Origin of the sequence: Agromyces excoecariae (assembly GCF_051715505.1) — a bacterium.
Taxonomy (GTDB): Bacteria; Actinomycetota; Actinomycetes; order Actinomycetales; family Microbacteriaceae; genus Agromyces.
Window position 1 is genome coordinate 395633 of sequence record NZ_JBPSLA010000001.1, and the last position, 112902, is coordinate 508534.

The window sequence follows — 112902 nt, forward strand, 5'->3', positions numbered from 1 at the left end:
ATGCCCGACATCCATCCCGTGGTGTCGAACGTGAGCGTGCTGTTCCACGGGCAGGTGAGCATGCCCGTGCTCGCGTTCGTCTGGCACGCGGCCTGCTTGACCCCCGGCGCGGTCCCCTTCGTGATCAACCGCCCGCTGAGGCCCTGGTACCAGCCCATCCGGTAGACGCCGTACTCGAAGTCCCCGGCGGTCGCCACGCTCACCTTGAGGTCGATCGGTTCGCCCGTGTCGACGCTGGTCTCCGACATGAAGCCCTTGATCGGGCTCACGGTGTCGGGCCCGATCTCCTTCCCGGCCGCCGGGATCTGCCATGCCGACGTTCCGGGCTTCCGGTTCTCGAGGACCATCGGGCTGGTGGTCTCCGCGGCCGCCGACGCCAGCGATGCCGTCGTCGCCGCGCTGATCGCCGGGGTGGAGGCCGGCGTCCGGGCCTGGGCGTCGGGCCCGACGAGACCCGTCTGGACGACCAGGGCAAGGAGTGCAGCGGCGATGAGCGCACGCGAGAGACCGAAAGCCATAATCCCCTCCTCATGGCGCGCGTACGTTGCCGCGCCCCGGCGCCGATCGGACGACACCGGTGTCTGCACGATAGGCGGTCCCCCGGCATCCCGGTATGCCGCGTTCAGGTGTCAAACTGCACGGTTCAGCCCACGGGGAGGCCCTGCGTCGAGGGCGCGAAGGCGATGAGCGGGCGTCCGGTCGCCGGGTGCGCGAGCACGTGCGCGTCGACGTTCCACACCGCGCGGATGAGTTCTGCGGTGAGGACGTCGACCGGAGCGCCGGCGGCGATCACCGCGCCGCCCGCGAGCACGATGACGTGGTCGGCGTACGAGGCGGCGAGCGAGAGGTCGTGCACGGCGGCGAGGACGCTGAGCCCGTCGTCGGCGAGGCGCCGCAGCAGCTCGAGCGTCGCGAGCTGGGCCCGGATGTCGAGGTGATTGGTCGGCTCGTCGAGCAGCAGCAGCTCGGGCTCCTGCGCGAGCGCCCGCGCGAGGTTCACGCGCTGACGCTCGCCCCCCGACAGCTGGTCGTACGGTCGGTGCGCGAACGCGGACGCTCCCGCCGCCGTGAGCGCGCGATCCACGATGTCGCGGTCGCGGGCCGAGTCGCCGCCCCACGCCGACTGGTGGGGGATGCGCCCGAGGCCGACGACGTGCTCGACCTGGAGCCCGGCGGGCGCCTGCGCGTCCTGTTCGACGAGCGCGATTCGGCGTGCGCGGTCACGGCGGCGCAGCGAGACGAGGTCGTCGCCGTCGAGCGTGAGCGATGCGACATCCGCGGTCTCCACGCCGGCGATGAGGTGCAGGAGCGTGCTCTTGCCGGCGCCGTTCGGTCCGAGCAGCGCGCCCACGGCGCCGCGGGGGACCGTGATGTCGACGCCGTCGACGATCAGCCGCGACCCTCGGGCGAAGCGCACGCGCGAGGCCTCGAGGCCGGGGCCCCGGCGCTCGTCGTTTCCTGGCCGGCCGTTCACGAGGTCCTCCGCGCGCGTAGCAGCAGCGCCGCGAAGACCGGCCCGCCGACGAGCGCGGTGAGGATCCCGACCGGCAGCTCGCGCGGATCGAACAGCGTGCGGGCGCCGGTGTCGACCCAGACCAGGAAGACCGCCCCGGCGAGCGCCGACAGCGGCAGCAGGGCGCGATGCCGAGCGCCGACGACGAGCCGCACCGCGTGCGGCAGGATCAGTCCGACGAACCCGATCGCCCCGCTCACCGCGACCAGCGCGCCGGTGAGCAGCGCGGTCGCGACGAGCAGCAGCATGCGCGTGCGCGGGACATGCACCCCGAGGGCGGATGCCGCGGTGTCGCCGAACGCGAACGCGTCGAGCGTGCGCCCGGTCGCGAGCAGCGGCAGGCCGACGATCGCGATCGCGGCCCCCGCGAGGGCCGCGGCGGGCCAGCCGGCGCCGGCGAGCGAGCCGAGCAGCCAGTTGAGGATCTCGCGGTAGCTGTCGGTCGTGGCGCTCCAGAAGATGACGAGGCTCGTGACGGCGCCGAACACGGCCGACACGGCGAGTCCGGCGAGCACGGTCGTGGTCGGGCTGAGTCCGCCGGCAGCACGGGCGAGTCCGAGCGTCGCCGCGAGCGCCGCGAGCGCGCCCGCGAACGCGGCGACGGGCAGGGCGACGGCCACGCCGAGCACGAGGACGATCACCGCGCCGACCGAGGCGCCCGACGAGAGGCCGAGCAGGTAGGGGTCGGCGAGCGGGTTCCGCGTGAGGGCCTGCATGACCACGCCGCAGATCGCGAGGCCGGCACCGACGGCGGCGGCCGTGAGCACGCGCGGCATCCGCAGCTCCCAGACGATCGCGTCGCGGAGCGGCGACAGCGTGGGCTCGCCGAGCCCGAGGTGCGCGGCGATCGACGCGAGAACGTCGCCGGGCGCGAGCCCGGCGGGCCCGATCGTCACGGCGAGCACGACGGATGCCGCGAGCAGCGCGATGAGCGCTACGCCGACGCCGACCGCGGTCGCCGTGCCCGAGCGTCGCGGGGTCCGGGCCCCGGCCGAGGGTCCGCCGTGCGGCCCGCCCTGCGGGCGGTCCTCAGGCCGGCTCGTCCCGTTCGACCCCTGACGCCGATCCGATGCGGCCTCCGCACGGCGGGCAGGCTCGACGGAGGGCCGCCCCGCGGCATCCGTCGCCCTGCCCGCCTGCGTCGACATCATCGGGCTCCGAGCTGCTCCACGATCGATGCGACCGCGTCGACGTTGCGGACGCCGGCCTCGGTCGAGGGGAAGTCGACGATCACGTAGCGGCCCTGCTGCACCGCGGGCATGGCGGCGGTCGCGGGGTTCGACTCGAGCTTCTCGATCTTCGACTCGGCGGTGTTCCACGCGGCGTCCACCAGCACGATCACGTCGGGGTTCGCGTCGACGACCGCCTCCCACGAGAGCGAGGTCCAGGTGTCGTGGACGTCGGCGGCGACGTTCGCCAGGCCTGCGGCCTCCATGATCATCTGGGGTGCGCCGATGCCGGCGCCGACGAACGGCTGGTCGTCGCCCGAGGAGTACCAGAGCGCGGTGAGGCCCTCGTCGTTCGGCTCGATCGCCTCGAGCGCGGCGCGCTGCTCGGCGACGAGGTCGGCCGCGGCATCCGTCGCGCCGAAGATCTGGCCGGCCTCCTCGAAGCCGGCGAACACGCCGTCGAAGGTCAGCGGGTCGGGCATGTAGCCCTCCTCCTTGCAGGCGGCGGGCGCGACGTAGGTGTGCACGCCGAGCTGCTCGAGGGTGGCCCGGTCGCCCGCGCCCTCGGCGCTGAGGTTCGACTCCCAGCCGGCGAACACGAGGTCGGGCTCGGCGTCGAGCGTCGCCTCCTGCGACGGGACCTTGTCGGAGAGCACCTCGATGCCGTCGGCGGCGTCGGCGAACTCGTCGGGCACGGGCCCGTCGGTGAACGCGGCGCCGACGATGCGGTCCTCGAGGCCGAGCGCGAGTAGGAGCTCGAGGGTCGACGACTTGATCGTGACGACCCGTTCCGGGGCGGCGTCGAAGGTCACCTCGGTGCCGCAGTTGTCGACCGTGACGGGGAAGCCGGACGCGGCGGCGTCCTGGCCGCCGCTCGCGTCGGCGTCGCCGGCGTTCGCCGTCGAGGCGCACGCGGCGAGCAGGGCGACGGATGCCGCGGCGGCGAGCGGTGCGATGACGCGTGCGGCTCGGGACGTGGGGTTCGTGAACGTGGGCATGGGGCCTCCGGGATGGTGTGCGTGCGTGATCCGACGAACGTCGGCGACTCGCGGCCCAATCCCGGGCCGGCCCGACCGGTCAATCCGAACCGGCGGTCACTCGTCATCATTCCACGCGGTGGAAGTGGATTCAATACTGGATTCTGGATCCAAAATGGTGCATGATCCAAGTCACGGGTGCAGGAATCCACCCGAACCACGCGTCGCAGCGTTCAACGGAAGGACGTCGCATCCATGCAGACGACACCGGTCGAGTTCTACAGCGAGGGAGACCGCCTCGCGGGACTCTGGCGCACCCCCGACAGTCCCGGCCCGTACCGGGCCATCGTCCAGGGCCCCGGATGGCTCGGGCTGAAGGACGCCAAGCTCTACGTCCGCTACCACGAGGCCCTCGTGGCCGCCGGGTTCGCCGTGCTCGTCTTCGACTACCGCGGATTCGGCGACTCGGGCGGAGACCGCGGCATCCTCTCGCCCGCCCGGCAGCTGCAGGACCTCGTGAACGCCGTCACCTACCTGACCACGCGCGAGGACGTCGTGGCCGATGCGATCGGCGTCTTCGGCACCGGCGGCACGGGCGGCGGCAACGCGGTGCTCCTCGCCGACGCCGACCCGCGAATCCGCGCAGCGGTGAGCCAGGTCCCCGTCGCCGACGGCACCGACTGGCTGCACCGCATGCGCCAGGAGCACGAGTGGCTCGCGTTCCTCGCCGGGCTCGAGGAGGACCGCCGCCGTCGCGTCGCGACCGGCGAGGGGCGCCTCGTGCACCCCCGCGAGGAGATCATGGTCCCCACGCCCGAGCGCCGCGCCACGACCATCAAGGCCGATGTCGACGACCGCATCCCGAGCGCCATCCCGCTCTCGTGCGCGGAGGAGATCCTCGCCTACCGGCCGATCGACGCCGCCGCCCGGCTCATCACGCCCCTCCTCGTCATCGGCGTCGAGGGCGACGCGACGACACCCACCGACCACGCCGAGCGGCTGTACGCCGCCGCGCGCGGCCCCAGGCAGCTCGTCATGCAGCGGCACACCACCCACTACGCCGCCTACGACCGCTACTGGGAGCAGACCACCCCGCTGATCGTCGACTGGCTCGACCGCTACGTGCGCCCGAGCCACGTCGACGTCCGCACCACCCGCTCGCCCGGCCAGGGCGAGTCCATCGATCGCCTGGAGGCACCGCAGTGACCATCGACCTAAGGATCGCCGGCGGCGTCGTCGTGACGCCGTCCGGCCCCACCACCGCCGACCTGCTCGTCGACGACGGCCGGATCGCCGGCCTCGTCGCGCCCGGCGTCGCCCTCGACGCCGACCGCACCATCGACGCCACCGGGCGGCTCGTGCTGCCCGGCATGGTCGACGTCCACGTCCACACGCGCGAGCCCGGCTACGAGCACAAGGACGACATCCTGACGACCACGCGGCAGGCCGCCGCCGGCGGCGTGACCACCATCTTCGGCATGCCGAACCTCAACCCGCCGACCGTCGACGTCGAGACCCTCACCGACGTGTTCGAGCGGTACGCGGCGACCTCGATCGTCGACTGGAACCACAACCCGGCGCCGACGAAGTTCGACGACATCGTGCCCATGGCCGAGATGGGCATCAACGCCTACAAGATCTACATGGTCGTCGACACGGGCCGCACCTACCCGCACCCCGCGGGCACCGGCATCCACGACCACGGCCACCTGCTGCAGATCATGGACCGCATCGCCGGCACCGGCAAGCGGTTCATCGTGCACCCGCACGACCAGGCGCTCATGGACTACATCGAAGGCGAGGTGCTCGCCCGCGGCGAGAACACGCCGCAGGGCTACGCCTCGGCGTACGCCGCTCGAGAGGGCGTCATCTGGGACACGGCGATCGACGTCGTGCTGCGCCTCGCCGAGGCATCCGGATGCCCCGTGCACATCGCCCACATCCAGACGCGCCGCTCGATCGAGGCGGTCCGTCGCGCCAAGGCCGCGGGCGTCGACGTCACGTGCGAGGTGAACCACTGGGCGCCCTTCCTCTCGACGTGGAAGGACGTCGAGACGCTCGGGCCGTACGCCCTGTCGTACTGGGTGCCCGACGACAACCGCACCGCCATCTGGGAGGGCATGCGCGACGGCACGATCGACATCGCCAGCTCCGACCACGCGCCCCACACGCGCGAGGAGAAGGAGATCGGCTGGACCGAGATGTGGAGCGCCCACACCGGCACGCCGGGCATCCAGTACTACTACGAGCTCATGCTCGACGCCGTGAACCGCGGCGAGCTCACGCTCGAGCGCGCCGTCGACATGGTCGCCCGGATCCCGGCCGAGAAGTTCGGCCTGGCCGGCACGAAGGGCACGCTCGAGGTCGGGGCCGACGCCGACATCGTGATCGCCGACATGCAGCACGAGTGGACGATCACCAACGACGACGTGCTCTCGAAGATCGGCTGGACGCCGTACGACGGCCGCACCATCAGCACCCGGATCGAGCGCACCCTCGTGCGCGGCCGGGACGTCTACGCCGACGGCGCCGTCGTCGGCGAACCCGGATACGGGAAGCTCGCGGCCGCGCCGGCCGACATCTCGGCCGAGACGGCCGGAACGGAAGGGAACTGACATGGCGATGAAATTCGGACTGCTGCTGCCGCACTTCGGCGAGGAGGCGAGTCGCGAGAAGCTGCTCGAGGGCTCGCAGCTCGCGGAGAAGATGGGCTTCGACTCGGTGTGGGTGCGCGACCACCTCGTCTTCGAGCCGCACGGCGAGATGGAGAAGCCGAACCGCACGTTCTACGACGCGCTCACGACGCTCACCGCGATCGGCGCGGTCACCGAGCGGCTCGAGCTCGGCACCGGCTCGCTCATCCCGTTCCGCCACCCGCTCGTCACGGCGCTCATGGCCGGCACGATCACCCAGCTCGTCGGGCCGCGGCTCATCCTGGGGTTCGGCGCCGGCACGTTCGACCACGAGTTCGAGGCGATCGGCTGGGGCGACCTCGACCGCGTCGAGGCGGTCCGCTCGAACGCCGAGATCCTGAAGCGCGTCTTCACCGAGAACGACGTCACCTACGACGACGGGATCTTCTCGTTCGAGAACGTCACGATCGAGCCGAAGCCCGTCGGCGGCCGCGTGCCGTTCTGGTACTGCGGCGCGACCCCGCGCTCGGCGCGCCTCGCCGCCGAGTACGCCGACGGCTGGATGCCGGGGCGCATCTCGCTCGCGACCATGGAGAAGCGCATCGCCAACATGCGCGAGCTGACGGATGCCTCGGGCCGCCCGATGCCGACCGTGTCGGTGATCCCGCCCACCTCCATCGAGCAGACGCGCGAGGAGGCGCTGAAGCACGTGAACATCCCGGGACTGCTCGCCTGGGCCAACAAGGCGAAGTTCGCGGTCAAGCCGCCCTCGGGTACCTTCGAGACCGTCGAGGACCTGGAGGGCCAGCTCATCGTCGGCGATCCCGACGAGGCGGTCGAGGAGCTCAGGAAGTTCGAGGCCATCGGCACCGAGCACCTGGTGTTCGACTTCCGGTTCAAGTTCGACCGCTTCTTCGAGCAGATCGAGCTGCTCGGCACCGAGGTGCTTCCGAAGATGCGCGAGCGCGCCGCCGAGCCGGCGCTGGCCTGATCGAGGGTGCCCCGTGGACATGGGAGAGGGGACTGCGATGACGACCACCATCGAGCCGGCTGAGGGCGAGGCATCCGTCTCGTCGCTGATCTCGGTGCGCGACCTGAGCGTGAGCTACGACGTGGCCCGGACCGGGAAGAAGCTCGTGGCGATCGAGGGCGTCGACCTCGACGTCCGCGAGGGCGAGTTCGTGACCGTGCTCGGCCCGTCGGGCTGCGGCAAGACGACCTTCATGAACGTGATCGCGGGGCTCGTGAAGCCCAGTGCGGGGCGGGTGCTCGTGGCCGGCGAACCGGTCACGGGCCCCGGCCCCGACCGGGCGGTCGTGTTCCAGGACTACGCGCTGCTGCCGTGGCGCACGGTCTTCGACAACGTGAAGTTCGGGCTCGAGATGCAGAAGGGCCTGAAGGGCGGCGGATGGCGCGACCGCGTGCAGGAGGCGATCGAGCTCGTCGGGCTCAGCGGCTTCGAGCACTCGTACCCGCGCGAGCTCTCGGGCGGCATGCAGCAGCGCGTGGGCCTCGCCCGCGCGATCGTCGCCGAGCCGCGGATCCTGCTCATGGACGAGCCGCTCGGTGCGGTCGACGCGCTCACGCGCGAGGTCATGCGCGCCGAGATCGAGAAGCTCATCGCGGCCACCGGCAAGACGGTGCTCTTCATCACGCACTCGATCGAGGAGGCGATCCTGCTCGGCGACCGGATCGTCGTGTTCAAGAGCCATCCGGGTGCGATCAAGGAGGTCATCGAGACCGGCCTCGCGCGACCGCGGTCGGAGCGCAGCATCCAGAGCGACCCGCGCTTCCTCGAGCTGCGCGACCACCTGTGGGACGCGCTCCAGGGTGAGGCGACCGCCGCGGCGGTGTCGAAGTGAGCACCTTCCTCGCGTCGGGGCCGAACCTCGGTCGCGGCGGCATCGGCGCCTGGCTCGCCGGGCTGAGCGCGCGCGGCAAGGCGCTCGTGCTCGCCGCCGAGGTCGTCGTGATGCTCCTGCTCTGGCAGCTCGTCGTCGGCGTGCTCGGTTGGGTCAACCCGGTCTTCTTCCCGCCGCCGTCGGCGATCTGGCAGGGCTTCCTCGAGCTGTGGTCGAGCGGCGTGCTCGCGACGAACGCGCTCGTGTCGCTGCAGGCGTGGGTCTCGGGCTTCGCGATCGCGGTCGCGATCGGCATCCCGCTCGGCCTGCTCATGGGCACGTCGCTCCCGGTCGACCGGGTGGTCGGGCCGATGGCGTGGACGATCTACGCGACGCCGACGATCGCCTACCAGCCGCTCGCGAAGGCGTGGTTCGGGTTCGGCATCGGTCCCGTGATCTTCCTCGTCGCGATCAGCGCGGTCTTCCCGATCCTGCTGAACGTCGCAGCCGGCATGCGGACGACGAACCCGTCGATCATCCGGGCCGGAACGGTGTTCGGTGCGAGCCGGTTCCAGCTGTACCGGTCGGTGTACCTGCCGTCGACCGTGCCGTTCCTCTTCGCCGGGCTCCGGCAGGCGGTCGTGCTCGCCACGATCGGCATGGTCGTCGCCGAGCTCACGGGTTCGGCGCAGGGCATGGGCGCGGTCATCATCCGCGCCGCCAACACCTACCAGACCGACCAGGCGTTCGCCGCGATCGCGCTCGTCGTGGTCTGGAGCGTCGGCATGACGCAGGTCGTGACCCTCGTGGAACGCCGGGTCGCGCCGTGGACGAGGAAGGCACGCCGATGACCGTCACCTCAGCGACCGGGACGAACCGGATCGTCCGTCCACGCCGCGTCGTCCGTTCCGGCGAGGGCAAGTGGGCGTGGCTGCTCGTCGGCGTCGTCGCCGCCGTCCTGCTGGTCTGGGAGGCCGCGGTGAGCTGGCTGCAGCTCGTGCCGGCGGCGTTCCTGCCGCCGCCGACCGAGATCATCGCCGCGTTCGTGCGGCTCCTCGGAGAGCCCGAGTTCTGGCAGGCGTTCGCGTACAGCATGGGCAACCTGCTCGTGGGCCTCGCGCTCGCGATCGTCGTCGGCGTGGTCGTGGGCCTCGCGGTCGGCTGGTCGCCCGTGCTGCGGTTCACCGTGGCGCCGTTCCTCTGGCTGCTGTACTCGACGCCGAAGGTCGCGCTCGCGCCGCTCTTCATCCTGGTCCTCGGGCTCGGCAACGAGTCGAAGATCGCGCTCGTGTTCCTGCTCGCGGTGTTCCCGATCATCCTGAACACGATGGAGGGTGCGGTCACGGTGAGCCCGTCGCTCGTGAGCGCGGGTCGCGTGTTCGGCGTGAACGGGGTGTACCTCGGCTGGAAGGTGATCTTCCCGGCGACGCTGCCGTACAGCCTGTCGGGCATCCAGCGCGGTGCCGCCCTCGGGTTCACGGGCGAGGTGCTCGGCGAGTTCCTCGGCGGCACGGGCGGCCTCGGCCACCTGCTCGAGTTCGCGGCCTACCAGTTCATGATGGCGGAGGCGATCGCCATGGTCATCGTGATGGTCATCATCGCGAACCTCACGCTCTGGCTCATCTCGACGCTGCGCCGCCGGCTGGCGCCCTGGTACGACGACCGCAAGATCGTCGGGGCGTCGTAGGGGGTTCGCGCATGCTCAAGCAGATCGTCGAGCCCGTCGGGGTCTACCCGCCGACGGCGGACTTCAGCCAGGCCATCCGCGTCTCGGGCGGCGACCTGGTGTTCGTCAGCGGCATCATCGGCATGCGAGCGGATGGCACGATGCCGGCCGACACGCGCGAACAGGTCGAGCTGGCCTTCGCCAACCTCGCCGCGGTGCTGGATGCCGCGGGCGCGACCCCCGCCGACGTCGTCAAGGTGAACGTGTTCGTCCGCGACGACTTCCGGCTCGTGCGCGACGACGTGCGCGAGATCCGCGCGCGCTACTTCACGCACGACTTCCCCGTCTCGACGCTCGTGCAGGTCGCCGGCTTCGCCGGCCCCGAGTACCGCTTCGAGATCGAGGCGATCGCGGCGGTGCCGCCAGGGGCGGATGCCGCGGCGCCGGTCGCCGCTTCCGCCCGCGCGTCGGGCGGCTGACGCGGCATCCGCCGGGCCAGAGACCGCCGGCCCCCGTCTCATGCGCGATGACGGGGGCCGGCTGCCGGGTGAAGTCGTTCGGCCGGATCGGCGATCGGTGCCCGGAGCTACTGAATCGCGGTGATGTAGACGGCGGCGCCTTGCGCGAGCGCCTGGAACGTCTGGTAGGCCATCCAGACGTATCCGTTGCTTCCCCAGTCGGAACCGAAGCTGTTCTGGATCAGCACCGCCTGCGTCGTGTCGTCGTAGCCGATGATCAACATGCAGTGCCCGACGGGTTGGTCGTTCGGCTTCATCGCGATGATGCCGTTCCCGACATAGGGGTTGGGCGTGCCGTCGTACTTGGCGAAGTCGGTGTAGAGCCGTGTGCCGTAGGCGAGCGCGTACCCCTGCGAAACGATGGTGCGGATGTTGTTCAGCCCGGTCTCGCCGAGCACGCTGACCTTCGACCACGCGGTCGGCTGGAAGTTGGCATCGGGGGAGAGTTGCGCAGTGCCGTAGGCCGTCCAGACGGCAGCGCAGGCGCTGGAACCGGGCGCGGGCTCGGGAGCCGCCTGCATCGACGGTGTGCCGCCGTTGCCCTCCAGGAACTCCAGGCAGCCGATGATCTGGCCGCCGGTGCACGTGTCGACGGGGGTACTGGACTGTCCCAGCACCTTGACGTACGTGTAGTACGGACTCGCCTGCTGCGCGCTGGATCGGGGATCGGTGATCAGCCCGGCCCGCGCCGCGGCGAACGTGGTGAGGCCGTAGGTCGACGACCAGACGAAGCAACTCGGCGTGTCCTGTCTGCCTACGGGCGGCAGGAAGTCGGCGTTCACCAGTGCGCTGGGCGGCGGCGGGCCCACGGACGGTGGCACACTCACCGGGCCGGGTTCAGGCACCGTGGGGTCGTACCCGTAGTCCATCGTGTCGTGGATCGTGGCCATGGGAGACCCCCTCGTCGGTTGCAGGCCGGAGGCCCACGAGGGTCATGTTACGCAGCGCGAGACTCGACGTGCGGCCGGGGCAAGCGCGTCCTCAGCTTGCGAGTGGCGTGCGTCCCTTCGCATGGCTGGGTGCCGGGCACGCGACGGGCCCCCGCCGTCATGCGCTGCGGCGAGGGCCCGTCGATCGTGCGGGGAGATCGGGTCAGGGGTAGGGGAGGGTCTCCGGACCGGAGTTGTCGAGGCCGAGGAGCTCCTGGGCCTTCTCGAGGTAGGCGAGCTGCGAGGTGTCGAACTCGATCGGCTCGAGGCTCTGGGTCTCGACGGTCGTGTCCCAGGCCTCGGTGTCGAAGTAGAGGTTCTGGCACGCCAGGTGGCCGTCGAGCACCCACGGACTGTCGGAGCCGCGGAGCGCCTCGACGTCGAAGTCGTTCGCCTCGTAGATGTCGAGCACCTCGTCGACGTTGTCGGGGAACTCGCCGGGCGCCGGTGCGGTCATGAAGTCGAGCGCCTTCAGCGTCGCCCGGAGGAACCGCACGAGGGTGTTCGGATTCTCCTGCACGTAGCTGCTGCCCGCGACCATGACGTCGTTCGCCCAGTTCCGCAGGGCCTCGACCGGGAACGTCGCGCCGGCCTCCTCGAGCGCGGGGCGGTCGTCGCCGTAGAACGGCTGCAGCGTGATGCGGTCGTTCACGAAGAACTCCGTCCACGACTCCGAGCCCGGGCCGGGGTAGACCACCTCGACGTCCACGCCCTCGAGGTCCCAGCCCTCCTCCGCGAGCACGCGCGCCCGCTGGAACTCGGCCGGGTCGCCAGGCGTGCCGGCGAGCACGATCGAGGTGCCCTCGAGGTCCTCGACCGAGTCGATGTCGGGCTGCACGGCGAAGTCGAAGTTCTGCCGGCAGTAGTGGCCCGAGACGAGGTCGACGTCGACGCCGCCGCGGATCGCCTCGATGACGGTTCCGGTCGATTCCACGCCGATGTCGGCGCTGCCGGATGCGACGGCCGCGGTGACGTTGTCGGCGGTGATCACCTCGACCGTGAGGCCCTCCTCCTCGTAGTAACCGAGGTCGGTGGCGAGCACGTACATCGAGTACATGGTGACGTCGGGGAACGGGATGGCCACCGTGATGTCGGTGTCCTCGGGCTCGCCGGGTTCGCCGTCGGCGAGCTCGACGGGTTCGGCGTCTGCTGCGGGGTCGCTCGCGGCGCAGCCGGTGAGCAGTGCGAACACTGCCAGGCCGGCGGCCACGGCGAGGCCGGAGCGAGGGATGGATCTGCGCATGACTCTCCATTCTTGGCGGGTTGACTCGCGGTCGGCGTCCCGCGGAGAGCGGAGCCTCTCGCGAATTGGTGGATACCGTATCCAAAATGTGCACAGCTGTCCACGGTTTCCCGACGAACGTCTTCGCGGGACGATGGGTTGATCCCGGTCTGGACGAACCGGCGCATTTTTGGATACGGTATCCAAAGCGGCGGGGATGCCGCGACCGACCGGAAACGAGGCGAACCGTGCGTGCAGCCCTCCTCCAGGCCCATGGCCTCGACGGACTCGACGTCGCGCGCGTCGACGTTCCGGAGCCGGGTGCGGGCGAGGTGCTCATCCGCGTCGAGTCGGTCGGCGTCAACCAGCTCGACCTCAACGTGATCGCGGGCCACGGGCCCGGCGCCGCCGCCAAGCTCCCCCGGGTGCTCGGCATCGACCCTGCGGGCGCGATCGTCGCGGTCGGCGACGGCGTCTCCGAGCAGCGCGTCGGGCAGCACGTCGTGGTCAAGCCGAACATCCCCTGCGGTCGCTGCGCCGCGTGCGCCGCGGGCCGCGAGTCGACCTGCCCCGCGCAGCGGGTGGTGGGCGTGCATCGCGACGGCGGCGCGGCCGAGTTCGTGGTCGTGCCGGCCGAGGTCGCCTTCGACCGTGCCGGGCTCTCGGCCGAGGTCGCCACCGCGACCGTGCACAGCCTCCCCATCGTCGTCAACGCGTTCGACGCCGCCGACGTCCGCGCCGGTGATCGCCTCCTGGTCACCGGCGCGGGCGGCGTGCTGGGCCGTGCGGCCCTCGAGTACGGCGTGCACCTCGGCGCCGACGTGACGGCGGCCACGCGGCATCCGCTGGATGACGCGCCGGATGGGCTGCGCGTGCTCGTCACCGGGCCCGACGCCGACCTGGCCGGCGCGCTGGCGCCCGGCGAGCGCTTCGACGCCGTCGTCGACGTGAGCGGCAGCGCCGCGCTCCTCGGGCAGGCGATCGCCGCGCTCGGGTGGGGCGGGCGCGCGGCGTTCTGCGCGGCATCCGTCGACACCCGGCTCTCGATCGACGCGCGCGAGTTCTACCTCTCGCGCAAGCGGCTCGTCGGCGTCGCGAGCGCCGACCTCGACCAGGTGCGCCGATCGCTCGACCTCGTGCGCGACGGCGTCGTCCGGCCGCGCATCGGCGCGCGCTACCCGCTCGAGGACGTGCGGCGCGCGTACCGCGAATTCCCGACCACGACGCCAGGCAAGGTGATCATCGATGTCCGCTGACCTCATCGACCGGCCCCGGCTACGCGCCTCGCTGCAGCGCATCGCGGAGCGCACCCGCGCCGACGCGGCATCCGCCCGCATGCGCCCCTGGGTCGCCGCACGACTCGAGGGCGACGTCGCGTCGATCTCCGAGTTCGAGCAGTACGGCACGCACTACGCGTTCCGGTCCGACGAGTCCGCCGAGCGCGGCGGCCACGACTCGGCCCCCAGCCCGATGCGGTACCTGCTCAGCTCGATCGCGTTCTGCATGCTGGGCTGGGCGGCGAAGACCTGGGCGGCGGCGGATGTCGCGGTCCGCTCGCTCGAGGCCGAGGTGCGAACGTGCCTCGACCTGCGAGGCGAGCACCTCGTCGAGGGCCCGCCGGCGCATCCGCTGTGGTTCGTGGTCGAACTCCGCATCGACGACGACGCGACGCCCGAGCGGGCCGTGGCGCTGCTGCGCGAGGCGGCGCGGCGATGCCCGACCACCTCGCTCGTGTCGAAGGCCGTGCCGCTGCACCTCGTGCTCGTCCAGCGCGGCTGGACCGTCCTCGACACCCGCCCGGACGACCTCAGGAACGAGCACCGAGAGGAGCAGACCCGATGACCGACGACCAGGGCAGACACGGCACGGATCGCCCGGCGGGCCCGCTCGCGGGCATCCGCGTGATCGAGCTCGGCCAGTACATCTCCGGGCCGTACGCGGCGAAGCTGCTCGCCGACCTCGGCGCCGAGGTGGTGAAGGTCGAGTCGCCCGACGGCGACCCCATGCGGCGCTGGGAGGGCCACGGCACGATGAGCCCGCAGTTCGCCGCCTACAACCGCGGCAAGCGCGCGGTCGCGCTCGACCTGAAGAGCGATGAGGGGCTGGCGGCGCTGCGTGCACTCGCCGGCGACGCCGACGTGCTCATCGAGAACTTCCGCCCCGGCGTCGCCGAACGGCTCGGCTTCGGCCCCGACGCGCTGCACGAGCTGAACCCGCGGCTCGTCACCTGCTCGATCACCGGGTTCGGCCCGAGCGGCCCCTACGCCGCCCGGCCCGCGTACGACACCGTGATCTCGGCGGTCGGCGCGATGTACAGCCAGGTCGTGCCCGCCGACACGCTCCGCCCGCTCGGTCCGGCGTTCTCCGACCTGCTCTCGGGCCTCTCCGCCTCGCAGGCGATCCTCGCGGCGCTGCATGCCCGCGGGCAGCGCCCGGGGGGTGAGGGCGAGCACGTCGAGGTGTCGATGGTCGGCTCGCTCATCGACTTCCTCACCGAGGCCGCGTCGACCTACCTCGAGACGGGGCAGGTCGCCGGGCCCGACTCGCGCCCGCGGCGCGCGCAGGCGTACGCGTGCGTCGGCTCCGACGGCAAGGCGTTCGTCATCCACATGTCGGTGCCCGAGAAGTTCTGGACCGGGCTCCTCGACGTGCTCGAGCGCCCCGACCTCGCGAGCGACCCGCGCTTCGCGACCCGTGAGGCGCGCGTCCGCAACTACGACGAGCTCGACGCCGAGCTGAAGGCGATCACCGAGCGGATGCCGCGGCAGCACTGGCTCGACCGGCTCGTCGCGCACGACATCCCGCACGGTCCGTTGAACACCGTCGCCGACCTGTTCGACGACCCGCAGGTCGCGTCGATGGGGCTCGTCGAGGAGATCGATGGGCCCGACGGCGCGCCGCTGCGCGTGCCCGCCCCGAGCACCGTGTTCCACGCCAGCGGTCGGCCGGCGCTGCGGGCGGCGCCGCGGCTCGGCGAGGGCGACGCCGGCGAGCTCGCCCGTGCCGCGGCATCCGTCGCCGCCGGTGCCGCCATCGAACCCGCACCCGAAGGGACCCGCGCATGACCAGCCCCGACGACCTCGTCGCGATCGACGTGCACACCCACCCGCAGACCGAGGAGTTCCTCGCCGCGATGGGCGCACGGCACCAGCAGATGGCGAAGCACTTCGGGCGGGAGCGGCCCGTGGTCTCGTTCGCCGAGCAGGCCGACCAGTACCGCGATCGGCGCATGATGGCCGTCATCGTGAACTCCGACTCCGAGACGACGTCGGGCATCAAGGGGGCGCCCAACGACCTGCTCGGTCGCGCGCAGGCCGACCACCCCGACGTGTTCATCGCCTTCGCGGGCATCGACCCGTGGAAGGGCGAGGCGGCGATCGCCGAGATCCGCCGCATGCACGACGAGTACGGCATCAAGGGGGTCGGCGAGCTCAACCCGTCGCGGCAGAAGTTCCTCGCGAACGATCCGCGGTTCTTCCCGATCTGGGAGACGTGCGCCGAACTCGGGCTCGTCGTGATGTTCCACTCGGGATTCCCGGGTGCGGGCGCCGGCACGCCCGGCGGCGGCGGCTACCGGCTCGAGAACGCCAGGCCGGTGCCGTACATCGACGACGTCGCCGCCGAGTTCCCCGAACTGAAGATCATCAGCGCCCACCCGGCCTGGCCGTGGCACCTCGAGAACCTCGCGATGGTGTGGCACAAGTCGAACGTGTACCTCGACCTGTCGGGGTGGGCGCCGAAGTACCTGCCGCCCGAGGTCGTGCGGTACGCCGACTCGCTCATCACCGACCGCGTGCTCTTCGGATCGGACTGGCCCGTCATGACCGCCGACCGGTGGATGGACGAGTTCGCGGAGCTGCCGTTCAAGGACGAGTCGCGACGGAGGATCATGCTCGAGAACGCTCGCGGACTGTTCGGGATCTGAGCCGCCCGAGACATCCGCTGCGCCGACCCGCGCTGCAACGAAAGGAACCCGATGGCCGAGCTCGTGCTCGCTGCGGTCACGCCGCACAACCCGCTGCTCTGGCGGGCCATGACCGACCCCGTGCCCGACGACCTGCGGCCGATCGCGGCGAACTTCGCCCGCATCCGCGACGCGGTCGCGTCGCACGGGGTCGACGTGCTCGTCGTCATCGGCACCGACCACCTCCGGCAGTTCTTCTACGACAACTCGCCCGCCTTCGCGATCGGCAAGGCCGACGCCTACCACGGCACCTGGGAGAACGAGGTGCGCACGTTCGGCATGGAGTTCGCCGAGGTGATCGGCCACCGCGAGCTCGCCGACCGGATCGCGGGGCGGAGCGTGCAACCCGATGCGATCGACTTCTCGGTGAGCCTCGAGTGGCGGCTCGACCACGCGTTCGTCATCCCGCTGCAGTACGTGCGGCCCGAGCTCGACCTCCCCGTCGTGCCGATCCACGCGAACGCGTCGATGCCGCCCGTGCCGTCGGTGCGGCGCTTCGTCGCGCTGGGGGAGCACCTGCGCCGCTCGATCGAGGCCTGGGACTCGGATGCGCGGGTCGGGATCCTCACCTCCGGGCACATGGCGAACGACGTCGGCGGTCCCCGCACGTTCGCCGGATCGCCGGACCCCGAGTTCGACGCGCTGGCCGCCGGATGGATGCGCGACGGCGACCTCGACGGCGCGATCCGGGTCTGCAGCGACGTCGACCGCCTGACGGCGGCCGGCAGCATGACCTCCCAGTTCCTGAACGCGATCGCGGCGCTCGCGGCGATGGGCGGCCGCCCGGCCGACTTCGTCGACGTGCCCGAGTCGCGCTTCTCGACGAGTCCGTTCTTCCTCTGGAGCACACGCTGATGAGCGCCTACATGGTCGACAAGTTCATCCGGGCGGTCGAACTCGGCGACGCGACCGTCGCGGAGTACGTCGCCGACCCGTCCGCGTTCGTCGAGCGCTGGCTCTCGGGCGGCGGGACGCCCGCCGGCCCGAGCGACGACCGCGTGCTCACGGACGCCGAGCGGGCCGCGTTCGACGCGCGCGACTTCGGCGCCCTGTACGCCCTCGGCGCGCACCCCTACCTGCTCTGGCACTTCACCGAGGCCGTCTACGAGCACGAGTACACCGAGGGCTTCGGATGGCGCGAGCTCGTCGAGCGCTACCGCGCGGCCGTCGCACCGCGGGGGCTCGTCGACTACATCCCGTGACGGCCCGGCTCGGTTCCCCACAGCGTCGTAAGGCCCGCGTAAGGGAACGGTAAGCGCACCGTCACCGCTCCCCCGTCGCCGCATCGGCCGCTCCGGCATTGACTGCTGGAAGGCCGCCGGACCGGCGGTCGAACGGAAGGGGAACCTCATGCACACCACCCGCATCCGCCCGCTGCTCGGCGCGGCCGCCACGCTCGCCCTCGCCGCCGGCGGGGTGCTGCTCGGCGCTCCGGCGGCGAACGCCGCGGGCGTCACCGGACCTGCGTTCTGGGCCGATGGCGAGCTGTACCGCACCGTCGGCACGCCGACCGACTTCTCGGGCACGGGCGCGCCGGCCCACTCGTTCCAGCCGCTCTACGCCTTCCCCGAGGGGACCCAGGCCAACGTCACGCCGGCCGCGCCCGGCGATCCCGGGTTCCGCGGCGGTCGCTGGGCGATCACCGAGGTGCACCTGCCCGACGGCTACGCCGCGGCACTGGCCTCGGGCGACCTCGACGGCGACGGCGTGCTCGACTCCGCCGAGGAGCTCTGGGCCGCCGCCGACGCGGGCGACCTCGTCGTCGGCGACATCACGCGCTACTTCGAGTGCCCGGTGATCCCGGTGCCGCGCGGAGGCCGCTGAGTCAGTCGCGCCGACCGGGCGCGGCGCCGGCTGCGGCGTCTGCCGCGAGGTCGAGCGCCGCGCCCGCGAGCGCGGCCGACGTGTCGAGGTCGCGCATCCAGAGCGGGGCGGATGCCGCGGCGAACCCACCTCCGACGAGGCCCGGCACGGCCGCGGCGTCCGTCTCGTCGACGAGCCAGCCGTCGAGCACGCCGCCCGCCGACCGGGCGCCGTAGTGGCGCGCGACGGCCGCGGCGTCCGTCTCGACGCCGATCGCCGACAGGCACGCGTCGGCCATTCCGCGCACGACGCGTCCGCCGATGATCGGCGAGACCCCGACGACCGGCGCCGCGGTCGCGGCGAGTGCCTCGCGGATGCCGGGGATCGCGAGGATCGTGCCGATCGACACGACGGGGTTCGAGGGGGCGATGAGCACGACGTCGGCGTCGGCGATCGCGGTCTCGACCCCGGGCGCGGGTCGGGCATCGGCGAGGTTCCGCTGCTCGAAGCCGAGGGCGGGGATCGACGCGCGGTAGCGCGTCCACCACTCCTGGAAGTGCAGCTCGTCGCGGCCCGCGGCGTCGGGGTGCGCCGGGTCGATGCGCACGTGCGTGTCGACCTCGGTATCGGTCGCGGGGACCAGGCGCACGCCGAGCCGCCAGCGGCGCTGGAGCCGCTCCGCGACGTCGGACGGCGCGAGGCCCTCGCGCAGCCACGACGTGCGCGCGAGGTGCGTGCCGAGGTCGAGGTCGCCGAGCGTGAACCACGGCCAGCCGACGCCCCATTCGCGGAGCTCGGCAGCGACGCGCTCGGACTCGCCGGCGCGACCCCAGCCGCGCTCCGTGTCGTTCACGCCGGCCAGGGCGTAGAGCAGGGAGTCGAAGTCGGGCATGAGCCGCACGCCCGAGAGCCAGAGGTCGTCGCCGGTGTTGACGACGACGGTCACGTCGGCGGCGCTCGCCGGGGTGCCGTCGGCGGCGGGCTCGGCGTCCGGACCGGCCGGCCACCGGCGCGCGCACTCCTCGCGCACGCCGCGCGCGAACCGCGCGCCTCCGACTCCGCCCGCGAGCACCGTGATCTTCACCGTTCCACGGTAGCGGCACGGGCGGGCGGGGCCGCCGGGCGTCAGCGCACGAGCACGAGCGAGCCCGACGCGCGCCCCGCGCGCAGGTCGTCGACCGCGGCATCCGCTCGTTCGAAGGCGTACGGCGTCGCGGTGGGCCCGATGCCGAGGCGCAACGCGAGGCGCAGGAACTCGTCGCCGTCGGCGCGCGTGTTCGCCGTGACCGTGCGCAGGTCGCGCTCGAGGAAGAGGTGGTCCGAATACGTCATCGCCGGGACGTCGGTCATGTGGATGCCCGCGAGCACGACCGTGCCGCCGCGGCTCGTCGCCTCGAGGGCGACGGGCACGAGGTCACCGGCGGGCGCGAACACGATCGCCGCGTCGAGCGGTTCGGGCGGAGCATCCCGTTCGTCGCCCACGAACTCGAGGCCGAGCTCGCGAGCGAGGCGCCGGTTCGGCTCGCCGCGCGTCATCGCCACGACGCTCGCGCCGGCGGCCATCGCGAGCCTCGCGGTCAGGTGCGCGCTCGATCCGAAGCCGTAGAGGCCGAGCCGTCCGCCGGGCGGCAGGTTCGAGCGGTGGAGCGCACGATAGCCGATGATGCCGGCGCAGAGGAGCGGGGCGACCGCGACGGGGTCGGCGTCGGACGGCAGCGCGTACGCGTACGCCTCGGGCACCGTGGCGAACCCCGCGTAGCCGCCGTCGGCGTCCCATCCCGTGAAGCGCGCGTCGGGGCAGAGGTTCTCTCGCCCCGACCGGCACCAGCGGCACGCGCCGCACGTCGAGCGGAGCCAGGCGATGCCGACGAGGTCGCCGACCGCCGTGCGGCGAACGTCGGGCCCGGTCGCGACGACCCGACCGACCACCTGGTGACCGGGCACGACCGGGCTGCGGTGCGGCTCGAGCTCGCCGTCGATCACGTGCAGGTCGGTCCGGCACACGCCGCACGCGGCCACCTCGACGACGAGCTCGTCGGCGGCCGGTGCGGGCTCGGGGAGCGTCCCGGCGGTGAGGCGTCCGTCGCCGCTCGTCATCCAGGCATCCATCTCGCGGTCCCCCACCCCTGGCGCGGTGGTCCGTCGCCGCCGATCGCCCCGACTGCCAGCGTGCGACGGATGCCTCGGCGCGCCGGGGACGAAGGTCACCCGGTTCCGTGCGGTCGGACACGGGGCGATCGTCCGCGGCCGCCCGGCCCCGAGGACCAACGGCCTCGCCGCCGCGCCCCCGGGGACGCATGCTGGAGACATGTTCCGTGACCGCGCCGACGCGGGCGCCGCCCTGCTGGACCGGCTCGGGGCGTTCCGCGGCGAGGACGTGGTCGTCCTCGGACTTCCGCGCGGCGGCGTGCCCGTCGCGGCTGCGGTCGCGGAGGGGCTCGGGGCGCCGCTCGACGTGATCGTCGTCCGCAAGCTGGGCATTCCCGGGCAGTCGGAGGTCGCGATGGGCGCCATCGGCGAAGGGGGGGTGCGCGTCATCGACGACGGGCTCGTGCGGCGCGCCCGTGTCTCGGAGGCCCGTTTCGCCGAGGTCGAGCGGCACGAGCAGCAGACGCTCGACCGTCGGGTCGCGCAACTGCGTGGAGGCCGCGAGCCCGAGCCCCTCATCGGTCGCACCGCGCTCGTGGTCGACGACGGGCTCGCCACCGGCGCGACCGCCGAGGCCGCCTGCGAGGTGGCCCGGGCCCGCGGTGCGCGACGCGTCGTCCTCGCGGTCCCGGTCGCGCCGAAGGATGCCGCGTCCCGCGTACCGTCGGCCGACGCCGTCGTCGCCGTCGAGGTGCCGGATTGGTTCATGGCGGTCGGGCAGGCGTACGCCGACTTCCGCCAGACGACGGATGACGAAGTCCTCGCGTTCCTCGAGGCGGCGAGGGCGAGGAGGTCGGGGAGCGCGTAGCGTGGCCGCATGCCCGACTACGGCCGTCCGATCGAGTTCGGAACCTTCATCACGCCATCGGCGCTCGACCCGTCGCACACGGTCGGGCTCGCGCTGGCGAGCGAACACGCGGGGCTCGAGTTCGTCACCTTCCAGGACCACCCGTACCAGCCGAGGTTCCTCGACACCTGGACGCTCATGAGCTGGGTCGGCGCGCGTACGAGCCGGATCCGGATCTCGGCCAACGTGCACAACCTGCTGCTCCGGCCGCCCGCCGTGCTGGCGCGCGCCGCGGCGTCCCTCGACCTGCTCACGGGCGGGCGCGTCGTGCTCGGCATCGGCGCGGGCGGGTTCGCGCCGGCGGCCGTCGCCATGGGCGCGCCGAGCCGGACCCCGGCCGAGCAGGTCGGCGCGCTCGGCGAGGCGATCACCGTCATCCGCGAGCTGCAGGACACGGAGGCCGAGGGCGGCGTGTTCCTGCACCACACCCACTACCCGATCCGCGGGGCCAAGCGAGGTCCTGCACCGGTCCAACGCCCGATGCCGATCTGGCTCGGCGTCCTGAAGCCCAAGGGACTGCGGTTGATCGGGACCGCCGCGGACGGCTGGCTGCCGTCGCTCGGACGCCTCGAGCACGGCGCGGACTCGCTCGACGCCGGGCACGCGATCATCGACGAGGCGGCTCGGGTCGCCGGGCGCGAGCCCCGGAGCATCCGTCGACTGCTGAACATCGGGCCGCGCGACGCGCACCCGGAGACGCTCGCCGACCTCGCCACCCGGCACGGCGTCGACACGTTCGTGGTCGTCGGCGATGACGAGGGCCTCATCGCCGAGCTCGGTGCGCGGATCGCGCCGGAGACGCGCGCGCTCGTCGCGGAGCGGCGGGCGGCTGCGGGCTGACGAGCCCGACGACGACCGATCGGATCGCATCCCGGCGCAGCACGGCGACGACCTCAGCGCGTGACGACCGGGCGCGTGCCAGCGGCATCCGCTGCAGGATCGGGACCTCCGCCCTCTGGACGCGCGGGCGCTCGCGCGCGACGATGGACGCACGGAACCGCACCGGCGCGGGAGGCCCCCATGAACTCGGCAACGCCCCAGACCCACCGGACCGTCGCCCTCGTGGGCGCTTCGGGCTCTGGCAAGACCACACTCGCGGAGGCGCTCCTGCATCGCGCCGGCGCGATCCCGCGGACGGGATCCGTCGAGCAGGGGAACACCGTCTGCGACCACGAGCCCGAGGAGATCGCCCGGCACACGAGCCTCGGGCTCTCGCTCGCCCACCTCGATTGGACCGGGCCCGACGGCACGGCCTACACGGTGACGCTCGCCGACACCCCGGGGCATCCGGACTTCGTGGGCGCGGTCGATGCGGCGCTGTCGGTGGCGGATGTCGCGCTCGTCACGGTCAGTGCGGTGGACGGCGTCGTCGCCGGGACCCGGTCGGCGTGGGATGCCGCGGCTGCCGCCGGCATTCCGAGAGTGGTCGTGGTCACGCAGGAGGACAAGGCCCGGGCCGACTTCCGACGCGTGCTCGCGGAGCTGCGCGCCGAGTTCGGCGAGCACCTGTGGGCGCTCGAGCTGCCCATCGGCGAGGAGGCGGCGTTCCGGGCGATCGCCGACGTGCTGAGCGAGGAGGCGCACGTCTACGACGGCGACGGGACGCACCATGACGAGCCGCTGCCGCCGGAGGCGGAGGCCGAGGAGCACGCGATGCACGTCGAGGTGACCGAGGACATCGTGTCGCACGACGATGCGCAGCTCGAGGCGTACCTCGAGGGCGACGAGCCGTCGGCGGCGGAACTCGAGCGGACGTTCGCGCGGGAGGTCGCCGTCGGGGAGGCCGTGCCCGTGCTCGTGTGCTCGGGGGTGAACGGCACCGGCGTCGACCGGGTCGCGGACCTCGTCTGCGAACTGACGCCCGCCGCGACCGAACGCGACGGGCGCATCATCGTCGGCGAGGGAACGGGCGGGTCGGAGCTGAAGGTCGCGCCGAACGAGGCGGGCGACACGCTCGTGCACGTCTTCCGGACGGTCGCCGACCCGTTCGTCGGCCAGGTGTCGATGCTCAAGGTGCTCTCGGGCACGCTCCGGACGGGTGACAAGCTGCGGAACGCGACGACCGGCGTCGACGAGCGGATCCACGGGCTGTTCCGGCTGCGCGGGGCCGAGCACGTGACGGCGGGAACGCTGGCCGCGGGCGAGGTCGGGGCGGTGGCGAAGCTCACCGGGTCTCCGTCGGGTTCGCTGCTGTGGTCGCGACCCTCCGGGACAGCTCGGCCGGCGGCGACGCCTCCGCGTCCGCCCGTGTACGCGGTCTCGCTCGAGCCCGCGTCGCAGTCGGACGACGAGAAGATGCCCGTGGCGCTCGCGCGACTGACCGCCGAGGACCCGACGCTCGTGGTCGACCGGGCGGGCGAGCACACCGTGCTGCGCGGTCTCGGCGACACGCACGTCGCGGTCGCGGTCGAGCGGCTCGCACGCATCTTCGGTGTCAAGGTCGAGACCCGGCCGGCACCGGTGGCGTACCGCGAGACGATCGCCGGCTCGGCCTCGGTCGAGGGCAAGCTGAAGAAGCAGTCGGGCGGACACGGGCAGTTCGCCGTCGTGCAGCTCACCGTTTCTCCGCTGCCGCCCGGCGACGGGTTCGAGTTCGTGGATTCGGTGACCGGCGGTGCGGTGCCGCGCCAGTACATCACGGCGGTCGAGAAGGGCGCTCGTGACGCGCTCGCGTCGGGCGGACCGCAGGGCCACCCGGTCGTCGACGTGCGCGTCGAGCTCACCGACGGCAAGACGCACTCGGTCGACTCGTCCGACATGGCGTTCCGCACGGCCGCGTCGATCGGCGTGAAGGCGGCGCTCGCCGAAGCCGGGACGGTGCTGCTCGAACCCGTGTCGAGCGTGACGGTGACGGTGCCGAACGACCTGCAGGGCGCCGTGCTGACCGACCTCTCGGGGCGTCGTGGGCGCGTGAGCGCGACCGAGGCCGCGAGCGACGGACGGGCTCGGGTCGTGGCGCACGTGCCCGAGGCGGAACTCACGCGGTACGTGCTCGACCTGCGCTCGATCACGGCCGGCCAGGCCGAGCTCACGATCACGCCCGACCACTACGCGAAGGCGCCGAGCACGGCGCGTGCGTGAGCGCGGCGCGGTCGGGCCCCTGCGTGACCGCGGCGCGTGCGTGAGCGCGGCGCGTGCCTGAGCACGCTCCGGTTGGACGCGGTGGCGTCCCTGCTCGCGTCGTCGGCCGCGCGCCCGCAACTCAGGCCGCGGCATCCGTCATCTGCAGCTCGAACCGTGCCCGCCCGCCGAGCCGCGGCACGCGTTCGGGATCGACGTGCGGCGGAGGGATGAACCAGATGGCACTCGCCTCGGGGCGGATGGTCCATCCCTCGCGATGGATGAGGTGGTGGCAGAAGCTGCAGAGGAGCACGCCGTTCGAGAGGTCGGTCGGCCCGGCGTCGCGTTCCCACCAGCGGATGTGGTGCGCCTCGACGTAGCCGACGTTCTGACCGCACGACGCGCAACCGCCGTCGCGCTCGCCGAGGGCGAGTCGCTGCGCGCGGGTGAAGAGGCGGGCGCTGCGGCCGAGGTCGAGCGGGAGACTCGGACCACCGAGCACCGCGGGGATGAGTTCCGCGTCGGCGGCCAGCCGCCGGGCGGTGGCCGCGGAGATCGGTTGGCCGAGTCCGTCGATGCGGGCGTCGCCGTGTCCGGTGACGAGCGCCTCGAAGTCGACGCGCACGACGACGGTGGTCTTCGCGAGCGGGGTCGACGTCGCTTCGCAGCCGAGGGCGTGGCGCGCGATCGCCGCCAGCGCATCGGCCTGCAGCTGCGGTATCGACCGTCGGTCGTCGACCACCGGGCGCGGTTCGCCAGGGCGCGGGTCGCGTCGCTGGAGCGACTCGCCGACGAGTGCCTCGACGGCCGCCTTGACCGGCGCCGCCGTCTCGGGGTCGAGCCTGGCGTGCAGGTGCACGACGCCGTGGCGGTCCTCGCGCATCGTGAGCGAGCGCTCTGCGCGCACCTGCGCTTCGCGTGGTTCGACCCCGTCGGCGTCGAGGCGTGCTTCGGCTTCGCGGATGCCGCGCAGCAGCAGTTCGACCGGCGCCCGTTGGGCGAGCTCGGTGAGGGCGGCCTCCGCCACCTCGACCAGTTCGGCATCGCAGCGCGGCGCCACGCGGTCGAGCATGGTCGTGATCGCGGACGCGGCGTCGACGCTGACTGCCGCGCGGGCGAGTGCGCGGGCGAGGTGCGGCCGCCGGGGCGGCATCCGCTCGCCGACGAAGGATGCGCGGGTGGCGGTCGCGGAACCGACGGCGATGAGTCGGGCGGCATCGCTCCGAGACGCACGGGTGGACGCGGCGACGAGTCGACCCGCGTTGTGGAACCCCTGCGCCTTCGCGAGCCCGAGTTCGCCGAACTCGGGACCGGATCGTCGGGCGACCTCTGCGGCGGCGCGTGCGAGCAGCGAATCGACGCCACGGCGCAGCGCGGCGAGCGCATCGGTCACCCTGACGAGCCCGGGGTCGCTCATCTGCTCGAGGTCGCCCTGCGCGTCGCCGAGGATCGAACCGAACGCCGGCATCGCCTCACCCCATGCCTCGCGCAGCGCGCCGAGCTCGTGCTCGAGCGTCGCCAGGGGTTCGTCCATGCTTCGATCCTGCCCCGACCCACCGACATCTCCGGGCCCGTCGATTCAGACGCTGACCGGGATATTTCGCCTGTGAAGAGGTCGGCTCCCGAGCGGGCTGGGGAGGACGGGAGAGTCTCGCCGCAATGCGGCAGGAGGGGAGGTTCGGGTCGGGAGTGCGAGCGGCCGGCACGGCGCCGGCGCCACCCCCTCAGTACCCGCCCGCAGCGAGGTGCTGCGCCGCCACCGCGAGCGCATCCGCCAACGGCGCCGCGCCCTCCCGCACCGCGCCCACGGTGACCCGCACGAACTCGCGCTCCCGGACCGCGCCCCTCGCCGCCACTGCGGCACCGCGCACCGCGGCAGCCCCCGCCACCGGCGACCCGTTCGCCGCCGCGAGGAACGGCGTCCCGCCGGCCACGCGGATCCCGGCCGCCGCGAGCTGCACGAGCGTCGAACGCTCCGACTCGACCGGCATCCAGAGGTTGATCCCGTCGGCGCGCATCACGGGCACGCCCCGCGCGCGCAATGCGTCGCCGAGCGCGCGTTGGCGCGTGTAGTACGCGCGGCGCGCCTCGGCGACGGCGTCGATGGCCGCGCCGTCCGTCAGCAGGTCGAGCAGGATCGACTGGAGCATGCGCGAGGTCCAGCCGGGGCCGAGCATGCGCCGGGCCATGATCCGGCCGATGAGGTCGCGCGGGCCGCCCACGGCGGCGATCCGCAGGTCCGGTCCGTGCGACTTCGAGAAGCTCCGCACGTGCACGACGCGGTCGGGCAGGTGGGTGCCGAGCGTGACGTCGCCCTCGGTCGAGATGAGTCCCGAGTGGTCGTCCTCGACGACGACGAGGTCGACGCCGTGCTCGTCGACGGCCGAGCGGATGACTCCCGCCAGCGCCGCGGCGCGCGAGGGCGTCATCGACGCTCCCGTCGGGTTCTGGGCGCGGGGCTGCAGCAGGATGGCGGCCGGGCGGCGCCGCAGGGCGGTGGCGAGCCCGTCGGGCGACATCCCGTGCTCGTCGATGGCGACGGGCACGGCCTCGGCGCCGAGCAGGTCGAGGAGGTCGAGGAACGGCGGGAAACCCGGATGCTCCACGATGACCCGGTCGCCGAAGCGGACGACCTGCTCGAGCGCGCGTGAGATCGCGTCGAGTGCGCCGTCGACGACGACGATCGATTCGGCTTCGCTGGGCCACGATTCCCTGAGCACCGTCGCGAGCGCCGGGATGACGGGCTCCGCCTGGTAGCTGCCGACGTCCGCGCGGGCGGACACGCGCGAGAGCGCGGGGCCGAGCGGCGGCAGCAGCAGCGGATCGGGCGTCCCGCGCGAGAGGTCGAGTCGGACCGGGTCGTCGGGCGCCGCCATCCCGCGCATCCGCACGGCGGGGCCGGCCGCGGCATCCCGGCGCACGAAGCTCCCGGCACGGCCGCGCGACTCGATGAGCCCGGCACGTGCGAGCGCCTGCCACGCCTGGCTGATGGTGGCGGGGCTCACGCCGAGCGTCGCGGCCAGTTCCCGCACGGTGGGCAGGCGCACGCCGGCCTCGAGGTCGCCGCTGTTCACGAGCCGGGCGAGGTCGGCCGCGATGCCGCGGGGGGTCGTGTCGGCGAAGGGGGCGAGCGACGTCAGCTCGGAGACATCCACTCGAATACCTGATCGCACCATTGCCTCCTCACGAAGCAAGGGACAGGATGTTTAACCACCACGTCACAGAGTGAAACACAAGGGAAATGTTCACGCCGAAGAATAACAGAACGGGTCGCAACCCCGATCTGGCATCCGCCGCCGGTCCCCAGCCGGCGTCGATTCTCGGCACCACTGCTCGGCGTCACCGCACGCACGGCAGGCACTAGCGCACCACGCACCGCGCGCCCAGTACCCGCCAGCGGACGGCAACGACGCCGACCGACTCAGGAGGCACCATGACGATCGTTCGAGCGGCCATCACCCAGACCACGTGGACGGGTGACAAGGAGTCGATGCTCGACAAGCACGAGCAGTTCGCACGCCAGGCCAAGGAGCAGGGCGCCCAGGTGATCTGCTTCCAGGAGCTCTTCTACGGGCCCTACTTCGGCATCACGGAGGACGTGAAGTACTACGACTACGCCGAGCCGGCCGACGGGCCCATCGTGCAGCGCTTCGCGGCGCTCGCGAAGGAGCTCGAGATGGTCATGGTGCTCCCCATCTACGAGGAGGAGCAGCCCGGCGTCTACTACAACACCGCGGTCGTCGTCGACGCCGACGGCACGATCCTCGGCTCGTACCGCAAGCACCACATCCCGAACCTCGACAAGTTCTGGGAGAAGTTCTACTTCCGCCCCGGCAACCTCGGCTACCCCGTCTTCCAGACCGCCGTCGGCCCGATCGGCGTGTACATCTGCTACGACCGGCACTTCCCCGAGGGGTGGCGCGAGCTCGGCCTGAACGGCGCGCAGATCGTCTTCAACCCCAACGCGACCAAGCCCGGCCTCTCCAACCGCCTGTGGGAGATCGAGCAGCCCGCGGCAGCGGCCGCGAACGGCTACTTCATCGGCGCCGCGAACCGCGTCGGCCTCGAGGACAACGAGTACGGCGACCTCGCCGTGAACTTCTACGGCAAGAGTCAGTTCGTCGACCCGCAGGGCAACATCGTCGGCGACTACGGCTCGGAGAGCGACGAGGAGGTCGTGGTCCGCGACCTCGACATGGACATGATCCGCCAGGTGCGCAACGCCTGGCAGTTCTACCGCGACCGCCGGCCGGAGTCGTACACGTCCATCCCGAAGCCGTAACCCGACGAGACGCGAAGGAGCCAAGCGCATGGCCACCACCCTCATCTCCGGCGGAACCGTCGTCAGCGCCACCGGCCGCGCCGCGGCCGACGTGCTCGTCGACGGCGAGAAGATCGTCGCCGTCCTGCAGCCCGGCAGCCAACTGCTCGGCACGGATGTCGCGGCATCCGTCGACCGCGTCGTCGACGCCACCGGCAAGTACGTCATCCCCGGCGGCATCGACGCCCACACCCACATGCAGCTGCCGTTCGGCGGCACCGAGGCGTCCGACACGTTCGAGTCGGGCACCATCGCCGCCGCCCACGGCGGTACGACCTCGATCATCGACTTCGCCGTGCAGACCTACGGCCAGCGCATCGAAGACGGGCTGGCCGCCTGGCACGAGAAGGCCGGCGGCAACTGCGCGATCGACTACGGCTTCCACCAGATCGTCGGCGACGTCAACGAGGCCTCGATCGAGGCGATGAAGCGGCTGCCCGACGAGGGCGTCTCGAGCTTCAAGCTCTTCATGGCCTACCCGGGCGTCTTCTACTCCGACGACGCGCAGATCCTGAAGGCCATGCAGGTCTCGCGCGACACCGGGATGCTCACGATGATGCACGCCGAGAACGGCCCGGCGATCGACGTGCTCGCCCAGCAGCTGGTGGACCAGGGCAAGACCGACCCGTACTACCACGGCATCGCCCGCGCCTGGGAGATGGAGGAGGAGGCGACGCACCGCGCGATCATGCTCGCGAAGCTCACCGGCGCGCCGCTCTACGTCGTGCACGTGTCGGCCAAGCAGGCCGTCGAGCAGCTCGCCTGGGCGCGCGACAAGGGCCAGAACGTCTACGGCGAGACCTGCCCCCAGTACCTCTACCTCTCGCTCGAGGACCAGCTGGGCGCGCGGAGCGACGAGTGGGGCGCGTTCGAGGGCGCGAAGTGGGTGTGCTCCACGCCGCTCCGCAGCCGCGCCGAGGGCCACCAGGACTCGATGTGGCAGGCCCTCCGCACGAACGACCTGCAGATGGTCTCGACCGACCACTGCCCGTTCTGCATGAAGGACCAGAAGGAGCTCGGGCTCGGCGACTTCCGGAAGATCCCGAACGGCATCGGCTCGATCGAGCACCGCATGGACCTCATGTACCAGGGGGTCGTGACGGGGGAGATCACCCTCGAGCGCTGGGTCGAGCTCACGTCGACCACGCCCGCCCGCATGTTCGGCCTCTACGGCACGAAGGGCGTCATCCAGCCGGGCGCCGACGCCGACATCGTCGTCTACGACCCGAACGGCCACACGTCGATCGGCCTCGACAAGACCCACCACATGAACATGGACTACTCCGCGTGGGAGGGCTACGAGATCGACGGCAAGGTCGACACGGTCATGAGCCGGGGCAAGGTCGTCGTCGAGGACGACGCCTACGTCGGCGCCAAGGGCGACGGGCGCTACCTCAAGCGCGGCCTGAGCCAGTACCTCATCTGATCGGGAGAGGAACCCCGCCATGGACTTCGGAGTCGTCCTCCAGACCAACCCGCCCGCCTCGCGGGCGGTCCACCTCGCCAAGCTCGCGGAGCAGTTCGGGTTCAGCCACGTCTGGACCTTCGACTCGCACCTGCTCTGGGAGGAGCCGTACGTCATCCACTCGCAGATCCTCGCCGAGACGCGACGCGTGACCGTCGGCCCGTTCGTGACCAATCCGGCCACGCGCGACTGGACCGTCACCGCCTCGACGTTCGCGACGCTCAACGAGATGTACGGCAACCGCACCGTCTGCGGCATCGGCCGCGGCGACTCGGCCGTCCGTGTCACCAACGGCAAGCCGGTCACCATGCGCGAGCTGCGCGAGTCGATCCACGTCATCCGCGAGCTCGCGAACTCGCGGGCCGTCGAGTACAAGGGCTCGACGCTGCGCTTCCCCTGGTCCACGGGCTCCGAGCTCGAGGTCTGGGTCGCGGCGTACGGCCCGATGGCCCTGAAGCTGACGGGCGAGGTCGGCGACGGCTTCATCCTGCAGCTCGCCGACGTCGACATCGCGGCGTGGATGATCAAGACCGTGCGGGATGCCGCCGAGGCCGTCGGCCGCGACCCGATGTCGATCAAGTTCTGCGTGGCCGCGCCCTTCTACATCGGCGAGGACCGCGCGCACATGATCGAGCAGTCCCGCTGGTTCGGCGGCATGGTCGGCAACCACGTCGCCGACATCGTGGCCAAGTACGGCGAGCACGGCAGCGTGCCCGACGCGCTCACCGAGTACATCCGCGGTCGCGAGGGCTACGACTACAACACGCACGGCAAGGCCGACAACGACCACGTCGACTTCGTGCCCGACGAGATCGTCGAGCGCTTCTGCGTGCTCGGCACCGCCGAGGAGCACATCGAGAAGCTGAAGCAGCTCGCCGAGCTCGGCGTCGACCAGTTCGCCGGCTACCTCCAGCACGACAACAAGGAGGAGACCATGCGGGTGTACGGCGAGACCGTGATCCCCGCCATGACCGAGCACCTCACGGCGAAGGCATGACGACGACCGCGGCAACGCCCCGGGCCAGGCGCGCGCACCGCTGGCGCGCCGTGGTCTGGGGCGTCGTCGGCGTCCTCGCGCTCGCCGCGCTGTGGGAGCTGTACAAGCTCGTCGGACCCGCGGACGGATGGCTGGTCGGCGCGCAGGAGGGCGTCACGGGCAGCGGCATCCGCCTGCTCCCGCGCACGAGCGACCAGGCGATGCCGCACACCTGGGAGATGGTCGCGAGGGTCATCGAACCGGTGACGCGCGCGCAGGGCGCGCTGCCGCTCGGTGTCGTGGTCCTCCTCGCCGCGCTCACGAGCCTCGGGGTCGCGGCGCTCGGATGGCTCGTGGGCGTCGTCGTGGGCTTCGCGCTCGCGCTCCTCATGCTCGGCTTCCGGATCGCGGAACGCGCCGTGCTCCCGTTCGTGATCCTCAGCCAGACGGTGCCGCTCATCGCGCTCGCACCGCTCATCCGGAACTGGGGCTCGCGCCTGGAGTTCGGCACGTTCTCGTGGGAGAGCTGGATGTCGGTCGTCATCATCGCGAGCTACCTCGCGTTCTTCCCGGTCGCGGTCGGCGCCCTGCGGGGTCTGCAGTCGCCGGATGCCGCGCACCTCGACCTCATGCGCAGCTATGCGGCGGGGTGGTGGACCACGCTGTTCCGCCTGCGGCTGCCCGCGAGCGTGCCGTTCCTGATCCCGGCGCTGCGCCTCGCCGCGGCGAACGCCGTCGTCGGCACCGTGGTCGCCGAGATCTCCGTCGGCTTCACCGGCGGAATCGGCCGACTGATCCTCGAGACCGCGGTCGCCGCATCGAGCGACCCGGCGAAGCCCTGGGCGCCGATCCTCGGCGCGGTGCTGCTCGGCCTCGTCGCCGCCGGCTTCGTCGCCCTCCTCGCCGCCTTCCTCAGCCCGTTCCGCCGACAGGAGACCGTCGCATGAGCAGCCCGACCCCGAGCACGCCCGCCCCCGGACCGACGCCGCCCGCCGTCGCCGGCACCGCCACGGCGGACGCGACCGAGGCGGCGGTCGTCGCACGCGGCGTCGAGCGCGTCTTCGCGGGCGCCAAGGGTGCCGAGGTCACCGCGCTCACGGGCATCGAGCTCACCGTGCACGCCGGCGAGTTCGTCTCGCTCATCGGGCCCTCGGGGTGCGGCAAGTCGACGCTGCTCCGCCTCATCGCCGACCTCGACGAGCCGACGGCCGGCGAGATCCGGGTCTTCGGCAAGACCGCCAGGCAGGCCCGTATCGACCAGTCGTACGGCATCGCGTTCCAGCAGGCCGGGCTCCTGCCCTGGCGCACGGTGGCCGCGAACATCGAGTTGCCGCTGCAACTGCACGGGGCGGATGCCGCGACCCGCCGCGCACGCGTGGCCGAGCTGCTCGAGCTCGTGGGCCTCGCCGACTTCGCGAAGCACTACCCCGACCAGCTCTCGGGCGGCATGCAGCAGCGCGTCGCGATCGCGCGGTCGCTCGCCGAGCAGCCCAGGCTGCTGCTCATGGACGAGCCGTTCGGCGCGCTCGACGAGATGACGCGCGAGCGCATGCAGACCGAGCTCCTCCGCATCCGTGCCGAGACCGGTGCCGCCGTCGTGTTCGTGACCCACTCGATCCCCGAGGCCGTGTACCTCTCCGATCGCGTCGTGGTCATGTCGCCGCGGCCGGGCCGGATCACCGACGCGATCGACGTGCGCCTCGGCGACGCGGCGGACCGCGGCGAGGACCTCCGCGAGGACGCCGCGTTCTTCGCCGGCGTCACCGCCGTGCGCGAGGCGCTCCACGGCCCGACGGCCGCGCCGGCCGCCGGCGCCGCGAGGGGGGTGGACGTGCGATGACGAGCGCAGCGCCCGAGCGCGTCGAGAGCCCGCCGCCGCCCGCGGCGGACCCGGCGATCGCGATGCCCGGGCTCGCGGCATCCGCCCCGCCCCGTCGTCGCCGGTCGGGTGTCGACGGTCCGCTCGCGCGCTTCGCGAAGCTCGTGCTGCCGCCGATCGCGCTGTTCGTCGTGCTCGTGCTGCTCGTCGAGCTCGTCGTCGTCTCCGCCGGCATCCCGCCGTTCGTGCTCGCCAGCCCCTCCGCGATCCTCGACCAGCTCGTGCAGTACGCCCCCCAGGTGCTCGCGGCGACGCTCGCGACCGGCATGAACGCGCTCATCGGCCTCGTGATCGGGGCGGTCCTCGGCGTGCTGCTCGCCATCGCGGCATCCGTCGGCAGGCCCGTCGACGGCATGCTCGCACCCGTGGTCGCCGCCGTCGCGGTCGTGCCCATCGTCGCCCTCGCGCCGGTGTTCTACACGATGTTCGGCTCGACCTCCGAGGTCGCGCGGATCCTCATCGCCTCGATCGCCGCGTTCGTGCCCGTCTTCCTCAACACGCTGCGCGGCCTCCGCCAGGTGCGGCCCGTGCACCGCGACCTCATGCGCTCCTACGCCGCGACCCCGTCGCAGCTCACGCGGCTCGTCACCATCCCGTCGGCGCTGCCCCACTTCTTCACGGGCCTGCGCATCGCCTCGTCGCTCGCCGTGATCTCGGCGCTCGTCGCCGAGTACTTCGGCGGCCCACGGCAGGGCCTCGGCTCCGCGATCACGACCGCCGCGGCGTCGAGCGCGTACGCCCGCGCGTGGGCGTTCGTCATCGGCGCGATCCTGCTCGGCCTGTTCTTCTTCGTCCTCACCAGCCTGATCGAGAGGATCGCCTCCCGCCACCGATGACCCGGGCCCCGGCCCCGAACCCGGGAACCCGCCAGCGCCTCGCCGGCCGACGCCGTCCGGCACCAGCCACCGGCCCAGCCGGTCGGATCCCGCACCACGAGCACCACCACCAAGAGAGGAATGCACATGAAGCGCAACCGGATCCTCGCGGGCGCGGCGGCAGCAGCCGCGACCGCGCTCGTGCTCGCCGGCTGCTCCGGCGGGAGCAGCGACTCGGGCGACGGCGGCGACACCGCCGACGGCGAGCTCACGCCCGTGACCCTGCAGCTGCAGTGGCTCACGCAGGCCCAGTTCGGCGGCTACTACCTGGCCGAGGCGAACGGCTACTGGGAGGACCTCGGCCTCGACGTCGAGATCATCCCGGGCGCCGTCGACATCGTCCCCCAGGACGTGCTCGCCGCCGGCGACGTCGACTTCGCGATCGCGTGGGTGCCGAAGGCGCTCGCCTCGATCGAGGCCGGCGCGAACATCACGAACATCGCGCAGGTCTTCGAGCGCAGCGGCACGCTGCAGGTCGCTTGGGCCGACAGCGGCATCGAGGGGCCGGAGGACCTCTCGGGCAAGCAGATCGGCAGCTGGGGCTTCGGCAACGAATGGGAGCTCTTCGCGGGGCTCACCGAGGTCGACGCTTCGGGCTACACGATCGTGCAGCAGAACTTCGACATGAACGCGCTGCTCAACAAGGAGATCGACGCCGCGCAGGCGATGACCTACAACGAGTACGCGCAGCTGCTCGAGGCCGTGAACCCCGAGACGGGCGAGCTCTACCAGCCCGAGGACTTCTCGGTCATCGACTGGAACGAGGTCGGCACGGCCATGCTCCAGGACGCCATCTGGGCGAACTCGGAGCGCCTCGAGTCCGACCCGGAGTACGCCGAGACCGCGGTCAAGCTCATCCAGGGCGCGATCCTCGGCTGGATCGACCAGCGCGACGACCCGCAGGCCGCCGCCGACGCGGTCACGGCCGCCGGTTCGACGCTCGGCACGAGCCACCAGCTCTGGATGGCCAACGAGATCAACAAGCTCATCTGGCCCTCGAAGAGCGGCATCGGCCACATCAACGAGGACCAGTGGGACGCCACGGTCGAGATGGCCCTCATGACGAAGAACCAGGACGGCGCGCAGGTCATCACGACCGACCCGCCGGACGGCTCGTACACCAACGAGTACGTTGACCAGGCCCTCGAGAACCTGAAGGCCGACGGCGTCGACGTGATGGGCGAGTCGTACGAGCCCGTCGAGGTCACCCTCACCGAGGGCGGCAACTAGCAGACGGATGCCGCGGGGCCGGCCCGCACGGCGGGCCCCGCGGCATCCACCCCACGAAAGGCGACGACGCTGATGACCGAGAACCTCACCGCCGACCTCGACGCGCTCGCGCGCGAGCTCGACGCCGGACACGTCTTCCACTCCTGGTCGGCGCAGGGGAGTCCCCCGCAGCTGGTGATCGCGAGCGGGCGCGGCACGAAGGTCTGGGACCACTCGGGCCGCGAGTACCTCGACTTCTCCAGCCAGCTCGTCAACGTCAACATCGGCCACCAGCACCCGGCCGTCGTCTCGGCGATCCGCGAGCAGGCCGAGCTCCTCGCGACGATCGGCCCGCCCACCGTCAACCTCGCCCGCGGCGAGGCCGCGAAGCGCATCACCGACCGCGCGCCCGAGGGCATGTCGAAGGTGTTCTTCACCAACGGCGGGGCCGACGCGAACGAGAACGCGATCCGGATGGCGCGGCTGCACACCGGCCGCGACAAGGTGCTCTCGACGTACCGGTCGTATCACGGCAACACCGGCGCCGCGATCGTGTCGACCGGCGACTGGCGCCGCATCCCGAACGAGTTCGCGCGCGGGCACGTCCACTTCTTCGGGCCGTTCCTGTACCGCTCCGAGTTCTGGGCGACGACGCCCGAGGAGGAGTCGGAGCGCGCCCTCCGGCACCTGCGGCGCGTGATCGAGGCCGAGGGCCCGACGACGATCGCGGCCGTCCTCCTCGAGACCGTGCCCGGCACGGCCGGCGTGCTCGTGCCGCCGCCCGGATACCTCGCGGGCGTGCGCGAGCTCTGCGACCGGCACGGCATCATGCTGATCCTCGACGAGGTCATGTGCGGATTCGGCCGGAGCGGGCGCTGGTTCGCGTTCGACGGCTACGACGTGCGCCCCGACCTGATCAGCTTCGCCAAGGGCGTCAACTCGGGCTACGTGCCCGTGGGCGGTGTCGTCATCTCCGACGAGATCGCCGCCGACTTCGACGAGAAGGTCTTCCCCGGCGGCCTCACCTACTCGGGGCATCCGCTCGCGATGGCCTCGATCGTCGGGGCGCTCGATGCGATGGAGTCCGAGGGCATCGTCGACCACGCGCGGCGAGTCGGCGCCGAGGCCATCGCGCCCGCGCTCACCGAGCTGGCCGACAAGCACGCCGTCATCGGCGAGGTGCGCGGCGAGGGCGTCTTCTGGGCGCTCGACCTCGTCGCGGACCCCGAGACGCGCGAGCCGCTGCCCGCCGCCGAGGTGGGCCGCATCAAGGGCGCGCTCGTCGAACGCGGGCTGCTGCCGTTCGTCGCCGAGAACCGCATCCACGTCGTGCCGCCGTGCGTCGTCACGGCCGAGGAGGTCGAGCAGGCCACCGCGATCTACGACGAGGTGCTCGGCACCGTCGACGTCTGAGACGGATGCCGCGGCATCCGTCCGGGGTGCCGCGGCACCCACCACCCTGCGAACACGACCCGGACACTCGATTCGGAAGGAACGAGACCATGACCGACACCCAGACCGCCCCCAGCGCCGAGGGCACCGCGACCGCCGAGCTGGTGGAGCACTGGATCGACGGCGCTCCCGCGTCCGGCGCCTCGGAGCGCACCGGACCCGTCTACAACCCCGCGCACGGCATCGAGCAGCGCCGCGTGCGGTTCGCCTCCGCCGATGACGTGGATGTCGCGGTCGAGGCCGCCGCCCGCGCGTTCCCCGCGTGGCGGGACGCCTCGATCGCCAAGCGGCAGCAGGTCATGTTCCGCTTCCGCGAGCTGCTCGCGTCGCGGACCGACGAGCTCGCCGCGATCCTCACCAGCGAGCACGGCAAGGTGACCGCCGACGCGCTCGGCGAGATCGCCCGCGGACTCGAGGTCGTCGAGCTCGCGTGCGCGATGCCCGCCTACACGAAGGGCGAGTACTCGGAGAACGTCTCGACCGGCATCGACGTCTACTCGCTGCGGCAGCCGCTCGGCGTCGTGGGCATCATCAGCCCGTTCAACTTCCCCGCCATGGTGCCGCTGTGGTTCTTCCCGCTCGCGATCGCCACGGGCAACACGGTCGTGCTGAAGCCGTCGGAGAAGGACCCGTCGGCCTCGGTGTGGCTCGCGCGGCTCTTCCAGGAGGCCGGGCTGCCCGACGGCGTGTTCAACGTGGTGCACGGCGACAAGGTCGCGGTCGATGCGCTGCTCGAGCACCCGACCGTGCGGTCGATCTCGTTCGTCGGCTCGACCCCGATCGCGCGGTACATCTACGCGACCGCGACGGCGAACGGCAAGCGCGTCCAGGCGCTCGGCGGCGCGAAGAACCACATGCTCGTGCTGCCCGACGCCGACCTCGACCTCGCGGCCGACGCGGCGGTGAATGCCGGATTCGGCTCGGCCGGCGAGCGGTGCATGGCGATCTCGGCGGTCGTCGCGGTCGACTCGATCGCCGACGAGCTCGTTGCGAAGATCAGCGAGCGGATGTCGCGGCTCGTCACCGGCGACGGCACCCGGGGCTGCGACATGGGCCCGCTCATCACGCGCGAGCACCGCGACAAGGTGGCCGGATACCTCGACGTGGCCGGTGAGGACGGGGCATCCGTCGTCGTCGACGGCCGCGACCCCGAGGTGGACGGCGAGCCCGACGGGTTCTGGATGGGCCCGACGCTCATCGACCGCGTGCCGACGTCGTCGGCGGTGTACCGCGACGAGATCTTCGGCCCGGTGCTCTCGGTCGTGCGCGTCGACGGCTACGAGGACGGCGTCGAGCTGATCAACGCGTCGCGCTACGGCAACGGCACCGCGATCTTCACCAACGACGGCGGCGCCGCGCGGCGCTTCCAGCGCGAGGTGACGGTCGGCATGATCGGCATCAACGTTCCGATTCCCGTGCCCGTCGCGTACCACTCGTTCGGCGGATGGAAGGACTCGCTCTTCGGCGACGCGAAGGCCTACGGCCCCCGCGGCTTCGACTTCTTCACGCAGGAGAAGGCGATCACCTCGCGCTGGCTCGACCCGAGCCACGGCGGGCTGAACCTGGGGTTCCCGCAGCACGACTGAACCCCGCGGGGACCGCCGGCCCCCCGACCAGCCGGCCCCCCGCCGGCTCGTCAGGGGGCGGAGCGTCGTCCTAGGCGCCCGTCGTCGGCGCCGGGGCCGCCTCGGCCGCCTCGGTCGCCGGTGCCGGCTGCCGTCGACCGCGGTCGAGGCCGAGCCCGAGGCCGGCCGCGAGTGCGACCCCGAAGATCAGGAGTGCGTTCGCGCCGTGCGCCGCCCCGGCCGCCGGCGACGACCAGCCGCTGAAGCCGAGGAGCACCTGGACGAGGACGAGGACGAGGAGCGCGGCGGCCATCCAGATCGCGCGCCCGTTCCGCGTGAAGAAGGAGAGGACCAGCAGGACCAATGCGATGACCGGGAGGATCATCGCGCCCACCATGGCGTGGATGCCGATGCCGGCGCCCTCCGGGATCGCGTCCTGGGACAGGCTCGCGTCGATCACGCCGCCGGCGTCGATGTACGAGAACATGCCGGAGACCGCGAACACGATCGCCGCGGCCTGCACCGCGACGAGCGCAGCGATGATCCACGCGAACACGCGGTAGGTGGTCTTCATGGGGTCCCCCAGACGCCCTGGACGCCTCCGAGGGCGACCGGGCGGCCGTGGCGGATGACGTCGTCGTTGTGTGTGTTGCAGGTCAGGCTAGGGCGCCCCCGCTCCGGCCCGACAGCGCGTTCACCTCAGATCCGGTTCCGGATTCGCACAGTCGCATCGGAGGCCGTCCGGACGTCGCGCGCGCCCGGGTTGCGCCATCATGGGAGTGCCATGGGTACGCGCTCGCCGGGGGGCGGCGCGCCGAGCCCCGACGTGCGGGAGCAGGCGCGTCGCACCGAGTCGCGCCGAGTCGCCGCCCCGCACTGGCCGTGGGCGCTCCTGGTCGTCGCGTCCGCATGCTGGCTCGTCGAGCTGGTGCTCGTGCTCGTCGTCGGCGAATTCGGCGAGCTGCCATGGCTCGCCGCGTCGGCGGCGACCCTGGTCGCGGCCATGGTCGTGATGGCGCGGCGGCCGAGGCATCCGCTCGCCCCCTGGTTCACGCTCCTCTCGCTGAGCGGCGTCAGCGCGCTCGCCGGCGTGGGCATCGCCGCGATGCTGCAGGCGGAGGCGGCACCGGCCGGGCTCGCACTGGTGAACCTCGTCTCGCAGCTGGCCGTGGTGGTCGCGGCGATCGGCGCGGCTCATGTCGTCGGGCTGTTCCCCGACGGTTCGGCGACGCCCGGCGAACGCGGGACGGTGACCTCGACCTGGGCGCTGGCCGCGGTCCCGCCGATCCTCTTCCTGCTCTCGCCCACGATCACCATCCCCTTCTACTACGATGCGCCGGGCATCCCCAGCCCGTTCGCGCTGCCGTTCGCGGGGATCGACCCGGCGGTCGGCTCGGCCGTCGGGGACCTCCTGGGCCTGATCCCGGTGGCGATCGGCGCCGTCGTCCTGATCGTCCGATACGCGCGGGCGACGCCATCGCAGCGGCAGCCGATGCGGTGGATGTTCGTGCCGATCGCCTGCCTGCTGATCGCCGCGGCGACCCAGCTGCTCATCGGGTCCGGCGAACCCCGGTGGCTGATCTCGGTGCTGTGGATCTCGACCGGGATCGTCTTCGCCGTGTCGATCGCCCTGGGCCTGCTGCAGCCGGCCCGCCTGAACCCCGACCGCGTGATCAGGGGCACGCTGATGTACGGGCTCCTCTGGGTCGTGATCGCGGCGGCGTACGTGCTCGCGGGCTCGGTGGTCGGCGCGGCGGCGGGCACGCTGCTCCCGCTCGGTTGGGCCGTCGCGCTCGCGATGGTCGCCGCGGTGGCGTTCCAGCCCCTGCGCACGCGAATCGAGCGACTGGCCGATCGTCGCGTCTTCGGCGCCAGGGCGGACCCGTCCCAGCTCGTCGTCGGGCTCGGCCAGACGCTCGCGGGGACCTACGACCTCGATGCCCTGCTGCCGCGGATCGCGGCCACCCTCGAGGAGGGGATGGGGCTGACCTGGGCGCGCGTGCGCCTCGAACCCGCCGATGCCGACGATGCGGCGCGCGAGGGCACCGATCCGGACGGGGCGGAGGCCGACCCCGGCCCGCCCGTGCTCGTGGTCCCGATCGAGGTCGACGGCGAGCGGGTGGGTCGCATCGAGTGCGGCCCCAAGTCGACGGGCCTGCTCTCGTCGTCCGACACCGAGGTCATCGCCACCTTCGCCGGGCAGGCCGGGCTCGCCGTGCGCAACGTCCGGATGGCGCAGCAGCTCGCCGAGCAGGCGCGGCTGCTGACCGAGTCACGCGCCCGCCTGGTGCGCGCGCAGGAGGCCGAACGGCGACGCATCGAGCGCAACATCCACGACGGCGTGCAGCAGGACCTCACGGCGCTCATCGGGTTGGCCGGGCAGGCGCGCCAGGCGCACGATCGCGACACCGGCGACGTGGACGAGGACCTCGACGCGATCCAGCAGGGCCTGCGCAGGGTGCTCGCCGACGTGCGGGACCTCGCGCAGGGCATCCATCCGGCGGTGCTCAGCGATCGCGGCCTGCTCGCTGCGGTCGAGGCGCTCGCCGCGCGGCATCCGGTTCCCGTCACCGTCCGGGCCGACGCGCGGCTCCGCGACCGACGACTCGCCGAGGACCTCGAGGGTGCCGGGTACTTCGTGGTCGCCGAGGCGCTCACGAACAGCCTGAAGCACGCCTCGGCGCAGCACATCGACGTCGCGCTCTCGCTGGACGGGGCGGCTCTCGCCATCCGCGTCCATGACGACGGTGTCGGCATCGGGGCGGTGCATCCGCTCGGGAACGGCCTGGCCGGGCTCGCCGCACGGGTCGCGGCGGTGGGCGGCAGGCTCGACGTGTCGGGCTCCGCCGGCGCGGGGACGACCGTGACGGCCGACTTCTCGCCGCCCACGGCGGCCGGTGCGCGATGAGCACGCTGCGCGTCGTCATCGCCGACGACCACTACCTGGTCCGCGAGGGGGTGCGTCGAGCGCTGGCATCGAGCGGCGCGATCGAGGTCGTCGCCGCGGTCGGTTCGGCCGATGAGCTCGAGCTCGTGGTCGATCGCGAGGTCCCCGACGCCGTGGTGACCGACATCCGGATGCCTCCCGGCAACACGACCGACGGCATCGACGCGACGCACCGGATCCGCGAGCGCCACCCCGGGGTCGGCGTCGTCGTGCTGTCGCAGTACAACGACGCGACCTACGCGATGGAGCTGCTGCGCGACGGCGTCGCGGGACTGGCGTACCTGCTGAAGGAACGGATCGGGGATCCCGCTGCGCTCGTGGGTGCCGTGGAGGCGGTCGCCGCGGGCGGATCGCGCATCGACCCCGACGTGGTCGCCGCGCTCGTCCGCGGCGCGCCTGACGACTCGTCGCCGCTCGGCACCCTCACCGACCGCGAACGGGAGGTGCTCGCGCAGATGGCGGAGGGACGCACCAACGCGGGGATCGCCGAGCAGCTGCACCTCTCCGAGTCGTCGATCGAGAAGTACGCGTCGAGCCTGTTCGCCAAGCTCGAGCTGAACGACGAGCCGTTCGTGCACCGCCGGGTGGCGGCCGTGCTCGCGTACCTGCACGGGCAGGGCATGGCTCGACCGCTCGACGACGACCACGCCTGAGCGGGTCGGGTCGGCGGCGTGGCCGCACTCAGGGGCGCTCGGGCGCGGGCGGGCGCGCCCACTGGACGTCAGCGAGCCGCGAAGGCGGCGATCGCGCGCCGTGCGTCGGGGGTCTCGATCGCCGCGCCGATGGTCGCGGCCTCGTCGTCGAGCGACGCCTGGAACGAGCGAGTCCGGCCGGCGTGCACCAGCCGCTTCGCCTGGCCGAACGCGTGCGTCGCGCCGGCGAGCCATCCGTCGGCGATCGCGCGAACGCGGGGGTCGAGCGCCTCTGGCGCGACGACCTCGGCCACCAGGCCCCAGTCGAGCGCCTCCTCGGCCGATAGCGTGCGCGACGTGAGCGTGAGCTCGAGCGCGCGGCGTACTCCGACCGCCTCGGGCAGGAGCGTCGACACGCCGCAGTCGGGAGTGAGCCCGACGTCGCTGTATCGGCTCGCGAACGTCGCCCGCTCGGATGCGACGATCACGTCGGCGACCAGCATGAAGCCGAGGCCGCCGCCCGCGACGGGGCCCTGCACCGCCGCGACGATCGGCTTCGTGCTCTCGCGCAGCACCCGGTGCCCGTCGTGGATGCGGTCGGCGAGACGGCGGACCACGTCGGCGGGTCGGTCGCCGCCGGTGCCCGATGAGGCGAGCTCCGACATCGCCACGACGTCGCCGCCCGCGCAGAACGCTCGGCCCGCGGCGTCGAAGAGCACGGCGCCGACGTCGTCGCGCCCGGCGATCTCATGCGCCAGGTCCTGCCACCGGGCGATCGCCTCGGGATCGACCGCGTTGAGCCGGGTCGGTCGGTTCAGCGTCACGTGCGCGAGGCCGTCGCGCACGTCGAACAGGATCACGTCGTCGGGCATGATCGGATGCTACCCGGCCGGCTGGTGGCGGGTCGGGTGCGGCAGGCGCGGTCGGCCGGATGCGTCGGCCACGATCACACGCCGAAGTTGGCGCTGGGCGCGACCATCCTCGCGATCGCGCCATCATCCGTGTAGCTGACGATCATCACCCCGAAGTCGAGCGGCGTGCTCGGGGTGCTGGTCGGCAGCGGCACGATGCCGACGCGGTCGACGACGACCGTGCGCCCCGTGGTCGGATCCGTGTACGGCACGCCGGCCTCGACGCCGATGGTCAGGCTGGCGGCCGGATCGCCCACCGCGACTCCCGACGCCGACCCGATGCCCGGTGCGGTCGACACGGGGAGCGGTCCCGCATCGGGTCCCTCGACGAACACCGTGTGGTTGGGGATGTCCGGGACCCGGCCGGGCGTGTCCGTGTCGCTGAGTCGGAGGCCGCCCCAGACGTGATCGGTACCGGGCGGGGTCTCCAGCCCACCGGGATTCGGCGTCGCGACGGGTTCGCCGAGGTACGTCGTGAGGCCCGACACCACGTCGGCGGTCGGCTGGAAGTAGTCGAAGCTCACGATGATCCCTCCAGCGGTGTCGAGCACCGCGATCGACTCCGCGGTGATGGCGACCAGCGCCGGGGTGGGCTCGGCCGCCTCGGTCGTCGGCGGCGGGCTCGACGTCGATGCGGACGGGGGTGTCACCGAGGCAGCCGGCGCGGTGCATCCGGCGAGGGCCGAGGTGGCGGCGAGGAGCAGGACAGCGGTGATCAGGCGTCGTCGCATCATGGCCGCACCGTAGTGTCCCGTCGGCCCGCGCTCGTCAGGGGAGGCACTGAACACGCCGACCCGCGGCCTCGTCAGTCGTCGTTCGCTCCGCCGCCGCGCGCCGGATGGTGGTACGAGTGCTCGAGTCGTGCGGCCCGGTCGACGAGGACCTCGAGCACCGTCCGGACGGCGAGTCGCTCCGCGACATCCGGCCGAACGAGCGCGAAGATCTGGCGGACCGACGTGACGCCGCGCAGGGGCTTCAGCACGATGCCCTCGGGCACCGCGCCCGAGGTGTACCGCGGCACGAAGGCGATGCCCAGGCCCGCCGCGATGAACGCCTCGACGATGCGCATGTCGCTGAAGCGCTGGCTCACATCGACGCGCCGGCCGCCGGCCTGCTCGATCGCGTGCAGGATCCGCTCGAAGGGGAAGCCCGGCGGCACGCCGAGCCAGGCCTCATCGACGAGGTCGGCCGGCGTCACGTGCGCGCGCCCCGCGAGCCGGTGGTCGGCCGGGAGGCCGATGTCGAGCGGCTCGGTGAGGAGTGGGAGCGCGCGGAGGCCGCGACCGCCCCACGGGAGCTCGCCCGGCATCGTGTGCGCGAGCACGATGTCGTACTCGTTGGTCAGCTCGGGGAACTCCGCCAGCTCGGGGTCGAGGTCGGTCGCCCGCACCACGAGGCCGGCGACCGAGCGGAGGTCGGTAAGCACCTGCGGAAGGAGCGTCGCGCCGACGGTGGGGAAGGTCAGCAGCGTGACCTCGCCGCTCGGGTGGTTGCGGAACTGATCCCACAGCGCCGAGGCGCGCTCGAGGGCCACGGCGACCTCGGCCGCGCTGCGCGCGAGCGCGTGCCCCGCGCTCGTCAAGACGACCCCGCGCCCGCTGCGCTCGGTGAGCGGCATGCCGGCCTCGCGCTCGAGCACCTTCAGCTGCTGGGACACCGCGGAGGGCGTGCGGCCGGTGGCGTCGGCGACGGCGGTCACGCTGCCGCGTTCGGCGAGTTCGCGGAGCAGGTCGAGGCGGCGTACATCCATGTAGTGATGCTACATGGTTAGTGAAGTTTCGTAAGATTGTGCTGAACGGTTTCGAGGTGCACAATAGATGATGTCGGACACGTGCAAGGGCGCACCGAGTCGCCCGACATTCCAACGAACTCTCGAAAGGAACCACCGTGTTCACCGTCTTCGCCATGCTCGCCGTCGCCTCGATCGCCGGCATCGTCAGCTCCATCGTCGTCACCGCGCGCGACGGCTACCGTCGCCAGCCGCGCGAGACCTTCGCGCGCACCGTCTAGGTCGCGCGTCGCGGAGCCGAAGGTCTCCGAGCAGGGCCGCCGTGCGGGGGAGGGACACCCCGCAGGGCGGCCCTTCGCATTCCCGGTCCGTTCGGCAGGCCCGGGCCGGCCCGACCTCGGACCGTTCCGCCCGACCTCGGACCGTTGCTCCCGGCCGGCCCGCCGGCCTCGGTCGATGCCGTCGTCGAGCCCTCGGCTCGACATCCGATCACGTCCGGGGATAGCGTGACCGCACCGCCGGGGCGCCGGGCGCCCGCCCGTGCACCGCGCTCCGACGTGAACCCGAGGAGCGAACGGATGCCGACGACCCCGACGACCCCGACGCCGCCCGAGCCATCGCGGTCGGAACGCTCGCCCGGCGATGACGCCCTGATCCGCACGTTCCTGCTGGGCCTCGCCGAGGGGCTCACGGCCTCGGCGGAGTCGACCGATCGCATCCGCGCCGAGATCATCGACATCGCGCGCGCCTACGGGGTCGACGAGGTCGACGTCGTGGTGCTCCCGACCATCGCGCTCGTCCAGACCGGCGAGGGCGAGACGGGGCGGGTCTCGCTCACCTCGGTCCGCGCCTCGTTCCGGTTCGACCAGATCGCCGCGATGGCCGACCTGGCGCGGTCGGCGCGGGCCGCCGAGATCGACCCGGCCGACGGCATCCGTCGGCTGAACGAGATCGGCGCCATGCCGCCGAGGCGGCACTGGTTCATGCGCACGATGGGGCACGGTCTCCTCACCGCGGGTCTCGCGCTGCTCCTCGCCCCGAGCTGGCAGGCCGCGGTCGTGGGCTTCGGCCTCGGCGTCGTCATCGGCGTGGCCAAGCTGACGCGGTCCCAGACGCTCTCGCTGATCCTCCCGGTCGCGGCCTCGTTCGTCTGCGCGGTGATCGTGTTCCTCCTCGCTCCCGTGGTCGAGATCGGCGACCCGCTGCGCGTGCTGATCGCGCCGCTCGCGACCTTCCTCCCCGGCGCACTGCTCACCACCGGGGTCCGCGAGCTCGCCGCCGGCCAGATGGTCGCCGGCTCGTCGCGCCTCGGCGCGGGCATCGTCCAGCTCGCCCTGCTCGCGCTCGGCATCCTCGCGGCGGGGACCGTCGTCGGGATCGGCGAGGACGAGTACGTTCCCCGCGAGGTGCAGCACACGCTGCCCTGGTGGGTGGCCGGGATCGGGCTGGTGCTCTACGGGGTCGGCGTGTACCTCCACTTCGCCGCACCCGGGCGTTCCTACGGCTGGGTGATCCTCGGGCTCGTGGTGGCGTACGGCGCGCAGCAGCTCGGCGCGCTCATCCTCGGCCCGCAGGTCAGCGGCTTCATCGGGGCGCTCGTGGTGACGCCGTTCGTCCTCTGGGTCGAGGACCTGCCGCGCGGCGGCGTGCCGTCGCAGATCGCCTTCCTGCCGGCGTTCTGGGTGCTCGTGCCCGGCGCGGCCGGGCTCATCGGCGTGACGGAGGGTGCGGTCGAGGAGTCGGCGGGCGTCGACGACGTCGCCGCCGCGTTCGCCACGGTCATGTCGATCGCGCTCGGCGTGTTCATCGGCTCGGCGACCTACCGGTTCCTCCGCCGCAGCGCAGCCGGCATCGCCGAGTTCCACGTCGACCTGCCGTCGGTGCTCGGTCCGTCGGAGAACTCGGTCCTGTCGCGCATCGCCGACGCCGCGCCGAGGCCGCGGCGACGCGACCCCGAGGACTGACCGGGGCGAGCCGCGCGACTCGCGCGTCGCGCCGCTCGCGCGCCGACCCCCCCCGGCACGCGCGCCCGGGCGAGGTCGCCGGAGCGGTTCCCGAGACATCCGCACGTTCCTCTCAGGCACTGGAGTCTTAGAGTATTCGGGTGACTTCCCGGAATCCCCAGTCCGCCGAGGCCCGCCGACAGCTCATCGAGCACATCTCGAACGAGGCGGTATTCCACGGTGACTTCACGCTGACCAGCGGCAAGAAGGCGTCGTACTACGTCGACCTCCGCAAGGTGAGCCTCGACCACCGCGTCGCGCCGCTCATCGGCCAGGTCATGCTCGACCTCATCGCCGACGTTCCGGACGTCGTCGCCGTCGGCGGCATGACGATGGGCGCCGACCCCATCGCGACCGCCGTGCTGCACCAGGGCGCCGCGCGCGGCCTCGCGTACGACGCCTTCGTCGTGCGCAAGGAGCCGAAGGACCATGGTCGCGGCAAGCAGGTCGAGGGGCCGGATGTCGCAGGCAAGCGAGTGATCGTGCTCGAGGACACCTCGACCACGGGCGGCTCGCCGCTCAAGGCGATCGAGGCGTTGCGCGCCGTCGGCGCCGAGATCGCCGCCGTCGCGGTCGTCGTCGATCGCGACACGGGCGCGCGCGAGGTCATCGAAGCCGCGGGCGTCCCCTACCTCGCGGCCATCGGCTTGAAGGATCTGGGATTGTCATGAACGAACGCGACGGACGCTACGACCCGAGCGGATTCGACGACGACACCGACTGGCTCATGAGCCAGCTCGGCAGTGGCCGTCGACCCGACCTCGAGGGCCGACAGGCCCCGCAGCCGCCCGTCGCACCCGCGGCCGAGGCCCCGCGCGCCGAGACCGCGCCGCCCTCGCGCCCCCGCCGTCGCAGCGAGGAGTCGCTCGACTGGTTCTCGGTCGCCGAGCCCGCGGCAGCCGACGACGCGCCGACGCGGGCGCTCCCCGTGGTGGGCGACCCGATCGATCGCGCCGCCCCCGGCCCGGTCGACGCGCCGCCCGCGTGGAACGAGCCGGCTCCGAACCCGCCGGCCTGGAACCAGCCGGCCTGGAACCAGCCGGCCTGGAACGCGCCCGCGTGGAACACCCCGCCGGCCGAACCGCCGCGCATCGCCGAGCCGCCGGTCGACGACCGGCTGACCTCGGTCGAGCCGCCCGTCGGCGGCATCGTGCCGCCCGCGTTCACGCGACAGCCCGAGCCGCCGCAGGCTCCGCCCGGGCCGGTCACCCCGCCCGCGAACTTCGCCCTGACCTGGGGCGAGCCGCAGGAGCGACCCTCGCTCGACACCGAGGATGGGCTGCGGGCCGCGTTCCGGCAGCTCGCGGACCCGTCGAACACCTCGCCCCTCGACCCAGAGCCCGAGGTCGGGTCCGAGCCGGAACCGGAGCAGCCCGGGGCGGGATCGCCGTTCGAGGGCTTCACGCCGCCGCCGGTCGCCCGTCGCTCGTTCACCCCGGCGACGCCGTCGGCCGGAGCGCCCGACGACTTCGCGGACGAGCTGTGGTCGGCACTGCACGAGGACGAGCAGCCGGCTGAGGCCGAGCAGGGCGCCGACGGGTACGACCAGCGCGCCCACGGCGACGGACCGGCGTTCGACCAGCAGGGCCCGCGCGGCGCGTACGACGAGCGCGGCGCATTCGCCGAACAGCGGGCGTACGCCGAGCAGGGCGCATACGACCGTTCGGCCGCGTACGACCCGACCGGCTACGACCAGGCGGGCTACGACCAGGCGGGCTACGACCAGGCGGGCTACGAGCAGGCGGGCTACGACCAGGCCGGACACGACGACACGGGCTACGACCGGGTCGGCTCCGACCAGGGCTGGGTCGACGGTGCGGGCCACGGCGATCCCCTCGGTCCCCGCGCGGGCGCGGCTCCGGGCGCGATCGGAGCGGACGGCCGTGTACCGGACTTCGCCGCCCGCGGCGGCTCGTACGACGGGGACGGCGGCGGCCGGGGCTACGGTGACGGCTTCGACGCCCAGGGCTACGACTGGGAGGGGTACGACCAGGACGGCTACGACCGCGACGGGTACGACCGGCAGGGCTATGCACGGCCCGCATACGACGGGGCCGGCCACGGCGCCGCCGGCGCCGACGACGGCCGGGGTTACGGCTACGACGACGACGAGACCGAGCGCAGCCCCTTCGACGGCGTGGCGTTCTCCGCCGACGCATACGGCGGCGACGCGGACGGGAACGACGCGGGCGGATTCAGCCCCGACGCCTACGCCGACACCGGGGACTACAGCGGAGACCGCTTCGGCACGCACGACGATCTCGCGGAGCACGGCGACGGGTACGACCTGCGCGACCTGTGGCGCGAGAGCGAGGACGGCGGGCAGGCGAACGGCGCCTGGTCCGACCAGGCCGACGACTGGCGCGAGGACGTCGGGCAGCCGACGGCCGACGCGTCCGACGACGTCCGCTGGTACGCCGACGGCCTCGCCGAACGCCGCGCCGCCGAACCCGACCGGCCGACGGGAGCGGACCGGGCCGAGGCCGACCCGTGGAGCGCCGACGAGTCGCCGCGGGCGCGGGAGTTCGCCCAGTCGGGTTACCTGTGGAACCTCACCCCGGACCCCGAGGGCCACGACCCGAAGGTCCCGGTCGAGGACCCGGGCGACGAGCCTGCGCCGGGTCCGCGCCGCGGCGCCGGGGCGCCGGCCGCCGCCGATGCCGCCCGCGACGCCGACCCGTTCGGCCTCAGCGCCGTCGACGAGCGGGTCGACGACGAGCGGGTCGACGACCAGCCGACGTACGGCGACCCCCTCGCCTACGACGACCAGCCGGCCCACGACGAGCAGCCCGCGGTCGACGACCGCCGGTCCTACGACGAGCGGGCGTTCGACGACCCGTGGGGCGCGCACGACGTGGACGAGCGCACGACCGAGCGTCCGGGGACCGGCCGGCCGGAGGCGAACAACGGCGACGACGGCCTCGCCGCGTTGTTCGGCGGTGCGGGCTTCGGTGCGACCGGACCGATGTCGGTGGTCGAGGCATCCGAGGAGGCCGGCTTCGATCGCACGCCGGCGCGCGAATCCGACTACGCCGAGCCGAACGCCACCGACCCGTTCAGCCGTGACGAGCGCGGCGGATGGGACGACGGGTACGGTCCGACCCGGACGACGAGCCCTCGCCCCGGCGACGGCGATCGGGGCGGGTACCGGGCGGCGCCCGACACATCCGCCGGCGACGACTCGAGCGGCCGATCGCCGGTCAAGATCCTGACGTGGGTGGCCGGCGGCCTCGCGCTCGTCGTGCTCATCGTCGCCGTCGTGGCGTTCGGCACGCGGTTCCTCGCGCCGAGCGATGCCGAGACGGCGGCGCCCGTCGCGACGGAGGAGCCCGTCGCGGCGCCGACCGCGCCCCAGCCGGCCGGCGTCCACCCGTGGCAGGCGCTGTTCGGCACCGAGTGCCTCGAACCGTTCGAGACCGCGTGGGCCGAGGAGTTCACGGTCGTCGACTGCGCGAGCCCGCACACCGCGCAGCTCGCCTATCGCGGCACCTTCGCGGGCGACGAGGCCGCCGAGTTCCCGGGCGAGGAGGCGCTCTCCGCGCAGTCGCAGGAGCTCTGCGCCGCCGAGGGCATCATCGACCCGGCGGCGGCCGCCGGGGTCGGCGACCTGCAGATGCTCACGGCGTTCCCCGTGACCGCCGAGCAGTGGGACGCCGGGCAGCGCAACTACTACTGCTTCGTCGAGCTCGTGAGCGGTGAGCCGCTGGCGGCGAGCATCGCCGGGGCCGGCCCCGCCGCGCAGTGAGTCGCCTCGTCGTTCTCGGCTCGGTGAACGTCGACGCGACGAGCTACGTGGACGCGTTCCCCGAGCCCGGCGAGACGATCCACTCGCTCGCCTACCGGGTCTCCCTGGGCGGGAAGGGCGCGAACCAGGCCATCGCCGCGCACCTGTGCGGGGCCGACGTGTGCCTCGTCGCGCGGCTCGGCGACGATGCCGCGGCCGAGGTGGCGCGCGACTCGTTCGCCCGGCACGGGCTGCCGATGGAGGCGATCTCGATCGCGGACGGAACGCCGACCGGCGTCGCCCAGATCACGGTGGCGGCGACGGGGGAGAACACGATCGTGGTGACGGCCGGGGCGAACGCCGCGGTCGGGCCGGAGGCGGTCGCCGCCGAAGCGCGGCGCATCGCGGACGCCGAGGTCGTGCTGACCCAGGGCGAGCTCCCCGTGGCGAGCGTCGAGGCGCTCGCCCGCGCCTGCGACGAGGCCGGCACGCGGTTCGTGCTGAACCTCGCGCCGCCGGTCCCCATCGCCGACGAGGCCACGGCGGTCGCCGACCCGCTGGTCGTCAACGTCCACGAGGCACGCGCGGTCGGCATCGGCCGAAGCCTCTCCGACGACGCCCGCGCCGACGCGTGGCGGGACGCCGCGGCATCCGTCGTCGGCGGGACCGCCCGATCCGTCGTCGTGACGCTCGGCCCGCGCGGCGCCGTCGCGGCATCCGCCGACGGGGCATGGATCGTCGCGGCGCCCGAGGTCGACGCGGTCGACACGACGGGTGCGGGGGATGCCGCGACCGGCGCCCTGGCCGCCATGCTCGCCGAGGGCCGCAGCCTGCCCGACGCGTTGCGCGTCGCGGTGGCCGCGGGCACGATCGCCGTGCGTTCGCGGGGCACCGTGGACTCGTACGCCGGGCGGGCCGACGTGCTCGCGTTCGCCGACGGGCTGGAGCTCCGATGACCGTTCCCGTGATCGTGGACTGCGACCCCGGGCACGACGACGTCTTCGCCCTCTGGTTCGCCGCGGGGCATCCGAGGCTCGACCTGCTCGCCGTGACGACGGTCGGCGGCAACGTCCCCCTCGAGCACACCAGCCGGAACGCGCGGGTGGCGCTGTCGGTCGCCGGCGTCGTCGACGTCCCGGTCGCGGCCGGCGCCCGGGGTCCGCTCGCCCGCGAGCTGTCGACCGCCGAGTGGATCCACGGCGAGAACGGCCTCGGCGGCCCCGAGCTGCCCGACCCCGACGACGGCCCCACGCCCGTTCCGCTCGACCCGCGCAGCGCGACGGAGCTCATCGCCGACACGCTCGCCGCAGCATCCGAACCCGTGGCGATCATCGCGACCGGACCCGTCACGAACGTCGCCGTCCTGCTCCGCGATCGCCCCGACCTCGCGCCGCGGATCCGGGAGGTCGTCTGGATGGGCGGCTCGACCGAACGCGGCAACGCGACGCCCTACGCCGAGTTCAACGCATGGGTCGACCCGGAGGCGCTGGATCTCGTGCTGCAGAGCGGAATCCGCTTCACCATGGTCGGACTCAACGTCACCCATCGCGCACTCGTGACGAGCCGGGTGCGCGAGCGCCTCGCCGCGATCGGCACGCGCACGGCACGATTCGGCGACGAGCTGCTCGAGTTCTTCTGCCGGACGAACGACGAGGTGTTCGGCATGCCCGACGGCCCGCTGCACGACCCGGTCGCGGTGGCGGTGCTCGCCGACCCCGCCTCGGTCGAGGTCGTGCGCACACGACTCGACGTCGAGCTGGTCGGGTCGGAGACCGTCGGGGCGACGAGCGTCGACCTCGACGACATGCTCGCCCGCGAGCCGAACGCCTTCGTCGCGGTCGGGCTCGACGTCGAGCGGTTCTGGGCGGACATCGAGGCCGCCGTGGCACGGTTGGCCTGAGGGGGCGCGGATGGACTGGACGTTCTGGGTCGCCGGCGTCGTCATCGTCGGCCTCGTGATCGTGACGCAGGTCTTCCTCCACGAGAGCCGGTGGTCGCGTCGGCCGCGCGAGGAGGAGCCGTTCGACGCCGACCTGCCGGGCTCGGACGCACCCGAGGAAGCGCCTTCGGATCCGCCGGCGGGTACGCCGACGAGCGCCGAGGAGGACGACGATCGATCGCGCTGATGGGCGCCGCGGCGGCTACGCTCGTCGGGTGACCTCCCGCGACGACGCGACCGGATCGGCCCGTGCGCAGCTGGCCGCGCTGGCCGCCGACGAGGAGCTGCGCGACCTCTGGCGGGCGGCGCGTCCGCCGATCGATCCCGAGGCGACCCGGGCGGCCGCCGTGCTGATCCTGTTCGGCGTGCTCGACGGGCTGCCGAGCGACCACGAGGCCCAGGCGGGAGCCGTCTCACGCGACCTCGACGTGCTGCTGCTCGCTCGCGCCGACACGCTGCGCTCGCACGCCGGCCAGATCGCGTTCCCCGGCGGCCGCGTGGAGCCCGGCGACGCCGACGTCGTCGAGGCCGCCCTCCGCGAGGCGAGGGAGGAGACCGGGCTGGATCCCGCGGGCGTCGACGTGCTCGGCGAACTCGATCCCATCCCGCTCGCGTACTCCCGCCACCTCGTGACCCCGGTGCTCGGCTGGTGGACGCAGCCGTCGCCCGTGCACGCGGTCGACGTCGCCGAGTCCTCCGCCGTGTTCCGCACCCCGGTGGCCGACCTCCTCCATCCGGCGAACCGCCTGACGACGGTGCTGCGACGCGACGGCGACGAGTGGCGCGGGCCCGGGTTCGTCGTCACCTCGGGCGGGGCCGACCGGCTGGTCTGGGGATTCACCGCGATGGTGCTCGACGCGATGTTCGAGGCGCTCGCCTGGACCGAGCCGTGGGACCGGGCGCGCGAGATCGACGTGGACTGAGCCGCGCGGGTCGCCCCGCGACTACAGGTCGCTCTCGACGGGCTCGGCCGTGACGAGCTCGAACACGCCGTCGAGGATCTCGTCGGGCCGGAACGGGTACTTCTCGATCTCGCGCTGGTCGCTGATGCCGGTGAGCACGAGCACGGTGTGCAGCCCGGCCTCGATGCCCGCCACGATGTCGGTGTCCATGCGGTCGCCGATCATCGCCGTGTGCTCGGAGTGCGCGCCGATCTTGTTCAGGGCCGACCGGAACATCATCGGGTTCGGCTTGCCCACGACGTAGGGCTCCTTGCCGGTGGCCTTGGTGATGAGGGCGGCGATCGCCCCGGTCGCGGGCAGCGGACCGTCGGCGCTGGGGCCCGTGGCATCCGGGTTGGTCACGATGAACCTGGCGCCGGCGCCGATCAGCCGGATCGCCTTGGTGATCGCGTCGAACGAGTAGTTGCGGGTCTCGCCGACCACCACGAAGTCGGGATCGGTCTCGGTCATGATGAAACCGGCCTCGTGCAGCGCGGTCAGGATGCCGGCCTCGCCGATGACGAACGCCGACCCGTGCGGCACCTGCTGCTTGAGGAAGTCGGCGGTGGCGAGCGCCGAGGTCCAGATGCGCTCCTCGGGCACGTTGAGGCCCGAGGAGCGGAGCCTGGCCGACAGGTCTCGTGCCGTGAAGATCGAGTTGTTGGTCAGCACGAGGTAGGGCGTGCCCGAGTCCTCCCACTGCCGCAGCAGGTCGGCCGCGCCGGGGAGGGCGTGGTTCTCGTGCACCAGCACGCCGTCCATGTCGGTGAGCCAGGCCTCGACCTCTTCACGCTTCGCCATGGGCCAAGCCTAGGCCGCGCGCATCACAGGACGATGAACAGCGGATGCCGCGCGCGCGACGGCGCCGGCCTCAGTCGTGCAGCAGCTCCTGCCAGTTCTCGGGGACGCTGCCGTTCGGTCCGGGGCACGACTGGTCCTCCGGCCGCCAGCGCGGCGGGGCGAGCGGCACGTGTCGGGCCCCGCGTTCCGCGGCGTAGTCCCAGAACCACTCCTCGCCCGGCTCGAACGACGCGGCGACCTGGTGACCGGTCTCCTCCGCGTGCCGGCGCGCATGCTGGCCAGGGGAGGCATCGCAGCAGCCGATGTGCCCGCACTCGACGCAGCGTCGCAGGTGCCACCACCAGCCGCCGAGGTCGAGGCACTCCGCGCAGCCGGTCCCCGACGGCGGGGGCGCGAGCACGGGCTCCACCGCCTCCTCGGGCGTGGGCTCCGCGCCGGGCGTGCCATCCGCGTCGGGGGCCGTCGCCGCTGCCGGGCTCATGCGTACACCTCCGCCGCCGCGAGCGCCCGATGCACCGACGCGACCGCACTCGACCCCTCGCCGACCGCGGCGGCGACCCGTTTCATCGACCCTCGACGCACGTCGCCGGCGGCGAACACCCGTGGAATCGAGGTCTCGAAGGGCAGCGGCATCCGCCCCGCCGTGCGCCATGCGTCGCCGAGGGCGAGCACGTCGGCGCCGGTGTGCACGAACCCGTCGTCGTCGCGCTCGAGGTCGGCGAGCCAGTCGGTCGCGGGCACCGCGCCGATGAAGCAGAAGAGCGCTCGGCAGTCGACGGTCTCGTCGACGGCGCCGGTGAGCGTCACGCGCGCGAGCGCGTCGTCGCCGTGCAGGGCCGAGACCTGCGTGCCGGTGTGCACGTCGATCCGCGGGTCCTCGCGGATCCGGTCGACGAGGTAGCTCGACATCCGGTCGGCGAGGTCGCCCGATCGCACGACGAGCCGCACGCGGCATCCGCCCTGCGCCAGGGCGAGGGCCGCCTGCCCGGCCGAGTTCGCGCCGCCGATGACGACCACGTCGGAACCCGAGGCCTGCCGGACCTCGAGCGCGGTCGCGGCGTGATGGATGCCGGCGCCCTCGAACTCGTCCCAGCGATCGATCGGGAGGCCCCGGTAGGCGACGCCGGTGGTCACCACGACGGCCCGCGCGCGGACGATCGCGCCGTCGGCGAGCAGCAGCCGGTGCGCTCCGCCTTCGGTGTCGAGCTTGACCACGGGGCATGGCGAGGCGATGCGCACGCCGAACTTGAACGCCTGCAGCGAGGCCTGGGAGGTGAGGGCGTCACCGCTCACGCCGAAGGGGAAGCCCAGGTAGTTCTCGATGCGCGTCGTCGTCGCCGACTGCCCACCGGGCGCGACGGCGTCGAGCAGCACGGTGCCGAGTCCCTCGGATGCGCCGTAGATCGCGGCGGCGAGCCCCGCCGGCCCCGCCCCGACCACGGCCAGGTCGAACTCGGTGTCGTCCTCGGCCGTGTACGCGAGCCCCAGCATCTCGGCGATCCGTCCGGGTGTCGCGTTGCGGATGATCTCGCCCTGCACGATGGCCACCGGGAGGTCGTCGCGCGTGTAGCCGTGCGACCAGATGTCGTGCGAGAGCTCGGGGTCGTCGACGTCGATCCAGGTGTGCACGAGCTCGAGCCGCTCGGCGTAGCGCCGCAGCGCCTGCGACTCGGGGCTCTGCGAGCCGACGAGCTTCAGGGTCCATGCGGCCGGGCCGTGGCGGAGCAGCTCGCGGCGCGCCCAGAGCGTGCGGAGCATGAGGTCGCAGAGTTCGTCGTCGTCGGCCATCATCTTCTGGAGCGCGTCGTGGTCGATCCGGAGCACCCGCCCCGGCTCGGTGACGCGCGCGGTGAGGAAGGCGCGCTGCCCGTTGAGCAGGCCCAGCTCGCCCACGAACGTGCGCGGCCCGAGCCTGGCCAGCTGCGTCTCCTCGGTCCACCACAGCGCCTCTCGCACGACCTCGACCTCGCCGGTCTCGACGAGGATCAGGTCGTACCATCGGTCACCCGCCTTGAACACGACGTCGCCGGCCGCGACGTCGTGCGGCACGCCGTATCGACTCAGTCGCGCCCACTGCGCGTCGGTGAGTTCCGGGATGGTCTTCTCGACGGCACCGCCCATCCCCCCATCCTCGCCGACGGAGGGCGCTTGCGGGAGGGGGTTCAGCGACTGCTCAGGCCGTGATCCAGATCCCGGCCGCTGCGTCGCGCGGGATCGCGCGATCGGCGCCGTCGAGCGCGACCCCGACGACGGCGGGCGCTGCGGGATCCGTCACGCGCAGTTCGCTGCCCGGCCCGACCCCGGCGATCTCGAGTTCGCGCAGGACCGCGGGGTCGCGGTCGCTGATCCGGATGACGCGGCCGACGTGCCCCGGCGCCGCCTCGTCGAGGCGCACCGCGGGCTCGCTCACGAGCGTGCCGTCGGCGCGGGGGATCGCGTCGCCGTGCGGGTCGCGCTCCGGCCGGCCGAGCCGGACGTCGATCGCCTCGAGGAGCCGGTCGGAGAGTGCGTGCTCGAGCACCTCGGCCTCGTCGTGCACCTCGTCCCACGCGTAGCCCATCTCGCGGACGAGCCAGGTCTCGATGAGCCGGTGGCGGCGCACGACCGCGAGCGCGCGGGCCCGCCCGGCCTCCGTCAACCGGATGGCGCCGTAGGGCACGTGCTGCACGAGGCCCTGCGCGGCCATCTTCTTCACCATCTCGGTGACGGAGGAGGGCGCGACGCCCAGCGCGGCGGCGAGCCCGGACGGCGTGATCGCCTCGGGCTGCCACTCGGTGTGGCCGTAGACCGTCTTGAGGTAGTCCTCGACGGCGGGGCTGCTGGTCGTCGGCATCGGCCCCAGACTACCGGCGTCCATGCCGGCGGACATGCGATCCGCCGCGCCGAGGGCCCGGGGATGCCGCGGGGAGATCGGATGACGCGGGGTTGACCGCGCCCCCGTTCGGGGGTAGCGTCGCTCGGGCACGGAAAGCGCTATCCCAAACGGGATGGCTCAATCCCACGACGGGCCCTACGCCCAGCAAAGGATTCGACGATGAATCTCGGACCCCATCCGTTCCGCGCAGCCCTGGCGGTCGCCGCCGCAGGGTGCCTGATCGCCGGCGTCGCACCGACTGCGAACGCCGCACCGCCCGACGCCGGACCGCCGGCCGGCGCACCGCAGCTCGAGTCCCTCGACCGCGGCCTCGTGGCCGTCTCGACCGACGAGGGCGTGTTCCTCTCGTGGCGCCTGCTCGGCTCCGAGGCCACGGGATCCACCGACACCGGCATGGCCGGCCCCGACTTCGCCGTCTACCGCGACGGGGAGCGGATCGCGACCGTCGCCGACAGCACGAACCTCCACGACGAGGACGGATCGGCCGCGGCCGAGTACGCCGTCGCGCCGATCGTGAACGGCGTCGAGCTCGAGGCGAGCGCCGCGGCATCCGCCTGGGCCGACGGCTACGTCGACCTGCCGCTGCAGAAGCCCGCCGACGGCGTGACGCCGGCCGGCGAGGCGTTCACCTATTCGGCCAACGACGCCACCGTCGCCGACGTCGACGGCGACGGCGCCTACGAGTTCCAGGTCAAGTGGGACCCGTCGAACTCCAAGGACGTCTCGCAGAAGGGCTACACGGGCACCGTCTACCTCGACACCTACGAGCTCGACGGCACGCTGCTGAACCGCATCGACCTCGGCGTGAACATCCGCGCCGGCGCGCACTACACGCAGTTCATGACCTACGACTTCGACGGCGACGGCCGCGCGGAGACCATGCTCAAGACTGCGCCCGGCACGAAGTCGATCACCTACGACGCCGACGGCTCCGTCGCCGCCGAGGCGTTCGTCACGATGCCCGAGGCGGATGTCGCGGCGGGCAGCTCGCACGACGATGACTACCGCATGAGCGCCGACGACTACCGTGCCCACCTCGTGGAGATGTTCCGCGGATGGAGCGAGCACCCCGAGGTCGTGGCCGGCAACTGGCCGGCGACGCTCGAGGAGGCGTTCGGCATCCCCGTCGTGCACGAGTACCCCCTCAGCGAGCAGGCCGCCGAGGAACTCGTCGACCACTTCATCGACGTCTACGCGCCGAGCCGAAGCAGCCGGAACGACCTCACGACGTTCGAGGGCTTCATCGTCGACGGCCCCGAGTACCTCACCGTCTTCGACGGCGCGACCGGCGCCGAGCTGCAGACCATCCACTACAAGCCCGGCCGCGGCGACGACGGCCTCATGTGGGGCGACTACGCCATGAGCCGCATCGAGCCGGGCAACCGCGTCGACCGCTTCCTCGCGGGCGTCGCCTACCTCGACGGCGAGCACCCGTCGGCGGTCTTCGCGCGCGGCTACTACACGCGCACCACGATGGTCGCCTACGACTGGGACGGCGAGGCGCTCAGCGAACGGTTCTTCGTCGACTCCGGTCACGCGCCCATGTCGAACCCGTTCAACGACTCGCCGCACGGCGTCGACGGCACCGACCCCGAGTACGGCGGCATCACCACGCAGGGCTTCCACTCGCTGAGCGCGGCGGACGTCGACGGCGACGGCAAGCACGAGATCGTCTACGGCGCGGCCACGATCGACGACGACGGCAGCGTGCTCTACAGCTCGTACGACGTGCTGCCCGATGGCAGCGCCTCGCCCGGCACGCTCGCGCGCCTCGGACACGGCGACGCCATGCACGTGACCGACATCGACCCGAACCGGCCGGGGCTCGAGATCTGGACCGTGCACGAGGGCGCCGCCTGGGCGCCGTACGGCTCGGTCATGCGCGACGCGGCGACGGGCGAGATCCTGTTCGGCGCCTACTCGGGTCGCGACACCGGTCGCGGCATGATCGGCGACGTGCGCGCGGATGTCCCGGGCACCGAGGTCTGGGCGAGCATGCCCGGCGGCACCGACGCGAGCGGCCTGCTCTCGACCGAGGGCGACATCCTGTCGGCGGCGACGCCCGGCACCAACATGTCGATCCGCTGGGCGGCCGACCTCACGACGCAGATCGTGAACGGCAGCGGCAACGCGACCCCGACGATCGACGACTGGACGCGCGGCACGGTGCTCACCGCCGGGGGCACGCGCACCAACAACGGCACCAAGGGCAACCCCTCGCTCGTGGCCGACGTGTTCGGCGACTGGCGGGAGGAGCTCCTCGTCCGCACCGTCGACTCGAACGCCCTGCGCATCTACACGAGCACCGAGGTCACCGGGCACAAGCTCACGACCCTCATGCACGACCCTCAGTACCGCGCCGAGGTCGCCCGCCAGAACACGACGTACAACCAGCCGTCGTACACCTCGTTCCGCCTGGCGAGCGACATGGACTTCGCGGACGTGCCCGTGCTGACGACTCCGTCCACGCCGGTCGGCCCGAAGTCCAAGGACCGCCCGGGCGCCGACCACGACGAGGTGCAGATCCCGCACGACCCGGCGTTCGCCTACTACGTCGACGGGAAGCTCGTGGAGAAGGGCAAGTTCGACGCCGAGGGCGAGGTCACGGTCGTGGCCGTGCCCAAGGCGTGGGTGTCGATCGCCGACGGCGCCGACGCCGAGTGGTCGGTCGCGTTCGACGACTGAGCCCGCGATGCGGTGACGCATGCCGCCTGCCGCGCGCCGCGGCATCCGTCGCCGCCCGACGACCCCGCCCCGGGGGCGCGATCCGTGCCGCGCTCCCGGGGCGGTTCCGCGTGCACCGCGTGCCCGTGTTCGGGCCGGTCGAGCCGGCGCGCCGGCGGGTCGGTTCGGGCGAGCCGGGCTCAGGCGCCCGTGAACACCAGCCAGAGCAGCACGCCGTTGAGGGTGATGAGGAAGATCGATGCGCCGATGCCCGCGGCGGTCGTCGCCCAGTGGTTGCGCCAGCGACCGAGCACGCCGCTGCGCGCCGTGAGCGCGACGAGCGGCACGAGGGCGAACGGGATGCCGAAGGAGAGCACGACCTGGCTGAGCACCAGCGAGAGCGTCGGGTCGAACCCGAGCCAGAGGATCACGAGCGCGGGCACGAGCGTGACGAGTCGGCGGGCGAGCAGCGGGATCCGGACGTGGAGCAGTCCGTGCATGATCTCGGCGCCCGCGTACGCGCCGACCGACGTCGACGCGAGGCCGGATGCCAGCAGGCCCACGGCGAACAGCGTCGCGACGACGGGGCCGAGGGCGACGTCGAGTGCCGCATAGGCGCCCTCGAGGCTGTCGGTTCCCTCGACGCCCGAGAGGTTGACGGCTGCGAGCAGCAGGATGCAGAGGTTCACGGTGCCGGCGATCGCCATCGCGATCGAGACGTCCCAGCGGGTGGCGCGCACGAGCCGGTCGGTCGGCAGCGCGGTGACCGTCCCCGGCTCGGCCCCGCCCGGCCGCTCGCCCGAGCCGGCGCCCTCGCGGGTGAGGAGCTGCGCGAACGCGCGGCGCACCGCACCGCCGCCGGCCGGGCCATCGGCCGCGACGCGACGGGTGACGAACCGGTCGCGGCTGAGGGCCGAGTGCGCGTAGATCGCGTGCGGCATGATCGTCGCGCCCAGGATCGATGCGGCGAGGAGCACGGAGTTCGCGTCCTCGAAGCGCGGGACGAGGCCGGCGGCGAAGCCGGCCGGATCTGGCGGCGCGATGAAGACCCCGACCGAGAACCCGATCGCGATGATGACGAGCAGGCCCATGATCACGAACTCGAACGTGCGCGGGCCTCGGCGCGACTGCAGCATGAGCAGCGCGATCGAGACGGCGCCCGTGATCAGGCCGCCCCAGACGAGCGGGATGCCGAAGAGCAGGTTGAGCGCGACCGCGCCGCCGATCACCTCGGCGAGGTCGGTGGCCATGGCGACCAGCTCGGCCTGGAGCCAGTAGGCGCGCCGCCCCCATCGGTTGCGCAGGCGGCGGCCCAGCACCTCGGGCAGGCTCTCGCCGGTGACGATGCCGAGCTTGGCCGAGAGGTACTGGATGAGCCACGCCATGACGTTGCCGAGCACGACGACCCACACGAGGAGGTAGCCGTACTGGGCGCCGGCGGTCATGTTGCTCGCGACGTTGCCCGGGTCGAGGTAGGCGACGCCCGCGACGAGCGCCGGGCCGATCAGCCAGGCCAGGCGGGCCACGGAGGCGGGCGGAGCCGAGGTCGGCGGCGTGGTCGCCGCTCCCGCGTTCGGTCTCGACGCGTCGACCTCGGTGTCGATCGGAGCTTTCGGCATGCCGAAATCATAGCGAGATTTCGGGATGCCGAAAGCACCTTCACTGCGCGTCCGGCGGCCCCGCGACGAGGGGCCGGTGCCGACGCCGACGGGCGGGCCGGTCGATGGCGCCGCTCGCGCTCGCGACGGGGCTAGCGTGGTCGCGTGATCGATGAGCGAGCGGATGGCGCAGCTGCCTCGGGCGCCGGCGGCGACGAGCACGATGAGCTGCAGCTCCCACTGCACGGCGTCGGCCCCTGGCCGGGCGGTCGCGCGGCGTGGCCCGACGATCCGCGCTACGACGTGGAACTGCTCGAGCACGGCGACCGCCGGAACGTGGTGGACCGCTACCGGTACTGGACGCTCGAGTCGATCGTGGCCGACCTCGACACCCGGCGGCATCCGTTCCACGTCGCGATCGAGAACTGGCAGCACGACCTCAACATCGGCTCGATCGTGCGCACGGCGAACGCCTTCGCGGCCGAGACCGTGCACATCATCGGTCGGCGCCGGTGGAACCGCCGCGGCGCGATGGTCACCGACCGGTACCAGCACCTCATGCACCACCCCGACGTGGCCGACTTCACCGCGTGGGCCTCGGCCGAGGGGCTGCCCGTGGTCGCGGTCGACAACGTCGAGGGCTCCGAACCGGTCGACCTCGTGGAGCTGCCCGAGCGGTGCGTACTGCTCTTCGGGCAGGAGGGGCCCGGACTGAGCGACGAGGCGCTCGCGGCAGCCGACCGGGTGGTCGAGATCACGCAGTACGGGTCGACGCGCTCCATCAACGCTAGCGCGGCGGCGGCGATCGTCATGCACGAGTGGGCGCGCCGGCACGCGCGTCACTGACGCGGATCCGGTTGGCCGCGCGGACAAGAGCGCCCTACCATCGGAGGATGGCCACCCGATTGGACCCCGCCGAGCGTCGCGAGCAGATCATCGCCGCCACGCTGCGCCTCGTCGCCCGCGACGGGTTCGCGCGCGTCACGCTGCGCGACGTCGCGGCCGAGGTCGGCGTGGTGCACGGGCTGATCCGCCACTACTTCGCCACGCGCGAGCAGCTCGTCGCCGCCGCGTTCGACGCGGCCGTGCTCGCCGAGGCGCAGGAGGACGAGGAGCTCGCGACACGCCTCGAGCCGATCCCCGCGCTCGCCGACTGGCTCGCGACCACTCCGCGCGACCACTACTTCGTCTGGATCGACGCCTGGAGCGAGGCGCCCCGCAACCCGGAGCTGCACGCCTCGCTCACGCGCCACCACCGCGAGTCCGACGCCCGCCTCGCGGGGATCATCCGTCGCATCGTCGACGCGGGCGACGGCGCGAGCGCCGATCCCGATGCCGACGCGCGGACGCTCACCGCGCTCATCGACGGCGTCGCCGTGCAGCATCATGCGCTCGGCCTCATCGACGAGGCGGAGGCCGACCGGATCGCCTTCCGCACGGCCGAGGCACGACTCGGGCTCGCACCCGGCGTGCTGGTGCGCTCGCGCGCGACGCCCGATCGGAGCCGCTGGGCCACCACGCACTGACGAGGTCGCCGGCGCGCGGCCGCCGGGCGGACGCCACCCCGCGTGCGTGTCGCCGCAGCGCGACGGCACGACGGGATGACACTGGTCCCGTGCCGATCATCGACAACGCCGTGTACCGCGACGGGCGACGGGTCGCGACGCCGGCGTCGCTCGAGGAGACCTTCGAGACCCGGGAGCGCCACGGCGGTGGGTTCGCCTGGATCGGGCTGTACCGGCCGACCGACGCCGAGCTCGACGCCGTGGCCGCCGAGTTCGGGCTGCACCACCTCGCCGTCGAGGACGCCCGGAAGGGGCACCAGCGCCCGAAGCTCGAGCGCTACGGCCAGACGCTCTTCGCCGTCCTGAAGCCCGCCCGGTACCTCGACGAGGTCGAGGAGGTGGAGTTCGGCGAGCTCCACGTCTTCGTGGGGCCGGGCTTCGCGATCACCATCAGGCACGCCGAGTCGCCCGACCTCGCTCGCGTGCGTAGCCGCCTCGAGGGCACTCCCGAACTGCTCGCGCGCGGTCCGGAAGCCGTGCTCTACGCGGTGATCGACGAGGTCGTCGACGAGTACGCACCGGTCGTCTCGGGCCTCGAGAACGACATCGACGAGATCGAGCAGCAGCTCTTCGACGGCGACCCCGCGGTCACGCGACGCATCTACGACCTCGCCTCGGAGGTCATGGACTTCCAGCGCGCCACGAAGCCCATCGTCGGGATCCTCGAGGCGCTCGAGCGGGGCTTCGAGAAGTACGGCGTCGACCTCGAACTGCAGCGCTACCTGCGCGACGCCGACGACCACGTGCTCCGCATCGTCGACCGCGGCGAGTCGTTCCGTCAGCTCCTGCAGAACGCGCTCGCGGTGCACTCGACGCTCGTCACCCAGCGGCAGAACGACGAGATGCAGCGGCTCACCGAGACGAGCCTCCGGCAGAGCGAGGAGGTGAAGAAGATCTCCAGCTGGGCGGCGATCATCTTCGCGCCGACGCTCATCGCCTCCATCTACGGCATGAACTTCCGGTACATGCCGGAACTGCACCAACCGCTCGGGTACCCCCTCACGCTGCTCGGCATGGTGGCCTTCGCAGTGGTGCTCTACGTGATCTTCAAGCGCCGCAACTGGATGTAGGCGTAGCGTGGCTGCATGACCGAGATCACCGATGATCTTCCCGCCCGGCTCCTGCACGAGGAGCACGCCGGATGGCGCGCCATCCTCGACGGCCACGGAGGCGAGCACTACGCCCGCGCCATGACCCGCGACGCGGTCATGATCGTCGAGGGAGCCGTGCTCGGCCGCGACGACGTGATCGCGGCCTTCCGCGGGGCGCCCCCGTGGGAGGCGTACGAGATCCACGAACCGGCCATCGTCCGGCTCGGCGACCGGGCCGGGATCCTCGCCTACCGCGCGGTCGCTCGCCGAGGCGACGACGTCGCCGACCTGCGGATGTCGACGACCTACCTCTACGACGACGGCGCGTGGCACGTGGCCGCGCACCAGCAGACGCCGGCGTAGCGGCATCCGATCGCCGTCGCGGGTGCCCTCGGCACCCGCCTGTCGACTCAGCCGATCAGGCTCGGCTGCAGGTCGCGCAGCGTGCGGAAGTGCGTCATCCGCGTCACGCCGATCGCGGCGAGCACGACCGCGCCGACGAGCCAGGCGGCGAGCACGACCGCGTCCGTCGCGGCCCGCGCGAGGTCGCCGCCGTACATCGCCTGGCGCATGGCGTCGACGACGTAGCCCATGGGCAGCAGTTGGTGCAGCGCCGCGAGCGGCGCCGGCAGCGTCTGCCACGGGAACGTGCCGCCCGCCGTCACGAGCTGGAGCACCATGAGCACGAGCCCGAGGAACTGGCCGACGGAGCCGAGCCAGACGTTCAGCGCGAGGATGATCGCCGCGTAGGTCGCGGATGCGAGCACCATCACGCCCAGCGTGCCGATCGGGTTGCTCATCGGGAAGCCGAGCGTGAACGCGAGAACGAGGTACAGGGCCGCCATCTGCACGGCGCCGAGGAGGCCGGGCGTCAGCCAGCCCGCGAGCGTGATCCGCACCGGCGAGTGCAGGGCGGTCACGGCGCGACGCGAGATCGGCTTGACGATGAGGAACAGCGCGTAGATGCCGATCCAGCCCGCGAGGGCGGCGAAGAACGGAGCGAGCCCGGCGCCGTAGTTCTCGGCGTGGGTGACCGAGTCGGTCTCGAGTGCGATGGGGTCGGCGATCGTGTCGGCCTGTGCGTCGCGCGTCGCCTGGTCGGTGTCGGGGATCTCGGCCGCACCGTCGTCGAGTCCGTCGCGGAGCGCGCCCGCCCCGGAGGCGAGCTCGCCGAGCCCGTCCTCGAGGGTGCCGAGCCCGTCGGACAGCTGCGTCGAGCCGTCCGCCAGTCGCCTGGTGCCGTCGGCGAGCTGTGCGGCCCCTACGGCGGCGTCGCTCGCGCCCGCGGCGAGCTGCGCGCTGCCGTCGGCGACCCGGCGGCTGCCCTCGGCGAGTCGGTCGATGTCGCCGACGACGGATTGCACGCGGTCGTTGCCCGCCGCGATCCGGTCGCCGACGGGGTCGAGCCTCGCGAGGGCGGCGTCGATCGTCGCCTGGTCCACCCCGCGCGAGGCGAGTTCGTCGGCGATGGCCTGTCGCGCCTCGGGCACGGCCGAGGCGGCCTCGTCGACCGCGCTGCCGACCCGGTCGGCGGATGCCGCGAGCTGCGCGTTGCCGTCGGCGACCTGCGCCGCACCGCTCGCGAGTTCGGCCGACCCGTCGGCGAGTCGGGCGTTGCCGTCGGCGAGCTGCGCCGAGCCGTCGGCGGCCCGGGCGGCCCCGTCGGCCAGCTGCGAAGCCCCGTCGCCGAGCTGCTCCGCACCGTCGACCGCGGTGTCGGCGCCGTCGGCCAGCTGCGCCGCGCCGTCGGCGGCGTCGACGATGCCGCCGCGGATCTCGGCGATGGAATCGAGCAGCAGCGACGCGGCCTCCTGGCCGACCTGCTCGGCGACGGCGGCGCGGATCCGCTCGACGGCCTGCGCGCCGATGGTCCCGGCGAGGTAGCTGTTGGCGTCGTTCGTGGAGAGCAGGATCTCGGCCTGCCGAGGCTGGTCGGTGCCGAGCGAGGCGAGCGCGTCGGAGAAGTCGGCGGGCAGGGTGATCGCGAAGTCGTACGTCGAGTCGTCGAGGCCGGTCGCGGCCTGCTCGGCGGAGACGCGGTGCCAGTCGAACGCCCCGTCGGCGATGAGCTCGTCGGCGACCTCGTCGCCGACGTTGCGCGCGGGCGCGTCGTCGGTGGCGGGCGCACCCTCGTCCTCGACGACGAGGGCGACCGGCACGTCGGGGAACCTCGCGTACGGGTCCTGGTTCGCCCAGAGGTAGAGCCCGCCGTAGAGGACGGGCACGGCGACGAGCGCGAGGAGCGCCAGCACCGACATCCGCGTCGAGGTGAGCCGTCGCAGCTCGGCCGCGATCATCTGGGGGACCTTCACGCCAGCCCCCCTTCGGCGAGGGCGAACTCGTCGTCGCCCTCGTCGGCGCCGTGCAGGCGACCGATCAGGTCGGCGGCGGCGATGGCGGCCGCGGCGGCGTCGCCCGCGATCACGAGCACCGCGTAGCCGCGGTCGGCCAGGCGGCGCGCGAGCGACCACCACTCGGCGGGGTCGCCGCCGTGTCGGTCGGGCGAGACGAGCACGAGGCCCTCGACGCCGTCGCGCAGCAGCGCGAGCTCGGTGAGCAGCCGCAGGCGGTCGATCGGGTCGACGTTCGCGATCGGGGTGCGCGCGAGCCCGTCGAGGCCGAGGTCGGCGAGCCAGCGCGAGACCGACACGGGGTTCGACGGGATGCCGGCGAACATGAGCTCCTCGGCGGCGACGCCGGCGACGGTCACGTTCGGTGCGGGATCGGAGACGTCGGGCGCGTCGACCAGGGCGATCCGGCGGCGGATGCTCGCGGCATCCGCTCGTCCGTCGATGGTGACGGTGCCGGCGCCGGGCCGCATGCGACCCGACGCGAGCAGTCCGAGCACGGTCGGCCGCTGCTCGGTCTCGGCGCGCGCGAGCGTGGCGCGCGCCGACTCGTAGCCGATGGTGGTGGCGGGCAGCGCCCGGCCCTGGCGTCCCTTGGCGACGCCGTGGAGGTCGATCCTCATGGTTCCTCGGTGAGTTCCGGAGTGTCGGTGATGAGTGCGCCCGCCTCGCGCCACGAGAGTCCGGCGGTGCCCAGCGCGGAGAGCATGACGAGCCGCCGGCCCTCGGAGTTGGGGAGGCCGACGCGGGCGGCCTCGGCGAGCACGGCGAGCGCCGACTCCTCGACGAGGCGTGCGAGCACGGCGGGGCGGATGTCGCTGCGGACCGTGCCGTCGGCGGCACCGCGGACCACGAGTGCGGCGAGGCGTTCGCGCACGGGCGCGAGCGCCGAGGCGGCGCGTTCGACGTACGGCTGGCGCAGGGCGACCTGCGCGAGCAGGCGCACGTGCTCGACCGCGTCCCAGAGGCGGGCGCCGAGCAGCGCGATCGCGACGGTCGAATCGCGGTGGTCGATGGTCGAGGCGGCGGCGACGAGGCGCTCGGACCCGCGCTCGATGAGCGCGACGATGAGCTCGTCGCGACCGGCGAAGTGGCCGTACAGGGCCCGGCGGCTGAGGCCGGCCGCCGTCGCGATGGCCTCGAGCGAGGCCTCGGGGTCGGCGGCGAGCGTCGCCACGGCGGCGTTCAGGAGGGCTTCGCGGTTCTCCGCCGCGTCCCGACGGGGAGTGCGACGGCCCGCGTCGGTGTCGGACGGCATGTGGCCAGTCTAGATCGAAGTTGCACACCGATGTGCAAGTTATTGGGGATGCGCAGCGAACGCCCAGCCGAGCCCGTTCCGACGGATGCCGCGTGCGACCCGCGCCACCGGCACCCGGCGTCTACTGCAGCGCCGAGGTGAGCCGCGCGATGCCGTCCAGGAACGTCGCCGTCGCCGGCTCGCGGTTCCATTCCTCGAGCGTCAACTCGCGCCCGAGCTCCCGGTACTTCGCCTCCACCGCGCGCATGTCGGCCACGAACGAGGCGCCGCGCACGAGCACCGTCACCTCGAAGTTCAGGGCGAACGACCGGATGTCCATGTTGCTCGAGCCGATGACGGCGACGTCGTCGTCGATCGAGAGGTGCTTGGCGTGCAGGATGTACGGGCCCGGGTACAGCCAGATCCGAACGCCCGCCGTGAGGAGCGCCCGGTAGTACGAGCGCTGCGCGTGCCACACCCCGCCCTGGTCGCCGATCTCCGACACGAACAGCTGCACGTCGAGCCCCCGCAGCTTCGCGGACGTGATCGCGTAGACCATCGCCTCGTCGGGCACGAAGTACGGGCTCGTGATGATGACGCGCTCCTGGGCCGCGCTCACCAGCGTGAGGAACTGCCGGAGGTTGTTCTCGCTCTCGAAGGCCGGACCGCTCGGCACGACCTGGCAGTCGAGCGCCTCGGATGACGTGTCGATCGGCAGCTCGGTGGCGGGCACGTTCGCGTCGTCCCCGAGGATCTCGCCGGTCTCGGCGTACCAGTCGGAGCGGAAGACCGCGTTGAGCTCGGCGACCGCGGGGCCCGTGATGCGGGCCACGAGCTCCTGCCACATCAGGCCGCGCTTGAGGTTCTTCGGCGAGTCGTAGCTGCGGTCGATCAGGTTCTGCGAACCCGCGTGGCCGACCATCCCGTCGACGACCACGATCTTCCGGTGGTTGCGCAGGTCCGGACGCTGCCAGTCGCCCTTGAACGGCCTCACCGGCAGCAGGTAGTGCCACTCGACCCCGATCCGGTCGAGCTCGGCGACGGTCGCCTTGTGCAGCGGGACCTTCGACGAGGCGATGTGGTCCATGAGCAGCCGCACCCGGACGCCCCGGCGTACCGCCTCCTCCATGGCCGAGAAGAACCCGCGCGTCGTCTCGTCGAACGCCACGATGAAGAACTCGACGTGGACGAAGCGCGTCGCGGTGGCGATGTCGGCCGCCATCGCGTCGATCGAGCCCTGGTAGTCGTCGATCAGGGTCGCCCGGTTGCCGGAGGTCGCGGGAAGGCCGGTGAGCCGTCGGTTCTGCGCGACCGCCGAGTCGAACCAGGCCGGCCAGGCGTCGTGGTCGGCGACGAGGTCGACGCGGTCGGCCCGCTCGGCGATCATCCGATCCGCCTCCTGCTGCCGCGCCATCCGCTGCTTCGGCAACCGGATGTTGCCGATGAGCAGGTACAGCAGGATGCCGACGAACGGGATCAGGAAGATCGCCAGCAGCCACGCCATCGCCGCCGTCGGCTTGCGGTCGCGCGGGATGATGATGAGTGCCGTGATGCGGATCGCCAGGTCGAGGAGGATCACGAGACCGCCGACGACCGCGGCCCATTCGCCGCCGCTCATCTCCGGTCGCCCCGTCGGTCGATCAGATCGTGCATCGCAGCCTCCCGAGCGGTCGCGAGCGCGCAGCGTCGCCGCCGCGCGCGGATGTCGCCGAGTATGGCACCGAGGAGGGCCCGCGCGCGAGAGCCGGAGGTCGGGCGGTGCGGAGGTCGGAGGCGACGGCCGGAACGACGCGACCCCCGCATCTCGGAATGATGCGGGGGTCGTCGTGCGCGACGCGGGTCAGTCGGTGCCGAGGTCGAACGCGGCCGCCTCGTTCGCGGCATCCGTCGCCGCATCGAGCGCGGTCTCGGCCTCGCCGGCCGCGATCTGCGCGGCCTGGCCCGAGGCGATCTCGCCCACGAGCTGCGCGGTCGCACCGCCCACGATGCCGAGCGAGGCGTACTGTTCGAGGCGCGCCCGCGAGTCGGCGATGTCGAGGTTGCGCATCGTGAGCTGCCCGATGCGGTCCTCGGGGCCGAACGCCTGGTCGCCGACGCGCTCCATCGAGAGCTTGTCGGGGTGGTAGCTGAGCGCGGGGCCCGTCGTGTTCAGGAGCGTGTAGTCGTCGCCGCGGCGCAGGCGCAGCGTGACCTCGCCGGTCACGGCCGACGCGACCCACTTCACGATCGACTCGCGGAGCATGAGCGACTGCGGGTCGAGCCAGCGGCCCTCGTACATCAGTCGCCCGAGGCGGCGGCCCTCGTTGTGGTAGTTCGCGACCGTGTCCTCGTTGTGCACGGCGTTGAGCAGGCGCTCGTACGTGATGTGCAGCAGCGCCATGCCCGGCGCCTCGTAGATGCCGCGGGACTTCGCCTCGATGATGCGGTTCTCGATCTGGTCGCTCATGCCGAGGCCGTGACGGCCGCCGATGCGGTTGGCCTCGAGCACCAGCTCGACCGGGTCGTCGAACTCGACGCCGTTGAGCGCCACGGGGCGGCCCTGCTCGTAGCGCACCGAGACGTCCTCGGCCGCGATCGCGACCGACTCGTCCCAGAATCGGACGCCCATGATGGGCTCGACGATCGTGACGCCCGCATCGAGGTCCTCGAGCTTCTTCGCCTCGTGCGTGGCGCCCCAGATGTTGGCGTCGGTCGAGTAGGCCTTCTCGACCGAGGCGCGGTAGGGCAGGTCACGCGCCTGCATCCACTCGCTCATCTCCGTGCGCCCGCCGAGTTCCGTGACGAAGGCGCTGTCGAGCCACGGCTTGTAGATGCGCAGGCGGGGGTTGGCCATGAGGCCGTAGCGGTAGAACCGCTCGATGTCGTTGCCCTTGTAGGTCGAGCCGTCGCCCCAGATGTCGACGCCGTCCTCCATCATCGCGCGGACGAGCATGGTGCCCGTGACCGCCCGGCCGAGCGGCGTCGTGTTGAAGTACGTCCTGCCGCCGGAGCGGATGTGGAACGCGCCGCACTGCAGCGCGACGAGCCCCTCCTCCACGAGTGCGGTCTTCACGTCGACCAGCCGGCTGATCTCGGCGCCGTACTCGAGCGCGCGGCCGGGCACGGCCTCGACGTCGGGCTCGTCGGGCTGGCCGAGGTCGGCGGTGTACGTGCAGGGCACGGCGCCCTTCTCGCGCATCCAGGCGACCGCCACGGAGGTGTCGAGACCCCCGGAGAAGGCGATGCCGACGCGTTCGCCGACGGGAAGGCTCGAGAGGACTTTCGACATGCCGACAAGCCTACTTGCGCGTGTGCGCGCGCGACGACGCGCCGACGGGCAAGGGCTATCCCCTGGACGGGGGTCGCCGATAGGCTCGCCGGACCGGCAGCGCGGCCCTACACCCTCGCCGCCGATCGTCGCATCCACTGGACACGCCGGTCCGACGGCCCATGCTGCCGTCGGTGCACCACTCCACGCACATCGAACGGAGACAGGATGAGGAACCACAAGGTGATCGGCGCGGCATCCGCCGTCGCCCTGGCCGTGGGCCTGGTCGGGACGGCAGCCGCCGTCCCCGCCGCCGCGGTCGGCCCGGAGAGCACCTACCTCGTGCTCGCACCCCAGGGCGCGAACACGAAGGCCGCGGCCAAGCGCGTCGCGGCAGCCGGCGGCACGGTCGTCGCCAGCTACGACCAGATCGGCGTGCTCGTCGCATCGTCGACGAACACCGCGTTCGAGACCGCGGTCAAGGGCTCCGGCGTGCAGTCGGTCGCCTCGACCGACGGGCTCGGCACCGAGCTGATCGACGACGAGACCGTCGCCGCGCTCGACGAGTCGACCCTCGAGGCGACCGGCGACCCGACCGCGGAGCCCTACTGGAGCTACCAGTGGGACATGGAGCAGATCGACGTCCCGCAGGCGCACGCGATCACGACGGGTGACTCGTCGGTCGTCGTCGGCGTGCTCGACTCGGGCATCTCGTCGACCCACCCCGACCTGGCGTCGCAGATCGACTTCGCCCAGAGCGCCTCGTGCCTCGGCGGAGTGGTCGACCAGAGCGTCGCCGCGTGGAACCCGACGACCTCCGACCACGGCACGCACGTCGCCGGCACCATCGCCGCGGCGATCAACGGCGTCGGCATCGCGGGCGTCGCGCCCGGCGTGAAGGTCGCCTCGGTCAAGGTCGTGAACGACGACGGCTACATCTTCCCCGAGGCCGCGATCTGCGGGTACCTCTGGGCGGCCGACCACGGCATGCCGGTGACGAACAACAGCTACTACATCGACCCGTGGGAGTTCAACTGCGTGAACGACCCGCGGCAGCGCCCCGTCTGGCAGGCCGTGCAGCGCGCGCTGAGCTACTCGCAGTCGAAGGGCACGCTGACCGTCGCGTCGGCCGGCAACAGCAACGTCGACCTGCAGCACAAGTTCATCGACTCGGGCAGCCCGAACGACGGCAGCTACCCCGTCGAGGACCGCACCATCACCGGGGCGTGCCGTGACCTGCCCGCCGAGGCGCCGGGCGTCGTGACCGTCTCCGCCGTCGGCCCGACCGAGGCGAAGAGCTACTACTCCTCGTACGGCCAGGGCGTCGTCGACGTCACCGCCCCGGGCGGCGACACGCGCTTCCGCACCAACGGCGCGATGTCGACGATCACCGACGCGGTGCTCTCCGCCACGTGGAGCCCCGTCACCGGCGACGGCTGGGGCTTCAAGCAGGGCACCTCGATGGCCGGCCCGCACGCGGCCGGCGTCGCGGCGCTCGCGATCTCGGCGCACCCCGACATGAAGGTCGGCCAGCTCGCGTCGTTCCTCGAGCGCACGGCGACCGCGCTGGAGTGCCCGGACGGCGTCTACGAGCCGCGCCCGGGCTACCCCGCGACCTGCACGGGCGGCGAGCGCAACGGCTTCTACGGAGCCGGCAACGTCAACGCGTTCAACGTCGTCCAGTGACGCGCTGAGCGATCGACCGTGAGGGGTCGGGCCTTCGGGCCCGGCCCCTCTCGCGTGTCCGGGCGCTCCCGCCGAGCCGCGGGCCCGGGCGCGTCGCGAACCCGTCCGATGTCGTGCCGCGACGGTGATGATCGGGCGGCCGGGTGGTCCCGGGAAGCGGTCCGCTGCCAGGGCGGATGCCTCGGCGTAGGCTCGGCACGTGAGCGCAGCCGAACCCCGAGCGGACGGGCCGTCGCCGCGCGACGGCTACACGGCGGAGCAGGTCCGCGCGGCCGAGCGCCCGCTCCTCGCGGCGGGTCGACCGCTCATGCGACGTGCCGCCGAGGCGCTCGCCGACGAGGTATCGCGACTGCTGGCCGAGGCGCACGGGACCCGCGGGGGCGAACGTCCGGTCGTGATCGTCATCGCCGGGTCCGGCGACAACGGCGGCGATGCGCTCTTCGCGGGCGCCCATCTCGCCGCGCGCGGGGCGGACGTGCGGATCGTCGCAGTGGGCTCGCGCGTGCACGCGGCAGGTGCGGATGCGGCGCACGCCGCGGGCGCACGCGACCTCGACCCCGGGCTCTCCGGCGATCCGATCGAGTTCGACGAGGTCGTCGGCGCAGCAGACGTGCTGGTCGACGGGATCCTCGGCATCGGCGCGGCCGCGAGCCCCGCGCTGCGGGGAACGGCGCGCGAGGTCGTGGCGCGCGTGCGCGCCGTGCTCGGGCCCGACTGGGTCGCGCGCGCGGGGCACGGCACGCGGCATCCGCTCGTCGTCGCGGTCGACCTGCCGAGCGGGATCTCGCCGGACGACGGGAGCGTGCCCGACCCGACCGTGCTGCCCGCCGACGTGACCGTGACCATGGGCGCCGTGAAGGCCGGGCTGCTGCGCGGGCCGGCGGTGGAACTGGCGGGGCGGGTGGTGCTCGTCGACCTGGGTCTCGGGCCCGCGCTCGCCGGGGCGGCGCCAGCGGTGCGGGGCTGATCCCCGTCGTCCGGGGCGGCCGGCGGCGGGATCAGCGCTGACGCTGACGCCCGCTCCGATGCCGGCGACGCCCTCCCGAGCCGCCGGAACCCCATGCGTTACGGTTGAGTGTGACTCAGGAACAGACCCCAGCGGAGGCCGAGGCGGTGCTCGCCGACGAACCAGAGGTCAGGCGCGCGCTGGGCGAAGCCGACCGGGCGTCGGTCGCCGGAGTCGTCGCCGACCACCCGTCGTCGCCCCTCGCGTGGGCCGAACTCGCCGACCTCGCCGACTCCGAGGGCCGTGCGCTCGACGCGTTCGCCTACGCCGTCGTCGCCGTCGACCTCGCGCGCGGATCGCTCGAGGCATCCGGATGGCAGGCCGGCTCGCCCGTGCCCTGGTCGACGGAGTCGAACCGGGCCTACCTGCGCGCACTCGATGCCGAACGTCGCGCCGCAGCTCGACTCGGGCTCGACGGCCGCGCCGCGCGCGCCGCATCCGACCTCGAGGGCGCCGACGCCGAGGCGCCCGCGCGGATCGCCTCCGAGTTCACGCCCACGCAGGTCATCAGCGTCATCACGGATCCCCTGCCGCCCCTGCCGTCGCCCGAGGCGACGGATGGCGACCCGTCCGACGAATCCGCCGCGCCGGGTGCGGCACGAGAGGACTGACATGCCCGCGGTCGTGCTGATCGGAGCACAGTGGGGCGACGAGGGCAAGGGCAAGGCGACCGACCTGCTCTCCTCGCGCCTCGACTACGTCGTGAAGTTCAACGGCGGCAACAACGCGGGGCACACCGTCGTCGTCGGCGACGAGAAGTACGCCCTGCACCTGCTGCCCTCCGGCATCCTCACGCCCGGCGTCACGCCGGTGATCGCGAACGGCGTGGTCGTCGACATCGAGGTGCTCTTCGAGGAGATCGAGGGGCTCGAATCGCGTGGCGTCGACACGTCGCAGCTGAAGATCTCGGCGAACGCGCACGTCATCACGCAGTACCACCGAACGCTCGACAAGGTGACCGAGCGCTTCCTCGGCAAGCGCCAGATCGGCACGACCGGTCGTGGCATCGGGCCGAGCTATGCCGACAAGATCAACCGCGTCGGCATCCGCATGCAGGACCTCTTCGACGAGAACATCCTCCGGCAGAAGGTCGAGGGCGCGCTCGACCAGAAGAACCACCTCCTCGTGAAGGTCTACAACCGCCGCGCGATCGGCGTCGACGAGATCGTCGACGACCTGCTCGGCTACGTCGACCGGCTGCGCCCGATGGTCACCGACACGTCGCTGCTGCTGCACCGGGCACTCGAGGCCGGCGAGACCGTGCTCTTCGAGGGCGGCCAGGCCACCATGCTCGATGTCGACCACGGCACGTACCCGTTCGTGACGTCATCGAACGCGACCTCGGGCGGAGCGGTCACCGGGTCGGGCGTCGCTCCGAATCGCATCGACCGCGTGATCGGCATCGTCAAGGCGTACACGACCCGCGTCGGCTCGGGTCCGTTCCCGACCGAGCTCTTCGACGAGTGGGGCGAGTTCCTCGCCGACAAGGGCCACGAGTTCGGCACCACGACCGGCCGTCGCCGCCGCACCGGCTGGTACGACGCGCCGATCGCGCGCTACACCGCCCGCATCAACGGCGTGACCGACTTCGTGCTCACCAAGCTCGACGTGCTCACCGGCATCGACCGCATCCCGGTCGCGGTCGCCTACGACGTCGACGGCGTGATCATGGAGGAGGTTCCGGTCTCGCAGTCCGACTTCCACCACGCCAAGCCCGTCTACGAGGAGTTCCCGGGCTGGACCGAGGATATCTCGGCAGCGCGGTCCTTCGAGGACCTGCCGCCGAACGCGCAGAGCTACGTGCGAGAGCTCGAGGCGATGTCGGGCGCCCGCATCTCGGCGATCGGCGTCGGCCCCGGTCGCGACGAGATCGTGCAGCTGCACGACCTGCTCGACTAGCTCGACCGACTCGACCGGCTCGCCCGACTCGCCCGCACGGGAGGAACTTCCGGACGACACGCCGCGGCGGCGTCCGCCCGCCTCGGCGCGTCGGGGAATTCCTCCTCCCGAAGTGCACGAGGAGACCGCGCCGCCGACCGTGCCAGACTGGGCCGGTGCCAGCCCGCCGTCCGCTCGTCCACACGCTCGAAGGCCGCAACGTCGCGCTCACCCCGCTCGGCGAGCTCGACCTCCCGGCGCTGCGTGAGGCGATCGGACGGCCCGAGGTCTTCGCCGGCGGGTTCGGCGGCGGCCCGTCCGGACTCCCGGCCGACGACGCGGGGTTCGAGGCGTTCGCCCGCGCCTCCTACACGCCGGCCCTCGACGCGATCCCGTTCGCGGTGCGCCTGCGCGGCGGCCCCGACGACGGCGCCATCGTCGGCGCGACGAAGTTCGGCGACCTCGACCTGCCGAACGAGTCGGCCCACATCGGCTGGACCGGGTTCGACCCGCGGGTGTGGGGCACCGCGGTGAACCCCGAGGTCAAGCTGCTCATGCTCGGCCTCGCATTCGACCACGGCTTCGGCCGCGTGAAGCTGCAGGCGGATGCCGTCAACGCGCGCTCGCGGGCCGCGATCGAGAAACTCGGCGCGAGCTTCGAGGGCATCCACCGCCGCGCGATGCGCCGCCCCGACGGAACCTGGCGCGACACGGCGGTGTACGCGATCCTCGTCGACCACTGGCCCGCGGTGCGTGCGGGGCTCGAGGAGCGGCTCGCCGCATGGGGCGATCGCGCGGTGACGCTCGGCTCGCGCGGGTCGGGCGAGTAGGCGCGCGAACGCCGGGTCGTCGACAGCGTGGCGCTGCGCGAGACGTAACGAGCGGGCGGATGCGACGTCGAAGCCTCCGGCCGGGCGGCTCGCTCAGCCGCGATCGCGCTCGGGCAGGTGCAGGCGTGCGAGGAACGCGTCGGTACCGCGCGGCATCCGTCGCCGGTCGGCCCGCGAGACGAGCACGGTCACGAGCACCGCGATCGGCACCGTCCAGGCGGCCGGCTGCTCGATGAGGGGGCGGATGCCGGGCGCCGCCGCCGTGATGACGGCGCCGCCGAGGATCGCCGCCCCCGAGAGCGACGCGCCCGTGGCCATGCCCGCGATGGCGCCCCGCGCGGTGAGTCCGCGCCACCAGATGCCGAGGAGGAGCACCGGGCAGAGCGTCGACGCCGTGAACGCGAAGACGAGCCCGACGCTGCCCGCGAGTCCGGCCGGCTCGGTCGCGAACGCGACCACGAGCGGCACGGCCGTCGAGGCGAACGCCGCGATGCGGAAGCCCCGGACGCTGCCGCCGAGCAGGTCCTGCGAGATGACGCCCGCGACCGAGACGACGAGCCCCGACGAGGTCGAGAGGAATGCGGCGAACGCGCCGCCGATCACGAGGGCGGTGAGCAGGTCGCCCCACACCCCCGGCAGCAGGCGGTCGGGAAGCACGAGCACGAGCGCGTCGGCGTCGCCCGCCGTCGCGAGGTCGGGTGCGAAGGCGCGTCCGAGCAGTCCGAACAGCGTCGGGAACGCGTAGAACACCGACAGCAGCACCAGCACGATGACGGTCGTGCGACGCGCGGCGGGGCCGTCCGGGTTCGTGTAGAAGCGCACGAGCACGTGGGGGAGTCCGAGCGTGCCGAGCAGCAGCGCGACCATGAGCGAAACGGTGCGGTACGCGTCGAGCGCGCCGGGGCCGTCGGCGGCCGGGAACGCCTGCGCGGGCGCGAGCTCGGGCTCGACGGCCCCGGTGACGATGAGCAGCGCGATGACGGGCACCCCGATCGCCGCGAGCTTCAGCCAGAACTGGAACGCCTGCACGAACGTGATCGAGCGCATCCCGCCCGACGCGACGACGACGGCGACGAGTGCGGCCACGGCGAGCGAGCCGACCCAGCTCGGCAGCCCCGTGGTGATCCGCACGGTCAACGCGGCGCCCTGCAGCTGCGGAACGATGTAGAGCCATCCGATGACGACGACGAGCACGCTCGTGACCCGGCGCACCGCCACCGATTCCAGCCGGGCCTCGGTGAAGTCGGGGATCGTGTACGCGCCCGAGCGGCGCAGCGGTGCGGCGACGAACAGGAGCAGCATGAGGTAGCCGGCGGTGTAGCCGATCGGGAACCACATGCCGCCCGAGCCGGTCAGCAGGATCAGCCCGGCGATGCCGAGGAAGGACGCCGCCGAGAGGTACTCGCCGCCGATCGCCGACGCGTTCCACCACGGGCGCACCGTTCGACTCGCGACGTAGAAGTCGCTCGTGGTGCGCGAGATGCGCAGCCCGTAGAACCCGATGAGCACCGACACGAGGGCGACGGCGACGATCGCCGCGTAGCCGATCGCGGGGCTCACGCATCCTCCGCGAGCGAGCGGTAGCGGGCCTCGTTGCGCGACGCCGCGCGCACGTAGAGCGCCGCGACGCTGATCGCGAGCGGGTAGACCCCGAATCCGAGGAGCAGCCACGAGGCGGGCACGCCCGCGACGAATGCGCCGTCGAGCGCGGGCGCGAAGACCACGACCCCGACGAACGCGAACGTCGCGAGCACGAACCCGCCCGCGCAGATCAGCCCGAGGCGCAGCTGCGACCGGATCAGCGAGCGCACGTAGACCGACTGGATGTCGGTCGGACCGGTGTCGGTGTCCGGTCCGCGCGTGCGCGCCGCCGGGCGGCGGTCGGATGCCGCGGCGTGGCCGTTGCGCGGTGCGGTGACCCGCACGCGGGGTGGCGGGGGCGGCTGCCCGGAGCCGGACCCGGAGCCGGTGCCCCCCGGCGCCTCGTCGCTCACGGCCGCGCCCGCGGCGTGGCCGCCTCGAGTCGCTCGCGGAGCCCGGGCAGCAACCGCCTGCTGACCGGCAGTTCGGCCTGGCCGACCAGGACCGTCGGTCGCTCGCCGCCGAGCCGGACCCGCGTGACGTGGGGGAGCGCGACGAGGTACGACCGGTGCACGCGGACGAAGCCGGCGTCCGCCCACTGCCGCTCCAGGTCGGACATCGGCACGCGGACGAGGTAGCTCGCCTCGTCGGTGTGGAGCCGCGCGTAGTCGCCCTGCGCCTGGACGTACCGGACGTCGTCGCGGCGGATCATCCGGGTCGTCCCGCCGAGGGTCACGGCGATCATCTCGGGGCGCGCGGGCGCGGCATCCGTCGCCTGCCCCTGGCCCATCGACTCGACGACGCGCGTGACCGACCGGTGCAGCCGCTCGGTGCGCACGGGCTTCAGCAGGTAGTCGACGGCGGCGAGGTCGAACGCCTCGAGCGCGCCCTCCTCGTCGGCCGTCACGAACACGAATGCGGGCTTGTGCTCGAAGCGCTGCAGCGCGCGGGCGAGGTCGAAGCCCGACAGGCCGGGCATGTGGATGTCGAGGAAGGCCGCGTCGACGGGCTCGCGCGTGAGGATGCGGATCGCCTCGGCACCCGACGTCGCGCGATGGATCGTGCCGACCCGCGGGTCCTGGCCGAGCAGGAACGCGAGCTCGTCCACCGCGGGCTGCTCGTCGTCGGCGATGAGGACCGAGATCACGGAACCAGTCTTCCATCCGGCTCGGCGGTTCGGCCCGCGCGGGCGTCGACGGATGCCACGGAGCGGCCCGGCTGAGACTTCGGCACGCTCATGCGGACCAGCGTGCCCGCCCCGACGTTCGTCTCCACGACGAGCCCGTGCTCGTCGCCGTACACCTGTCGCAGGCGGGCGTCGACGTTGCGGAGTCCCACGTGCTCGCCCGGGGTGCCGCCGGCGAGCACCTGCGCGGCGACCTCGGGGTCGATGCCGACGCCGTCGTCGTCGACCGTGATCTCGGCGACCGCGCCGCGGTCCTCCGCGGTGATGGTGATGCGGCCGCCTCCCTCCTTCGCCTCGAGCCCGTGCCGCACCGCGTTCTCGACGAGCGGCTGGATCGACAGGAACGGGATGACGGTCGAGAGCACCTCGGGTGCGATCTGCAGCGTCACCTTCAGCCGGTCGCCGAACCGCGCCCGCTCGAGCTTCAGGTAGGAGTCGATCGAGCGCAGCTCCTCGGCCACGGTCGTGAAGTCGCCGTGCCGGCGGAACGAGTAGCGCGTGAAGTCGGCGAACTCGAGCACGAGCTCCCGCGCCTTCGCCGGGTCGGTGTTGATGAACGACGCGATCGCGTTCAGCGAGTTGTAGATGAAGTGCGGGCTGATCTGCGCGCGCAGCGCGCGCACCTCGAGTTCGGCGAGCGCCGCGCGCGACGCGTCGAGTTCGCCGAGCTCGACCTGCGCGGCGACCCATTCGGCGACCTCGCCCGTCGCGCGGACGAGTCCCGCGCGCACGCGCCCCGCGAAGGCGACGACCGCACCGACCGCGACGCCGTCGGCGAGGATCGGCGCGGCCGCGGCATCCGTCTCGCCCGACGGCGTGCGGACGCTGCGCTCGACCTGCGTCCGGCCGGCCCCGACGGCCTCGTCGGCGAGCCGCTCGGCCACCGAGACGAGTGTCTCGTCGCCGTCGACCGCGACCGGTCCGCCCGTCATCACGAGCGCGACCGTGTCGGCGCCGAGCATCGACCTGAGGTTGCGCGCGGCGCGCGCGGCATCCGCCTCGGTCATGTCGCCGCGCAGGTGCTTCGCGGCGCGGGATGCCAGGTGGAGCGTCTGGTACGTCGCCCGCTCGGCGTCGGTGCCGAGCTCCTTGGACTGCACCGCGAGTCGACGCAGCAGCACGACGACGCCCACCGCGAGCGCACCCGCGACGACGCCGGCAGCGGCGGCGAGCAGCATCGACTCGGGCATGCATGTGACTGTAGCCGTCGTTCGTCGTCGCCCCGTGCCGTTCGTCGCACCGTCGGCGCCGTTCGCCGACGACGAGCGGTCGGGCCCCCCGGCGCGGCATCCGCGCGGTCAGCATGGACGCAATGCGACCGCAGCGGCGCGGGGCCTGCCCCGGCCGCGACCCCTCGAAGGAGAGACGCCATGGGCAACGAAGCCCTGAGTGCGGACGTCGACCTGAGTCACGTCGACTATCCCGCCGTGCAGCAATCCCCGGAGTTCCAGGAGCTCCGCAAGACCCACCGCAGTTTCGTGTTCCCCGTCCTCACGGCGTGCCTGGTCTGGTACTTCGCCTACGTGCTGCTCGCCGTCTACGCGCACGACTTCATGTCGACGCGCGTGTTCGGCAGCGTGAACGTGGCGATGGTCCTCGGCCTGGCACAGGTGGTCACCACCTTCGCCGTGACGATGTGGTACGTCCACTACGCCAACAAGCACCTCGACCCGCGTTCGGAGAAGATCCGCACCGAGATCGAGTCGGGCGACTTCGAGACCGAGGGGGTGGCGCGCTGATGTTCCACCTCGAAGCGGCGACCAGTTCGCCCGGCAACCCCTGGCTCAACATCGGCATCTTCGGCGCGTTCGTCGCGATCACCATGGTGATCGTGTTCCGTGCGAGCCGGAACAACAAGACCGCGGCCGACTACTACGCGGCCGGTCGGTCGTTCACGGGCGGCCAGAACGGTTCGGCCATCGCGGGCGACTACCTGTCGGCGGCATCCTTCCTCGGCATCGTCGGGGCGATTGCGCTGAACGGCTACGACGGGTTCCTCTACTCGATCGGCTTCCTCGTGGCCTGGCTCGTCGCGCTCCTGCTCGTCGCCGAGCTCCTCCGCAACACCGGCAAGTTCACGATGGCCGACGTGCTCTCGTTCCGGCTGAAGCAGCGACCCGTCCGCATCGCGGCGGCGACGACGACGCTCGTCGTCTGCTTCTTCTACCTGCTGGCCCAGATGGCGGGCGCCGGCGGCCTCGTGTCGCTGCTGCTCGGCGTCGGCGACCAGGTCGGCCAGGCCGTCGTCATCACGGTGGTCGGCGCGCTCATGATCCTCTACGTGCTCGTCGGCGGCATGAAGGGCACCACCTGGGTGCAGATCATCAAGGCCGTGCTGCTCATCGCGGGCGCCGGCGTCATGACGGTCTGGGTGCTCGCGCTCAACGGCTTCGACTTCTCGGCGCTGCTCGACAAGGCCGTCGCCGTGGCGGAGAACCCCGCGATCCTCGACCCGGGCCTCAAGTACGGCGTCTCCGAGGTCAGCAAGATCGACTTCATGTCGCTCGGGCTCGCGCTCGTGCTCGGCACCGCCGCCCTCCCGCACGTGCTCATGCGCTTCTACACGGTCCCGACCGCCAAGGAGGCGCGCAAATCGGTCGTCTGGGCGATCTGGCTCATCGGCATCTTCTACGTCTTCACGCTCGTGCTCGGCTACGGCGCCGCGGCCCTCGTCGGCCCGTCGGTCATCGCCGGCGCGCCCGGCGGCCCGAACTCGGCGGCCCCGCTGCTGGCGTTCGCCCTCGGCGGTCCGGTCCTCCTCGGCCTGATCTCCGCGATCGCGTTCGCGACGATCCTCGCGGTCGTCGCCGGGCTCACGATCACCGCGGCGGCCTCGTTCGCGCACGACATCTACGCGTCGGTCGTGAAGAAGGGCAAGCCCGAGCCGGGCGCCGAGGTCAAGGTCGCCCGTCGCACGGTCGTCATCATCGGCGTCGTCGCGATCATCGGCGGCATCGGGGCGAACGGCCAGAACGTGGCGTTCCTCGTGGCGCTCGCATTCGCGGTGGCCGCGTCGGCGAACCTTCCGACGATCGTCTACTCGCTGTTCTGGAAGGGGTTCACCACCAAGGGCGCCCTCTGGAGCATGTACGGCGGACTCATCTCGGCGATCGTGCTCATCATCTTCTCGCCGGTCGTCTCGGGCTCCGAGACGTCGATGCTGAAGACCGAGGCGATCGACTTCGCGATCTTCCCGCTCTCGAACCCCGGCATCATCTCGATCCCGCTGGCGTTCCTCCTCGGCTGGATCGTGAGCGTCTTCGACAAGACGGTCGAGAGCCCCGAGAAGCAGGCCGAGATGGAGGTCCGCTCGCTCACCGGGCTCGGCGCCGAGAAGGCGGTGAGTCACTAGAGGCTCCGGCGGTCGCCCCGGGATGGGGTGATGGGGCGGCCGCCGGACACGACTGCGACGGGGTGGGACCGCCTGCCCACGACCTCGTCGCCGGCACGACGGGGGCGGATGCCTCGGGCCGACGGCCCGGCATCCGCCCCCGTTGCGCTGCGCCGGCCGGCACCGCCGGCCGTCCGCGGCCGTCCGCACGCCGCCGGGCTCACCACCCGCGATGTCGGGCCCGCCATCCGCGAGTCGGGCCCGCCATGCGCGAGTCGGGCCCGCCATGCGTTCGGGAGGAACTTCCAGAGGACACGCGGGCTCGGCACTCGGAGTTGCCGGCGTGTCGGCGGGAAGTTCCTCCCGAGCGCGCGCAGCATGCGCCCGCGGTGCGGTGCGGTGCGGTGCGGTGCGGTGCGGTACCGCCGGCGCTCAGCGCGAGCGGCGGCGGCGGGCGAGGCCGACCCAGAGCAGCGCGAGGCCGCCGATCGCGACGATCGGGCCGATCACGGCCCACATCGTGACCCCGGACATCACCGATCCGGGCAGGATCCCGACGCCCTGCAGCGTCCATATCACGCCGGTCAACGTCAGCAACGCGCCGACGACCATGAGCACGACGTTCATGCAACCCACCCCTCTCCGTTCGGACGGCTCAACCGGCCCAGATATCGATCATGCGGCGCGTTCCCCGCAACCACAACGAAAATGCCAGTCCCCAGGTCCAGTAGGCCTGGCTTGGTGGTGGTGCGGGGTCACTTCTCCGCTTTGCGGCAGACTGGGTCGGGTGCGCAACCACGGCATCGACGTCCTTCGGATCATCGGCATCACCGCGGTCGTACTTGCGCATGTCTACGATGGCCCCGTCACGCACCAATGGGTGTATCTGTGGCACGTCCCGCTGTTCTTCTTTCTCTCGGGCTATTTCTGGACGTCCGGCCGCACTCTGCGGCGCGAGTTCGACACCCGCACGCGTTCGCTGCTGTTGCCCTACATGGTCTGGCTCGTCGCGGGATTGGCCGTCCTGTCGGTGGTCGGGCACCTCAACTGGGGCACCGTGACGGGTGCTCTCCTCGGCGGGACGCACGCGTCGAGCATGTTCGGCGCGTTCTGGTTCGTGACGGCCCTGTTCTGGGTGGCGCTGCTGTTGCGGGTGCTCGAGCGGTTCCCCTCGGTTGTGGCATGGGTGGTCGCGATCGTCGGACTCGCCGCTGCGTGGGTCGCACCTGAGGCGGTGAGCGGGTTGCCGGTGAGTATCGGTGGCGCGGTGTCGGCGCTGGTGTTCGTCCTCATCGGGCAGGCGGCGGCAAGGTTCGAGCTGTCGCCGTGGGCGGGTGCACTCGTCCTTGCGATGGGGGTCGTGTTGAACGCGTCAGGATGGGTGGGGAACATCGACCTGAAGTTCGCCGACTACGGCACACCGGTTCTCGGGGTGGTTGCGTCGTCGCTGGTGTGCTGGGGCCTGGTCAGCATGTTCCGCGGGTGGCGGATGCGGGACGTGTCCACGATCGCGGGGGCGGGCATCGCGGTCGTCCTGTTCCACACCCAGGTGCTGTACGTTGTGGGCTCGCGTGGGTGGCCGTCCTGGGCGGTCGCGACCGTGGTCCTCATCGTCTCGTGGGGTGTGGCCGTCGGGCTCCGCTTCACACCACTCGCAAGGCCCGCAACAGGCGCGTCGCGGGCCACGTTCGGAGCGCGTACGGGATCCCGCCGGTCGGGGCCCCACGGGACGCGTGCGCCCGGGTGAGCGACGCGCCGCCAGGGGAGTCCGCAAGGAGGGCGGCGAAGCCATGGGCGCGCGCATTCCAAGGAGCAGTGATCACGGCCCTGAACCGGGATCTACGGCAAGATCGCCCGCAGTCCAGAGGGCCTACATGTTGATCATGTGGCCCGTGAGGCCGTGGAACGCCTCCTGCAGCGCCTCCGAGAGCGTCGGGTGGGTGTGCACGTTGCGAGCGAGCTCGAGCGCGCCGAGGTCCCACTTCTGCGCGAGGGTGAGCTCGGGCAGGAGCTCCGAGGCGTCGGGGCCGATGAGGTGGCCGCCGAGCAGCTCGTAGTGCGTCTTGTCGGCGACGAGCTTCACGAAGCCGACCGGATCGCCGAGGCCGTTCGCCTTGCCGTTCGCGGTGAACGGGAACTTCGCGGTGATCACGTCGTAGCCCTCGTCGCGCGCCTGCTGCTCGGTGAGCCCGAACGACGCGACCTGCGGCGAGCAGAACGTCGCGCGGGGCATCATCCGGTAGTCGCCGAGCTCCATGGTCTCGGCGTCGGCGATGGTCTCGGCGGCCACGACGCCCTGCGCCTCGGCGACGTGCGCGAGCATGAGCTTCGCGGTCGCGTCGCCGATCGCGTAGATGTGTGGCACGTTCGTGCGCATGCGCTCGTCGATCGCGATGGCGCCGCGCTCGGTGAGCTGCACGCCGGTCGCGTCGAGACCGAATCCCTCGACGTTCGGCGCGAAGCCCACGGCCATGAGCACCTTGTCGACGACGAGCGAGCCGGGCTGGCCGTCGGCGCCCGTGTAGGTCACCGTGACCTGGGTGCCCTGGTCGGTGACGGTCTCGACCTTCGTGGAGGTGAGGATCGGGATGCCGAGGTTGCGGTACTGGCGGGTGATCTCCTTCGAGACCTCGGCGTCCTCGTTCGGCAGGGCGCGGTCGAGGAACTCGACGACCGTGACCTCGACGCCGTAGTTGCGCAGCACGTACGCGAACTCCATGCCGATCGCGCCCGCGCCGACGATCGCGATCGAGCCGGGCAGGTCGCGCGTCAGGATCTGCGTCTCGTACGTCACGACGTTGTCCGAGAGCTCGACGCCCGGCAGCAGGCGCACCCGCGAGCCGGTCGCGATGATCGCGTTGTCGAAGGTCAGCGATTCCACCGTGCCGTCGCCCTTCGCGACGTCGATGCCGTTCGGGCCGGTGAACGAGCCGCGGCCGTCGAACTCGGTGATTCCGTTCTTCTTCATGAGGAAGTGCACGCCCTTGACGTGCTTCTCCGACACCTGTCGGCTGCGGTCGTACGCCGCGCCGAAGTCGAAGTGCACGTCGCCCGAGATGCCGAAGGTCGAGGCCTGCGCGTGGAAGATGTGCGCGAGCTCGGCGTTGCGGAGGAGCGCCTTCGAGGGGATGCAGCCCACGTTCAGGCACACGCCGCCCCAGTACTTCTCCTCGATGACGGCGACCTTCCGGCCGAGCTGCGCGGCGCGGATGGCGGCCACGTAGCCGCCGGGACCCGCGCCCAGGACGATGACGTCGAAATGGCTGGTCATGGCGCCCAGCCTAGGCGGGGGCCGCCGGATCGGCACGGGTCGGATGCGCCCGCGCGCGCGTCGGGATGCGCCTGCCGACCCCGATGCGTCGAGCGGGGCCTGCCAAGGTTCGGCGGGTTCCGGACATCGCGTTCCGGAGGGCTCGCGGGGGTGCGGCGGCCGACGTACCGTGATCCGGTGAGCACCCGTACCACCTCCAGCGCACCCGCCGCCGACCCCGTCGACGTCGCCGCCACGGCCTCCCCGAGCGCGGCCGCCCCGAACGCGTCGCGCCGCGGCGGCATCCGCACCTGGGCCCAGTTCCTCGCGGCCGGACTCGTCTGGGGCGCGAGCTTCCTGTTCATGGCCGTGGCGCTCACGGGCATCTCGTTCACCCAGGTCGCATGGACGCGCACGGTGCTCGGCGGACTCACGCTCGGCCTCGTGGTGCTCGTCGCCCGGCCGCGCGTCGGCGGCGGCCCGGTGCTGCCGCGCCGGCCCGTCGTGTGGCTGCACTTCCTCGTGATCGGGGTCCTCGGCTGCGTCATCCCGTTCCTGCTGTTCTCGTGGGCGCAGCAGAGCGTGACCTCGAGCCTCGCCTCGATCCTCAACGCGACGACGCCGCTCATGACGGCGATCATCGCGACGCTCGCCTTCCGCGTCGAGCGGCTCGATGCATCGCGCTGGCTCGGCGTGCTCGTGGGCATCGCGGGCGTCGTCGTCATCATCGCGCCCTGGCGTTCCGAGCTCGCGGGCAGCCTCGCGGGCCAGCTCGCCTGCCTCGGCGCGACGGCCTGCTACGGCGTCATGTTCGGCTACACGCGCAAGTTCCTGAGCGGCCTGCCGATCGCGCAGACGACGTTCGCGTTCCTGCAGGTCGGCATGGGCGCCGCCGTGATGCTGATCCTCACGCCGCTGCTCGCGGTCGGGCCGGTGCGCCTCGACGCCGCGATCGTCGCGTGCCTCGCGATCCTCGGCATCCTCGGCACGGGACTCGCCTACGTCTGGAACATCGGCGTGATCCGCGACTGGGGCCCGACGAACGCCTCGACCGTCACCTACGTCACGCCCGTGGTCGGCGTCGTGCTCGGCGTGCTCGTGCTCGGCGAGCCGCTCTCCTGGAACGAGCCCGTCGGCGCGCTGGTCGTCATGCTGGGCATCCTGCTGGCCCAGGGGCGGGTGCGGATGCCGCTCGCGCGCCGCTCGGCGACCGCCCCCTGACGCGCGCCGCCGTGCGGCCGCCGGGTCGGCCCGGTCCGACGCCGACCGGCCGGGCCCTGTGCAGCCGCCGCGCGATGTGATGAGGTGAGCAGGTGACGAGCGCCTCGCAGCCCGCCCCCGATCCCACCGCCGACGCGACCTCGTCCGCGGCTGACCTCGCCGCGGCGTTCCGCAGCGGTGCGACCACGCCCGACGCGGTCGCCGAGGACGCCCTCTCGCGTGCCGCGCACTTCGAGCCGTCCGTGAACGCATTCTCGGACCACGATCCGAGCCGGGTGCGAGCGGATGCCGCGGCGAGTGCCGAGCGGTTCCTCCGCGGCGCACCGATCGGCCCGCTCGACGGCGTGCCCGTCACGGTCAAGGAGAACATGCTGCGCGCGGGCATCCCGGCACGAGCGGGCTCCGCGGCATCCGCCCCGGTCGTGCCCGACGCCGACTCGCCGATCGTCGCCAGGCTCAGGGAGGCGGGCGCGATCATCCTGGGCTCGACGACGATGCCCGACTGGGGCATGCTCTCGTCCGGCGTCTCGAGCCTGCACGGCATCACGAGGAGTCCGCTCGACCCGGCGCTCACGGTGGGCGGATCGAGCGCAGGCGCTGGTGCGGCCGCCGCCGCGGGCCTCGGGCCGATCCACATGGGCACCGACATCGGCGGCTCGGTCCGGTTGCCCGCGGCGTGGCTGGGCCTCGCGGGCTTGAAGCCCAGCGCCGGGCGGGTGCCGATCGACCCGCCCTACCTCGGCCGGGCCGGCGGGCCGATCGGACGCCGCGTCGCCGACCTCGCCGCCGCGATGTCCGTCGTCACCGGGCCCGACGTGCGCGACCACACGGCGCTGCCGTACGAGGAGATCGACTGGGCAGACCCCCTGATCGACGTGCGCGGACTCCGGATAGGCGTCCACACCGACGCCGGGGCGGGACTGCCCGTCGATCCCGGGATCGCCGCCGTGGTGCGCGCCGCCGCGGGGAGGTTCGCCGCAGCCGGCGCGGAGGTCGTCGAGCTCGCCCCGTTCCTCGACGACGGGCTGCTCGGGCAGGTCGACCGGTTCTGGCGGGTGCGGTTCCGGCGCACGTTCGACGAGCTCCCGCCGGAGTCGCGCGATCGCGTGCTGCCGTACATCGCGCGCTGGGTCGCGCCCGGTGCCGGCGTCTCGGGCACCGACGCGCTCGCCGCATACGACGACATCGGCGAGCTCCGGCATCGCACCGTGCTCGCGACGGCACCGTTCGACGCGGTGCTCTCGCCGGTCGCGCCGATGGTCGCGTTCCCGGCTGAGCGGCCGATGCCGTGGGGCGAGGAGGACCTCGGGATGGCGCACATCGCGTTCACCCTGCCGTACAACATGTCGGGCCAGCCGGCCGTCAGCATCAACGCGGGCACGACGCCGGACGGGCGCGCGATCGCACTGCAGATCGCAGGGCCGCGATTCGCGGACGCGCGGGTGCTCGCGCTCGCCGCGTGGTGGGAGCGCGAACGGCCGGCGGATGCCGCGGTGCCGCTGCTTCCCGCGCGGTCTTGACATCCGATCACCTGCATGATTGGTTAATTACTAAAGTAACTAACCAATGAACCGATGCGAGGTGTCGTGGACGAATCCCGGCCGATCTTCCTGCAGATCGCGGAGCAGATCGAGAACGACATCGTCGACGGCCACGTCGCCGAGGACGCCGCGATCCCGTCGATCAACGAGCTCGCCGCATTCCACCGCATCAACCCCGCGACCGCGCTGAAGGGCGTGAATCGACTCGTCGAGCAAGGGCTCGTGGCCAAGCGTCGCGGCGTCGGCATGTTCGTCGTCCCCGGTGCGCGCGATCGGCTCATCGAACGTCGCCGCGCCGAGTTCGCGGCCGAGTACCTCCGACCGCTCATCGTCGAGGCCGCCAAGCTCGGCATCGGCGTCGACGAGCTCGCGGGCATGGTCCGCGAGGAAAGGATCCTGACATGACCACCACCGTCGTCCGTGCGCGCGGGCTCACCAAGCGCTACGGGTCGTTCACCGCGATCGACGGCATCGACCTCTCACTCGAGGAGGGCCGCATCTACGGCCTGCTGGGCCGCAACGGCGCCGGCAAGACGACCGTGATGCAGTTGCTCACCGGGCAGATCTTCGCGAACGGCGGCGAGCTCGAGGTGTTCGGCCGGCAGCCGGCCGAGCACGCCGACGTCCTCCGTCGGATGTGCTTCATCGCGGAGGCCCAGCGCTACCCCGAGGACTTCACGCCGGCGCACGTCTTCCGTTCCGCGCCGTGGTTCTTCGAGCACTGGGACGCGGAGTTCGCCGAGCGGCTCATCGATGACTTCCGGTTGCCGGTGAAGCGACGCATCAAGAAGCTCAGCCGCGGTCAGCTCTCGGCCGTCGGCGTCATCGTCGGCCTCGCGTCGCGTGCGCCGCTGACGTTCTTCGACGAGCCGTACCTCGGCCTCGATGCCGTCGCGCGCCATGTCTTCTACGACCGACTGCTCGAGGACTACGCGGCGCACCCGAGGACGGTGGTCCTCTCCACGCACCTGATCGACGAGGTCGCGAACCTCCTCGAGCACGTGATCCTCATCGACCAGGGGCGGATCCTGCTCGACCGCGATGCCGACGAGGTGCGCGGCAGTGCGACCACGGTCGCGGGTGCCCGTGCCGCGGTCGAGCAGTTCGTCGCCGGACGGCCCGTGATCGGCCGCGAGGGCATCGGCGGACTCGCATCCGTCACGATCGACGGCCGCCTCGACCACGACGAGCGCATCCGCGCAGCCGAACTCGGGCTCGAGCTCGCGCCCGTCTCGCTCCAGCAGCTCATCGTCCACCTGACCGGCGCCGAACTCGCCGAGTCGACCCAGAGGGAGGTCGCGGCATGACCGTCACCGCCAGCGCCACCGATTCCTCCTCCCGTGCGACGGCGGCCGACGCGTCGAGCCGGGTGCGGCCGAACGAGATCCTGCGAATCGTGCGCCTGCACACCGTCAACCCGGCCATCTTCTTCGGCGTGCCGTGGATGATCCTCGGCGGCGCGTGGGCGGTCACCATGATCATCGCGCTCATCATCCAGGGCGCCGCAGGCCCGCTCGACCAGACGGAGACCGGCTTCGAGTACAGCTGGGCCGTGATCTCCCCGCAGTGGTACCTGATCGTCGTCGGCGTGCAGGCCGTGTCGTATACGTTCCCGTTCGCGCTCGGCTTCGGCGCGACGCGCCGGGACTACTGGCTCGGGACCGGCCTGATGTTCGTGCACGTCTCGCTGATGTACGCCGCGGCGATCGCGACCCTGCTGATCGTCGAGCGGGGCACGAACGGCTGGGGGATCGGCGCGGGGATGTTCGATGCGCTCTGGTACGTGGGCGCCGACTGGGGCACCGCGTTCTACACCACCTTCGCGCTCCAGCTCCTGGTGCTCTTCATCGGCGCCGGCGTCACGACCGTCTACATGCGGTGGCGCATGAAGGGCATGATGACCGTGCTCTTCGGCGGTGTCGCCGTGATCCTCGCGATCATCGCCGTCCTCACCTTCAGCGAGACGTGGGAGACGCTCGGTGCCTGGCTCGCCTCGATCGGCGTCGTCGGCGTGTTCACGCTCGTGCTCGCGACGGCCCTGCTCTGGGCGGTCGCCGGACTGCTCGTGATCCGGCGGGCGACGCCGCGATAGGGGGTTCGCGGCGCGTCGGGCGCGGCACCCGAGCCGAATGCCGCGCCCGTCCGCCGTGGTTGTGGAATACCTCGGTGGGGTATATCGTTCGAGTTGGCACAAGTACCCCAGTGGGGTACTCTCGACACGATTCGAACCAGACGAGGAGAACGAGATGACCGAACGCGAGTACCAGGTGACCGGGATGACCTGCGGGCACTGCGAGTCGTCGGTGCGCGAAGAGGTCGGGCAGCTGTCCGGCGTGACGGGCATCCGGGTCTCGGCCGCCGACGGCCGCCTGGCGCTCTCGGCCCCGACCGATCTCGACGACGCCGGCGTGATCGCCGCGGTCGAGGAGGCCGGCTACTCCGCCGTGCGCGTCTGACGGCGATGACGGACCTCGCGAGCGGATCGGCCGACGAGCGGATCGTCGAGCTCGAGATCGACGGCATGACCTGCGCCTCGTGCGCCATGCGCATCGAGAAGAAGCTCAACCGGCTCGACGGCGTCACGGCGACCGTGAACTACGCGACCGAGAAGGCCCGGGTCTCGGCGCCCGAGGGCGTCGACGCCGCCGAGCTCATCGCGACGGTCGAGGCGGCGGGCTACCGCGCCGAGCTCCCGCCGCCACCGGCGCCGACCGGAGGCGCCGACGGTCCGATCGCCGCGCCGGAAGGCGCCACCGCGGAGACCAGGGCCGACGCCGAACTCCGTTCGCTCCGTACGCGTCTCATCGCCTCCGTCGTGCTCTCGGTGCCCGTGATCCTCCTCGCGATGGTCCCACCGCTGCAGTTCACGTACTGGCAGTGGGCATCGCTGGCGCTCGCCGCCCCGGTCGTTACGTGGGGGGCCTGGCCGTTCCACCGCGCGGCGCTCGTCAACCTCCGGCACGGCGCTGCGACCATGGACACCCTCGTGTCGCTCGGCGTGACGGCGGCGTTCCTGTGGTCGCTGTACGCGCTGTTCCTCGGCACCGCTGGCATGCCCGGCATGGTGCACGGATTCGAGCTCACGGTCGTGCCGAGCGACGGCGCGTCGAACCTGTACCTCGAGGTCGCCGCGGGGGTGACGATGTTCGTGCTGCTCGGCCGGTACCTCGAGAAGCGGTCGAAGCGTGCAGCGGGGGCCGCGCTCCGGGCACTGCTCGAACTCGGCGCGAAGGACGTCGCGGTGCTCCGCGACGGCGTCGAGAGGCGCATCGCCGTCGAGCGACTCGCGGTCGGCGACGCGTTCGTCGTCCGCCCCGGCGAGAAGATCGCGACCGACGGCGTCGTGATCGAGGGCCGGAGCGCGGTCGACGCGTCGCTCGTGACGGGCGAGTCGGTGCCGGTCGAGATCGCGGCGGGCGACCCGGTGATCGGCGCGACGGTGAACGCCGGCGGCCGACTGGTGGTGCGCGCGACGCGCGTCGGCGCAGACACGCAGCTCGCGCAGATGGCGCGACTCGTGGAGGACGCCCAGGCGGGCAAGGCGCAGGTGCAGCGGCTCGCCGACCGCGTGGCGGGCGTCTTCGTGCCGATCGTGATCGTCGTCGCGAGCGCGACGCTCGGCGTCTGGCTCGCCGTCGGATTCCCCGCCGCAGCCGCATTCACCGCGGCGGTCGCCGTGCTCATCATCGCCTGCCCGTGTGCACTCGGGTTGGCGACCCCGACGGCGCTGCTCGTCGGCACCGGTCGCGGCGCCCAGCTCGGCGTGCTCATCAAGGGCCCCGAGGTCCTGGAATCCACTCGTCGCATCGACACGATCGTGCTCGACAAGACCGGTACGATCACGAGCGGCCGGATGTCGCTCGCGACCGTCCACGCGGCCGACGACGTCGACGAGGCCGAACTGCTCCGCCTGGCGGGCGCGCTCGAGCACGCCTCCGAGCACCCGGTCGCGCGGGCGATCGCGGATGGCGCGGCGGCCGGGGTCGGCGCCCTGCCGACGCCCGAGTCGTTCGAGAGCGATCCGGGGCTCGGCGTTCACGGCGTCGTCGACGGGCACCTGGTGGTCGTCGGCCGGCCCGCGCTGCTCGCCGACTGGGCGATCGAGCCCGACGCGGGAGTCGCGGCATCCGTCGCCGCTGCGGAGGCCCAGGGGCGCACGGCCGTCGTCGCCGCCTGGGACGGCCGGGTGCGCGGCGCGCTCACCGTTGACGACGCCGTGAAGCCGACGAGCGCCGACGCGATCGCCCGACTGCGCGCGCTCGGTCTCGAGCCGATCCTGCTCACGGGCGACAACGAGACCGTGGCCCGCAGGGTCGCCGCCGAGGTCGGCATCGAACGCGTCGTCGCCGAGGTGCTGCCCGCCGACAAGGCCGCCGTCGTCGCCCGCCTGCAGGGCGAGGGCCGCTCGGTCGCGATGGTCGGCGACGGGGTGAACGACGCCGCAGCGCTCGCGCAGGCCGACCTCGGCATCGCGATGGGCACGGGCAGCGACGTCGCGATCGAGGCCGCCGACCTCACGCTCGTCAGGGGCGACCTGCTCGCCGCGGTCGACGCGATCCGGCTGTCGCGTCGCACCCTCGGCGTGATCAGGGGCAACCTGTTCTGGGCGTTCGCGTACAACGTGGCCGCGATCCCGCTCGCGGCGCTCGGGCTCCTGAACCCCATGCTCGCCGGAGCGGCCATGGCGTTCTCGAGCGTGTTCGTCGTCGGCAACAGCCTGCGCCTGCGCGCGTTCCGATCGGCGGTCCCGACCGCGTCGCCGACCGCACGTGCATGAGAATCCGGGCGGAGGGCCGCCCGGGATGGTCGTCGGGCGGATGTTCATGCACCATGCTGCGGCGACGTCGAACGAAGTGCGCGCACGGATGACACGGGCGGTCGGCCGGGCCGCCCGGTTCGCCTAGGGTCGAAGCATGACCGCCGAGACCCCCGACCGCGCCGCCGACCCCACCCCGCCCGGGGGCGGCGGCACGGTCGACGAACGCGACGCCGCGATCACGACCCTCCTCGGCATCCGCTCGAGCATCGACAACATCGACGCCGCGCTCATCCACCTGCTCGCCGAGCGGTTCAAGTTCACGCAGCAGGTCGGCCGCCTGAAGGCCGAGCACGGCCTACCGCCGAGCGACCCGGACCGGGAGAAGCGGCAGATCGAACGGCTCCGCTCGCTCGCGGAGGACGCGCACCTCGACCCGGCGTTCGCCGAGAAGTGGTTCAACTTCGTGGTGGCCGAGGTGATCCGCCACCACGAGGAGATCGCCGACGGCTCCGGGTCGGACCGCACGTGAACTGGTACCCGACGCGGGTGCCGCCGCAGGCCGGGCGCCAGGTGCTCGTCACGGGGGCGAACGCCGGACTCGGGTTCTTCACGTCGGCGCGGCTCGCACGCGCCGGCGCGCACGTCACGTTGTCGGGCCGCAACCCCGAGCGGCTCGCCGCAGCGGTCGCCGCGATCCGCACCAGGATGCCCCGCGCCTCCGTCGACACGCTGGTGATCGACACCTCCTCGCTCGAGTCGGTGCGCGCCGGTGCCGACCGGCTGCTCGACCGCGCGCCGCTCGATGCGGTCGTCCTGAACGCCGGCATGGTGCACACCCCGAGCGAACGCCGCGAGTCGGAGGACGGCCACGAGCTCGTGCTCGCCACCAACGTGCTCGGCCACTTCGCCCTGCTCGCCGACGTCGTGCCCCACCTCGCGCGCGGCGCCCGGGTCGTCTCGGTGGGCTCCCTGTCGACGCGGCTCTCGACGTTCCGGGTCGACGACCTGGAGCTGACCCGGTCGTACGACTCCTGGCGCGCGTACGCGCAGTCGAAGATCGCCGCAGCCTCGCTCGCCTTTGAACTCGATCGTCGCCTGCGCCGTGCGGCGACGGATGCCGCGGAGGCGGTCGGGGCGGCATCCGTCACGCCCCGGGTGCACAGCGTCGTGGCCCACCCGGGCTATGCGATCTCGGGACGCACGCCGCGTGTGCCCGGCGTGAACCAGCCGCCGACCGCCGACCGGTTCGCCGATGCGCTGCAGGCCGCATGGGCCCAGGGCAAGCACCGCGGCGCGGAGGCGATCGTGCACGCCGTCACCGCCGACGACGTCGAGGGCGGCCAGTTCTGGGGCCCGCAGTGGATGGTGAAGGGACCGCCGCGCCTGGCGACGCCCACGCGCACGAGCCGCGACGCGCGCATCGGGGCCCGGGTGTGGTCGTTCGCCGAGGACGCCGTCGGCCGCAGGTTCGACGTCGGGAGCGGCCGCTCGTGATCCGGGGAATGGTCTCGCGCTGGTGGTCGCAGCCGGGCGTCAGGATGCGCATCGCCCGCGTGGTCGTCGTCATCGGGATCGCGCTCGGCGTCTTCGGGGTGTTCAGCGCGCGCTACGGGTTCCTCTTCGCCGGGATCATCATCATCGGGCTGGGTGCCGGGCTCGGGCCGGCGCGCATCCGCAAGCGACGCGAGTAGGCCCGCGGGAGTCGAGCGCGTAGCGTGTCCGCATGATCAGCCGCGACCTCGCCCTGCAGTTGCGCGACGCCGGGCTGGCGTGGCATCCGGACTCGGGCGACCGATTCCAGCTCGACCTGCCGAGCGACGTCGAGGCCGAGGCTGAGGCCGACACCTTCACGGTGAGCGAGATGACCATCGAGACGCGTCGCTATCCCACCGGCACCATCCTCGCCTTCAACGGGACGACCGAGTGGGCGCTCGACTCCGTCGCCCTCGCCGACGCGGTGTGGCTGCCGCGCGAGGACCAGCTGCGCGAGCTGCTCCGCGCCACGTTCCGGAGCCTGCGTCGCCTGCCCGACGCCTTCGAGGTGGCGATCGAGGTCGCCGGCGACTCGGTCGCCTTCGAGCACCCCGACGCCGCCGAGGCCTACGGCATGGCCCTCCTCGCCCTCATCGAGCGCACGCGCTGATCGGGCGCGCCGGTGATCGGGCGGCCGGCCCGGGTCGGTCGGAGCGGGCCGGCCGTCCGGGCCTACTGCAGCGCCTTCGCCTTGAGCGCCTCGTATTCGGCGGCCGTGATCGCCCCGCTGTCGAGCAGCTTCTTCGCCGACTCGATCTCGCCTGCGGCCGACTGCTGCGTACCCGCGACCGAGCGCACGTACGCGTCCTGCTGGGCGCTCATCTCCTGTGCGCGCGCCATGTTCACGGCCGTTCCCTTCGTTCGCGGGTGCGGGATTCCGCCCCGTGTTGCGCGAACGCTAGCGGTCGACGATCGGGCGCAGCTGGGACCAATGGCACGCGGATAGGCTCGGGGCATGGGGTCGACGGATGCCGCGGCCGCGGCTGAGCGGGCGCGCGACGCCGTGGACGGGGCGGTGCGAGCGCTCGTCGAGGCCTCCGCCCGCACCGAGACCCTCGCCGAATTCGTGCCCGAGCGTCGCGTGCTCGGCATCCCTCGCGCGCCGCGCATGCGGGTGATCGGGCCGATCTGGCGACTCGGCGTGCTCCTGCTCGACGCCGACGGGCGGCTCTACTCGACCGGGCGCGTGGTGCGCGCCGAGCGCGCGGTGCGGAGGAGCGTGCTCGCCGAGTCGATCGCCGAGCAGCGCGCCTATCGCGCTGCCGCGATCCGCGGCGGCATCGCCGAGGGGACGAGCGTGGTGTTCGACGCCGTGCCGCTCCACCTCGAGGCCGACGCGCTCGCCGAGGGCGTCGGGCCGCTCCTGCTCACGTCGTTCGCCGACGGGACGGTCGACGTCGGCGTGCGCTGGAACCCGACCTCCGCCGGGGCGATCCTGCCGCTCGGCTCCTACCTCTCCGAGCGCGTCGAGCTGCTGGCGCATCCGCCGCAGGGCGCCTGACGTGGGTGCTCAGTCTCGTGACCCCTCACCGTCCGCATCCGTCCGGCCCGGGCGCTGCTCCTGCTCGGCGATCGACTCGACGACCGAATCGTGGAGCCCGCGCTGCCCCGTGTGCAGTTCCTGGTAGGTCTCGCCGGCGCCCGTGAGCGGGCCGAAGGCCGCCCGTGCCCGTTGCCCGCGCGGCGCTCGCACGGCGCGCACGCCCATGCCGACGACGAGTGCGGCCACGAACAGCGCGGCGAGGATTCCGATCACGCCCTCCATCAGAACCCGAACTCCGTGACCGCGGGCAGGCCGCCGTCGCGCCAGCCCTCGAGCGCGAACCGCTCGTGGTGCACCAGGCGTGCGGGCAGGTCGTCGAGCGCGAACCACTCGAGCGCACTCGCCTTGTCGGGTTCCTGCAGCGACGGGATGCCCCGCCACGACCGCGCGACGAAGAAGACGTCGAGCCGCTGGTCGATCGGCAGCCCGGTGGGCGCCGTGCGGTGCATCGCGGTGATCGGCTCGAGGTCGGACTCGGCGACCTCGACCCCGATCTCCTCGAGCGTCTCGCGCACGGCGCCGGCCACGAGCGTCTCACCCGGATCGACGTGCCCGGCCGCCGATGCGGCCCACCACCCGTCGTAGTAGCCGGTGCCCGCTCGCATCTGCAGGAGCACCCGGGCGCCGTCGACGAGGAACACGTAGGCCGCGGGGATCAACGCGAACGTGCCGTGCTCGGCGGCGTACGCCGCCGGATACGACTGCCGCGGCTCGTCAGACATCGGCCTCCGATCCGCCGGCTCAGTACCCGACGACCGGGCCGAACGCGTCGGCGAGCGGGGCGCGGTTGACGCCGCGGAGCTCGTCGATCGACACCGTGAACGCGCCCTGCACCTCGAGCGAGCCCGACGCGGCATCCGTCACGCCGATGCGGCGAACCGGGTAGCCGCGACCCTCGCAGAGGCCGCGGAACTTCACGTCGTCCTCGCGGGGAACGGTCACGATGACTCGACCCGTCGACTCGGAGAAGAGCGCCGTCGCGAGGTCGATCCCGGCGTCCTCAGTGACCTCGCCGAGGAACACGCGGGCGCCCACGCCGAAGCGGCCGACGCCCTCGGCCAGCGCGATCGCGAGGCCGCCGTCGGAGAGGTCGTGGGCCGAGTCGATGAGGCCCTCGAGCGCCGCCGCCCGGAGCAGCTCGGCGAGCTGCTTCTCGCGGCCGAGGTCGACGAACGGGGGGATGCCGCCGAGGTGGTCGTGCACGACGCCGGCCCACGCGGAGCCGTCGAGCTCGGCGTAGGTCTCGCCGAGCAGGTAGATGTTGTGGCCGTCGTCCTGCCAGCCCGACGGGATGCGGCGGGCGACATCGTCGATCACGCCGAGCACCGCGACCACCGGGGTCGGGTGGATCGGCACGTCGCCGGTCTGGTTGTAGAAGCTGACGTTGCCGCCGGTGACGGGGATGCCGAGCTCGAGGCATCCGTCGGCCAGGCCCGTGACGGCCTCGGCGAACTGCCACATGACCTCGGGGTTCTCGGGGCTGCCGAAGTTCAGGCAGTCGGAGATGCCCATCGGGGTGGCGCCGGTCACGGCGACGTTGCGGTACGCCTCGGCGAGCGCGAGCTGAGCGCCGCGGCGCGGGTCGAGCTGGCAGTAGCGCCCGTTCGCGTCGGTGGCGACCGAGACGCCGAGCCCCGACTCCTCGTCCACCCGGATCATGCCCGCGTCGTCGGGCGCGGAGAGCGCGGTGTTGCCGAGCACGTAGTGGTCGTACTGGTTCGTGATCCACGCGGCATCCGCCTGGTTGGCCGAACCGACGAGCTGCAGGAACTGGGCGCGCAGTCCATCGGCGTCGTCGTCGGCCGGGCGCTCGAGCGCGGCGGCCGTGTCGGCCTGCAGCGCGTCGAGGTACGACGGGACGGTCATCGGGCGCTCGTAGACCGGGCCGTCGACGGCGACCGTGCGCGGGTCGACGTTCACGATCTCCTGGCCGCGCCACGTGATCGAGAGGCGGCCGGTGTCGGTGACCTCGCCGAGCACGCTCGTCTCGACGTCCCACTTGTCGACGACCTCCATGAAGCCGGCGAGCTTCTCGGGTCGCACGATGGCCATCATGCGCTCCTGGCTCTCGGACATGAGGATCTCCTCGGGCGTGAGCGACGGGTCGCGCAGCAGCACGTCGTCGAGCACGATCGACATGCCGCCGTCGCCGTTGGCCGCGAGCTCGGAGGTCGCGCACGAGATGCCGGCCGCACCGAGATCCTGGATGCCCTCGACGAGGTCGCCCGCGAACAGCTCGAGGCAGCACTCGATGAGCACCTTCTCGGCGAACGGGTCGCCGACCTGCACCGCGGGGCGCTTGGTCGGGCCGCCCTCGGCGAACGTGTCCGAGGCGAGGATCGACGTGCCGCCGATGCCGTCGCCGCCGGTGCGGGCGCCGAACAGCACGACCTTGTTGCCGACGCCCTTCGCGTTGGCAAGGTGGAGGTCCTCATGCCGGAGCACGCCCACGGCGAGCGCGTTCACGAGCGGGTTCTTCTGGTACGTCGGGTCGAACCACGTCTCGCCGCCGATGTTCGGCAGGCCCAGGCAGTTGCCGTAGAAGCTGATGCCCGCGACCACGCCGTGCACGACGCGCGCCGTGTCGGGGTCGTCGATCGCCCCGAAGCGCAGCGCGTCCATGACGGCGACGGGGCGGGCGCCCATCGAGATGATGTCGCGGACGATGCCGCCGACGCCGGTCGCGGCGCCCTGGAACGGCTCGATGAAGCTGGGGTGGTTGTGCGACTCGATCTTGAACGTGACCGCCCAGCCCTCGCCGATGTCGAGCACGCCGGCGTTCTCGCCGATGCCCACCATCAGGTGCTCCTTCATCTGGGGCGTGACCTTCTTGCCGAACTGGCGCAGGTGCACCTTGCTCGACTTGTAGGAGGCGTGCTCGCTCCACATCACGGAGTACATCGCGAGTTCGGCGCTCGTCGGCCGACGGCCGAGGATGTTGCGGATGCGCTCGTACTCGTCGGGCTTCACGCCGAGCGCCGCGTACGGCTGCTCCTTCTCGGGGGTCGCCATCGCGACCTCGACGGTGTCGAGCACCGGCGTCGTGGGGGCTGCGGTCGGCGCAGCGGTCGTGGCGGGTGCGTCAGTCACGGTGTGGCGAGCTCCTGGAAACGGCGGCGAGACGGTTGCCGCGGGCGGATGCCGGTCCCCCCGAGTCTACCCGGCGTGCTCAGGCGAGCACGGCGCGGGCGGATGCCGCGCCACGGCATCAGTCGGCGCGCGAGAACGCGGCGGCACGCTCGACCTGGTCGCGCGTGAGCGCGACGCCCGTGTACCGCTCGAACTGCCGGGCCGCCTGGAGTGCGACGACCTCGGCGCCCGTGATCACGGGGGTGCCCTCGGCGCGGGCGGCCGCGATGAGCGGCGTCTCGGCGGGGAACGCCACCACGTCGAAGACCGTCGAGGCGCGTTCGATGTACGCCTCGTCGAATGCGAGCGCAGCGGCATCCGCCCCCTGCATGCCGAGCGGCGTGACGTTCACGATGACGTCGAAGGATGCCTCGGGCTCGTCGGCGACCCACGCGTAGCCGTACTTCTGCGCCAGCGCCGGCCCGGCCTCGGCATTGCGGGCGAGCACCGTGAGATCGCCGAACCCTGCGCCGCGGAACGCTGCGACGACCGCCTTCGCCATGCCGCCCGAGCCGCGGACGACGACCCGCGCCGCCGGGTCGAGCCCGTGCTCGGCGATGAGCTGCGCCACCGCCTCGTAGTCGGTGTTGGATGCCGTGAGCCGGCCGTCGTCGTTCACGATCGTGTTGACGGACTCGATCGCGGCGGCGGAGTCCTCCATCACGTCGACGAGCGGGATCACGGCCTCCTTGAACGGCATCGACACCGAGCAGCCGCGGAAGCCGAGCGCGCGCATGCCGCGGATCGCGCCCTCGAGGTCGTCGGTCGTGAACGCCTTGTAGAGGAAGTTCAGGCCGAGCTCGTCGTAGAGGAAGTTGTGGAACCTCGTGCCGAGGTTCGACGGGCGACCGGAGAGGGAGATGCAGACCTGCATGTCCTTGTTGAGGATCGGCATGCCGCCATTCTCGTCGCGCTGCGCCGTTCGGACGCGATTCGGCGGCACCGGGGCGGGGGAGGCGTCCATTCGCGTCCGATCGAGGCCCACGGCAATGGCGAACGGCGACACGGGCCGGAGGATATGTTGTGGGAGCGCTCTCTTGGGTCTCGGCGCGGCGAGCACCTCCCGGCGCGCCGAGCGGCCGAAACCGGACAGCAGGTCATCGATACCAGTGTCCACAAGGGGGTTGTGCGATCGGCGTCGGTCTGCCTACCCTGTCCGGGACCACCTCGGTCGATCCCTTCCCCAACTGCAATGGAGCAAGAATGGACTCGAGAATGAGAGCGCTCTCACGCCGAAGCGTGGGAGCCCTGGTGGCCGGAGCCGTCGTGGCCGCCCCGCTCGCCGCCACCGCCACCGCGACCGCGGCCGGCAGCATCGCCGTGATCGCCGACTTCGAAGGCGGTGCACCTGACGGCTTCTTCTCGTACGGCTCGGCCGGCTTCGGCATCGTCGACATCGCCCCCGACGCCCCCGACGCGAAGCCCGGGCAGACCGAGCCGACCAAGGTCGTCTCGTACGGCTGGGACGTCACCGCACCCGGATCGTTCGGCGGCGTCGGCCAGACGTTCGCCGCCTCCAGGGACCTCAGCGCCTTCGAGGGCGTGAGCTTCCTCGTCGACGGGTCGGGCAACGGCGCCGTCTACCAGTTCGAGCTGTTCGACGGCGGACCGAACGCCGACGGCTCGGAGCGGTTCGACGTCGACCTCGTCGACGACACCGACGGATGGAAGCAGGTCACGCTGCCCTGGTCGGCGTTCAGCCGCGCCACCGACTTCCAGCCCGGGGGCGCCCCCGACGACGGGCTCGGCCTGACGTCGCTCTGGGGATACGCCATCCCCGCGGTGACCGGCAGCGACACCATCCGCGTCGACGACATCGTCGCGTTCTCCGGGGCGGACCTCACGCCGTCGGTCTCGTTCTCCACGACCGCGGTCTCCGCGATCGAGGGCGACGCGTTCGACGTGGAGATCCGACTCGACCTCGCCTCCGCCTCCCCCGTCACCGTCGACCTCGGTGCGGTCGACGGCACCGCGACCCTCGCCGACGGCGACTACGCCGACCCCTCGACGACCGTCGAGTTCGCGCCGGGCGAGACGAGCCGCGTCGTCCAGGTCGCCACGACCGGTGACGACGCCGACGAGGGCGACGAGACCTTCGCGCTCGAGCTCGCGAACCCGTCGGGCGCGCAGCTCGGGTCGCTCTCCTCGCTCGCGGTCACGATCCTCGACGACGACGGCGAGGTCGTCGGCCCGCCGGACGGTCGGACCACCATCGTCGACGACCACGAGTCGCCCCTCGTGCGCGGCGACGCCGGCGGCATCCCCGTCGGTTGGTTCGAGGCGCAGGACCCGAGCAGCACCGTCGCGTTCGAGCGCACGGATGCCCCGCCGGCTCCGGTTCCGGGCGCCGCCGCGGACAATGACGTGCTGCGCGCCGACTTCGACGTGACGAGCTTCGGCGTGGTCGTGCGCAACTTCACGAACGAGGCCGCCGACGCATGGACGACCCAGGACTGGTCGACCTACGAGGGCATCGGGTTCTGGATGTACGGCAACGGCTCCGGCACCGACCTGTTCCTCGACCTGCTCGACAACCGCAACCCCGGTTCGACGACCGACGACGCCGAGCGCTTCGTGGTGTCGTTCGAGGACGACTGGCGCGGGTGGAAGTTCCTCACGTTCGACTTCGCGGACTTCTCGCGCAAGAACATCGGCAACAACGCGCCGAACGACGGGCTGACCCTCACCGAGATGCACGGCTACGCGTTCGGCTCGCTCCGCACCACGACGCCGCAGACCTTCCTGTACGACGACGTGCTGCTCTACGGCGAGGTCGAACCGCCCGCCCTCTCGGTCGGCTTCGACCGAGCCGGGTACGAGGTGACGGAGGGTGACACGCTCACGGCCGTCGTCCGCCTGAACCGCATCGCCGAAGAGGACGTCACGGTGGACTGGGAGTCGCTCTCGATCGAGGCGCGCACTGCGACGGAGGACCTCTCCGCCACCGAGGGCCGCGACTTCACGCCCGACAACGGGTCGGTCACGATCCCGGCCGGCGAGCGCGAGGCGACCATCGAGCTGCCGACCCTCCAGGACGGCAAGCACGAGGTCGACGAGACGTTCGTCGTCCGGTTGTCCGACCCTCAGGGCGCCGAGTTCGGCTTCGTGCGCACCGCCACGGTGAGCATCCAGGACGACGACGCGGCCGACCCGACGCTGATCGACGACTTCGAATCGACCCCGTGGCTGTTCGACACGACCGGCAAGTCGGCGCTCACGACCCGTGAGATCGCCGCCGACTCGGGTGCCGGCTATGCGGGCCAGGACGATTTCGAGAACGTCGCCGACTTCGCCTACACGGGCCGGTCCTCGCTCGGCCGCGAATTCGCGGGCGGTCAGGACTGGTCCGACGCCGAGAGCCTCAGCTTCTGGATGAAGGGGACCGGCAAGGCCACCCCGGTGACGGTGGAGATCCTCGACGACCCTGCACCCGACGCCGGCCCCGACACGTGGGAGCTGGCGTGGAGCGACGAGTTCGACGGTCCCGCCGGCGCCCCGGCGGACCCGGAGAACTGGACCTACGAGACCGGAGGCTGGGGCTGGGGCAACGACGAACTGCAGTACTACACCGACAGCACCGACAACGCGGCGCTCGACGGCGACGGCAACCTCGTCATCACGGCCCGCGAGATCGACCCGGCGACGACCGACCTCGAGTGCTGGTACGGCCCGTGCGAGTACACCTCGGCGCGCCTGATCACCGAGCAGAAGCAGGAGTTCGAGTACGGCCGCATCGAGTCGCGCGTGCAGGTGCCCGAGGGCTCCGGCATCTGGCCGGCGGTGTGGTCGCTCGGCACCGACTTCCGCGAGGTCGGCTGGCCGCAGACCGGCGAGATCGACGTCATGGAGTTCGTCGGCCGACTGCCGAACGAGATCTTCGGCACCATCCACGGCCCCGGCTACTCGGGCGGTCAGTCGTACGGCGGCATCTACGACTTCGGCGCTCCCGTGCCCGGCGACTGGCATGAGTTCGCCGTCGAGTGGACGCCCGAGCAGATCGTCTGGACGGTCGACGGCATCGTCTACCACCAGGCCGATCCGGCGGATGTCTCGCCCAACGAATGGGTCTTCGACCACCCGTTCTCGCTGTTGACCAACGTCGCGATCGGCGGCAACTTCGGAGGCGCGCTCGGTGAGGACCTCGAGTTCCCGCAGTCGCTCACGGTCGACTACGTGCGCGTGTACCAGGCGCCGGACACGGCCGAGCGGTTCACCGCGAGCACCGTGGTCCGTGGCACGGGTTGGCAGCAGGTCACCATCCCGTTCGACGCCTTCGAGCGGGCCGACGAGCAGCCCGAGGGTGCACCCGACGACGGCCTGACGCTGACGGACGTGCAGGGATACTCCCTCTCGTTCGGCGGCAAGGGCACCGTCTCGATCGACCGCGTCACGGTCGAGTGAGCCGGCGCTCCTGACCCGACGAACGAGGGCGGGGCGGATGCCGCGGCATCCGCCCCGCCCTTCGTCGTGCCGGGAGCAGCGAGTCGTCAGTCGCGCCCGCCGGGCGGGCCGATGAGCAGCAGGACCGTGAAGACGGCGGCGATGCCGAGCACGGCGGCGATGGTCAGCAGCAGCGGGCGGGCGAGGAACCAGTGCAGCAGCCGGTTGACCACGTTGCGGTCGGCGGGGTGGTCGGTGGGCTGGCGGCGCCACGACCCGTCGAGCTTGTCGCGTCGGAGCAGCCAGACCTCGAACGGGATGGTGGCATAGGGCACGACGGCGAACACGACGCCGAGCAGGATGAGGCCGAACGGCCACCGCTGGTTCACGCCGACGAGCGCGGCCGTGAACGCGTACGCGAGGAACACGAAACCGTGGATCGATCCGCCGACGAGCACCGCCCAGTCGAGGCCGAGCGTCGCCCGCATGATGAGCGCGGTGATGAGGACCGTCCAGGTGATCGCCTCGGCGATCGCGAGCATCCGGAACAGCCGCTTCGGCGTCAGGCCGGGTGCGACCGAGGTCACGGGTGTCGTGACGGGCGGGAGGTGGAGCGTGTTCGAGATGGTGGCGGGCCTGGGGTTCGGGTCGGGGGAGCTCACGTTCCCATCCTTGCAAGCCCGGCGGGCGGCCGCATCGAACGAAGGATGGACGGAGCGTCGGAGTAGGGTGATCCGGTGGACGACGCGCAGGTCCGCGAGCTCGTCGAGTCGAAGCTCGCGACGATCCCCGACTTCCCGGAGCCCGGGGTGGTGTTCCGCGACCTGACCCCCGTCTTCGCCGACGGGCCGGCGTTCCATGCCCTCTCGGAGGCGCTGACCACGCCGTTCGCCGGCGGGTTCGACCACCTCGCCGGCGTCGAGGCGCGCGGCTTCCTGCTCGCCGGCGCGGCCTCCGCGCTCTGCGGAGCGGGCGTGCTGCCGGTTCGGAAGGCGGGCAAGCTGCCGCGTGCGGTGATCCGCGAGGAGTACGAGCTCGAGTACGGCACCGCGGCGCTCGAGGTCCACCAGGGCGAGCTTCCGCCGGGCTCGCGCGTGCTCATCGTCGACGACGTGCTCGCCACGGGCGGCACGACCGAGGCCACGGTGCGCCTCGTCGAGCGGGCCGGATGGCAGGTGGCCGGAATCTCGGTCGCGATCGAGCTCGAGGCGCTCGGCGGGCGGGCCCGGCTGGGCGACCGCTACGAGGTCCGCAGCCTCCTGCAGTACTGACGGCCGCCGCGGCGGCCGTGCCGCGCTCAGCCGCGCGCGGCGGCCTCCCGCGCCCGCAGGTCCTTGCGGAGGATCTTTCCCGACGCCGACTTCGGCACGGCGTCGATGAACTCGACCACGCGCACCTTCTCGTGCGGCGCGACGTGCTCGGCGACGAACGACATGACGTCCTCCTCGTCGAGCGACTGCCCGGACTGCACCACGACGAAGGCCTTCGGCACCTCCTGGCCGTCCGCGTCGAGGGTGCCGATGACCGCGGCGTCGGCGATCGCGGGGTGGCCGAGCAGCACGGCCTCGAGCACGGCCGGGGCGACCTGGTAGCCGTGGTACTTGATGAGCTCCTTCAGCCGGTCGACGATGCGGAACACGCCGTCGGCCGTGACGGTCGCGACGTCGCCGGTGTGGAGCCATCCGTCGCCGTCGATCATGTCGGCGGTCGCGTCCGGACGGTTCAGGTAACCCGACATGACCTGCGGTCCGCGGATGAGCAGCTCGCCGGGCGCGCTCGCGGTGCCATCGGCGGGGACCGCGACGTCCTCGCCGGAGTCCGGGTCGACGATGCGCGCCTCGGTGTTCGCCAGGAGCATGCCGATGCTGGAGCGGTCGAGGTCGGTGCGATCGACGGGGATCACGTGCGTCACCGGGCTGGTCTCGGTCATGCCGTAGCCCTGGCAGACCGTGCAGTCGAGCCGGGAGGCGACGAGCTCGGCGAGGGCGCCGTCCAGCGGCGCCGCGCCCGAGAACACGACCTTCACGCTGGAGAGGTCGAACTCGTCGATCATCGGGTGCTTCGCCAGCGCGACCGCGATCGGCGGGGCGACGAAGAGCCACGTCGCGCGGTGCTCGCTCACGATGCGCAGGAACTCGGCGAGGTCGAACCTCGGCATCGTCACGAGCACGGCGCGCTGCCGCAGCGCGAAGTTCAGCAGCACGGTCATGCCGTAGATGTGGAAGAACGGCAGCACGGCCAGCACCCGGTCGCCCTCGGCGAGGCCGATCGTCGCGCGGCACTGGGCGACGTTCGCCACGAGGTTGCGGTGGGTGAGCATGACCCCCTTCGGCAACCCGGTCGTGCCCGAGGAGTAGGGCAGCACGGCGACGTGCGTGGCGGGGTCGAACGACACGTCGGGCGCGGAGCGCCCTTCGCCGAGCAGGTCCGCGAGCGACGGATGCCCCGGCGCGCCGTCGAGCACGACGACCTGCTCCGCGGGGAGTCCGAGCCGGTCGGCGGCGGCGCTCGCGCCGGGCAGGAGCGGGGTCACGGTGATGAGCCACCTGGCGCCCGCGTCCTCGAGCTGGGCCGAGATCTCCTCGGGGGTGTACAGCGAGTTGATCGTGGTCGCCGTCGCTCCCGCGCGGAGGATGCCGTGGAACACCGTGGCGAAGGCGGGCACGTTGGGGCAGAGCACCGCGACGACGTCGCCCACGCCGATGCCGCGGGCGGCGAGCGCGCCGGCGAAGCGGTCGATCTGGCCGAGCAACTGGCGGTACGTGGTGGCGGCGCCGCTCGTCCCGTCGATGAGGGCGGGATCATCGAGCCCGGACTCGTCGAGGTCGCCGAAGAGGTACTCGTGGACGGACAGGTTCGGGACGTCGACGTCGGGTGCCGAGGCGTGGACCATGCGATCTCCTTCGATCTGCGGGTGCGACCCATCATGCCTCGCCGCGTGCCCGTCGGGGGAGTACCGTCGGCTCCATGGCACCAGCACCGGATTTCAGCGACCTCAGCGCGGTGTACGTGAACTGCACGCTCAAGCGATCGCCCGAGGTGAGCAACACCCAGGGGCTCATGGATGCGAGCATCGCGCTCATGCGGCAGCACGGCGTCGCCGTCGAGACCTTCCGCTTCGTCGACCACGACGTCGCGACGGGGGTCTTCCCCGACATGCGCGAGTACGGCTGGGCGGCGGACGCGTGGCCCGACGAGATCTGGCCGAGCATCCGCGACGCCGACATCCTCGTGATCGGCGGCCCGATCTGGCTCGGCGACAACTCCTCCGTGACCAAGCGCCTCGTCGAACGGCTCTACGCGATGAGCGGAGAGCGCAACGCGAAGGGCCAGTACGCCTTCTACGGCAAGGTCGGCGGCGTGGTCATCACCGGCAACGAGGACGGCATCAAGCACTGCGCGATGGACCTGCTCTACTCGATGCAGCACATCGGGTACACGATCCCGCCCGCCGCCGACGCCGGCTGGATCGGCGAGGCCGGCCCCGGGCCGAGCTATCTCGACGAGGGCTCCGGTGGGCCCGAGAACGACTTCACCAACCGCAACACGACGTTCATGACGTACAACCTCATGCACCTCGCCAGGTTGCTGAAGGACGCCGGCGGGATCCCCGCCGTCGGCAACGTCCGCGACGAGTGGGACTCGGGCGAGCGCTGGGGCTACCGGCCGACGCCGGACCACCCCAACCCCGAGTACCGCTGAGGCCCCGCCCTACGCGGCCTACGCGACGTCGGCCGCGCAGCGGAACCCGAGGTGCGTCGTCGACGAGTCCTCGGCCTGCGACGACCGTGCGGCCGGGCGGTACCGCCGGCAGTACTCGGGCGCGCAGAGGTGCGAGCCGCCCTTCGTCACGTGCAACGCACGCGACGGGGCCGTGCCCGAGAGCAGGTCGGCGCGCTCGCCGCGGTCGACGGATGCCGCGCCCGGCGGAACGTGCCGGGGCGTGAAGGGGTCCGAGGTCCACTCCCAGACGTTGCCGATGACGTCGACGAGTCCGAACCCGTTCGGCGCGAACGCGCCGACGGGCGAGGTGCCGCCCCACCCGGTGTTCCGGTAGGGGAAGCTGCCCTGCCAGGTGTTCGCCATGACGATGCCGTCGGGCGTCCGCTCGTCGCCCCACGCGAACTCGGCGCCGTCGAGGCCGCCCCGCGCCGCGTACTCCCACTCGGCCTCGGTGGGCAGGCGTCGATCGGCCCATTCCGCGTAGGCCGTGGCGTCCGCGAACGCGACGTGGACGACGGGGTGGTCGGCCCGGTCGTCGATGCCCGACTCGGGCCCGAACGGATGGCGCCAGTCGGCGCCGGGCACCCAGCGCCACCACTGGCGCCAGTCGCGCAGGTCGACGGGACCGTCGGTCGGCGTGAAGACGAGGGAACCGGGCGCGCGATCGGCCTCGGGGACGTCGGCGAACTCGACCGGGTCGAGGGGGCGCTCGGCGGTGGTCACGTAGCCGGTCGCGGCGACGAACTCGGCGAACCGGGCATTGGTGACCGGGTGGCGCTCGATCGCGAACGGCGCGACGACCCGCTCGTGCTGCGGCGCCTCCTCGGGGTAGTGGACGTCGCTGCCCATGCGGAACGTGCCGCCGGCGAGGGGGACGAGCTCGGTGAGCGCCATCCGTTCAGGCTACCCGCGCGGGAGGGGCGACCGCCCGGTGGCCGCGGCGGGCGCACCGGTGCGATACTGCGGGTATGGTCCGTCACGATCCGACGGTGGACGCCTGGTTCGAACGCTACGACAACCCGCAGCGCGACCTCGTGATGGCGGTCCGCGACGTCGTGCTCAGCGCCGACGAGCGGGTGACCGAGGCCATCAAGTGGCAGGCGCCGACCTTCGCCTACCGGGGCAACATCGCGTCGTTCTACCCGAAGGCGAGGACGCACGCCAGCCTGATGTTCCACCGCGGCGCGGAACTGCCCGACCCCGATGGGATCCTCGAGGGCGACGGCGAGGTCTCGCGCGTCGCGAAGTTCGCGGACGCCGCCGAGCTGGAGCAGAAGCGCGACGCCCTGCAGGCGCTGGTCCGCGCCTGGATCGCCGCTCGCGACGCGGGCTGAGGGCGACCGGCAGGCGGGCCCGCAGCTGGCCGCGGCCTCCGCATGCGCTGGGCAGACCCCGAGAGCGCGGCCCTCGGTTTGCACTGCCCACCGGGGCCCGGCCTACGCTGGTGGGCCCGACCGGAGGGAGTCCCCGTGCCCGACGCCACCACCTGGGAGACCGTGATGGTCTTCGCGATCGCGCTCGTCGTCGCGGTCGTCGCGACCTTCGTCGTCTCGGCGATCGCCTCGATCATCGTGCGCGCGGCCGCGCGACGACGCGACTGGGCGGGGATCCTGATCCGTCGCGCCAGGTGGCCGTTCCGAACCGTGCTGCTCGTCGGCGGCACGTGGATCGCGATCGCACTGGCGTTCCCCGATGCGGGCTGGCGCCCGCCGGTCGATCACGCGTTCCTCATCGGCATGATCGCCGCAGGCGCGTGGCTCGTCGCGCAGCTGTTCCTGTTCCTCGCCGACGTGGGCGTGAGCCGGTACCGCATGGATGTCGCCGACAACCGGGTCGCCCGCCGCGTGCACACGCAGTTCCAGATCGTGCGCCGTCTCGTGGTCGTCGTCATCGTGATCCTCGCGGTGGGCGCCATCCTGCTCACCTTCCCCGGGGTGCGCGCCGTGGGCGCCAGCGTGCTCGCCTCCGCCGGAATCGCCTCGATCGTCGCGGGCCTCGCGGCGCAGTCGGTGCTCGCCAACATGTTCGCCGGCATCCAGATCGCCTTCAGCGAGGCGATCCGCGTCGACGACGTGGTGGTCGTCGAGGGCGAGTGGGGCCGCATCCGCGAGATCACGCTCACCTACGTCGTGGTCGTCACGTGGGACGAGCGGAGCGTCGTGCTGCCCTGCACGTACTTCACGACGAAGCCGTTCCAGAACTGGACCAAGTACGGCAGTGCGTTGATCGGCTCGGTGGAGCTCGACGTCGACTGGCGCATCTCGACCGATGCGATGCGAGAGGAACTCGACCGCATCCTCGAGGGGGAGGAACTCTTCGACGGGCGCACGAAGGTGCTGCAGGTGACCGAGGCGACGGGCGGGCTCGTGCGAGTCCGGGTACTCGTCAGCGCGGCGGACTCGGCGGCGCTGTGGGACCTCCGGTGCCTCGTGCGCGAGGACCTCGTCGAGTGGATCCGGGAGCAGGACGCCGGGGCGCTGCCGCAGCAGCGCGTGCTCGTCGGTGCGGATCCGGCCGCGCGGACGGATGCGGTCGAGCGCGCGGAGCGTCGTGGGGCGACGGAGGGCGCGTCCGGGCCCGATCCGTCGCCGGCGGATGCCCCGGAGTCGCGGCCGGCGACGGGCTCCATGCCGCGCGCCGGGCTCTTCTCCGGGACGGCGGACGGCGAGCAGCGCGCGTCGGAGTTCACGCAGGCGATCCCCGTGCAGCGCGAGGACGAGGCCGACGATGCGCGAGCAGGGGCCGACGTCGCTGGCGACGGCCGGGCGGACGAGTCGAGCGAGCCTGACGAGCCGACGCGCTGATTCGCTGACGCGGGCACGGGGCGACGCGGCGCGCTGACCCGGGCGCCGGCCGAGCCGGCGCGTCGGCACGAGTCGAGGGCGACGAGTGCCGAGCGCCGGACGAACGGTGCGGACCGGCCGCGAACCGCGGACGGGTGTCCCTTGAGGAGCGGAGGCGATCCTCCGTAGGCTCACAGCACGCTCATGGGAAAGCCCCTTCCGGGTGATCCAGGAGCCCGTGCCGCCTTCACCGGCACGTCGCACCGATAGGGGAGACATCGATGTCCACTGGCCCGACGCCGAAGCACCACCGATCCCGCACCGCAATCCTCGCCGCCGCCGGCGCACTGGCCGTGGCGGCTCCGTTCGCCGCAGCCGCTCCGGCCGTGGCCGACCCGAACTTCCCCTCGACCGAGGGGAAGACGAACACCTCGAGCATCGCGACGTACGACGACCTCGTCACCGAACTCCAGCGGCTCGAGGACACCGCGCGCTTCGGCGTCGACGTCCAGACGCTCGCGGAGGTCGGGACCGCGGTCTCGACCTCCGAGTCGGGTCGCGACCTGTACGTCGCGACCGTCGGCGACGGGCCTGAGGCCGTCTGGCTGCAGGGTCGCATCCACGGGAACGAGCCCTACGGCACCGAGTCGCTGCTCGCGGTGCTCAAGGAACTCGGCACCAACGGTTCGCCCGACTGGACCCTGCTCCGCGACACGTACACGTTCCACGTGATCCCGATGTACAACCCCGACGGGTCGGAGCTCAACATCCGGCACACGGTCCTGCAGGACGGCTCCGGCACGCGCATCGACCTGAACCGCGACTGGGGCGAGGGCAAGTTCGCGGCCGCCGAGTCGGAGGCGTTCTACGAGTACTGGACGATGGTCGACCCGGCCTTCGCCGTCGACATCCACCACCAGGGGCTGAAGCGCGAGTACGGCACGGGCGACGACGTCACCCTGTCGCTCGGCATCTCGCTCGCACCCGGGGGTCCGACGCTCCCGGGCGTCGAGGGCGGCGCCTACGACGTGCTCACGCGGCAGATGCACGTGCACGTCTACGACGAACTCGCCAAGTACGGGTACGTCAACATGGACCGCTACCAGGTCGGCGGCAGCCTCGAGATCGACATCAAGGGCGGTGTGGTCTCGGCGATGATGCTCGGACTCGACCACGACGGGCTGAACCCCGAGGGCCACAGCAACCCGGCGATCTTCTTCGAGACGAGCGGCAACACGAGCGACGGCAGCCTCGGCCAGAAGGCGCGCGGCAAGTCGATCAAGCAGAACGTGCTCGCGCTGCAGGAGCTCCTGACCGGCATGGCGACCGGCGAGGTGCAGCAGGAGGACCCCGCCCGCTGGGAGGAGATCCCGCACGCTCCGGTGACGGGCTACCAGACCGACACCGGGGTGATCCCCGTTCCGTAGTCGCGTGACGCCGAGGGCCGGGTCGCGTCATGCGACCCGGCCCTTCGCGTGCGTGCGCTCAGGAGTCGGTGCCGGTGCCCCCGTCGTCGTCGCCGTCCTGGTCGCCGAAGCCGGGACGGTCGCCGGGCTCACCCATGCCGGGGCGCCCGCCGCCGGGGGCGAAGCCGTCGCCGTCCCGATCGCCGCCGAAGCCGGGTCCGACGGGAACGCCTGCCCGGTCGCCGCTGACGCCGTTGAACAGTGCGGCGGCGTTGCCCGCGACGAACCCGGCCCCGAAGAAGACGAGCGCGGCCACGAGGGCGCCGACGATGAGCACCCAGACCCGGCGGTACCACGGGGTGCGCTCGTCGACCGGACCCGATCCGTCGTGCGTCGGGGGCGCGGCGGCCGCCGGCGTCGCGGCAGCGGGCCCCGCCGGGTGGAACGGGGGCGGCGTCTGCGCCGCCGGCGGCAGCGGCTCGGTCGGAGCGGTCGGTGGAGCATCCGGCGTCGTCGCCGGGTCGTCGGTGCCGGCGTCCGTGGTCGTGGGCTGGGAGGTCATGATCGGTCCTTCGGGCTTCTCGCGCGGTGCGGGCGCACCGGTATGCGTTCGATGGTCCGCGCGGAGGCTATGCACGGGCTTTGCCCGAGCCCGGTGCCCGCCACGAACCGGGACGTGTTGGGGCAGTTGTTTTTAGTCACTCAAAACAACTGCTACGGTGGAGTCATGCCGACCGAGACCCGAAGCGACGCCGCCGCTGCGCGTCTCCGCGCCGCGGGTCTCAAGGTGACCTCGCCTCGCCTCGCCGTCCTCGACGCCGTCAGCGGCCACGGTCACCTCGACGCCGAAGCCGTGCTCTCGCGCGTCACGGCCACGCTGCCCGGCACGTCGCTGCAGTCGGTCTACAACGTCCTCGGTGCGCTCACCGACGCGGGCCTCCTCCGGCGCATCGAGCCCGCCGAGTCGCCGGCGCTCTACGAGAGCCGCACCGGCGACAACCACCACCATGTGGTGTGCACCCGCTGCCGCGCCGTGGCCGACGTGGACTGCGTCGTCGGCGAGCCGCCCTGCCTCGCGCCGTCCGACAGCGCCGGCTTCGCCATCCACACCGCCGAGGTCACCTTCTGGGGCCTCTGCGCCGACTGCCGGCGGGAGCTCGCCGGCTAGCCCGGCGGCATCCGCTCGCACAGGCGCGCTCGCGCGCCGACCGCCCGCCCGGGGCGGTGCTCGTCGTGCCCGCACGTCGTGCACCGCCGCGCCGCGGCATCCACCCACCGAGAAGAGAAGGACGACATGTCGAACCCTACGACCCCGCCCGTGACGACCACCCAGACCGGCACGCCGGTCGCCAGCGACGCGCACTCGCTCACGGTCGGCGCCGACGGCGCCACGGTGCTGCACGACCGGTACCTCGTCGAGAAGCTCGCCCAGTTCAACCGCGAGCGGATCCCGGAGCGGATCGTCCACGCCAAGGGCGGCGGCGCGTTCGGCCGCTTCGAGGTGACGGCGGATGTCTCGGCCTACACCCGTGCGGCCGTCTTCCAGCCCGGCACCGAGTCCGAGACGCTCCTGCGCTTCTCGTCGGTCGCCGGTGAGCAGGGCTCGCCCGACACCTGGCGCGACGTGCGCGGGTTCTCGCTGAAGTTCTACACGACCGAGGGCAACTACGACATCGTCGGCAACAACACCCCGGTGTTCTTCATCCGCGACGCCATCAAGTTCCCCGACTTCATCCACTCGCAGAAGCGCCTGCCGGGATCGGGCCTCCGCGATGCCGACATGCAGTGGGACTTCTGGACCCTCTCGCCCGAGTCGGCGCACCAGGTCACCTACCTCATGGGCGACCGCGGC

Annotated in this window: 108 protein-coding genes (2 of these 108 only partly in view); 69 read left to right on the plus strand and 39 right to left on the minus strand. The window is 72.3% G+C overall.

The genetic code is table 11. The annotated features are described in order from the left end of the window. The 4 genes from ACSJD1_RS01835 to ACSJD1_RS01850 form a co-directional block, all read right to left on the minus strand. Positions 1-518, minus strand: partial view of a N,N-dimethylformamidase beta subunit family domain-containing protein gene (locus ACSJD1_RS01835; RefSeq protein ID WP_438853608.1) — the start only. 2119 nt of this gene lie to the left of the window's left edge; only the first 518 of its 2637 coding nucleotides appear in the window; it begins with the start codon at positions 516-518; its stop codon lies beyond the left edge, outside the window. Positions 519-643: 125 nt separating this feature from the next. Next, positions 644-1417: an ABC transporter ATP-binding protein gene (locus tag ACSJD1_RS01840; RefSeq protein ID WP_438853609.1), complete on the minus strand. Its 774-nt coding sequence runs from the start codon at positions 1415-1417 to the stop codon at positions 644-646. A 53-nt stretch (positions 1418-1470) separates the two neighbouring features. Next, the gene (locus tag ACSJD1_RS01845; protein ID WP_438853610.1) at positions 1471-2664 is read right to left on the minus strand and encodes a putative F420-0 ABC transporter permease subunit; all 1194 of its coding nucleotides are present in this window, start codon (positions 2662-2664) and stop codon (positions 1471-1473) included. Continuing rightward, positions 2661-3680 (minus strand): putative F420-0 ABC transporter substrate-binding protein, encoded by a 1020-nt coding sequence (locus ACSJD1_RS01850; RefSeq protein ID WP_438853611.1) that lies wholly within the window; start codon positions 3678-3680, stop codon positions 2661-2663. Before ACSJD1_RS01850 ends, ACSJD1_RS01845 begins: the two co-directional genes overlap by 4 nt. A 234-nt stretch (positions 3681-3914) precedes the next feature. On the opposite strand from ACSJD1_RS01850, the gene ACSJD1_RS01855 reads away from it, so the two are divergent. From ACSJD1_RS01855 to ACSJD1_RS01885, 7 genes are read left to right on the plus strand one after another with little or no spacing between them, the layout of a single operon-like run. After that, entirely contained in the window at positions 3915-4865 is a 951-nt protein-coding gene (locus ACSJD1_RS01855) for an alpha/beta hydrolase (RefSeq protein ID WP_438853612.1), read from the plus strand. Beyond that, positions 4862-6274, plus strand: a complete 1413-nt coding sequence (locus ACSJD1_RS01860; protein WP_438853613.1) for a dihydroorotase — start codon at positions 4862-4864, stop codon at positions 6272-6274. Before ACSJD1_RS01855 ends, ACSJD1_RS01860 begins: the two co-directional genes overlap by 4 nt. Position 6275: 1 nt before the next feature. After that, positions 6276-7283, plus strand: a complete 1008-nt coding sequence (locus ACSJD1_RS01865) for an LLM class flavin-dependent oxidoreductase (RefSeq protein ID WP_438853614.1) — start codon at positions 6276-6278, stop codon at positions 7281-7283. A gap of 37 nt (positions 7284-7320) precedes the next feature. Next, on the plus strand, positions 7321-8154 hold the full coding sequence (locus ACSJD1_RS01870; protein ID WP_438853615.1) for an ABC transporter ATP-binding protein: 834 nt from the start codon (positions 7321-7323) through the stop codon (positions 8152-8154). Then, complete coding sequence (locus tag ACSJD1_RS01875) at positions 8151-8984, plus strand: ABC transporter permease (RefSeq protein WP_438853616.1); 834 nt, start codon at positions 8151-8153, stop codon at positions 8982-8984. The genes ACSJD1_RS01870 and ACSJD1_RS01875 overlap by 4 nt, the downstream gene beginning before the upstream one ends. After that, positions 8981-9820 carry an ABC transporter permease gene (locus ACSJD1_RS01880; RefSeq protein WP_438853617.1) on the plus strand — a complete coding sequence of 280 codons (840 nt, stop codon included), beginning with the start codon at positions 8981-8983 and terminating at the stop codon, positions 9818-9820. The genes ACSJD1_RS01875 and ACSJD1_RS01880 overlap by 4 nt, the downstream gene beginning before the upstream one ends. Before the next feature lie 11 nt (positions 9821-9831). Then, positions 9832-10278: a RidA family protein gene (locus tag ACSJD1_RS01885; protein ID WP_438853618.1), complete on the plus strand. Its 447-nt coding sequence runs from the start codon at positions 9832-9834 to the stop codon at positions 10276-10278. Between the two features lie 107 nt (positions 10279-10385). Here the strand turns inward: ACSJD1_RS01885 and ACSJD1_RS01890 are convergent, their stop codons facing one another. Together ACSJD1_RS01890 and ACSJD1_RS01895 are read right to left on the minus strand one after the other, a co-directional pair. Then, a complete protein-coding gene (locus tag ACSJD1_RS01890) occupies positions 10386-11207 on the minus strand; it encodes a C1 family peptidase (protein ID WP_438853619.1) in 822 nt (273 codons plus the stop codon). 202 nt (positions 11208-11409) lie between these two features. Further along, positions 11410-12489: an ABC transporter substrate-binding protein gene (locus tag ACSJD1_RS01895; protein ID WP_438853620.1), complete on the minus strand. Its 1080-nt coding sequence runs from the start codon at positions 12487-12489 to the stop codon at positions 11410-11412. 227 nt (positions 12490-12716) lie between these two features. Between ACSJD1_RS01895 and ACSJD1_RS01900 the strand changes: the two genes are divergently transcribed. From ACSJD1_RS01900 to ACSJD1_RS01930, 7 genes are all read left to right on the plus strand, one after another. After that, positions 12717-13724, plus strand: a complete 1008-nt coding sequence (locus ACSJD1_RS01900) for an alcohol dehydrogenase catalytic domain-containing protein (protein WP_438853621.1) — start codon at positions 12717-12719, stop codon at positions 13722-13724. After that, a complete protein-coding gene (locus tag ACSJD1_RS01905; protein WP_438853622.1) occupies positions 13714-14310 on the plus strand; it encodes an OsmC family protein in 597 nt (198 codons plus the stop codon). The genes ACSJD1_RS01900 and ACSJD1_RS01905 overlap by 11 nt, the downstream gene beginning before the upstream one ends. Continuing rightward, positions 14307-15533, plus strand: coding sequence for a CaiB/BaiF CoA transferase family protein (locus tag ACSJD1_RS01910; RefSeq protein WP_438853623.1), 1227 nt, complete (start codon positions 14307-14309; stop codon positions 15531-15533). Before ACSJD1_RS01905 ends, ACSJD1_RS01910 begins: the two co-directional genes overlap by 4 nt. Further along, positions 15530-16393 carry an amidohydrolase family protein gene (locus tag ACSJD1_RS01915; RefSeq protein ID WP_438853624.1) on the plus strand — a complete coding sequence of 288 codons (864 nt, stop codon included), beginning with the start codon at positions 15530-15532 and terminating at the stop codon, positions 16391-16393. Before ACSJD1_RS01910 ends, ACSJD1_RS01915 begins: the two co-directional genes overlap by 4 nt. Positions 16394-16444: 51 nt before the next feature. Next, positions 16445-17287 (plus strand): DODA-type extradiol aromatic ring-opening family dioxygenase, encoded by an 843-nt coding sequence (locus ACSJD1_RS01920; protein WP_438853625.1) that lies wholly within the window; start codon positions 16445-16447, stop codon positions 17285-17287. Then, entirely contained in the window at positions 17287-17634 is a 348-nt protein-coding gene (locus ACSJD1_RS01925) for a hypothetical protein (RefSeq protein WP_438853626.1), read from the plus strand. Before ACSJD1_RS01920 ends, ACSJD1_RS01925 begins: the two co-directional genes overlap by 1 nt. Before the next feature lie 148 nt (positions 17635-17782). Then, positions 17783-18256: a hypothetical protein gene (locus ACSJD1_RS01930; RefSeq protein WP_438853627.1), complete on the plus strand. Its 474-nt coding sequence runs from the start codon at positions 17783-17785 to the stop codon at positions 18254-18256. A gap of 1 nt (position 18257) precedes the next feature. On the opposite strand, the gene cofD is transcribed toward ACSJD1_RS01930, so the two are convergent. Both cofD and ACSJD1_RS01940 read right to left on the minus strand, forming a co-directional pair. Beyond that, entirely contained in the window at positions 18258-19319 is a 1062-nt protein-coding gene (gene cofD / locus ACSJD1_RS01935; protein ID WP_438853628.1) for a 2-phospho-L-lactate transferase, read from the minus strand. Between the two features lie 41 nt (positions 19320-19360). Beyond that, on the minus strand, positions 19361-20332 hold the full coding sequence (locus ACSJD1_RS01940; protein WP_438853629.1) for a zinc-dependent alcohol dehydrogenase family protein: 972 nt from the start codon (positions 20330-20332) through the stop codon (positions 19361-19363). Between the two features lie 211 nt (positions 20333-20543). On the opposite strand from ACSJD1_RS01940, the gene ACSJD1_RS01945 reads away from it, so the two are divergent. The 3 genes from ACSJD1_RS01945 to ACSJD1_RS01955 all read left to right on the plus strand — a co-directional run bounded on the left by ACSJD1_RS01945 (position 20544) and on the right by ACSJD1_RS01955 (position 24311). Further along, positions 20544-21191, plus strand: coding sequence for a phosphoribosyltransferase (locus ACSJD1_RS01945; protein ID WP_438853630.1), 648 nt, complete (start codon positions 20544-20546; stop codon positions 21189-21191). Between the two features lie 9 nt (positions 21192-21200). Then, positions 21201-22070, plus strand: a complete 870-nt coding sequence (locus tag ACSJD1_RS01950; protein ID WP_438853631.1) for an LLM class flavin-dependent oxidoreductase — start codon at positions 21201-21203, stop codon at positions 22068-22070. Between the two features lie 180 nt (positions 22071-22250). Beyond that, positions 22251-24311, plus strand: a complete 2061-nt coding sequence (locus tag ACSJD1_RS01955) for an elongation factor G (protein WP_438853632.1) — start codon at positions 22251-22253, stop codon at positions 24309-24311. A 121-nt stretch (positions 24312-24432) separates the two neighbouring features. Here ACSJD1_RS01955 and ACSJD1_RS01960 read toward each other — a convergent pair whose 3' ends face one another. Then, complete coding sequence (locus tag ACSJD1_RS01960; protein ID WP_438853633.1) at positions 24433-25824, minus strand: HNH endonuclease signature motif containing protein; 1392 nt, start codon at positions 25822-25824, stop codon at positions 24433-24435. 190 nt (positions 25825-26014) lie between these two features. Beyond that, positions 26015-27445, minus strand: a complete 1431-nt coding sequence (locus ACSJD1_RS01965; protein ID WP_438853634.1) for an aminotransferase-like domain-containing protein — start codon at positions 27443-27445, stop codon at positions 26015-26017. 278 nt (positions 27446-27723) lie between these two features. On the opposite strand from ACSJD1_RS01965, the gene ACSJD1_RS01970 reads away from it, so the two are divergent. The 9 genes from ACSJD1_RS01970 (at position 27724) to ACSJD1_RS02010 (ending at position 38053) form a co-directional block, all read left to right on the plus strand. After that, complete coding sequence (locus ACSJD1_RS01970; protein WP_353814564.1) at positions 27724-28572, plus strand: nitrilase-related carbon-nitrogen hydrolase; 849 nt, start codon at positions 27724-27726, stop codon at positions 28570-28572. Between the two features lie 28 nt (positions 28573-28600). After that, a complete protein-coding gene (hydA, locus tag ACSJD1_RS01975; protein WP_438853635.1) occupies positions 28601-30037 on the plus strand; it encodes a dihydropyrimidinase in 1437 nt (478 codons plus the stop codon). 19 nt (positions 30038-30056) lie between these two features. Continuing rightward, entirely contained in the window at positions 30057-31073 is a 1017-nt protein-coding gene (locus tag ACSJD1_RS01980) for a TIGR03842 family LLM class F420-dependent oxidoreductase (protein WP_353814566.1), read from the plus strand. After that, positions 31070-31999, plus strand: coding sequence for an ABC transporter permease (locus ACSJD1_RS01985; protein WP_353814567.1), 930 nt, complete (start codon positions 31070-31072; stop codon positions 31997-31999). Before ACSJD1_RS01980 ends, ACSJD1_RS01985 begins: the two co-directional genes overlap by 4 nt. After that, on the plus strand, positions 31996-32892 hold the full coding sequence (locus ACSJD1_RS01990; RefSeq protein ID WP_438853636.1) for an ABC transporter ATP-binding protein: 897 nt from the start codon (positions 31996-31998) through the stop codon (positions 32890-32892). Before ACSJD1_RS01985 ends, ACSJD1_RS01990 begins: the two co-directional genes overlap by 4 nt. Beyond that, the gene (locus tag ACSJD1_RS01995) at positions 32889-33767 is read left to right on the plus strand and encodes an ABC transporter permease (protein ID WP_438853637.1); all 879 of its coding nucleotides are present in this window, start codon (positions 32889-32891) and stop codon (positions 33765-33767) included. Before ACSJD1_RS01990 ends, ACSJD1_RS01995 begins: the two co-directional genes overlap by 4 nt. 126 nt (positions 33768-33893) lie before the next feature. Next, positions 33894-35036 (plus strand): ABC transporter substrate-binding protein, encoded by a 1143-nt coding sequence (locus ACSJD1_RS02000; RefSeq protein ID WP_438853638.1) that lies wholly within the window; start codon positions 33894-33896, stop codon positions 35034-35036. Positions 35037-35108: 72 nt separating this feature from the next. Next, positions 35109-36428, plus strand: coding sequence for an aspartate aminotransferase family protein (locus ACSJD1_RS02005; RefSeq protein WP_438853639.1), 1320 nt, complete (start codon positions 35109-35111; stop codon positions 36426-36428). An 89-nt stretch (positions 36429-36517) separates the two neighbouring features. Beyond that, on the plus strand, positions 36518-38053 hold the full coding sequence (locus tag ACSJD1_RS02010; RefSeq protein ID WP_438853640.1) for a CoA-acylating methylmalonate-semialdehyde dehydrogenase: 1536 nt from the start codon (positions 36518-36520) through the stop codon (positions 38051-38053). Positions 38054-38123: 70 nt separating this feature from the next. On the opposite strand, the gene ACSJD1_RS02015 is transcribed toward ACSJD1_RS02010, so the two are convergent. Further along, entirely contained in the window at positions 38124-38606 is a 483-nt protein-coding gene (locus ACSJD1_RS02015; RefSeq protein WP_438853641.1) for a hypothetical protein, read from the minus strand. A 210-nt stretch (positions 38607-38816) separates the two neighbouring features. Here ACSJD1_RS02015 and ACSJD1_RS02020 point away from each other — a divergent pair, with 210 nt between their 5' ends. Beyond that, positions 38817-40940 (plus strand): sensor histidine kinase, encoded by a 2124-nt coding sequence (locus ACSJD1_RS02020; protein WP_438853642.1) that lies wholly within the window; start codon positions 38817-38819, stop codon positions 40938-40940. After that, positions 40937-41632 (plus strand): response regulator transcription factor, encoded by a 696-nt coding sequence (locus ACSJD1_RS02025; RefSeq protein ID WP_438853643.1) that lies wholly within the window; start codon positions 40937-40939, stop codon positions 41630-41632. The genes ACSJD1_RS02020 and ACSJD1_RS02025 overlap by 4 nt, the downstream gene beginning before the upstream one ends. A gap of 68 nt (positions 41633-41700) precedes the next feature. On the opposite strand, the gene ACSJD1_RS02030 is transcribed toward ACSJD1_RS02025, so the two are convergent. The 3 genes from ACSJD1_RS02030 to ACSJD1_RS02040 form a co-directional block, all read right to left on the minus strand. Then, positions 41701-42483, minus strand: a complete 783-nt coding sequence (locus ACSJD1_RS02030; RefSeq protein ID WP_438853644.1) for an enoyl-CoA hydratase/isomerase family protein — start codon at positions 42481-42483, stop codon at positions 41701-41703. Positions 42484-42557: 74 nt separating this feature from the next. Beyond that, positions 42558-43256 carry a hypothetical protein gene (locus tag ACSJD1_RS02035; protein WP_438853645.1) on the minus strand — a complete coding sequence of 233 codons (699 nt, stop codon included), beginning with the start codon at positions 43254-43256 and terminating at the stop codon, positions 42558-42560. A gap of 71 nt (positions 43257-43327) precedes the next feature. After that, entirely contained in the window at positions 43328-44272 is a 945-nt protein-coding gene (locus ACSJD1_RS02040; protein WP_438853646.1) for a LysR family transcriptional regulator, read from the minus strand. Positions 44273-44409: 137 nt separating this feature from the next. Between ACSJD1_RS02040 and ACSJD1_RS02045 the strand changes: the two genes are divergently transcribed. From ACSJD1_RS02045 to ACSJD1_RS02080, 8 genes are all read left to right on the plus strand, one after another. Then, positions 44410-44532, plus strand: coding sequence for a hypothetical protein (locus ACSJD1_RS02045; RefSeq protein WP_438853647.1), 123 nt, complete (start codon positions 44410-44412; stop codon positions 44530-44532). 297 nt (positions 44533-44829) lie between these two features. After that, entirely contained in the window at positions 44830-46215 is a 1386-nt protein-coding gene (locus ACSJD1_RS02050) for a threonine/serine exporter family protein (RefSeq protein WP_438853648.1), read from the plus strand. A 140-nt stretch (positions 46216-46355) separates the two neighbouring features. Then, positions 46356-46925: an orotate phosphoribosyltransferase gene (gene pyrE / locus ACSJD1_RS02055; protein ID WP_438853649.1), complete on the plus strand. Its 570-nt coding sequence runs from the start codon at positions 46356-46358 to the stop codon at positions 46923-46925. Next, positions 46922-49999: a septum formation family protein gene (locus tag ACSJD1_RS02060; protein ID WP_438853650.1), complete on the plus strand. Its 3078-nt coding sequence runs from the start codon at positions 46922-46924 to the stop codon at positions 49997-49999. Before pyrE ends, ACSJD1_RS02060 begins: the two co-directional genes overlap by 4 nt. Further along, positions 49996-50934 (plus strand): ribokinase, encoded by a 939-nt coding sequence (locus ACSJD1_RS02065; RefSeq protein ID WP_438853651.1) that lies wholly within the window; start codon positions 49996-49998, stop codon positions 50932-50934. Before ACSJD1_RS02060 ends, ACSJD1_RS02065 begins: the two co-directional genes overlap by 4 nt. Further along, the gene (locus ACSJD1_RS02070) at positions 50931-51878 is read left to right on the plus strand and encodes a nucleoside hydrolase (protein WP_438853652.1); all 948 of its coding nucleotides are present in this window, start codon (positions 50931-50933) and stop codon (positions 51876-51878) included. Before ACSJD1_RS02065 ends, ACSJD1_RS02070 begins: the two co-directional genes overlap by 4 nt. Positions 51879-51888: 10 nt before the next feature. Beyond that, entirely contained in the window at positions 51889-52104 is a 216-nt protein-coding gene (locus tag ACSJD1_RS02075; RefSeq protein WP_438853653.1) for a hypothetical protein, read from the plus strand. A 28-nt stretch (positions 52105-52132) separates the two neighbouring features. Next, positions 52133-52840, plus strand: a complete 708-nt coding sequence (locus ACSJD1_RS02080; RefSeq protein ID WP_438853654.1) for an NUDIX hydrolase — start codon at positions 52133-52135, stop codon at positions 52838-52840. Positions 52841-52861: 21 nt separating this feature from the next. Here the strand turns inward: ACSJD1_RS02080 and ACSJD1_RS02085 are convergent, their stop codons facing one another. From ACSJD1_RS02085 to ACSJD1_RS02100, 4 genes are all read right to left on the minus strand, one after another. Next, complete coding sequence (locus tag ACSJD1_RS02085; RefSeq protein WP_438853655.1) at positions 52862-53659, minus strand: HAD-IIA family hydrolase; 798 nt, start codon at positions 53657-53659, stop codon at positions 52862-52864. Between the two features lie 70 nt (positions 53660-53729). After that, positions 53730-54140 carry a UBP-type zinc finger domain-containing protein gene (locus tag ACSJD1_RS02090; protein WP_438853656.1) on the minus strand — a complete coding sequence of 137 codons (411 nt, stop codon included), beginning with the start codon at positions 54138-54140 and terminating at the stop codon, positions 53730-53732. Next, positions 54137-55780, minus strand: coding sequence for an FAD-dependent oxidoreductase (locus ACSJD1_RS02095; protein WP_438853657.1), 1644 nt, complete (start codon positions 55778-55780; stop codon positions 54137-54139). Before ACSJD1_RS02095 ends, ACSJD1_RS02090 begins: the two co-directional genes overlap by 4 nt. Before the next feature lie 52 nt (positions 55781-55832). Continuing rightward, on the minus strand, positions 55833-56492 hold the full coding sequence (locus ACSJD1_RS02100; protein ID WP_438853658.1) for a metal-dependent transcriptional regulator: 660 nt from the start codon (positions 56490-56492) through the stop codon (positions 55833-55835). 201 nt (positions 56493-56693) lie between these two features. Here ACSJD1_RS02100 and ACSJD1_RS02105 point away from each other — a divergent pair, with 201 nt between their 5' ends. Then, complete coding sequence (locus ACSJD1_RS02105; RefSeq protein ID WP_438853659.1) at positions 56694-59219, plus strand: rhamnogalacturonan lyase; 2526 nt, start codon at positions 56694-56696, stop codon at positions 59217-59219. Between the two features lie 179 nt (positions 59220-59398). Here the strand turns inward: ACSJD1_RS02105 and ACSJD1_RS02110 are convergent, their stop codons facing one another. Further along, positions 59399-60817, minus strand: coding sequence for an Nramp family divalent metal transporter (locus tag ACSJD1_RS02110; RefSeq protein WP_438853660.1), 1419 nt, complete (start codon positions 60815-60817; stop codon positions 59399-59401). Between the two features lie 207 nt (positions 60818-61024). On the opposite strand from ACSJD1_RS02110, the gene ACSJD1_RS02115 reads away from it, so the two are divergent. From ACSJD1_RS02115 to ACSJD1_RS02130, 4 genes are all read left to right on the plus strand, one after another. Beyond that, a complete protein-coding gene (locus ACSJD1_RS02115; RefSeq protein WP_438854106.1) occupies positions 61025-61642 on the plus strand; it encodes a TrmH family RNA methyltransferase in 618 nt (205 codons plus the stop codon). A gap of 47 nt (positions 61643-61689) precedes the next feature. Further along, positions 61690-62322 (plus strand): TetR/AcrR family transcriptional regulator, encoded by a 633-nt coding sequence (locus tag ACSJD1_RS02120; protein WP_438853661.1) that lies wholly within the window; start codon positions 61690-61692, stop codon positions 62320-62322. An 89-nt stretch (positions 62323-62411) separates the two neighbouring features. Beyond that, entirely contained in the window at positions 62412-63431 is a 1020-nt protein-coding gene (locus ACSJD1_RS02125) for a magnesium and cobalt transport protein CorA (protein WP_438853662.1), read from the plus strand. Between the two features lie 15 nt (positions 63432-63446). Next, the gene (locus ACSJD1_RS02130) at positions 63447-63815 is read left to right on the plus strand and encodes a nuclear transport factor 2 family protein (RefSeq protein ID WP_438853663.1); all 369 of its coding nucleotides are present in this window, start codon (positions 63447-63449) and stop codon (positions 63813-63815) included. Between the two features lie 47 nt (positions 63816-63862). Here ACSJD1_RS02130 and ACSJD1_RS02135 read toward each other — a convergent pair whose 3' ends face one another. From ACSJD1_RS02135 to argG, 5 genes are all read right to left on the minus strand, one after another. Next, a complete protein-coding gene (locus tag ACSJD1_RS02135; protein ID WP_438853664.1) occupies positions 63863-65764 on the minus strand; it encodes a YhgE/Pip family protein in 1902 nt (633 codons plus the stop codon). Beyond that, the gene (locus ACSJD1_RS02140; protein WP_438853665.1) at positions 65761-66423 is read right to left on the minus strand and encodes a hypothetical protein; all 663 of its coding nucleotides are present in this window, start codon (positions 66421-66423) and stop codon (positions 65761-65763) included. Before ACSJD1_RS02140 ends, ACSJD1_RS02135 begins: the two co-directional genes overlap by 4 nt. Continuing rightward, the gene (locus tag ACSJD1_RS02145; protein WP_438853666.1) at positions 66420-67058 is read right to left on the minus strand and encodes a TetR/AcrR family transcriptional regulator; all 639 of its coding nucleotides are present in this window, start codon (positions 67056-67058) and stop codon (positions 66420-66422) included. The genes ACSJD1_RS02140 and ACSJD1_RS02145 overlap by 4 nt, the downstream gene beginning before the upstream one ends. A gap of 121 nt (positions 67059-67179) precedes the next feature. Continuing rightward, positions 67180-68655, minus strand: coding sequence for a cardiolipin synthase (gene cls / locus ACSJD1_RS02150; protein WP_438853667.1), 1476 nt, complete (start codon positions 68653-68655; stop codon positions 67180-67182). Between the two features lie 222 nt (positions 68656-68877). Next, complete coding sequence (gene argG / locus ACSJD1_RS02155) at positions 68878-70305, minus strand: argininosuccinate synthase (RefSeq protein ID WP_438853668.1); 1428 nt, start codon at positions 70303-70305, stop codon at positions 68878-68880. Positions 70306-70512: 207 nt separating this feature from the next. On the opposite strand from argG, the gene ACSJD1_RS02160 reads away from it, so the two are divergent. The 5 genes from ACSJD1_RS02160 (at position 70513) to ACSJD1_RS02180 (ending at position 75684) form a co-directional block, all read left to right on the plus strand. Beyond that, the gene (locus ACSJD1_RS02160) at positions 70513-71970 is read left to right on the plus strand and encodes a S8 family peptidase (protein ID WP_438853669.1); all 1458 of its coding nucleotides are present in this window, start codon (positions 70513-70515) and stop codon (positions 71968-71970) included. 199 nt (positions 71971-72169) lie between these two features. After that, positions 72170-72937: an NAD(P)H-hydrate epimerase gene (locus tag ACSJD1_RS02165; protein WP_438853670.1), complete on the plus strand. Its 768-nt coding sequence runs from the start codon at positions 72170-72172 to the stop codon at positions 72935-72937. Positions 72938-73047: 110 nt separating this feature from the next. After that, the gene (locus tag ACSJD1_RS02170) at positions 73048-73587 is read left to right on the plus strand and encodes a DUF3151 family protein (RefSeq protein ID WP_438853671.1); all 540 of its coding nucleotides are present in this window, start codon (positions 73048-73050) and stop codon (positions 73585-73587) included. A gap of 1 nt (position 73588) precedes the next feature. Further along, positions 73589-74875 carry an adenylosuccinate synthase gene (locus ACSJD1_RS02175; protein ID WP_438853672.1) on the plus strand — a complete coding sequence of 429 codons (1287 nt, stop codon included), beginning with the start codon at positions 73589-73591 and terminating at the stop codon, positions 74873-74875. 155 nt (positions 74876-75030) lie between these two features. Next, entirely contained in the window at positions 75031-75684 is a 654-nt protein-coding gene (locus tag ACSJD1_RS02180) for a GNAT family N-acetyltransferase (protein ID WP_438853673.1), read from the plus strand. A 93-nt stretch (positions 75685-75777) separates the two neighbouring features. Here ACSJD1_RS02180 and ACSJD1_RS02185 read toward each other — a convergent pair whose 3' ends face one another. The 4 genes from ACSJD1_RS02185 to ACSJD1_RS02200 form a co-directional block, all read right to left on the minus strand. Next, a complete protein-coding gene (locus ACSJD1_RS02185) occupies positions 75778-77244 on the minus strand; it encodes a sodium/solute symporter (protein ID WP_438853674.1) in 1467 nt (488 codons plus the stop codon). After that, complete coding sequence (locus ACSJD1_RS02190; RefSeq protein WP_438853675.1) at positions 77241-77609, minus strand: DUF485 domain-containing protein; 369 nt, start codon at positions 77607-77609, stop codon at positions 77241-77243. The genes ACSJD1_RS02185 and ACSJD1_RS02190 overlap by 4 nt, the downstream gene beginning before the upstream one ends. 65 nt (positions 77610-77674) lie before the next feature. Beyond that, on the minus strand, positions 77675-78412 hold the full coding sequence (locus tag ACSJD1_RS02195; protein WP_438853676.1) for a LytR/AlgR family response regulator transcription factor: 738 nt from the start codon (positions 78410-78412) through the stop codon (positions 77675-77677). Next, a complete protein-coding gene (locus ACSJD1_RS02200; RefSeq protein ID WP_438853677.1) occupies positions 78409-79641 on the minus strand; it encodes a sensor histidine kinase in 1233 nt (410 codons plus the stop codon). Before ACSJD1_RS02200 ends, ACSJD1_RS02195 begins: the two co-directional genes overlap by 4 nt. Positions 79642-79821: 180 nt before the next feature. Here ACSJD1_RS02200 and ACSJD1_RS02205 point away from each other — a divergent pair, with 180 nt between their 5' ends. Together ACSJD1_RS02205 and ACSJD1_RS02210 are read left to right on the plus strand one after the other, a co-directional pair. Further along, positions 79822-80190 carry a DUF485 domain-containing protein gene (locus ACSJD1_RS02205; RefSeq protein ID WP_438853678.1) on the plus strand — a complete coding sequence of 123 codons (369 nt, stop codon included), beginning with the start codon at positions 79822-79824 and terminating at the stop codon, positions 80188-80190. Continuing rightward, positions 80190-81803: a solute symporter family protein gene (locus tag ACSJD1_RS02210; RefSeq protein WP_438853679.1), complete on the plus strand. Its 1614-nt coding sequence runs from the start codon at positions 80190-80192 to the stop codon at positions 81801-81803. Before ACSJD1_RS02205 ends, ACSJD1_RS02210 begins: the two co-directional genes overlap by 1 nt. A gap of 411 nt (positions 81804-82214) precedes the next feature. Here ACSJD1_RS02210 and ACSJD1_RS02215 read toward each other — a convergent pair whose 3' ends face one another. Continuing rightward, positions 82215-82409, minus strand: a complete 195-nt coding sequence (locus tag ACSJD1_RS02215) for a hypothetical protein (protein ID WP_438853680.1) — start codon at positions 82407-82409, stop codon at positions 82215-82217. Positions 82410-82569: 160 nt separating this feature from the next. Between ACSJD1_RS02215 and ACSJD1_RS02220 the strand changes: the two genes are divergently transcribed. Beyond that, complete coding sequence (locus ACSJD1_RS02220) at positions 82570-83529, plus strand: acyltransferase family protein (RefSeq protein WP_438853681.1); 960 nt, start codon at positions 82570-82572, stop codon at positions 83527-83529. 123 nt (positions 83530-83652) lie between these two features. Here ACSJD1_RS02220 and lpdA read toward each other — a convergent pair whose 3' ends face one another. Further along, positions 83653-85053 carry a dihydrolipoyl dehydrogenase gene (lpdA, locus tag ACSJD1_RS02225; RefSeq protein WP_438853682.1) on the minus strand — a complete coding sequence of 467 codons (1401 nt, stop codon included), beginning with the start codon at positions 85051-85053 and terminating at the stop codon, positions 83653-83655. Positions 85054-85230: 177 nt separating this feature from the next. Between lpdA and ACSJD1_RS02230 the strand changes: the two genes are divergently transcribed. The 11 genes from ACSJD1_RS02230 to ACSJD1_RS02280 all read left to right on the plus strand — a co-directional run bounded on the left by ACSJD1_RS02230 (position 85231) and on the right by ACSJD1_RS02280 (position 94696). Then, positions 85231-86253: a DMT family transporter gene (locus tag ACSJD1_RS02230; RefSeq protein WP_438853683.1), complete on the plus strand. Its 1023-nt coding sequence runs from the start codon at positions 85231-85233 to the stop codon at positions 86251-86253. 92 nt (positions 86254-86345) lie between these two features. Next, positions 86346-87773, plus strand: coding sequence for an amidase (locus tag ACSJD1_RS02235; protein WP_438853684.1), 1428 nt, complete (start codon positions 86346-86348; stop codon positions 87771-87773). Positions 87774-87839: 66 nt separating this feature from the next. After that, positions 87840-88199 carry a GntR family transcriptional regulator gene (locus ACSJD1_RS02240; RefSeq protein ID WP_438853685.1) on the plus strand — a complete coding sequence of 120 codons (360 nt, stop codon included), beginning with the start codon at positions 87840-87842 and terminating at the stop codon, positions 88197-88199. Further along, positions 88196-89101: an ABC transporter ATP-binding protein gene (locus ACSJD1_RS02245; protein WP_438853686.1), complete on the plus strand. Its 906-nt coding sequence runs from the start codon at positions 88196-88198 to the stop codon at positions 89099-89101. The genes ACSJD1_RS02240 and ACSJD1_RS02245 overlap by 4 nt, the downstream gene beginning before the upstream one ends. After that, positions 89098-89886 carry a hypothetical protein gene (locus tag ACSJD1_RS02250; protein WP_438853687.1) on the plus strand — a complete coding sequence of 263 codons (789 nt, stop codon included), beginning with the start codon at positions 89098-89100 and terminating at the stop codon, positions 89884-89886. Before ACSJD1_RS02245 ends, ACSJD1_RS02250 begins: the two co-directional genes overlap by 4 nt. A 154-nt stretch (positions 89887-90040) precedes the next feature. Then, positions 90041-90250 (plus strand): heavy-metal-associated domain-containing protein, encoded by a 210-nt coding sequence (locus tag ACSJD1_RS02255; protein ID WP_438853688.1) that lies wholly within the window; start codon positions 90041-90043, stop codon positions 90248-90250. 5 nt (positions 90251-90255) lie between these two features. Continuing rightward, positions 90256-92571, plus strand: coding sequence for a heavy metal translocating P-type ATPase (locus ACSJD1_RS02260; RefSeq protein ID WP_438853689.1), 2316 nt, complete (start codon positions 90256-90258; stop codon positions 92569-92571). Between the two features lie 136 nt (positions 92572-92707). Continuing rightward, positions 92708-93082 carry a chorismate mutase gene (locus ACSJD1_RS02265; RefSeq protein WP_438853690.1) on the plus strand — a complete coding sequence of 125 codons (375 nt, stop codon included), beginning with the start codon at positions 92708-92710 and terminating at the stop codon, positions 93080-93082. Further along, positions 93079-94047, plus strand: coding sequence for an SDR family NAD(P)-dependent oxidoreductase (locus tag ACSJD1_RS02270; protein WP_438853691.1), 969 nt, complete (start codon positions 93079-93081; stop codon positions 94045-94047). Before ACSJD1_RS02265 ends, ACSJD1_RS02270 begins: the two co-directional genes overlap by 4 nt. After that, complete coding sequence (locus tag ACSJD1_RS02275; RefSeq protein WP_438853692.1) at positions 94044-94244, plus strand: hypothetical protein; 201 nt, start codon at positions 94044-94046, stop codon at positions 94242-94244. The genes ACSJD1_RS02270 and ACSJD1_RS02275 overlap by 4 nt, the downstream gene beginning before the upstream one ends. A 32-nt stretch (positions 94245-94276) precedes the next feature. Further along, entirely contained in the window at positions 94277-94696 is a 420-nt protein-coding gene (locus ACSJD1_RS02280; RefSeq protein ID WP_438853693.1) for a pilus assembly protein CpaE, read from the plus strand. Between the two features lie 62 nt (positions 94697-94758). Here the strand turns inward: ACSJD1_RS02280 and ACSJD1_RS02285 are convergent, their stop codons facing one another. Next, positions 94759-94926 (minus strand): SHOCT domain-containing protein, encoded by a 168-nt coding sequence (locus ACSJD1_RS02285; protein ID WP_438854107.1) that lies wholly within the window; start codon positions 94924-94926, stop codon positions 94759-94761. 115 nt (positions 94927-95041) lie between these two features. Here ACSJD1_RS02285 and ACSJD1_RS02290 point away from each other — a divergent pair, with 115 nt between their 5' ends. After that, positions 95042-95587, plus strand: a complete 546-nt coding sequence (locus ACSJD1_RS02290) for a hypothetical protein (protein ID WP_438853694.1) — start codon at positions 95042-95044, stop codon at positions 95585-95587. A 9-nt stretch (positions 95588-95596) separates the two neighbouring features. Here ACSJD1_RS02290 and ACSJD1_RS02295 read toward each other — a convergent pair whose 3' ends face one another. From ACSJD1_RS02295 to ACSJD1_RS02310, 4 genes are all read right to left on the minus strand, one after another. Continuing rightward, positions 95597-95842 (minus strand): hypothetical protein, encoded by a 246-nt coding sequence (locus ACSJD1_RS02295; RefSeq protein ID WP_438853695.1) that lies wholly within the window; start codon positions 95840-95842, stop codon positions 95597-95599. A gap of 8 nt (positions 95843-95850) precedes the next feature. Further along, the gene (locus ACSJD1_RS02300; RefSeq protein ID WP_438853696.1) at positions 95851-96351 is read right to left on the minus strand and encodes an NUDIX hydrolase; all 501 of its coding nucleotides are present in this window, start codon (positions 96349-96351) and stop codon (positions 95851-95853) included. A gap of 19 nt (positions 96352-96370) precedes the next feature. Beyond that, the gene (purL, locus tag ACSJD1_RS02305; protein WP_438854108.1) at positions 96371-98641 is read right to left on the minus strand and encodes a phosphoribosylformylglycinamidine synthase subunit PurL; all 2271 of its coding nucleotides are present in this window, start codon (positions 98639-98641) and stop codon (positions 96371-96373) included. Positions 98642-98837: 196 nt separating this feature from the next. After that, a complete protein-coding gene (locus ACSJD1_RS02310; protein WP_438853697.1) occupies positions 98838-99653 on the minus strand; it encodes a shikimate 5-dehydrogenase in 816 nt (271 codons plus the stop codon). Positions 99654-100009: 356 nt separating this feature from the next. On the opposite strand from ACSJD1_RS02310, the gene ACSJD1_RS02315 reads away from it, so the two are divergent. Further along, positions 100010-103159, plus strand: a complete 3150-nt coding sequence (locus ACSJD1_RS02315; RefSeq protein WP_438853698.1) for a carbohydrate binding domain-containing protein — start codon at positions 100010-100012, stop codon at positions 103157-103159. Between the two features lie 86 nt (positions 103160-103245). Here the strand turns inward: ACSJD1_RS02315 and ACSJD1_RS02320 are convergent, their stop codons facing one another. Beyond that, positions 103246-103800, minus strand: a complete 555-nt coding sequence (locus ACSJD1_RS02320) for a DUF3817 domain-containing protein (RefSeq protein WP_438853699.1) — start codon at positions 103798-103800, stop codon at positions 103246-103248. Positions 103801-103875: 75 nt separating this feature from the next. On the opposite strand from ACSJD1_RS02320, the gene ACSJD1_RS02325 reads away from it, so the two are divergent. Beyond that, on the plus strand, positions 103876-104409 hold the full coding sequence (locus ACSJD1_RS02325; protein ID WP_438853700.1) for an adenine phosphoribosyltransferase: 534 nt from the start codon (positions 103876-103878) through the stop codon (positions 104407-104409). Positions 104410-104435: 26 nt separating this feature from the next. Here ACSJD1_RS02325 and ACSJD1_RS02330 read toward each other — a convergent pair whose 3' ends face one another. Continuing rightward, positions 104436-106031 (minus strand): AMP-binding protein, encoded by a 1596-nt coding sequence (locus tag ACSJD1_RS02330; protein ID WP_438853701.1) that lies wholly within the window; start codon positions 106029-106031, stop codon positions 104436-104438. A gap of 74 nt (positions 106032-106105) precedes the next feature. On the opposite strand from ACSJD1_RS02330, the gene ACSJD1_RS02335 reads away from it, so the two are divergent. Further along, positions 106106-106840 (plus strand): flavodoxin family protein, encoded by a 735-nt coding sequence (locus tag ACSJD1_RS02335; protein WP_438853702.1) that lies wholly within the window; start codon positions 106106-106108, stop codon positions 106838-106840. Between the two features lie 18 nt (positions 106841-106858). Here the strand turns inward: ACSJD1_RS02335 and ACSJD1_RS02340 are convergent, their stop codons facing one another. After that, on the minus strand, positions 106859-107755 hold the full coding sequence (locus ACSJD1_RS02340) for a formylglycine-generating enzyme family protein (protein WP_438853703.1): 897 nt from the start codon (positions 107753-107755) through the stop codon (positions 106859-106861). Between the two features lie 74 nt (positions 107756-107829). Here ACSJD1_RS02340 and ACSJD1_RS02345 point away from each other — a divergent pair, with 74 nt between their 5' ends. From ACSJD1_RS02345 to ACSJD1_RS02355, 3 genes are all read left to right on the plus strand, one after another. Next, entirely contained in the window at positions 107830-108195 is a 366-nt protein-coding gene (locus ACSJD1_RS02345; protein ID WP_438853704.1) for a DUF1801 domain-containing protein, read from the plus strand. Between the two features lie 135 nt (positions 108196-108330). Next, positions 108331-109665 (plus strand): mechanosensitive ion channel family protein, encoded by a 1335-nt coding sequence (locus tag ACSJD1_RS02350; protein WP_438853705.1) that lies wholly within the window; start codon positions 108331-108333, stop codon positions 109663-109665. A 260-nt stretch (positions 109666-109925) separates the two neighbouring features. After that, the gene (locus ACSJD1_RS02355) at positions 109926-111071 is read left to right on the plus strand and encodes a M14 family zinc carboxypeptidase (protein ID WP_438853706.1); all 1146 of its coding nucleotides are present in this window, start codon (positions 109926-109928) and stop codon (positions 111069-111071) included. Positions 111072-111129: 58 nt separating this feature from the next. Here the strand turns inward: ACSJD1_RS02355 and ACSJD1_RS02360 are convergent, their stop codons facing one another. Continuing rightward, positions 111130-111612, minus strand: a complete 483-nt coding sequence (locus ACSJD1_RS02360; protein WP_438853707.1) for a hypothetical protein — start codon at positions 111610-111612, stop codon at positions 111130-111132. A 165-nt stretch (positions 111613-111777) separates the two neighbouring features. Between ACSJD1_RS02360 and ACSJD1_RS02365 the strand changes: the two genes are divergently transcribed. Further along, entirely contained in the window at positions 111778-112218 is a 441-nt protein-coding gene (locus ACSJD1_RS02365; protein ID WP_438853708.1) for a Fur family transcriptional regulator, read from the plus strand. A 126-nt stretch (positions 112219-112344) separates the two neighbouring features. After that, positions 112345-112902 carry the beginning of a catalase gene (locus ACSJD1_RS02370; RefSeq protein WP_438853709.1) on the plus strand. It continues 954 nt past the right edge of the window, so 558 of the gene's 1512 nt are visible here — the first part of the coding sequence; it begins with the start codon at positions 112345-112347; the stop codon falls past the right edge of the window.

Bases quoted from the DNA above. Each gene is read 5' to 3' on its own strand.
- ACSJD1_RS02175 (WP_438853672.1), top strand. From the start codon at position 73,589: ATGCCCGCGGTCGTGCTGATCGGAGCACAGTGGGGCGACGAGGGCAAG.
- ACSJD1_RS01970 (WP_353814564.1), top strand. From the start codon at position 27,724: ATGACGATCGTTCGAGCGGCCATCACCCAGACCACGTGGACGGGTGAC.
- ACSJD1_RS02250 (WP_438853687.1), top strand. From the start codon at position 89,098: ATGACCGTCACCGCCAGCGCCACCGATTCCTCCTCCCGTGCGACGGCG.
- ACSJD1_RS02030 (WP_438853644.1), bottom strand. From the start codon at position 42,483: ATGCCCGACGACGTGATCCTGTTCGACGTGCGCGACGGCCTCGCGCAC.
- ACSJD1_RS01890 (WP_438853619.1), bottom strand. From the start codon at position 11,207: ATGGCCACGATCCACGACACGATGGACTACGGGTACGACCCCACGGTG.
- ACSJD1_RS01955 (WP_438853632.1), top strand. From the start codon at position 22,251: ATGAACTCGGCAACGCCCCAGACCCACCGGACCGTCGCCCTCGTGGGC.
- ACSJD1_RS01870 (WP_438853615.1), top strand. From the start codon at position 7,321: ATGACGACCACCATCGAGCCGGCTGAGGGCGAGGCATCCGTCTCGTCG.
- ACSJD1_RS01985 (WP_353814567.1), top strand. From the start codon at position 31,070: ATGACGACGACCGCGGCAACGCCCCGGGCCAGGCGCGCGCACCGCTGG.
- ACSJD1_RS02265 (WP_438853690.1), top strand. From the start codon at position 92,708: ATGACCGCCGAGACCCCCGACCGCGCCGCCGACCCCACCCCGCCCGGG.
- ACSJD1_RS02020 (WP_438853642.1), top strand. From the start codon at position 38,817: ATGGGTACGCGCTCGCCGGGGGGCGGCGCGCCGAGCCCCGACGTGCGG.
- lpdA (WP_438853682.1), bottom strand. From the start codon at position 85,053: ATGACCAGCCATTTCGACGTCATCGTCCTGGGCGCGGGTCCCGGCGGC.
- ACSJD1_RS02025 (WP_438853643.1), top strand. From the start codon at position 40,937: ATGAGCACGCTGCGCGTCGTCATCGCCGACGACCACTACCTGGTCCGC.
- ACSJD1_RS02040 (WP_438853646.1), bottom strand. From the start codon at position 44,272: ATGGATGTACGCCGCCTCGACCTGCTCCGCGAACTCGCCGAACGCGGC.
- ACSJD1_RS01940 (WP_438853629.1), bottom strand. From the start codon at position 20,332: ATGACGAGCGGCGACGGACGCCTCACCGCCGGGACGCTCCCCGAGCCC.
- ACSJD1_RS02360 (WP_438853707.1), bottom strand. From the start codon at position 111,612: ATGACCTCCCAGCCCACGACCACGGACGCCGGCACCGACGACCCGGCG.
- ACSJD1_RS02260 (WP_438853689.1), top strand. From the start codon at position 90,256: ATGACGGACCTCGCGAGCGGATCGGCCGACGAGCGGATCGTCGAGCTC.
- ACSJD1_RS02100 (WP_438853658.1), bottom strand. From the start codon at position 56,492: ATGCCGACGACCAGCAGCCCCGCCGTCGAGGACTACCTCAAGACGGTC.
- ACSJD1_RS01905 (WP_438853622.1), top strand. From the start codon at position 13,714: ATGTCCGCTGACCTCATCGACCGGCCCCGGCTACGCGCCTCGCTGCAG.
- ACSJD1_RS01950 (WP_438853631.1), top strand. From the start codon at position 21,201: ATGCCCGACTACGGCCGTCCGATCGAGTTCGGAACCTTCATCACGCCA.
- ACSJD1_RS02095 (WP_438853657.1), bottom strand. From the start codon at position 55,780: ATGGGCGGTGCCGTCGAGAAGACCATCCCGGAACTCACCGACGCGCAG.
- ACSJD1_RS02070 (WP_438853652.1), top strand. From the start codon at position 50,931: ATGACCGTTCCCGTGATCGTGGACTGCGACCCCGGGCACGACGACGTC.
- ACSJD1_RS02015 (WP_438853641.1), bottom strand. From the start codon at position 38,606: ATGAAGACCACCTACCGCGTGTTCGCGTGGATCATCGCTGCGCTCGTC.
- cls (WP_438853667.1), bottom strand. From the start codon at position 68,655: ATGAGCGGCGGCGAATGGGCCGCGGTCGTCGGCGGTCTCGTGATCCTC.
- ACSJD1_RS02255 (WP_438853688.1), top strand. From the start codon at position 90,041: ATGACCGAACGCGAGTACCAGGTGACCGGGATGACCTGCGGGCACTGC.
- ACSJD1_RS02010 (WP_438853640.1), top strand. From the start codon at position 36,518: ATGACCGACACCCAGACCGCCCCCAGCGCCGAGGGCACCGCGACCGCC.
- ACSJD1_RS02130 (WP_438853663.1), top strand. From the start codon at position 63,447: ATGACCGAGATCACCGATGATCTTCCCGCCCGGCTCCTGCACGAGGAG.
- ACSJD1_RS02090 (WP_438853656.1), bottom strand. From the start codon at position 54,140: ATGAGCCCGGCAGCGGCGACGGCCCCCGACGCGGATGGCACGCCCGGC.
- ACSJD1_RS01930 (WP_438853627.1), top strand. From the start codon at position 17,783: ATGCACACCACCCGCATCCGCCCGCTGCTCGGCGCGGCCGCCACGCTC.
- ACSJD1_RS02330 (WP_438853701.1), bottom strand. From the start codon at position 106,031: ATGGTCCACGCCTCGGCACCCGACGTCGACGTCCCGAACCTGTCCGTC.
- ACSJD1_RS02060 (WP_438853650.1), top strand. From the start codon at position 46,922: ATGAACGAACGCGACGGACGCTACGACCCGAGCGGATTCGACGACGAC.
- ACSJD1_RS02205 (WP_438853678.1), top strand. From the start codon at position 79,822: ATGGGCAACGAAGCCCTGAGTGCGGACGTCGACCTGAGTCACGTCGAC.
- ACSJD1_RS02120 (WP_438853661.1), top strand. From the start codon at position 61,690: ATGGCCACCCGATTGGACCCCGCCGAGCGTCGCGAGCAGATCATCGCC.
- ACSJD1_RS02145 (WP_438853666.1), bottom strand. From the start codon at position 67,058: ATGCCGTCCGACACCGACGCGGGCCGTCGCACTCCCCGTCGGGACGCG.
- ACSJD1_RS01880 (WP_438853617.1), top strand. From the start codon at position 8,981: ATGACCGTCACCTCAGCGACCGGGACGAACCGGATCGTCCGTCCACGC.
- ACSJD1_RS01995 (WP_438853637.1), top strand. From the start codon at position 32,889: ATGACGAGCGCAGCGCCCGAGCGCGTCGAGAGCCCGCCGCCGCCCGCG.
- ACSJD1_RS02285 (WP_438854107.1), bottom strand. From the start codon at position 94,926: ATGGCGCGCGCACAGGAGATGAGCGCCCAGCAGGACGCGTACGTGCGC.
- ACSJD1_RS01865 (WP_438853614.1), top strand. From the start codon at position 6,276: ATGGCGATGAAATTCGGACTGCTGCTGCCGCACTTCGGCGAGGAGGCG.
- ACSJD1_RS01915 (WP_438853624.1), top strand. From the start codon at position 15,530: ATGACCAGCCCCGACGACCTCGTCGCGATCGACGTGCACACCCACCCG.
- ACSJD1_RS02355 (WP_438853706.1), top strand. From the start codon at position 109,926: ATGTCCACTGGCCCGACGCCGAAGCACCACCGATCCCGCACCGCAATC.
- ACSJD1_RS01885 (WP_438853618.1), top strand. From the start codon at position 9,832: ATGCTCAAGCAGATCGTCGAGCCCGTCGGGGTCTACCCGCCGACGGCG.
- ACSJD1_RS01990 (WP_438853636.1), top strand. From the start codon at position 31,996: ATGAGCAGCCCGACCCCGAGCACGCCCGCCCCCGGACCGACGCCGCCC.
- ACSJD1_RS01920 (WP_438853625.1), top strand. From the start codon at position 16,445: ATGGCCGAGCTCGTGCTCGCTGCGGTCACGCCGCACAACCCGCTGCTC.
- ACSJD1_RS01960 (WP_438853633.1), bottom strand. From the start codon at position 25,824: ATGGACGAACCCCTGGCGACGCTCGAGCACGAGCTCGGCGCGCTGCGC.
- ACSJD1_RS02005 (WP_438853639.1), top strand. From the start codon at position 35,109: ATGACCGAGAACCTCACCGCCGACCTCGACGCGCTCGCGCGCGAGCTC.
- ACSJD1_RS01850 (WP_438853611.1), bottom strand. From the start codon at position 3,680: ATGCCCACGTTCACGAACCCCACGTCCCGAGCCGCACGCGTCATCGCA.
- ACSJD1_RS02345 (WP_438853704.1), top strand. From the start codon at position 107,830: ATGGTCCGTCACGATCCGACGGTGGACGCCTGGTTCGAACGCTACGAC.
- ACSJD1_RS01945 (WP_438853630.1), top strand. From the start codon at position 20,544: ATGTTCCGTGACCGCGCCGACGCGGGCGCCGCCCTGCTGGACCGGCTC.
- ACSJD1_RS02085 (WP_438853655.1), bottom strand. From the start codon at position 53,659: ATGGCGAAGCGTGAAGAGGTCGAGGCCTGGCTCACCGACATGGACGGC.
- ACSJD1_RS02200 (WP_438853677.1), bottom strand. From the start codon at position 79,641: ATGCCCGAGTCGATGCTGCTCGCCGCCGCTGCCGGCGTCGTCGCGGGT.
- ACSJD1_RS02105 (WP_438853659.1), top strand. From the start codon at position 56,694: ATGAATCTCGGACCCCATCCGTTCCGCGCAGCCCTGGCGGTCGCCGCC.
- ACSJD1_RS01855 (WP_438853612.1), top strand. From the start codon at position 3,915: ATGCAGACGACACCGGTCGAGTTCTACAGCGAGGGAGACCGCCTCGCG.
- ACSJD1_RS02035 (WP_438853645.1), bottom strand. From the start codon at position 43,256: ATGATGCGACGACGCCTGATCACCGCTGTCCTGCTCCTCGCCGCCACC.
- ACSJD1_RS01925 (WP_438853626.1), top strand. From the start codon at position 17,287: ATGAGCGCCTACATGGTCGACAAGTTCATCCGGGCGGTCGAACTCGGC.
- ACSJD1_RS02210 (WP_438853679.1), top strand. From the start codon at position 80,190: ATGTTCCACCTCGAAGCGGCGACCAGTTCGCCCGGCAACCCCTGGCTC.
- ACSJD1_RS02050 (WP_438853648.1), top strand. From the start codon at position 44,830: ATGCCGACGACCCCGACGACCCCGACGCCGCCCGAGCCATCGCGGTCG.
- ACSJD1_RS02160 (WP_438853669.1), top strand. From the start codon at position 70,513: ATGAGGAACCACAAGGTGATCGGCGCGGCATCCGCCGTCGCCCTGGCC.
- ACSJD1_RS02075 (WP_438853653.1), top strand. From the start codon at position 51,889: ATGGACTGGACGTTCTGGGTCGCCGGCGTCGTCATCGTCGGCCTCGTG.
- ACSJD1_RS01980 (WP_353814566.1), top strand. From the start codon at position 30,057: ATGGACTTCGGAGTCGTCCTCCAGACCAACCCGCCCGCCTCGCGGGCG.
- argG (WP_438853668.1), bottom strand. From the start codon at position 70,305: ATGTCGAAAGTCCTCTCGAGCCTTCCCGTCGGCGAACGCGTCGGCATC.
- ACSJD1_RS02140 (WP_438853665.1), bottom strand. From the start codon at position 66,423: ATGAGGATCGACCTCCACGGCGTCGCCAAGGGACGCCAGGGCCGGGCG.
- ACSJD1_RS01910 (WP_438853623.1), top strand. From the start codon at position 14,307: ATGACCGACGACCAGGGCAGACACGGCACGGATCGCCCGGCGGGCCCG.
- ACSJD1_RS02290 (WP_438853694.1), top strand. From the start codon at position 95,042: ATGGGGTCGACGGATGCCGCGGCCGCGGCTGAGCGGGCGCGCGACGCC.
- ACSJD1_RS02000 (WP_438853638.1), top strand. From the start codon at position 33,894: ATGAAGCGCAACCGGATCCTCGCGGGCGCGGCGGCAGCAGCCGCGACC.
- ACSJD1_RS02280 (WP_438853693.1), top strand. From the start codon at position 94,277: ATGATCAGCCGCGACCTCGCCCTGCAGTTGCGCGACGCCGGGCTGGCG.
- ACSJD1_RS01845 (WP_438853610.1), bottom strand. From the start codon at position 2,664: ATGATGTCGACGCAGGCGGGCAGGGCGACGGATGCCGCGGGGCGGCCC.
- ACSJD1_RS02310 (WP_438853697.1), bottom strand. From the start codon at position 99,653: ATGCCGATCCTCAACAAGGACATGCAGGTCTGCATCTCCCTCTCCGGT.
- ACSJD1_RS02215 (WP_438853680.1), bottom strand. From the start codon at position 82,409: ATGAACGTCGTGCTCATGGTCGTCGGCGCGTTGCTGACGTTGACCGGC.
- ACSJD1_RS01895 (WP_438853620.1), bottom strand. From the start codon at position 12,489: ATGCGCAGATCCATCCCTCGCTCCGGCCTCGCCGTGGCCGCCGGCCTG.
- ACSJD1_RS02365 (WP_438853708.1), top strand. From the start codon at position 111,778: ATGCCGACCGAGACCCGAAGCGACGCCGCCGCTGCGCGTCTCCGCGCC.
- ACSJD1_RS02110 (WP_438853660.1), bottom strand. From the start codon at position 60,817: ATGCCGAAAGCTCCGATCGACACCGAGGTCGACGCGTCGAGACCGAAC.
- ACSJD1_RS02340 (WP_438853703.1), bottom strand. From the start codon at position 107,755: ATGGCGCTCACCGAGCTCGTCCCCCTCGCCGGCGGCACGTTCCGCATG.
- ACSJD1_RS02300 (WP_438853696.1), bottom strand. From the start codon at position 96,351: ATGTCTGACGAGCCGCGGCAGTCGTATCCGGCGGCGTACGCCGCCGAG.
- ACSJD1_RS02245 (WP_438853686.1), top strand. From the start codon at position 88,196: ATGACCACCACCGTCGTCCGTGCGCGCGGGCTCACCAAGCGCTACGGG.
- hydA (WP_438853635.1), top strand. From the start codon at position 28,601: ATGGCCACCACCCTCATCTCCGGCGGAACCGTCGTCAGCGCCACCGGC.
- purL (WP_438854108.1), bottom strand. From the start codon at position 98,641: ATGGCGACCCCCGAGAAGGAGCAGCCGTACGCGGCGCTCGGCGTGAAG.
- ACSJD1_RS02335 (WP_438853702.1), top strand. From the start codon at position 106,106: ATGGCACCAGCACCGGATTTCAGCGACCTCAGCGCGGTGTACGTGAAC.